This is a genomic window from Natronospira elongata, assembly GCF_034931365.1.
GTDB lineage: Bacteria > Pseudomonadota > Gammaproteobacteria > Natronospirales > Natronospiraceae > Natronospira > Natronospira elongata.
This window is the reverse complement of record NZ_JAYGII010000001.1, coordinates 56,291-171,633: the sequence shown is the minus strand read 5'-3', so window position 1 is coordinate 171,633 and position 115,343 is coordinate 56,291. Positions and strand designations below refer to the sequence as shown.

At 60.5% G+C, this 115,343-nt stretch carries 108 protein-coding genes, 1 tRNA gene and 1 other RNA gene (2 of these 110 running past the window's edge); 31 read left to right on the top strand and 79 right to left on the bottom strand.

The window, feature by feature from the left end; translation table 11 throughout:
* From pstA to yoaA, 8 genes are all read right to left on the bottom strand, one after another.
* Positions 1-761, bottom strand: partial view of a phosphate ABC transporter permease PstA gene (gene pstA / locus VCB98_RS00845; protein WP_346049476.1) — the 5' portion only. Its footprint begins 904 nt before the window's first position; the window shows 761 of its 1,665 coding nt (coding positions 1-761); the start codon lies at positions 759-761; its stop codon lies off the left edge, out of view.
* A gap of 36 nt (positions 762-797) precedes the next feature.
* Positions 798-3,044: an ABC transporter permease subunit gene (locus VCB98_RS00840; RefSeq protein WP_346049584.1), complete on the bottom strand. Its 2,247-nt coding sequence runs from the start codon at positions 3,042-3,044 to the stop codon at positions 798-800.
* Positions 3,045-3,321: 277 nt separating this feature from the next.
* On the bottom strand, positions 3,322-4,284 hold the full coding sequence (locus VCB98_RS00835; protein ID WP_346049474.1) for a PstS family phosphate ABC transporter substrate-binding protein: 963 nt from the start codon (positions 4,282-4,284) through the stop codon (positions 3,322-3,324).
* Between the two features lie 345 nt (positions 4,285-4,629).
* On the bottom strand, positions 4,630-5,742 hold the full coding sequence (locus VCB98_RS00830) for an OprO/OprP family phosphate-selective porin (RefSeq protein WP_346049472.1): 1,113 nt from the start codon (positions 5,740-5,742) through the stop codon (positions 4,630-4,632).
* Positions 5,743-5,898: 156 nt separating this feature from the next.
* Complete coding sequence (gene phoR / locus VCB98_RS00825) at positions 5,899-7,197, bottom strand: phosphate regulon sensor histidine kinase PhoR (protein ID WP_346049470.1); 1,299 nt, start codon at positions 7,195-7,197, stop codon at positions 5,899-5,901.
* A 39-nt stretch (positions 7,198-7,236) separates the two neighbouring features.
* Positions 7,237-7,926 (bottom strand): phosphate regulon transcriptional regulator PhoB, encoded by a 690-nt coding sequence (gene phoB / locus VCB98_RS00820; RefSeq protein WP_346049468.1) that lies wholly within the window; start codon positions 7,924-7,926, stop codon positions 7,237-7,239.
* A gap of 85 nt (positions 7,927-8,011) precedes the next feature.
* Entirely contained in the window at positions 8,012-8,713 is a 702-nt protein-coding gene (tsaB, locus tag VCB98_RS00815) for a tRNA (adenosine(37)-N6)-threonylcarbamoyltransferase complex dimerization subunit type 1 TsaB (protein ID WP_346049466.1), read from the bottom strand.
* On the bottom strand, positions 8,710-10,713 hold the full coding sequence (gene yoaA / locus VCB98_RS00810) for a DNA repair helicase YoaA (protein ID WP_346049464.1): 2,004 nt from the start codon (positions 10,711-10,713) through the stop codon (positions 8,710-8,712). Before yoaA ends, tsaB begins: the two co-directional genes overlap by 4 nt.
* A 54-nt stretch (positions 10,714-10,767) precedes the next feature.
* On the opposite strand from yoaA, the gene VCB98_RS00805 reads away from it, so the two are divergent.
* Positions 10,768-12,630, top strand: a complete 1,863-nt coding sequence (locus tag VCB98_RS00805) for a phosphoenolpyruvate carboxykinase (GTP) (protein WP_346049462.1) — start codon at positions 10,768-10,770, stop codon at positions 12,628-12,630.
* A gap of 71 nt (positions 12,631-12,701) precedes the next feature.
* On the opposite strand, the gene VCB98_RS00800 is transcribed toward VCB98_RS00805, so the two are convergent.
* Positions 12,702-14,090 (bottom strand): EAL and HDOD domain-containing protein, encoded by a 1,389-nt coding sequence (locus tag VCB98_RS00800; protein ID WP_346049460.1) that lies wholly within the window; start codon positions 14,088-14,090, stop codon positions 12,702-12,704.
* 237 nt (positions 14,091-14,327) lie between these two features.
* Between VCB98_RS00800 and VCB98_RS00795 the strand changes: the two genes are divergently transcribed.
* Positions 14,328-15,860, top strand: a complete 1,533-nt coding sequence (locus VCB98_RS00795) for a flagellar assembly protein A (RefSeq protein ID WP_346049458.1) — start codon at positions 14,328-14,330, stop codon at positions 15,858-15,860.
* A gap of 139 nt (positions 15,861-15,999) precedes the next feature.
* Positions 16,000-16,254, top strand: coding sequence for a hypothetical protein (locus VCB98_RS00790; protein WP_346049456.1), 255 nt, complete (start codon positions 16,000-16,002; stop codon positions 16,252-16,254).
* A gap of 76 nt (positions 16,255-16,330) precedes the next feature.
* On the opposite strand, the gene VCB98_RS00785 is transcribed toward VCB98_RS00790, so the two are convergent.
* The 4 genes from VCB98_RS00785 to lipA are packed head-to-tail and all read right to left on the bottom strand — an operon-like array spanning position 16,331 to position 19,512.
* A complete protein-coding gene (locus tag VCB98_RS00785) occupies positions 16,331-17,665 on the bottom strand; it encodes an MATE family efflux transporter (protein ID WP_346049454.1) in 1,335 nt (444 codons plus the stop codon).
* Complete coding sequence (locus VCB98_RS00780; protein WP_346049452.1) at positions 17,662-18,123, bottom strand: fluoride efflux transporter FluC; 462 nt, start codon at positions 18,121-18,123, stop codon at positions 17,662-17,664. The genes VCB98_RS00785 and VCB98_RS00780 overlap by 4 nt, the downstream gene beginning before the upstream one ends.
* A complete protein-coding gene (locus VCB98_RS00775) occupies positions 18,113-18,502 on the bottom strand; it encodes a fluoride efflux transporter FluC (RefSeq protein ID WP_346049450.1) in 390 nt (129 codons plus the stop codon). Before VCB98_RS00775 ends, VCB98_RS00780 begins: the two co-directional genes overlap by 11 nt.
* Before the next feature lie 2 nt (positions 18,503-18,504).
* The gene (gene lipA / locus VCB98_RS00770) at positions 18,505-19,512 is read right to left on the bottom strand and encodes a lipoyl synthase (protein WP_346049448.1); all 1,008 of its coding nucleotides are present in this window, start codon (positions 19,510-19,512) and stop codon (positions 18,505-18,507) included.
* 132 nt (positions 19,513-19,644) lie between these two features.
* On the opposite strand from lipA, the gene VCB98_RS00765 reads away from it, so the two are divergent.
* The 3 genes from VCB98_RS00765 (at position 19,645) to VCB98_RS00755 (ending at position 21,449) form a co-directional block, all read left to right on the top strand.
* Positions 19,645-20,334, top strand: coding sequence for a zinc metallopeptidase (locus VCB98_RS00765; protein WP_346049582.1), 690 nt, complete (start codon positions 19,645-19,647; stop codon positions 20,332-20,334).
* Positions 20,335-20,421: 87 nt separating this feature from the next.
* Positions 20,422-20,985, top strand: coding sequence for a hypothetical protein (locus VCB98_RS00760; protein ID WP_346049446.1), 564 nt, complete (start codon positions 20,422-20,424; stop codon positions 20,983-20,985).
* Positions 20,985-21,449 (top strand): hypothetical protein, encoded by a 465-nt coding sequence (locus VCB98_RS00755; protein WP_346049444.1) that lies wholly within the window; start codon positions 20,985-20,987, stop codon positions 21,447-21,449. Before VCB98_RS00760 ends, VCB98_RS00755 begins: the two co-directional genes overlap by 1 nt.
* Positions 21,450-21,500: 51 nt before the next feature.
* Here VCB98_RS00755 and VCB98_RS00750 read toward each other — a convergent pair whose 3' ends face one another.
* Positions 21,501-22,475 (bottom strand): hypothetical protein, encoded by a 975-nt coding sequence (locus VCB98_RS00750; RefSeq protein WP_346049442.1) that lies wholly within the window; start codon positions 22,473-22,475, stop codon positions 21,501-21,503.
* A 353-nt stretch (positions 22,476-22,828) separates the two neighbouring features.
* On the opposite strand from VCB98_RS00750, the gene VCB98_RS00745 reads away from it, so the two are divergent.
* Entirely contained in the window at positions 22,829-23,491 is a 663-nt protein-coding gene (locus tag VCB98_RS00745; protein WP_346049440.1) for a hypothetical protein, read from the top strand.
* 147 nt (positions 23,492-23,638) lie between these two features.
* Here VCB98_RS00745 and VCB98_RS00740 read toward each other — a convergent pair whose 3' ends face one another.
* Positions 23,639-25,249, bottom strand: coding sequence for an AbgT family transporter (locus VCB98_RS00740; protein WP_346049438.1), 1,611 nt, complete (start codon positions 25,247-25,249; stop codon positions 23,639-23,641).
* 252 nt (positions 25,250-25,501) lie between these two features.
* On the opposite strand from VCB98_RS00740, the gene VCB98_RS00735 reads away from it, so the two are divergent.
* Positions 25,502-25,960, top strand: coding sequence for a hypothetical protein (locus VCB98_RS00735; RefSeq protein ID WP_346049436.1), 459 nt, complete (start codon positions 25,502-25,504; stop codon positions 25,958-25,960).
* 130 nt (positions 25,961-26,090) lie between these two features.
* On the opposite strand, the gene VCB98_RS00730 is transcribed toward VCB98_RS00735, so the two are convergent.
* Both VCB98_RS00730 and VCB98_RS00725 read right to left on the bottom strand, forming a co-directional pair.
* Positions 26,091-27,185 carry a DegT/DnrJ/EryC1/StrS family aminotransferase gene (locus tag VCB98_RS00730; RefSeq protein ID WP_346049434.1) on the bottom strand — a complete coding sequence of 365 codons (1,095 nt, stop codon included), beginning with the start codon at positions 27,183-27,185 and terminating at the stop codon, positions 26,091-26,093.
* Positions 27,185-28,270, bottom strand: coding sequence for a Gfo/Idh/MocA family protein (locus tag VCB98_RS00725; RefSeq protein WP_346049432.1), 1,086 nt, complete (start codon positions 28,268-28,270; stop codon positions 27,185-27,187). The genes VCB98_RS00730 and VCB98_RS00725 overlap by 1 nt, the downstream gene beginning before the upstream one ends.
* Positions 28,271-28,354: 84 nt before the next feature.
* Between VCB98_RS00725 and VCB98_RS00720 the strand changes: the two genes are divergently transcribed.
* Positions 28,355-29,737 (top strand): SLC13 family permease, encoded by a 1,383-nt coding sequence (locus tag VCB98_RS00720; protein ID WP_346049430.1) that lies wholly within the window; start codon positions 28,355-28,357, stop codon positions 29,735-29,737.
* A 25-nt stretch (positions 29,738-29,762) separates the two neighbouring features.
* Positions 29,763-30,038 (top strand): hypothetical protein, encoded by a 276-nt coding sequence (locus VCB98_RS00715; RefSeq protein WP_346049428.1) that lies wholly within the window; start codon positions 29,763-29,765, stop codon positions 30,036-30,038.
* Positions 30,039-30,063: 25 nt separating this feature from the next.
* Here VCB98_RS00715 and VCB98_RS00710 read toward each other — a convergent pair whose 3' ends face one another.
* Positions 30,064-30,348, bottom strand: coding sequence for a hypothetical protein (locus VCB98_RS00710; protein ID WP_346049426.1), 285 nt, complete (start codon positions 30,346-30,348; stop codon positions 30,064-30,066).
* A 188-nt stretch (positions 30,349-30,536) separates the two neighbouring features.
* Between VCB98_RS00710 and VCB98_RS00705 the strand changes: the two genes are divergently transcribed.
* Positions 30,537-32,705 (top strand): carboxy terminal-processing peptidase, encoded by a 2,169-nt coding sequence (locus VCB98_RS00705; RefSeq protein ID WP_346049424.1) that lies wholly within the window; start codon positions 30,537-30,539, stop codon positions 32,703-32,705.
* Positions 32,706-32,735: 30 nt separating this feature from the next.
* On the opposite strand, the gene VCB98_RS00700 is transcribed toward VCB98_RS00705, so the two are convergent.
* Both VCB98_RS00700 and VCB98_RS00695 read right to left on the bottom strand, forming a co-directional pair.
* The gene (locus tag VCB98_RS00700; RefSeq protein WP_346049422.1) at positions 32,736-33,863 is read right to left on the bottom strand and encodes a hypothetical protein; all 1,128 of its coding nucleotides are present in this window, start codon (positions 33,861-33,863) and stop codon (positions 32,736-32,738) included.
* A 94-nt stretch (positions 33,864-33,957) separates the two neighbouring features.
* Complete coding sequence (locus VCB98_RS00695) at positions 33,958-34,425, bottom strand: DUF1249 domain-containing protein (RefSeq protein ID WP_346049420.1); 468 nt, start codon at positions 34,423-34,425, stop codon at positions 33,958-33,960.
* Positions 34,426-34,474: 49 nt separating this feature from the next.
* Here VCB98_RS00695 and VCB98_RS00690 point away from each other — a divergent pair, with 49 nt between their 5' ends.
* From VCB98_RS00690 to VCB98_RS00670, 5 genes are all read left to right on the top strand, one after another.
* Complete coding sequence (locus VCB98_RS00690) at positions 34,475-36,097, top strand: alpha-D-glucose phosphate-specific phosphoglucomutase (protein WP_346049418.1); 1,623 nt, start codon at positions 34,475-34,477, stop codon at positions 36,095-36,097.
* A 167-nt stretch (positions 36,098-36,264) separates the two neighbouring features.
* Entirely contained in the window at positions 36,265-37,677 is a 1,413-nt protein-coding gene (locus VCB98_RS00685; protein ID WP_346049416.1) for a cytochrome ubiquinol oxidase subunit I, read from the top strand.
* A 12-nt stretch (positions 37,678-37,689) separates the two neighbouring features.
* Entirely contained in the window at positions 37,690-38,691 is a 1,002-nt protein-coding gene (gene cydB / locus VCB98_RS00680) for a cytochrome d ubiquinol oxidase subunit II (RefSeq protein WP_346049414.1), read from the top strand.
* A 60-nt stretch (positions 38,692-38,751) separates the two neighbouring features.
* A complete protein-coding gene (cydD, locus tag VCB98_RS00675; protein ID WP_346049412.1) occupies positions 38,752-40,488 on the top strand; it encodes a thiol reductant ABC exporter subunit CydD in 1,737 nt (578 codons plus the stop codon).
* Complete coding sequence (locus VCB98_RS00670) at positions 40,481-42,163, top strand: amino acid ABC transporter ATP-binding/permease protein (RefSeq protein ID WP_346049410.1); 1,683 nt, start codon at positions 40,481-40,483, stop codon at positions 42,161-42,163. Before cydD ends, VCB98_RS00670 begins: the two co-directional genes overlap by 8 nt.
* On the opposite strand, the gene VCB98_RS00665 is transcribed toward VCB98_RS00670, so the two are convergent.
* Complete coding sequence (locus tag VCB98_RS00665) at positions 42,160-43,362, bottom strand: helix-turn-helix transcriptional regulator (protein ID WP_346049408.1); 1,203 nt, start codon at positions 43,360-43,362, stop codon at positions 42,160-42,162. The genes VCB98_RS00670 and VCB98_RS00665 overlap by 4 nt on opposite strands.
* A gap of 183 nt (positions 43,363-43,545) precedes the next feature.
* Here VCB98_RS00665 and VCB98_RS00660 point away from each other — a divergent pair, with 183 nt between their 5' ends.
* Entirely contained in the window at positions 43,546-44,313 is a 768-nt protein-coding gene (locus VCB98_RS00660) for an alpha/beta fold hydrolase (protein WP_346049406.1), read from the top strand.
* 183 nt (positions 44,314-44,496) lie between these two features.
* Here VCB98_RS00660 and VCB98_RS00655 read toward each other — a convergent pair whose 3' ends face one another.
* Both VCB98_RS00655 and ppsR read right to left on the bottom strand, forming a co-directional pair.
* Complete coding sequence (locus VCB98_RS00655; RefSeq protein WP_346049404.1) at positions 44,497-45,441, bottom strand: hypothetical protein; 945 nt, start codon at positions 45,439-45,441, stop codon at positions 44,497-44,499.
* A 168-nt stretch (positions 45,442-45,609) separates the two neighbouring features.
* Positions 45,610-46,449 carry a posphoenolpyruvate synthetase regulatory kinase/phosphorylase PpsR gene (gene ppsR, locus VCB98_RS00650; protein ID WP_346049402.1) on the bottom strand — a complete coding sequence of 280 codons (840 nt, stop codon included), beginning with the start codon at positions 46,447-46,449 and terminating at the stop codon, positions 45,610-45,612.
* A gap of 213 nt (positions 46,450-46,662) precedes the next feature.
* Here ppsR and ppsA point away from each other — a divergent pair, with 213 nt between their 5' ends.
* The 5 genes from ppsA to VCB98_RS00625 all read left to right on the top strand — a co-directional run bounded on the left by ppsA (position 46,663) and on the right by VCB98_RS00625 (position 55,255).
* Entirely contained in the window at positions 46,663-49,035 is a 2,373-nt protein-coding gene (gene ppsA, locus VCB98_RS00645) for a phosphoenolpyruvate synthase (RefSeq protein WP_346049400.1), read from the top strand.
* A gap of 136 nt (positions 49,036-49,171) precedes the next feature.
* Positions 49,172-49,975 carry an SDR family oxidoreductase gene (locus VCB98_RS00640; RefSeq protein WP_346049398.1) on the top strand — a complete coding sequence of 268 codons (804 nt, stop codon included), beginning with the start codon at positions 49,172-49,174 and terminating at the stop codon, positions 49,973-49,975.
* Positions 49,972-51,576 carry an aldehyde dehydrogenase family protein gene (locus tag VCB98_RS00635; RefSeq protein ID WP_346049396.1) on the top strand — a complete coding sequence of 535 codons (1,605 nt, stop codon included), beginning with the start codon at positions 49,972-49,974 and terminating at the stop codon, positions 51,574-51,576. Before VCB98_RS00640 ends, VCB98_RS00635 begins: the two co-directional genes overlap by 4 nt.
* Entirely contained in the window at positions 51,573-52,139 is a 567-nt protein-coding gene (locus VCB98_RS00630; RefSeq protein ID WP_346049394.1) for a hypothetical protein, read from the top strand. Before VCB98_RS00635 ends, VCB98_RS00630 begins: the two co-directional genes overlap by 4 nt.
* Before the next feature lie 122 nt (positions 52,140-52,261).
* Positions 52,262-55,255, top strand: coding sequence for a tetratricopeptide repeat protein (locus VCB98_RS00625; protein WP_346049392.1), 2,994 nt, complete (start codon positions 52,262-52,264; stop codon positions 55,253-55,255).
* A gap of 62 nt (positions 55,256-55,317) precedes the next feature.
* Here VCB98_RS00625 and VCB98_RS00620 read toward each other — a convergent pair whose 3' ends face one another.
* The 6 genes from VCB98_RS00620 to orn form a co-directional block, all read right to left on the bottom strand.
* Positions 55,318-56,907, bottom strand: coding sequence for a carbon-nitrogen hydrolase family protein (locus tag VCB98_RS00620; protein ID WP_346049390.1), 1,590 nt, complete (start codon positions 56,905-56,907; stop codon positions 55,318-55,320).
* Positions 56,904-57,407, bottom strand: coding sequence for a DUF2147 domain-containing protein (locus VCB98_RS00615; RefSeq protein WP_346049388.1), 504 nt, complete (start codon positions 57,405-57,407; stop codon positions 56,904-56,906). Before VCB98_RS00615 ends, VCB98_RS00620 begins: the two co-directional genes overlap by 4 nt.
* The gene (locus VCB98_RS00610; RefSeq protein WP_346049386.1) at positions 57,404-58,528 is read right to left on the bottom strand and encodes an alkane 1-monooxygenase; all 1,125 of its coding nucleotides are present in this window, start codon (positions 58,526-58,528) and stop codon (positions 57,404-57,406) included. Before VCB98_RS00610 ends, VCB98_RS00615 begins: the two co-directional genes overlap by 4 nt.
* Before the next feature lie 87 nt (positions 58,529-58,615).
* Positions 58,616-59,590 carry a pyridoxal-phosphate dependent enzyme gene (locus tag VCB98_RS00605; protein ID WP_346049384.1) on the bottom strand — a complete coding sequence of 325 codons (975 nt, stop codon included), beginning with the start codon at positions 59,588-59,590 and terminating at the stop codon, positions 58,616-58,618.
* Entirely contained in the window at positions 59,587-60,207 is a 621-nt protein-coding gene (locus tag VCB98_RS00600) for a DUF938 domain-containing protein (protein WP_346049382.1), read from the bottom strand. The genes VCB98_RS00605 and VCB98_RS00600 overlap by 4 nt, the downstream gene beginning before the upstream one ends.
* A complete protein-coding gene (gene orn, locus VCB98_RS00595; protein WP_346049380.1) occupies positions 60,204-60,770 on the bottom strand; it encodes an oligoribonuclease in 567 nt (188 codons plus the stop codon). The genes VCB98_RS00600 and orn overlap by 4 nt, the downstream gene beginning before the upstream one ends.
* A gap of 71 nt (positions 60,771-60,841) precedes the next feature.
* On the opposite strand from orn, the gene rsgA reads away from it, so the two are divergent.
* Positions 60,842-61,756 (top strand): ribosome small subunit-dependent GTPase A, encoded by a 915-nt coding sequence (gene rsgA, locus VCB98_RS00590; protein WP_346049378.1) that lies wholly within the window; start codon positions 60,842-60,844, stop codon positions 61,754-61,756.
* A gap of 7 nt (positions 61,757-61,763) precedes the next feature.
* On the opposite strand, the gene VCB98_RS00585 is transcribed toward rsgA, so the two are convergent.
* The 9 genes from VCB98_RS00585 to dapA all read right to left on the bottom strand — a co-directional run bounded on the left by VCB98_RS00585 (position 61,764) and on the right by dapA (position 68,557).
* A complete protein-coding gene (locus tag VCB98_RS00585) occupies positions 61,764-62,429 on the bottom strand; it encodes a M15 family metallopeptidase (protein WP_346049376.1) in 666 nt (221 codons plus the stop codon).
* Positions 62,414-62,761 (bottom strand): histidine triad nucleotide-binding protein, encoded by a 348-nt coding sequence (locus VCB98_RS00580; RefSeq protein ID WP_346049374.1) that lies wholly within the window; start codon positions 62,759-62,761, stop codon positions 62,414-62,416. The genes VCB98_RS00585 and VCB98_RS00580 overlap by 16 nt, the downstream gene beginning before the upstream one ends.
* Positions 62,762-62,791: 30 nt before the next feature.
* Entirely contained in the window at positions 62,792-63,391 is a 600-nt protein-coding gene (gene recR / locus VCB98_RS00575) for a recombination mediator RecR (RefSeq protein ID WP_346049372.1), read from the bottom strand.
* Between the two features lie 7 nt (positions 63,392-63,398).
* Complete coding sequence (locus VCB98_RS00570) at positions 63,399-63,728, bottom strand: YbaB/EbfC family nucleoid-associated protein (protein WP_346049370.1); 330 nt, start codon at positions 63,726-63,728, stop codon at positions 63,399-63,401.
* A gap of 85 nt (positions 63,729-63,813) precedes the next feature.
* The gene (dnaX, locus tag VCB98_RS00565; protein WP_346049368.1) at positions 63,814-65,553 is read right to left on the bottom strand and encodes a DNA polymerase III subunit gamma/tau; all 1,740 of its coding nucleotides are present in this window, start codon (positions 65,551-65,553) and stop codon (positions 63,814-63,816) included.
* 100 nt (positions 65,554-65,653) lie between these two features.
* An RNA gene (ffs, locus tag VCB98_RS00560) (signal recognition particle sRNA small type) lies at positions 65,654-65,750 on the bottom strand.
* A 263-nt stretch (positions 65,751-66,013) separates the two neighbouring features.
* Positions 66,014-66,104, bottom strand: a tRNA-Ser gene (locus tag VCB98_RS00555).
* 95 nt (positions 66,105-66,199) lie between these two features.
* Positions 66,200-67,648, bottom strand: a complete 1,449-nt coding sequence (locus tag VCB98_RS00550; RefSeq protein WP_346049366.1) for an alginate export family protein — start codon at positions 67,646-67,648, stop codon at positions 66,200-66,202.
* Between the two features lie 30 nt (positions 67,649-67,678).
* Positions 67,679-68,557, bottom strand: a complete 879-nt coding sequence (gene dapA / locus VCB98_RS00545) for a 4-hydroxy-tetrahydrodipicolinate synthase (protein ID WP_346049364.1) — start codon at positions 68,555-68,557, stop codon at positions 67,679-67,681.
* A gap of 339 nt (positions 68,558-68,896) precedes the next feature.
* Here dapA and VCB98_RS00540 point away from each other — a divergent pair, with 339 nt between their 5' ends.
* Genes VCB98_RS00540 through VCB98_RS00530 form a run of 3 tightly spaced genes read left to right on the top strand, consistent with a single transcriptional unit; the run spans position 68,897 to position 71,373 of the window.
* Positions 68,897-69,427 (top strand): glycine cleavage system transcriptional repressor, encoded by a 531-nt coding sequence (locus VCB98_RS00540; RefSeq protein ID WP_346049362.1) that lies wholly within the window; start codon positions 68,897-68,899, stop codon positions 69,425-69,427.
* 33 nt (positions 69,428-69,460) lie between these two features.
* Positions 69,461-69,928, top strand: a complete 468-nt coding sequence (locus tag VCB98_RS00535) for a peroxiredoxin (protein ID WP_346049360.1) — start codon at positions 69,461-69,463, stop codon at positions 69,926-69,928.
* Between the two features lie 44 nt (positions 69,929-69,972).
* On the top strand, positions 69,973-71,373 hold the full coding sequence (locus tag VCB98_RS00530) for a PhoH family protein (protein WP_346049358.1): 1,401 nt from the start codon (positions 69,973-69,975) through the stop codon (positions 71,371-71,373).
* Positions 71,374-71,398: 25 nt separating this feature from the next.
* Here VCB98_RS00530 and VCB98_RS00525 read toward each other — a convergent pair whose 3' ends face one another.
* Positions 71,399-72,487, bottom strand: a complete 1,089-nt coding sequence (locus VCB98_RS00525; protein ID WP_346049356.1) for an AI-2E family transporter — start codon at positions 72,485-72,487, stop codon at positions 71,399-71,401.
* A gap of 218 nt (positions 72,488-72,705) precedes the next feature.
* On the opposite strand from VCB98_RS00525, the gene VCB98_RS00520 reads away from it, so the two are divergent.
* Together VCB98_RS00520 and VCB98_RS00515 are read left to right on the top strand one after the other, a co-directional pair.
* Positions 72,706-74,046, top strand: a complete 1,341-nt coding sequence (locus VCB98_RS00520; protein ID WP_346049354.1) for an OmpP1/FadL family transporter — start codon at positions 72,706-72,708, stop codon at positions 74,044-74,046.
* 232 nt (positions 74,047-74,278) lie between these two features.
* On the top strand, positions 74,279-75,787 hold the full coding sequence (locus VCB98_RS00515) for a beta-barrel assembly-enhancing protease (RefSeq protein ID WP_346049352.1): 1,509 nt from the start codon (positions 74,279-74,281) through the stop codon (positions 75,785-75,787).
* A 90-nt stretch (positions 75,788-75,877) separates the two neighbouring features.
* On the opposite strand, the gene VCB98_RS00510 is transcribed toward VCB98_RS00515, so the two are convergent.
* Positions 75,878-78,475: a M14 metallopeptidase family protein gene (locus VCB98_RS00510; RefSeq protein ID WP_346049350.1), complete on the bottom strand. Its 2,598-nt coding sequence runs from the start codon at positions 78,473-78,475 to the stop codon at positions 75,878-75,880.
* Positions 78,476-78,629: 154 nt separating this feature from the next.
* Here VCB98_RS00510 and VCB98_RS00505 point away from each other — a divergent pair, with 154 nt between their 5' ends.
* Entirely contained in the window at positions 78,630-79,373 is a 744-nt protein-coding gene (locus VCB98_RS00505; protein ID WP_346049348.1) for an MlaA family lipoprotein, read from the top strand.
* 24 nt (positions 79,374-79,397) lie between these two features.
* Here VCB98_RS00505 and VCB98_RS00500 read toward each other — a convergent pair whose 3' ends face one another.
* The 11 genes from VCB98_RS00500 to VCB98_RS00450 form a co-directional block, all read right to left on the bottom strand.
* Positions 79,398-79,715 (bottom strand): STAS domain-containing protein, encoded by a 318-nt coding sequence (locus tag VCB98_RS00500; RefSeq protein ID WP_346049346.1) that lies wholly within the window; start codon positions 79,713-79,715, stop codon positions 79,398-79,400.
* Complete coding sequence (locus VCB98_RS00495) at positions 79,708-80,379, bottom strand: MlaC/ttg2D family ABC transporter substrate-binding protein (RefSeq protein ID WP_346049344.1); 672 nt, start codon at positions 80,377-80,379, stop codon at positions 79,708-79,710. The genes VCB98_RS00500 and VCB98_RS00495 overlap by 8 nt, the downstream gene beginning before the upstream one ends.
* A 3-nt stretch (positions 80,380-80,382) precedes the next feature.
* On the bottom strand, positions 80,383-80,841 hold the full coding sequence (mlaD, locus tag VCB98_RS00490) for an outer membrane lipid asymmetry maintenance protein MlaD (protein ID WP_346049342.1): 459 nt from the start codon (positions 80,839-80,841) through the stop codon (positions 80,383-80,385).
* 3 nt (positions 80,842-80,844) lie between these two features.
* Positions 80,845-81,627, bottom strand: coding sequence for a lipid asymmetry maintenance ABC transporter permease subunit MlaE (gene mlaE, locus VCB98_RS00485; RefSeq protein WP_346049340.1), 783 nt, complete (start codon positions 81,625-81,627; stop codon positions 80,845-80,847).
* Complete coding sequence (locus tag VCB98_RS00480) at positions 81,624-82,442, bottom strand: ABC transporter ATP-binding protein (protein ID WP_346049338.1); 819 nt, start codon at positions 82,440-82,442, stop codon at positions 81,624-81,626. Before VCB98_RS00480 ends, mlaE begins: the two co-directional genes overlap by 4 nt.
* A 67-nt stretch (positions 82,443-82,509) precedes the next feature.
* Positions 82,510-83,559, bottom strand: coding sequence for a class I fructose-bisphosphate aldolase (locus VCB98_RS00475; RefSeq protein WP_346049336.1), 1,050 nt, complete (start codon positions 83,557-83,559; stop codon positions 82,510-82,512).
* Between the two features lie 163 nt (positions 83,560-83,722).
* Positions 83,723-84,823 carry a protein-glutamate methylesterase/protein-glutamine glutaminase gene (locus VCB98_RS00470; RefSeq protein WP_346049334.1) on the bottom strand — a complete coding sequence of 367 codons (1,101 nt, stop codon included), beginning with the start codon at positions 84,821-84,823 and terminating at the stop codon, positions 83,723-83,725.
* Between the two features lie 6 nt (positions 84,824-84,829).
* Complete coding sequence (locus VCB98_RS00465; protein ID WP_346049332.1) at positions 84,830-85,411, bottom strand: chemotaxis protein CheD; 582 nt, start codon at positions 85,409-85,411, stop codon at positions 84,830-84,832.
* A 44-nt stretch (positions 85,412-85,455) separates the two neighbouring features.
* Positions 85,456-86,298 carry a CheR family methyltransferase gene (locus VCB98_RS00460; RefSeq protein ID WP_346049330.1) on the bottom strand — a complete coding sequence of 281 codons (843 nt, stop codon included), beginning with the start codon at positions 86,296-86,298 and terminating at the stop codon, positions 85,456-85,458.
* Between the two features lie 215 nt (positions 86,299-86,513).
* A complete protein-coding gene (locus VCB98_RS00455; RefSeq protein ID WP_346049328.1) occupies positions 86,514-88,265 on the bottom strand; it encodes a methyl-accepting chemotaxis protein in 1,752 nt (583 codons plus the stop codon).
* An 85-nt stretch (positions 88,266-88,350) separates the two neighbouring features.
* Positions 88,351-88,875 (bottom strand): chemotaxis protein CheW, encoded by a 525-nt coding sequence (locus VCB98_RS00450; protein WP_346049326.1) that lies wholly within the window; start codon positions 88,873-88,875, stop codon positions 88,351-88,353.
* 419 nt (positions 88,876-89,294) lie between these two features.
* On the opposite strand from VCB98_RS00450, the gene fliK reads away from it, so the two are divergent.
* Complete coding sequence (gene fliK, locus VCB98_RS00445; RefSeq protein ID WP_346049324.1) at positions 89,295-90,509, top strand: flagellar hook-length control protein FliK; 1,215 nt, start codon at positions 89,295-89,297, stop codon at positions 90,507-90,509.
* Positions 90,506-90,820: an EscU/YscU/HrcU family type III secretion system export apparatus switch protein gene (locus VCB98_RS00440; protein ID WP_346049322.1), complete on the top strand. Its 315-nt coding sequence runs from the start codon at positions 90,506-90,508 to the stop codon at positions 90,818-90,820. Before fliK ends, VCB98_RS00440 begins: the two co-directional genes overlap by 4 nt.
* A 9-nt stretch (positions 90,821-90,829) precedes the next feature.
* Here the strand turns inward: VCB98_RS00440 and VCB98_RS00435 are convergent, their stop codons facing one another.
* From VCB98_RS00435 to fliF, 28 genes are all read right to left on the bottom strand, one after another.
* Positions 90,830-91,210: a DUF2802 domain-containing protein gene (locus tag VCB98_RS00435; RefSeq protein WP_346049580.1), complete on the bottom strand. Its 381-nt coding sequence runs from the start codon at positions 91,208-91,210 to the stop codon at positions 90,830-90,832.
* Positions 91,211-91,254: 44 nt separating this feature from the next.
* On the bottom strand, positions 91,255-91,515 hold the full coding sequence (locus VCB98_RS00430) for a hypothetical protein (RefSeq protein ID WP_346049320.1): 261 nt from the start codon (positions 91,513-91,515) through the stop codon (positions 91,255-91,257).
* 1 nt (position 91,516) lies between these two features.
* A complete protein-coding gene (locus VCB98_RS00425; protein WP_346049318.1) occupies positions 91,517-92,038 on the bottom strand; it encodes a chemotaxis protein CheW in 522 nt (173 codons plus the stop codon).
* Position 92,039: 1 nt separating this feature from the next.
* Positions 92,040-92,636, bottom strand: a complete 597-nt coding sequence (locus tag VCB98_RS00420; protein ID WP_346049316.1) for a hypothetical protein — start codon at positions 92,634-92,636, stop codon at positions 92,040-92,042.
* Entirely contained in the window at positions 92,633-93,427 is a 795-nt protein-coding gene (locus tag VCB98_RS00415; RefSeq protein WP_346049314.1) for a ParA family protein, read from the bottom strand. Before VCB98_RS00415 ends, VCB98_RS00420 begins: the two co-directional genes overlap by 4 nt.
* Positions 93,427-94,350, bottom strand: coding sequence for a flagellar motor protein MotD (motD, locus tag VCB98_RS00410; RefSeq protein ID WP_346049312.1), 924 nt, complete (start codon positions 94,348-94,350; stop codon positions 93,427-93,429). Before motD ends, VCB98_RS00415 begins: the two co-directional genes overlap by 1 nt.
* Before the next feature lie 58 nt (positions 94,351-94,408).
* Positions 94,409-95,152, bottom strand: a complete 744-nt coding sequence (locus tag VCB98_RS00405; protein ID WP_346049310.1) for a flagellar motor protein — start codon at positions 95,150-95,152, stop codon at positions 94,409-94,411.
* An 18-nt stretch (positions 95,153-95,170) separates the two neighbouring features.
* The gene (locus VCB98_RS00400; protein WP_346049308.1) at positions 95,171-97,393 is read right to left on the bottom strand and encodes a chemotaxis protein CheA; all 2,223 of its coding nucleotides are present in this window, start codon (positions 97,391-97,393) and stop codon (positions 95,171-95,173) included.
* Between the two features lie 81 nt (positions 97,394-97,474).
* A complete protein-coding gene (locus tag VCB98_RS00395; RefSeq protein WP_346049306.1) occupies positions 97,475-98,242 on the bottom strand; it encodes a protein phosphatase CheZ in 768 nt (255 codons plus the stop codon).
* A gap of 45 nt (positions 98,243-98,287) precedes the next feature.
* Positions 98,288-98,674 (bottom strand): chemotaxis response regulator CheY, encoded by a 387-nt coding sequence (gene cheY, locus VCB98_RS00390; RefSeq protein ID WP_346049304.1) that lies wholly within the window; start codon positions 98,672-98,674, stop codon positions 98,288-98,290.
* A gap of 55 nt (positions 98,675-98,729) precedes the next feature.
* On the bottom strand, positions 98,730-99,455 hold the full coding sequence (locus VCB98_RS00385; protein WP_346049578.1) for an RNA polymerase sigma factor FliA: 726 nt from the start codon (positions 99,453-99,455) through the stop codon (positions 98,730-98,732).
* Positions 99,455-100,303 carry a MinD/ParA family protein gene (locus VCB98_RS00380; protein ID WP_346049576.1) on the bottom strand — a complete coding sequence of 283 codons (849 nt, stop codon included), beginning with the start codon at positions 100,301-100,303 and terminating at the stop codon, positions 99,455-99,457. Before VCB98_RS00380 ends, VCB98_RS00385 begins: the two co-directional genes overlap by 1 nt.
* 40 nt (positions 100,304-100,343) lie before the next feature.
* Positions 100,344-101,792, bottom strand: a complete 1,449-nt coding sequence (flhF, locus tag VCB98_RS00375; protein ID WP_346049302.1) for a flagellar biosynthesis GTPase FlhF — start codon at positions 101,790-101,792, stop codon at positions 100,344-100,346.
* A gap of 92 nt (positions 101,793-101,884) precedes the next feature.
* The gene (gene flhA / locus VCB98_RS00370) at positions 101,885-104,032 is read right to left on the bottom strand and encodes a flagellar biosynthesis protein FlhA (RefSeq protein WP_346049300.1); all 2,148 of its coding nucleotides are present in this window, start codon (positions 104,030-104,032) and stop codon (positions 101,885-101,887) included.
* A gap of 17 nt (positions 104,033-104,049) precedes the next feature.
* Positions 104,050-105,198, bottom strand: a complete 1,149-nt coding sequence (gene flhB, locus VCB98_RS00365; RefSeq protein ID WP_346049298.1) for a flagellar biosynthesis protein FlhB — start codon at positions 105,196-105,198, stop codon at positions 104,050-104,052.
* Positions 105,199-105,224: 26 nt separating this feature from the next.
* A complete protein-coding gene (gene fliR, locus VCB98_RS00360; RefSeq protein WP_346049296.1) occupies positions 105,225-106,004 on the bottom strand; it encodes a flagellar biosynthetic protein FliR in 780 nt (259 codons plus the stop codon).
* A gap of 10 nt (positions 106,005-106,014) precedes the next feature.
* On the bottom strand, positions 106,015-106,290 hold the full coding sequence (gene fliQ, locus VCB98_RS00355) for a flagellar biosynthesis protein FliQ (protein WP_346049294.1): 276 nt from the start codon (positions 106,288-106,290) through the stop codon (positions 106,015-106,017).
* 24 nt (positions 106,291-106,314) lie between these two features.
* Positions 106,315-107,052 (bottom strand): flagellar type III secretion system pore protein FliP, encoded by a 738-nt coding sequence (fliP, locus tag VCB98_RS00350; protein ID WP_346049292.1) that lies wholly within the window; start codon positions 107,050-107,052, stop codon positions 106,315-106,317.
* On the bottom strand, positions 107,049-107,462 hold the full coding sequence (fliO, locus tag VCB98_RS00345) for a flagellar biosynthetic protein FliO (protein WP_346049290.1): 414 nt from the start codon (positions 107,460-107,462) through the stop codon (positions 107,049-107,051). The genes fliP and fliO overlap by 4 nt, the downstream gene beginning before the upstream one ends.
* 8 nt (positions 107,463-107,470) lie before the next feature.
* Complete coding sequence (fliN, locus tag VCB98_RS00340; protein ID WP_346049288.1) at positions 107,471-107,890, bottom strand: flagellar motor switch protein FliN; 420 nt, start codon at positions 107,888-107,890, stop codon at positions 107,471-107,473.
* Positions 107,887-108,966: a flagellar motor switch protein FliM gene (gene fliM / locus VCB98_RS00335; protein ID WP_346049574.1), complete on the bottom strand. Its 1,080-nt coding sequence runs from the start codon at positions 108,964-108,966 to the stop codon at positions 107,887-107,889. Before fliM ends, fliN begins: the two co-directional genes overlap by 4 nt.
* Before the next feature lie 19 nt (positions 108,967-108,985).
* Positions 108,986-109,450, bottom strand: coding sequence for a flagellar basal body-associated FliL family protein (locus VCB98_RS00330; protein WP_346049286.1), 465 nt, complete (start codon positions 109,448-109,450; stop codon positions 108,986-108,988).
* Positions 109,451-109,833: 383 nt separating this feature from the next.
* Positions 109,834-110,898, bottom strand: coding sequence for a flagellar hook-length control protein FliK (locus VCB98_RS00325; RefSeq protein WP_346049573.1), 1,065 nt, complete (start codon positions 110,896-110,898; stop codon positions 109,834-109,836).
* A 69-nt stretch (positions 110,899-110,967) separates the two neighbouring features.
* Positions 110,968-111,408 (bottom strand): flagellar export protein FliJ, encoded by a 441-nt coding sequence (fliJ, locus tag VCB98_RS00320; RefSeq protein ID WP_346049284.1) that lies wholly within the window; start codon positions 111,406-111,408, stop codon positions 110,968-110,970.
* A 43-nt stretch (positions 111,409-111,451) separates the two neighbouring features.
* Complete coding sequence (gene fliI / locus VCB98_RS00315; RefSeq protein ID WP_346049282.1) at positions 111,452-112,921, bottom strand: flagellar protein export ATPase FliI; 1,470 nt, start codon at positions 112,919-112,921, stop codon at positions 111,452-111,454.
* Positions 112,905-113,726 (bottom strand): flagellar assembly protein FliH, encoded by an 822-nt coding sequence (locus VCB98_RS00310; protein WP_346049280.1) that lies wholly within the window; start codon positions 113,724-113,726, stop codon positions 112,905-112,907. The genes fliI and VCB98_RS00310 overlap by 17 nt, the downstream gene beginning before the upstream one ends.
* The gene (gene fliG, locus VCB98_RS00305; protein ID WP_406672234.1) at positions 113,719-114,705 is read right to left on the bottom strand and encodes a flagellar motor switch protein FliG; all 987 of its coding nucleotides are present in this window, start codon (positions 114,703-114,705) and stop codon (positions 113,719-113,721) included. The genes VCB98_RS00310 and fliG overlap by 8 nt, the downstream gene beginning before the upstream one ends.
* A gap of 26 nt (positions 114,706-114,731) precedes the next feature.
* Positions 114,732-115,343, bottom strand: partial view of a flagellar basal-body MS-ring/collar protein FliF gene (gene fliF / locus VCB98_RS00300; protein ID WP_346049275.1) — the final stretch only. 1,080 nt of this gene lie beyond the right edge of the window; only the last 612 of its 1,692 coding nucleotides appear in the window; its start codon lies beyond the right edge, outside the window; it ends in the stop codon at positions 114,732-114,734.

Sequence of the window (115,343 nt, the reverse complement as noted above, 5' to 3'; positions counted from 1 at the left end):
CGACCGTCCATGACCTCGAAAACTGCGGAAACATTGCCCGCCTGGTCCCGCTTCAGCTGCCTCTGCTCACGAAGCTGATTGTATTCCTCCTGGAGCGAACCCATCTCCGCGTCCAGTTCCTCGTAACGCTCGGCCTTTGCCGTCTCGGACATGCGCTCGTCCATTTCAACTCGGCGACGTTCCAGGCGAATCTGCTCCATCCGGAAGTTGACGCCACCGATTTCGTAGCGATCAATACGAGCAACCTCGTCCATCAGACGAACACTCTGTGGCGCCAGATCCACAAGGGCCTGGAGAGCGGCATCACCGGTGGCGACCGGCACACCCCCTTCCCGCACTTCCCGGACGTAGCCATAAAAGTCACCCCATTCCCGGCGCTCCAGGCGAACCAGATTTTCCGGATAACGCCAGTCCCTGAGTTGCTCCGCCACATACCAGGCAAAATCCCGGGGCAGCAGGTCTCGGTTGCCATGCTTGATCAGGTGTCGTACCACCACCTCCTGGTCCTCCGGCACCTCAAGCCCCGTCTCTCGCATGGCGGCTGCGGTCATGGTCTCGCTCTGGCTCAATTCGCCGATCAGCCGTCTTTCCTCACCGTCTTCAGAAAGATACGTGATCTCGGCAATATCCGACGGCCAGAAATGTCCGAGGCCTCGCACGGCGATCAGACCAATGAGGCCGATCACCATGATCATGCTCAGGGTCACCGCACCGGCGTTCAGCCAGATCCAGGGTGTGCCACTCTTGAACCAGTTCGTCATTGCATGTTTCCCGTCAATACCGTCCCGATGGCGGGATCAGAGTGAGCTGTACTTGCGCCGCAGACGCTGGCGGACGATTTCGGCAATGGTGTTGAGGACAAAGGTCGCCATGAACAGAACCAGCGCCGCCAGGAAGAGAATCCGGTAATGCGTCCCGCCGCGGGCGGCCTCGCCCATCTCCACGGCAATGTTGGCCGACAGGGTGCGCATTCCCTCGAAGATATTGAAATTCACCACCGGGCTGTTCCCGGTGGCCATCAACACAATCATGGTCTCGCCCACGGCTCGGCCGAAGCCGATCATTACCCCGGAAAAGATCCCCGGGCTGGCGGTAAGCAGCACGACTCCCACCATGGTCTGCCACGGTGTTGCGCCGAGAGCCAGGGAGCCCTGAGTCAGGTGCTTGGGCACGTTGAACACCGCGTCCTCGGCAATGGAGAAGATGGTGGGAATCACTGCAAAGCCCATGGCGAAGCCCACAACCAGAGCGTTACGCTGGTCGTAGGCGATACCCTGCTCGGTAAACCACTGGCGCATGTCACCGTCAAACAGGGCCACCTCTACCCAGGGGCTGGCACTGACGCAGACATAGCCCACCACCAGCACCACCGGCACCAGTATGGCGGCCTCCCAGCCTGGCGGCACCCGCTCACGCAGAGTGACCGGGAGCACACGTGTCCACAAAAAAGCGGCCGCCATCATGAAGACGGGCATCAGGATCAGAATGCTGAATACCGCCGGCAGGTTGTTCTCCACAAAGGGCGCCATCCACAGCCCGGCGAGAAAACCCAGAATGACCGTCGGCAGGGCCTCCATGATCTCGATGGTTGGCTTGACCACGCCGCGCAGGCGGGGCGTCATGAAATAGGCCGTGTAGATGGCGCCCATGATTGCCAATGGCATGGCAAAAAGCATGGCGTAGAACGCGGCCTTGAGGGTCCCGACGGACAGGGGCACGAAGCTGAACTTGGGCTCGAACTCGTCGGTGGCCGAAGATGATTGCCACACATACTCCGGCCGATCACGGCCCTCGTACCAGACCCGGTTCCACAGGGCGCCGAAGGATATTTCCGGGTGGGGATTGGTCATGCGGCCGAACGTGAGCCGGTCCGGCGCATCCGTGAACAGGAAGCTGTTGTTGCGCGGTGAGACGGCTACCCGCCGGATGGGCTGATCGGAAACCTGCTCCATGGCCAGAGTGCGGGCTGATGTTCCGTAATGCACCCCCACATGACCACTTTCATCACCGACAATAAATCCCTTGCGGGCATATTCCGGGAAGATATGGGTAATGGCACCCGGATGACGATCGAACTCGCGAATGCGGGTCAGACGCCGAACATTGTCCTCGTCGCGAACCAGGAACCATTGGGTCAGGGAACCATCGGCCCCGCCGACGATGATAGACACGGTGCCCAACAGGTATTCCATGGCGGTGACGCCGCCCTCCACCCCTTCCACCACGCTGGTACTGTCCACCAGGCGAGCCTGCTCCGGACGGTGGATATCATAATAATGGAGACTACCCTGCTGGTCGCCGATCACCAGGTTGCGCAGGGTAATGTCCACCAGCATGGAGGAGATCTCACCGGGGGGCGTCGGCAGCGCATGCATGCTACGAGTCAGCTCCACCTCGTCAGTCATGAAGTGACGCCGGGCCTCGTAGCGCGCATAAGTCAATGCCCCGTTGGTGGTCTCGGTTATCAGGGCATAACCGCGCCCCCCCTCCTGGACGGCGATATTGCGCACCGCAATACGTTCTTCGGCGACCCGAATGGGTTCTTCGCCCAACGGGAACCTGAGGCGAGGGGTTACTTGGCGTTGATTGTCCGGATAAGTGATCTCATACTCGAGTTGAACCACCAGGGCTGTACCGTCAGACAGGCCAAATGCGGCCAACCCGGTCCGCGGCTCGCCGGTCGCAAAGCTGGTAATCGCCACGCCGAGGGGAATGTCCAGCATTTCGGTTCGCAGGACTTCACCGGACTCCGGCTGGAAATATATCGCCTGGCCCTCGCTCGTATAGCGAACGCCCACGGCGTTATGCCGATCAGTGGCGAAATAGAGTGTCTCGGCCTGATCAAAACCCGGCATTTCGTAACTGATCGGCTCATCCAGATCCGCACCCTTGAACAGGGGAGTCACTTCGCTGAACAGATACACGAAGATGGTCGCCAGGGAGATAATCACACCGATCCCCGCCATGGCCACAAAACCCTTGGCAAACCAGTCCTTGGTTCGACGCCAGCGACGCAGCCGGGTCCGGGCCTCCGGCCCGGGCATCAGGCCGTCGTCACCGTGGCCCGCCTCCGGCGACCCTGCTTCACTCTGCTTGCTCATCGTTGATCTGTCCCGAGTGCCTGCTTCCATTTGTGGCCCGTCCTGAACGGGTCCGCTCGTTGCGCCGGCAATGCTACGGAGCACTCATGACAGAAACATGACAGTTTCGCGACACAATGGTTAAGGATCTCATTAATGAAACACGCCATTGATTACATTAAAAAAAACGCCCGGCTGTCACCGGGCGCTCTGCCACATCAATGAACGTGAAGGGGCTGTGTTACAGGCCCAGACGATCTCTCCACTGTTCAGCGACGGAGGCCGGCAGGGGGATGAAGCCGTCACGAACGGTCACTTCCTGGCCCTGTCGGGACAGCACCAGCCTGAAAAACTCACGCTCCAGGGGCGGCAGTTCCTCGTTGGGGTGCTTGTTCACCGCCACGTACAGGAAGCGAGCCAGCGGATAATCGCCGGTAGCTGCGTTCTCGGCGTTGGGCTCGAAAAGCTCGCCATCCTCACGACCGACCTTGATGGCTTTCACGCCCGAGGTGTTGTAACCAATGCCCGAGTAGCCAATGCCATTACGGGATTCCGTGACGCCCTGCACCACGGAGGCGGAACCGGGCTGCTCGTTGATGGCATCCTTGAAGTCGCCATCGCAGAGGGCATGCTGACGGAAGTAGCCATAGGTCCCGGAGACGGCATTACGACTGTAGAGAGTGATATCCCGGTTGGACCAGGCACCACTCAGGCCGACCTGCCCCCAGCGGGTGATGGTTTCATCGTGACCACAGCGGCGGGTGTCGGAGAAAATGGCGTCTATCTGCGGAATGGTAAGACCGTCGATGGGATTGTCCCGATTGACGTAGACCGCAAGCACGTCGATGGCCACCGGCACCAGTGTGGCTTCATAACCATGTGCCCGCTCGAAGTCGGCCATTTCGCTGTCACGCATGCCACGGCTCATGGGCCCGAAGTTGGCGGTCCCTTCGGCCAGGGCGGGCGGGGCGGTGGAGGTGCCGGCACCCTGGATCTGGATATTGACGTTGGGATAGAAGTCCTGGAATTCCTCGGCCCACAGGGCCATGAGGTTGTTCAGGGTATCCGAGCCCTGGGAGGACAGGTTTCCGGAAATCCCGGAGACGGCCTCGTATTCGGGCAGGTTGGGGTCCACATCGGCTACCGCCACGACGGGGGCAGCCAGTCCGGCGACAATTCCGGCGGTCATCAGCTTTCTCAGCATGGTCACTTCCCTCTTCAGGTTTGCGAGTCAATGCAGGGAAACCCAGTGTCTCCCCGATACGCAGGAGCATTGTCGGCCTGAAGAATGACAATGGTAGGAAAGTGATTTGACAGTTTTGTGACCGCTCCCAGGCGTTGATCAGTCGGGATATTACCCTTCCATGGCAATGACAGCTTGCGTCCCGGCCTTGGAGCCGGCAGGGCTTTGCCTTCGGCTTGCCATGGCCTATCTATGGCCCCGGCCAGAAACACCATGCCGCTGGTCTATAGGGCGGGACCAGCAAAACAAGAAAAGGCCCTGCCGAAGACAGGGCCTTTCACAAAAGCACCTACTACTAAGAGGGTGTCAGAAGGAAACCTGAGTTCGGAAGAGGAAGATATTGGGCTTGTCCGATACGCCACCCATATCGGCGTCCACCGCGATATAGTTCCACATGAACCGAACATTCTTGGCGGCATAGTAGTTCAAGCCGAGGGTGATATTGTCCTGTTCACCACCCTGGAAATCGCCATCATTCAGATCAATATGACTGTAGCGCAGGGCAACTTCCCAGGATCCGACTTCCGGGTTACGGAAGGCACCGCCACGGTAGGCCCGCTTCGAGCCCCCGAAGACGTAACTGGCTTGGGCGTAATAGCCATCAAAATCCACATCGCTGAAGCCGCTTTTCCGGTCCGTGCTCACTGACAGATACTCACCTTGCAGAGTCAGGGCACCAACCTGATAACCGGCCTCCAGGCCAAAGCGGTTGATTCGGTCAACCTCATCGATGGTGCCGGTATCCACGAGTCGAATACCCGTGACCCGGGACTCGGGACGGGCCCGAAAGCGTGCGGTTTCGTCCTCACTGGAAGCAGTGTCTTCGCTGGTAAAGGCCGCGCCCAGGTGGAGAATACTGTTGTCATTGTTCACCGGGGTGCCGAAAATGCGGGCGCCAATACCAAAACCCTCGTCAGCACCGTCAGAAACACGGTCATTGTTGGTTCCGACCCCCTGGCCAAAGAGCATGCTGGCGAATCCCCAGTTATCACCACCGCTGCGGTAACCGAAGCCGGTACGACGGGACTGAGCAAAGCTGGTGGGCAGGGACCGCTCGATGAAAGCAAGGTGATTCGAGCTGGTCAGCTCATCCATGCCGAAAGGCACCTTGAAATGGCCGATAGTGAGGTCACCATTCTCCAGGCCCGTATAACGCAGATAGACATCGCGAAAGCCAACACCATTTTCCGCGAAGTCGATTTCCGACTGATAGGACCAGTTGTCGTCAACACTGCCACTCACACCCAGACGGGCACGACGGAGTCGATGACCATCCGCCAGATCGATATTATCTTCATCATGCAAGGCGTAGTCGAGATGTATCCGCCCCCGGGGCTTGGGATCGGCCATGGCCGGCACCGCAACGGAGACGCCAATAGCGGCAGTGAGGGCAAGCGTGCCGAACTTGATCATGTTCATTCAATATTCTCCTTACAGCCTCAGTAGTTTATCGAGTCAGGTATTGGCGCGCCGGACAAATTCCCGGGCCCCTTCCACCAGGGATTCCTATAAAAGGTCCCGAAGTGACAGGGGCATCCTAGGCCCAATGAATGACGAGTACGTGAAGCCTTTGTTTCAATTTGGTGATGCCTGAACACGATCGGCAGGAAGTATGCAACGGAAAGTGCTGCCCTTGCCGGGCTGACTTTCAATCTCCAGACGACCGCCATGTCGCTGTATGACATGTTTCGCAATTGCCAGGCCCAGACCGGTGCCGCCTTCTTTTCGGGTCCGAGCCGGATCGGCACGGTAAAAACGCTGAGTAAGATGAGGGATATGCTTGGGCTCAACACCCTGACCCGTATCAATTACGGAGAAACGCCCTGAACCGGCCGGCGTAATATCCCAGACAAGCCGAACACTGCCGGATTCCGGCGTGTAACGCATGGCGTTGAATACGAGATTGGAGAAGGCGCTATAGAGCTCTGATTCCACACCCAGCATCATGGGCCGTCCACTTACTTCAACCTGCACATCCCGCGGCCCTTTCCCCAGCGCCAGGGCTTCCTCCCTGAGGCGGTTGAGCATGCCTCTCACATCCACCGGATCCCGGATCGCATCCGGCTCCTCTGTCTCCAACCGAGACAGTTCCAGCATGTCATTGACAATTGAAGTCATGCGCTGGGTCTGTCGCTGCATCTCCTCCACCGGCCGCTGCCATTCGGACTGCACATGGGGATCCTCTCCCAGTGCGTCCAGATAGCCCTGTACCACAGTCAAGGGAGAGCGAAGCTCGTGGGAGGCATTGGCGACAAAATCGCGCCGCATGCGTTCCAGGCGGTGCAAACGGGTCACATCTCGGATCAACAGCAAGCGCTGACCCTCGCCATAGGGGACGACGCTCAGATTGAGCCACCGGTCACGATGGATTGGTGAACCGACTTCAATGGTTTCCGGGGCCTCTCTCGAGGAAAGCTGCTTGAGAAAGCGTGGCTCCCTCAAGAGATTGCTGATGGGCTGCCCCAGGTCCTGGCTGCCCTTGAGACCAATCATTGCCTGGGCCGATTGATTGAACCAGACGATATGACCCTGCCGGTCCAGCACCACGGTGCCATCAGGCATGGCCTCGGTGGAACTGCGGAATTCCCGGAGCACACGGGCAAGGCGGCGTTTTCGGTTTAGATGACGTTGCTGGAGTCGATAGTAATGATCAAAAACCTCTCCCCAGAGACCGGACCCCACCGGAGGGTTTCTCTTCCGATCCAGCCGAAACCAGCGCTCCAGACGATAAAGTTGCCAGAGATGCCAGGCGGCATACAGGGACAAGCCAACAACCAGCCCGGGTGCCAGACCGATGCTCAACCAGCCCAGAAGGCCCGCCGGCACCAGAAGCAGCACAATCCTGAGCAGTTCCAGCGACCAGAGCGCTCGCATTGACCGACCCTCCCTTTCCCCGGGGTCACCGGGCGCTCATCAGTCGGAAGAAAAACGGTAACCGGTTCCCCGCACCGTCTGCACATAGTTGTCATAGCCCACGGGCGCCAAGGCCTTGCGCAGACGGCGGATATGCACATCCACCGTACGCTCCTCCACATAGACATTGCTGCCCCAGACCCGGTCCAGCAACTGCCCGCGAGTGTAGACCCGATCAGGGTGGGTCATGAAAAAGGTGAGCAAGCGATATTCCGTGGGACCAAGGTCCACGGACTGACCATCGGCAGAGACCCGGTGACTGGCAAGGTTCACTTCCAGGCCATTGATCTTGACCTGCTCGTCTTCGCTCTCCGGCGCTGCACGACGCAGCACGGCTTCGATCCGGGCGATCATTTCACGAGAGGAGAAAGGCTTGGTGATGTAATCGTCCACACCGCTCTCAAAGCCGCGGATCTTGTCATCCTCCTCGGAACGAGCAGTCAACATGATCACCGGCAACCGGCGGGTCAGCTCTTCCCGCTTTAGAAAGCGGGCATATTCCAGGCCACTGGTATCGGGCAGCATCCAGTCCAGGATCACCAGATCAGGCAGCTGCTCTGCGATTCTCAGCCGGGCCTGCTCCGCATCCTCCGCCTCACTGACCGCAAAACCGGCCCGCTTAAGAGAAAATGCGATCATCTCCCGGATGGCCGCGTCATCCTCAACGATCAATATCTGTTTTCCGCTCATGGAACCTTCCATGCTTGAAACCCATGCGGATTACATCAGTGCAATATTACAGCGAAATGACAGTTTCGTGCCCGGATGATGACAATCAGGATGGATTTGTCCCACCGCCAGGGACGGCAACCTTGTCCCGCAGGTAAACCGGCTGTGCCGCGCTGGGTGCCTGTGGGCGGGTCCCCTGGGCGACGCGGGTCATGGCAATACGAAGCATGACGGCTGCATCCGGCAGTGCATCCGGGATTATGGTCGCGGGGCTAACACCCAGTGTCTCTATCAAGGCATCACCATGGGTGCCCCATCCGGTCCCCACGGCCAGCGCCTGCTTTACCGCGATATCTCCCGCCCTGACGGCACTGGGTGGACAGACCTGTTCGGGCGCGATCACTTTCAGCTGATCACCATCAACGCCGAAACCGGCCCAGTAGACCTCGCCCATGCGGGCATCGATGGCGGTAAGCACCTGGGCTTCTCCCCGCTCTGTCGCGGCAGCCACTGCGAGAGCTTCCAGATTGGATACCGGCACCAGACCGCAGCCGACCCCCAGAGAGAGGCCGTGAGCGATGCCGGCCGCAATGCGCACCCCCGTGAAGGCACCCGGCCCGCGGCCGAAAGCAATCCACTCAATCTCGCGGCGGTCGCAGCCCGCCTCTGCCAGCAGGCTTTCTATCATGGGGAGCATGAGATCCGCATGGCGACGGGGCGCAACTTCATAGCGGTGATAGACCCGACCGCCATGCTCCAGCGCCGCCGAGCAGGCCTCGGTGGCGGTATCAATGGCAAGCCTGCTCATGTCGGTTCCTCCTCGAACTCAGGCGCCTGTCGGCCGAGGCTTTCCAGAAAGCGTTTCACTTTTTCTCCGTCCCGAGTCTTGGCCATGGGCGGCAAACTGTCCACGAAGATCTTGCCGTAGCCCTTCTGCATCAAGCGGGGGTCACCGATCACCATCACGCCCCGATCTTCAACATCACGGATCAGACGCCCGACCCCCTGTTTGAGGGTGATCACCGCCTGGGGCAGTTGCCATTCCATGAAGGGGGAACCGCCCCGCTCCCGGATGGCCTCGATCCGGGCCTCGATCAGCGGATCCCCCGGCGACTGGAAGGGCAGTTTGTCGATGGCCACCAGACTCAGCGCCTCACCCTTCACGTCCACCCCCTCCCAGAAGCTCTGTGTCCCCAGAAGGATGGCCCGGCCGTTCTCCCGGAAGGCTGCCAACAGGCGGGCCCTGGGCCCGTCGCCCTGAACCAGCACCTCCCGCTCGGTCCGATCTGCCAAATAGGCCGCCGCTTGCCGCAATGCCCGGTGACTGGTGAACAAAAAGAAACTGCCGCCGGGGGCCGCTTCGGCCAGTGGCAATACCACCTCGGCAAAACGCTCCACATAATCCGGGGCGTTGACCGGCGGCAGCTCCCGCGGATGGTAAAGCACTGCATTGCGCGCATAGTCGAAGGGACTGCCCACCACCAGTTCATCAACCGTCTCCAGGCCCAGGCGTTGACGGAAGTGGGACAGCTCCTCGCGCACGGCCAAGGTCGCCGAGGTGAACACCCAGCTTGCCGGCACGTTCCCAATCCACTCCCCCAGACGATCGGCGGTGGACAGGGGCGTGGCATGGAGAATGAAGCCCCTTTCACTCACCTCCATCCAGCGAACCAGCGCCTCTTCCGGGTCTTGTTGCAGAAACAGTCCCAGTCGCTCCTGCAGGGCCAGGCCCCGGCGCCGGCAATTGTCCAGCTCTCGACTGTGCCCGCCCAGGGTCTCGAGCTGCTCGTTGATCACCGCCAGAGTGCTGGACAGGTCAAGCAACGCCTCGGCGGCCGCCGACTGCTCCCGCGGATCCCAGCGGCTGCGGTGCTCACCTTCCGGCAAAGCGGCCCGAGCCGCCAGGATCCGGGTATTGAGCTGATCCAGCACTTCTCGAAAACCACTGACGCCGGCACTGGCTCGCAGCGCCTCGGCCAGGCAGTCACTGGCAAAATCCCGCAACTGCCGGGCACTGACGCCGGTGCCGAAATGCCGGCTGGCGGTTTCCGGAAGCTGATGGGCCTCGTCCACGACCACCAGATCGGCCTGGGGCAGCAATTCCCCGAACCCTTCCTCCCTGAGAGCAAAATCCGCCAACAGCAGATGATGATTGACCACCACCACGCGACGCTGCATGGCCGCCTGCCTGGCCTTTAGGACGAAGCATTCATCGTGCCGGGGGCAATCCTGGCCAAGGCAATTGTCCTGGGTGGAGGTGACCAAGGGCCATAGCCGGGAGCGCTCACTCAGGTGGGGCCCCTCGGCCAGATCACCGCTGTCGCTGCGGCGCGACCAGATGGACAATGCCTCCAGACTCTCGTGCTCCTTGCGCCCAAGGTCGGCGCGATCCCGGGCCCCATCCAGGCGATGCAGACAGAGGTAGTTACTCCGCCCCTTCAGGAGGGCGACCTGATCCATCTCTCCTTCCTGGCCCAGGGCGCGCATCACCAGAGGCAAATCGCGATGGAATAGCTGGTCCTGGAGGTGGCGGGTGCCGGTGGAAATGATACAGCGACGGCGACTGGCCAGGGCCGGTGCCAGATAGGCAAAGGTTTTACCCACCCCGGTGCCGGCCTCGGCGAGCAAGGAGCCGCCGGAGGCCAGGGTGTCGGCCACGGCATCGGCAAGGCGCTGCTGCTCTTCGCGCACGCGAAAATCCGGCAGGCTCTTTGCCAGGGGGCCATCGTCCCCCAGCAGGCCGAAAAGGGTCTTGGCGGGCTGCTGATCCATGGCGCGCATATTACAGGCACGGGCGGCTTTTCTCACGCCCAGGGGACTGCGCCGCTGCCGTTCGTCGCGCGCCTGTCATGGAATCGTCACATGGACTGGCGAGCAGCCCTTGGGGCCCGCTATACTCGGCACCCTCGCCTGTACCCCGAAATTTCGAGCAAGGAAACAGAGGTCCCCATGACAACTTCCAACGCGACACTCGCCCGCTGGGTGGACGAGGTAGCTCGACTGACTCGTCCGGAACGGATTCACTGGTGCGACGGCAGCGAGGCGGAAGATGCCCGCCTGATTGAGGCCATGCTGGAATCCGGCGAACTGACCCGCCTCAATGAGAAAACCCATCCTGACTGCTATCTGCACCGCTCCGACCCCGCCGATGTGGCACGCGTGGAGCACCTGACTTTCGTCTGCACCGAGGACCGCGAAGACGCCGGCCCCAATAACCACTGGATGGCACCGGATGAGGCCCGGGAAAAAATGCTGGGCCTGTTCGAGGGCTGCATGGAAGGGCGCACCCTGTATGTGGTGCCTTACTGCATGGGTCCGATCGACTCTCCCCTCTCCCGCTGCGGTGTGGAGATTACCGATAGCCCCTACGTGGTAATCAATATGCGGCGCATGACCCGTATGGGCCAGGCCGCGCTGGAGCGCATCGAGCGCGAGGGCAGCTTCGTCAAGGGCCTGCATTCCACCGGGGAGCTGGACCCGGAACGGCGCTTCATCATGCATTTCCCGGAATCACTGGAAATCATGAGCTTTGGTTCCGGCTATGGCGGCAATGCCCTGCTGGGCAAGAAATGCCACGCCCTGCGAATCGCCAGCCACCAGGCCCGCCAGGAGGGCTGGCTGGCAGAACACATGCTGATTGTGGGTATTGAGAATCCCAGGGGTGAAACCCATTACGTGGCGGCAGCCTTCCCGTCGGCCTGTGGCAAGACCAATCTGGCCATGCTGATCCCCCCGGAAAGTCACAAGGGTTGGAAGATCTGGACCGTGGGGGACGACATTGCCTGGCTGCATCCGGGCGAGGATGGCCGCCTCTGGGCCATCAACCCGGAAGCCGGCTATTTCGGCGTGGTCCCGGGCACGAGTCCCAAGACCAATCCCAATGCCTACGACATGATTACCCAGGACACCATCTTCACCAACGTGGCGGTGACCGAGGATAATCAGCCCTGGTGGGAAGGCAAAAAGGACGGTGAGCCTGCCTATGACTGGCAGGGCCGCCCCTACAATGCGGACATGGGCCCGGCCGCTCATCCCAACTCCCGCTTTACCGTCTCGGCAAACAATAATCCCAGCCAAAGCCCGGAAGCGGAATCACCCCGTGGCGTCCCCATCTCGGCCATTCTCTTCGGCGGCCGGCGCAAGGATGTGGCCCCGCTGATTTTCGAAGCCCGGGACTGGAATCACGGCGTGCTGGTGGGTGCCGGCATGGCCTCTGAAACCACCGCCGCAGCTACCGGTGCTCAGGGCGTGGTCCGTCGTGACCCCATGGCCATGAAGCCCTTCTGTGGCTACAACTTCGCCGATTACTGGGACCACTGGATCCGCGTGGGGAACAAACTGGACAAGGCGCCGAAGATCTTCCATGTCAACTGGTTCCGCCAGGATGGCAATGGCAAGTTCATCTGGCCCGGTTTCGGTGAAAACCTGCGGGTACTGCGCTGGGTGCTGGACCGCAGCCACGGCGATGCCGAAGCGGTGGAATCCCCCATCGGTTACCTGCCCACTCTGGACGGGATTGACCAGACCGATCTTGATCTGGATCGAGACGCCATGGAGGGTCTTTTGAGTATCGACGAAGGTCTCTGGCGTTCGGAAATGACCGAAATCGGTGATTTCCTGGGGCAGTTCGGTGAGCGCGTGCCCGATCAGCTGATGGAGGAATTCCGTCGTGTTCGCGAGGCCCTGAACAAGCAGCAAGCCAAGGCTGCCGGCGAGCGACGCTAGCCCAATATTGGCAAGCTGTAACGATGGGCCGGGCCCTGCTGCGGGTGCGAATGAATTAATCAGAGGTTCCTTTATTCTTCCTGCATGTCCTCGTCCATGCGTCGGGCCCAGACCATGGCTTCGGTCTGAATCTGATTGATCCGCCTCAAAGGGATGCCCAAACGCCGGGACCCGGCCCGGATTGCCTCCACATCAAAATGATCGCAGGCCCGCGCCAATTCCAGGTAGGGATGATAGGGTCCGCTGCCATCCACCAGTGCCTGACTGATCGGCTCCTGCAGGTTGAGGCTCCTCACCGCCTCCTCCAGGCTCATGCCGAGAAGGACATCCAGCATGGAGAACATGCCGCACATGAAAAGGGGGTCACGATGATTGCTGCCCAAATGGTTTATGCCCAGCATCTCCGTCGTCCGTCCCCGAATCAAGGCTGTCCGGAGCAAGGCACGGGGAGCGGCATTCTTGCCACCATGGCGCATCATCATCATGCTGAGCCAGCGCGCCAGGTGCGTCTTGCCCAACATCACCAGCGCATGACGAAGCGAGGTAACCTTCTCCGGCAGCCCCATGCCCGGGCTGTTGATATAGCGGAGGATGTTAAAGGACAGAGCCACATCCTGCTTGAATTCCGTTTCAACGACCTCTCTGGGTGCATCGGATAGCACCAGATTGAACAGACGGGCGACCCTCTGAGATTGGGGATCAACCCGGCGCATGTGCAGGGTCTCCGGGCGAGCAAAAAAGTAACCCTGGTAGTAATTCATGAACAGGGAGCGAGCTCGGCGAAAATCTTCTTCACTTTCCACTTTTTCGGCTACCAGGCGCAGGCCATGCCCCCGTAGACTCCGCACCTCCGAGTGGAGCTCCCGTTCGGAGAGGTCTCCGGTACTGAGCTTGATGAAGTCCAGTTGCCGCAGCAGCCCACTAGGCGCGTCCTTGGTTCGAAAATTGGTCATGGCAAAGCGGTAGCCCAATCGCTTCAATTCCGCCATTCGTGCCAGGATATCGTCGTCGACCTTGATCTTCGCGGGCAGATCCAGAATGATCTTCTTTGTGGGAAGAATTTCCAGCAGCGGGTGCTCCAGCATCTCCGGGGGCACCTTGATAAAGGCCACTGCATCCCCGAGCACCCGATCCAGTCCGAGGTTGTTCAGAGTATTGAGAAGCACATCACCGGTCGCGGCGACGTCGTCATGAACATCCGCGGCGTCGGCCCGCAAATCACCTCGAAACAACAATTGGTAGGCAACGATTTCACGGCGGTTGTTGACGATGGGCTGCCGCCCCACAAACAACTCCGGCAATGTCGGCCTGGGTGCCTCCTGCGAGGATCCGGCCTGGCCATTGTTCGCTGCCTGGCCAGACTCGGCCCCGGCCTTGGAGGGAGCAGGCTGGGCTGACCTCACCGGTCTGGCCTCTCCCTGCCAGCTTTCCCTGATTCTCTGCAGTATGGTCCTGAGCATATCCGCTCCTTGGAGTAATGAAACAAGCCGGTCGCCTCAATGGGGCGTCACCCACATCCCTCATGCCGTTTTGTCACCCAATCTGATCATCTGTACCTGGGCAGCCATCAGACAGTTTAGCGTTAATTCCGGCCTTGCAAAGGTCAAATCGACCTCTGAATCATCCAAATTCCACCTTGCTTCGGCTATCCTCAACCATTAGGGGACGTTCGCATTGCTGTCTGGGGGAATTGCATTATGGATGAATCTGACGAAATCGATTCAGACCCGCGGATTCAATTCCGCACAGATCAAACCCGAAAGGAACTCCTGGCGAGCAACAAACAGCCACTGGGAGAGATGACGCTGGCAAAACTGAATGAAGCCATCGCTACCGCCGGGCATGGGGATTGTCAGCTTCAGTCAAAACAGCTCAATACCTTTCTGAAGGAAGCGAAAACCGGCACGGTATCCAATTTCCCCATCGGCCTTCTCGCCGACGGCGAAGTCAACCTGCGGATTGACAAGGATGGTCTGCAAGCCTGGCTTCGAGTCTCGGCCCCGGCCGGCGGCGTCCCGGTAACTCTGGAGGAAGTGTTGGACCTTCTTCGCGCCGAGTCACTGGAGGAAGGCGTCGATCTGGAGCGGGTCAAAAACATTGTCCAGCGTGCCGATGGTGAAGATCATCTCATCGCCGAAGGGCGTGCACCGGAGAACGGACACGACGCCTGGTTTGAGCCACTGGTCCCTCATATGGTGGACCGCAGGCCCCGCATTGACGATAGCGAGAGAGCCGATTTCAGAGACCTGGGTGGGGTCATCACCGTCGAACGGGGTCAGCCATTGCTGCGGCGTCACCCGCCCACTGAGGGCACGGCCGGGGTGGATGTGACCGGCCTGCCCATCCCGGCGAAAGCCGGCAAGGATCAGCGTCTGAAGGCCGGCAAGCGCGGGGTCGAAATCAGTGCCGATGATCCGGATGTGCTGGTGGCATCCATTGATGGACAACCCATCTGGAAGGGGGATTCGGTCACCGTCAGCCCGGCCCTGGACCTGGATGCGGTGGACCTTTCCACTGGCAATATCGATTTCAATGGCAGTGTCCGGGTCCGGGGAGAAATTGCCCATGGAATGCGGGTCCGCGCCAGGGACGACATTATTGTCTCCGGGACGGTGGATGGCGCCCATCTGGATGCCGGGGGAGATATCGTCATTCGCGGCGGCGTGATCGGCCAGCGGCGCCGGGGCCGAGTTGACTTCAATGCCGTCATACAGTGCGAGGGCTCGGTGGAAGCCCGCTTTGTGGAACATGCCTTGATCCGCTGCGGTGGGGACCTGATGGTTCGAGACCTGATTGCCCATTCCGAAGTGGAGGCCGGCCCAAAGCTGGTGGTCGGGGCGCGCGGCACACGCAAGGGACACATTCTCGGCGGTCGCTATGATGCCTATGAAGTCATCAGAGCCGTCCAGTTGGGCGGGCCCTCCGGTGCCGAATCCAGCCTACGCGTTGGCAATGCCTTCCGACTCAAGAAAACCATCCGCCGCTTGGAAAGAAGACTGACTCAGGCGGAACTGCCCCCGGAAGAGGTCGATGATTTGCGGGAACGACTTTCAAAGCTGAATGCACTCGCCCGCCGGCTCCAGGAAGATGCCTGCATCGCTGCAAAAGACGTTGTTTTCGCCAAGGTTTGCATGCAAATAGGCTCAGTTTCGCGACAGTTCACTCAGGAAAGCCCGGCCGGAACCTATCGCCGACGCCAGAACCGAATCGATGTGGATACCAATGCCTGACTGCGGGCCCTCACCGCCTATCAGGCCAGCGGCTGCGACCAGCCGGGAATCCTGCATTTCTCCCGATCCTGGGCTACAATGAGGACTAGAGATCAGGCAGTAAATTTCTTCCTGGCCTTGGGCCACGAGGAGATCGACGATGGAAATCGGTAACAGCTTCCACAATGGGGCTCAGGCCATTCAGCGCGCCGAGGTGGGCATGGGCAATTCGGCCCGCACCATCGCCAGTCAGTCGGCCGCCGGCAGCGACGATCAATCCCAGCCTCAGGAAATCACCGAAGCGCTGGTCAACAACATAAGCCACGAGGCCCAGGCCGCCGCCGGTGCCCGCGTGGTGGAGTCTGCCTCCGAGTCCCAGGAGACCCTGGGCCAAATCGTCGATACACGCGCCTGAGCAGCCCCTTTTTCCCTGGCCGGCTCCCCCGCCGCACTCTTCGAGCGTCCGGCCGCTGTAGACCATGATCGCACCCCTAGGCTTTCACGCGAGCCCACTTAAGCCGCTGCCATAACCAGGTGAAAACCATCGCCTGGACCAGTCGATAAGCGCCCTGGGCCAGCCAGACTGCCAACAATCCCCCACCCAGCCCCGGCCCGACCAACCAGGCAATGGGCAGAAAGCCCAGCCATTGCAGGGATACCGCCGTCAGCATGGTCCGACGGGCATCCCCCGCACCCAGCAAGGCGTGCATCAGGATCATGCCGAAGGCTTCCACCACCATGAACACCCCGACCAGGCGCATGGGCGTAATCGCCAGCGAGCGGGTTTCATCATCATGGATGAAACCGGACAACAGCAGTTCGGGCAGCAACCACATGGGCAAGGCCAGTATGCCCAGCATCACCAGGGCCAGGCGGACCACATCCCAGCCCCAGCGATGGGCATCGCGGACCGACCCGGCACCGAGAGATTGTCCCACCAGACTGGCGGTGGTCAGCCCCAGGGCCATGGCCGGCAATACCGCCAACAGCATGATGTTGATCAGGACACTGGCTGCCGCCACTTCTCGAGTACCGATCTGCCCGATGATCCAGAAAAGAACCACGAAACTGGTGGAAAAGGACAGTTGCTGCACACCGTTCGGCAGGGATATGCGCAGCAGGCGCCGAATGACGTCCATTGGCGGGCGGGTACGAAAAAAACCGGCACTGCCGGCATGGCGACGGGCCAGATAGACATGAACCAGGGTTCCCACCGCAGTGGCAATCGCCGAGGCCAGACCGGCGCCGGTGACGCCGAGGGCGGGCGCGCCGAAATGCCCGAAAATAAGGACATAATTCAGAAAGATGTTGAGAACGTGCATGGTGACCAGGGTGAACAAGTACATCCTGGCCATGTCCACGGCGTTCCAGTAGCCGCGAAAAGCCCAGTTCATGCCCATGAAGGTGATGGCGATGATCCGGGTCTGCAGATAGGGAACGCCTTTCTCAATGACCTCCGGGTCGGCATTGAGCCAGGGATAGGCGGGCGGTATGGCGAAAAAAAGCGGCAGTGACAGCAGTGGGCCCGCTACCAGGCAGATCAGCAGGCCGGCATTGAGGGGCTCCGCCGTCTGGCCACCCTGCCCCGCCCCCTTGCGGCGGGCCGCCATGGCCTGAACCGCGGTCCCCACCCCGAGGACCAGGGCCTGACACATGAAGATGGCGAAGCCCCCAAGGCCCACCGCGGCTAGGGCCGCATCCCCCAGGGTGCCGACCATGGCCGTGTCCACCAGGTTCATGACGTTCTGGGACACCATGGCCGCCAGAACCGGCAAGGCCAGAAACAGGGCGTGCTGCCCTCGCTGCCGGCGACTACCGACGCTCACGAGCTACGTCGACGTATTCGGGCCAGACGCCGCAATCCTGGCCGGCGGAGTACTCGCCAGGCAAGCCAGTAACCAATGGCGGCGGCCAACAGGCAGCTCAGGAAGGTGCACAGACCATAAGCCAGCGCCAGTCCCGCTTGGTCGCTCTCCAGCAGCATCAGCAGTTCAAGGCTGAAAACCGAGGCGGTGGTGAAACCACCCAAAAGCCCCGTGAGCAGAAAAGCCTGGACTGCCACCCTGCCCTTGAGTGACTCATGCCATCGCATTGAGACCGCGAGGGCGCCAATCAGCAGGCTGCCGAGCAGATTGGCCGTCAGCGTGGCTTCAATCCCGATGGGCATAAGGGCGCCACCGGGCTCGCCCAGCAATAGCTGCAGGCCATGGCGCAGGCCACTGCCCAACGCCCCCCCAAGCGCGACGAAAGGCAATAATCGCAAGGTGATGCCATTAGCCGACAAGTGCCCTCCCCCCCAGGAATCCGAGCGTGACACAGAACAGGCAGGCAAGCAGGGTGAGCACGAGATTGATGGCGGCAAGCCAGGGCCGGCCTTCAAGGCCCAGACGCAAAGTGTCCAGGCTCCAGGACGAGAGCGTGGTATAGCTGCCACAGAAGCCGACCCCGAATGCCAGCCAGAGTAGGCCATGTTCACTGCCTTGCAGCAGATCAAGCTGAATCAGGCCCGCCAGGACCCCGATCAGCAGACTGCCGCTCAGGTTGACACTCAGGGTCCCTACGGGAAAGTCGAACGAGGCCAGATGCTGAACCGCAAGCGTCTGCAGGTAGCGGCAAACGGCGCCGACGGCACCGCCGGTGACCAGCACCAGCCAGGCCACCACGATCAGGCCGCCGAGCTACCGTCGTCCATGCCGACGTTGTTCTTCTCGAGTACCCGGTCGGCACGGTAACTGGAGCGGACCAGCGGCCCGGAGACGACTTCGAGGAAGCCCTTGGCCAGGCCCCATTCCCGGTACTTGCGAAAATCCTCTGGCGGGACAAAGCGCTCCACCGGCAGGTGATTGACCGTGGGCTGGAGATACTGGCCGAAAGTGACGATATCCACCCCGATTTCGCGCAGATCGTCCATGGCCTGGTCGATTTCCTCTTCGGTCTCGCCCAGGCCCAGCATGAGACTGGTCTTGGTCAGGACAGACGGTCGATAGCGTTTGGCATGGGCCAGGACACGCAGGGTCTGATCGTAACCGGCACGCCGGTCACGCACGACATGGGTCAGGCGCTCCACCGTCTCCACATTCTGGGCAAAGACCTCGATACCCGAATCCACGACCGTTTCCACGTCCTCCAGGCGCCCCTGGAAATCCGGAGTCAGAGCTTCCACCGCGGTTTTGGGATTGACTCGCTTGATCTCTCGGACACAGTCGGCGTAATGCTGGGCACCGCCGTCATCCAGGTCATCCCGGTCCACGGAGGTCAGAACCACGTATTGGAGATCCATCAGCTGGACCGAACGGGCGGCATTCGCCGGTTCCTCCGGGTCCAGCCAGCCACGGGGATTGCCCGTATCCACGGAACAGAAGCGGCAGGCCCGAGTGCAGACATCGCCCATCAGCATGATGGTCGCGGTGCCATTGTTCCAGCACTCCCCCACATTGGGGCATTTGGACTCCTCGCAGACCGTGGCAAGGCGGTTTTCCTTAACATTCCGGCGGGTTTCCTGGTACTTCTCCCCGGCGGGAATGCGGGCCCGCAGCCAGCTCGGCTTGCGGCCACGCGGCTTGTCCTCGGTCTGGGGACGTGCCTTCATGCCGTCCTTGATCGCAGTAAAGCCCTGGGGCTTGCGCACCTTCTGGCCGCTGCGAACAATGGGGATACCCTTGAACTCGCTCATGCCGACTGCTCCACGGGTCGTCTGGCCGGGATGGCCTGTTGGATGAGTCAATTCCTGTTATTTTCTCATTTCAGGACCGCACTGGCTAGCGGCGTCCCCGCGTCAGTGCATTTCCATGCCCCCTTGGAGGTTATTTTGCTATTCCCGATCTTTCTGGTGCTTCTGGTTCTTCTGCTGTGGCTCCCCGGCTGGTGGGTCAACCGGGTGATGCGGCGGCATCATGAGCCGGACGACCGCTATCCGGGCACGGGGGCGGAGCTGATTCACCACCTGGCCGGCCGGCTGGGCCTGGAGGCCCTGCGGGTGGAGAGAACGGGCAGCGGTCAGGACCATTATGACCCCTCCTCGGCAACCATCCGCCTGTCCCCGGAAAACCATGACGGGCGCTCCCTGACTGCCATCACGGTGGCCGCCCATGAGCTGGGTCATGCCATTCAGCATGCCGATGGCATGAGGCTGTTCCGGTGGCGACAAAGGCTGGTCCGATTGGCCCAGCCGTTTCAACGGATCGGCGTGGGAATGATCATGATCGGTCCCTTTCTGGCTTTGCTGCTCCGGGCACCCGGGATCATGCTGATCATGGTCCTGGCCGGTCTGGCCTCCATGCTGGTGATGGCCCTCGTCCACCTGATCACCCTGCCGGTGGAGACCGATGCCAGCTTCGGTCGCGCTCTGCCCCTGCTGGAACGGGGGGACTATCTCCACGAGCAGGACCGGTCCAGCGCCCGCCAGATCCTGCAGGCGGCGGCCCTGACCTACCTGGCCCAGTCGCTTGCCACACTCATCAATCTGGGCCTCTGGTTGCGCATTCTGCGCCCCTAGGGCGCATGCCTGGCCTACTCAAGGGAACCGACTGTCATCGGACGGGCCTGATGTGTTAAGAGATAGTCAGGTACCGCAGAACTGGACATGCTCATGAAACGACCCGGCAGCCCCAAGGATCTGACACCGCCCAACGGTCATCCCAGTGATCTCGCCTACCCCAAACAGGGGCACCTGACCCCGGAATCGGCGGAACGCTATATACGCCACCCGGAAGAGAGAACCGAAATGCCGGCCGACGAAGATGTGGGTCCGGTCAGCGAAGGGCGCGGCGGCCTGGAGATGCTGTTCTATGGCGTCTTGCTGTTGGCGGTTGTTGCATTCCAGCTCCTGGGGCAGCTCGATACCGATGAAAACGGCCTGTTTGACGCCGCACGCGTTGTCACGGTCAGCGTGGACGACGAGATTCAGCAGGAACAATACACCCTGGAGGGTAACCGGGTAGCCAAACCGGACTGCGAGGAAGGCGAACCCTACATCGAGGCTCGGGTCAGCGATATCCGAGGCATTGCCTTGGGGCGGGTCGGGGTCAATGTTTCCAGCGATAATGGCGAGTGGCTGCTGAGCCCGGAAGGCCGGACCCTTGGTGGCGCCAGACTGGATGTTGAAGCCATAATCGGCTGCGAGGTGGACGAAACCGGAGAAGAATGATGCGACAGTGTAGCTGGATGCTTCTGCTGGCCCTGGCAGTGGGCCTGGCGGGCTGCGAGTTTGGCGTTTCCTGGGACTCCAGCGAAAAGCAGAACGCTCGCCACATTTTCCAGTCCCTGGCCGAAGCACGCCGGGCCGCCGGTCTGGCCAATGAATTGCCGCGCCACTGGGAGCCTGGCGGCGAGACAGTGGAACCGGTGCTGGAGGCACTGGACGATGCCCTGATGCATGCGACTCAGGTCCGGAACTCGGTACTGACCAAGGCCCATCCCCAACTGTCAGTCCGCTTCCGAACCGAGTACCGTCCAGCCCTCAGAGACCTTCGGGAGTATTTTCGCAGCGGTGAGATCGACAGCGAAACCGACCCACGCGAAACCCTTGGAGAGTTCACCGAGTGGTTTTACAGCAATCAGCATGAGTTTCGCTGGTGGCGCAATCACCGGCGGGATCTGGGCCTGGAATGAAACGTCGCCCCTAAGGGCGCCGTTACTCGACATCCTGAGCGGTTTGTCGAATCAGAAGTATTTCCCGAGCCGTGTGTGCCAATCGAAATATTTCCGACTGCCCTTGAACCAGGGGCAGACCCGCCCCGACAGGCGAACCAGTATGGCCTTGAGGTCGTTACTGTCCACCTTCGCCCGAGTCACCGCCACCCGCTCATCGATCACGGTGACGTAGTTGCGGCGGTAGAGCTCTTCACAGCCAAGCTTGCACATGGGCATGGCGATATTTTCGTAATCGAGGCGATCCTCGGTGGTACAGTGCCAGCGATCCTTGATGTGAGCGGCGATCAGGAACTGGGTGGGATACTTGTTGCCGCAAATGCCACATTCCTCGATCACCTTGCCCCGGAATAGCTGATCCCTAAGGAAGCCATCTTCCTTGCGCAGGCGTGCCCGGCCTTCCGTATCCAGGGGAGAGGTACGATCAATCTCCTGGACGATCTGCTTGTATTCGTCTTCACTGACGATGGGAAAGTAAACATGGCTTTCCAGTTCATAGCCGTAGACCACCGGCGCCGCCGCTTCCTCCAAGTGAACCTCAAAACCCGGCCAGTCATAATCGTCACCCAGATTCATGAGCCGATTGATGGTCTTGCGGGGAATGAACTGATCCTTGACCTCATCCACGAAGTAAATGCACTCGGGGACCTGTCCCTTGTCGTCCTCACCCCAAAGCTCTCGGGCCAGATCGGGATTCTTGACCAGATAGGTCACGATACCGGACAGAAAAACCATGTCATCGCGCATGAAGAGCACGACATCGCCCCGTTGCAGCTTCTCCCATTCGGCCTTCTGCTCACTCGCCCGGCCCGACTTGACCCCGCCAATGCGAGCCATGTCACCGGGGTAGATGGTAGCCAGCTCCTCAGCGATACCAGTCCCGCGAATGGAACTCAGCTCGGAGAGCACCACCGGCTCGAGCAGCGTCTTCTCCAGGTTCTCCCGGGACTCGGGATCGGCGGCCGCTTGCAAGGCGATCTTGGTCATGAGGAAAACCCCTGTTCTTGATCTTCTGGGCGGTAACGATTTTCAAGGACCGGGGCCACTGGTGCAGCTCCGGGTCGCCTATTATACGCACCGAGCCGTCCGACTCCACCGGGCGGGGTGCACTGATTGCTCCCTCCGCACCCGGAGCGATTGCATTTTTCCCACCTCACCCCCTTGTTCGGTTCATGCCGGAGGCGCAATTCTCCCCTCCCCCGGGCCAGACACCAAGCCCTGATCCGAACACAAGTTGCGGATCGCTTGCCGCTTCGCGTACCCATTGCACAGGGGCTACACTACGCCCGTTGCGCCTCGCCAGGTGCGGATGGATCAATCAGCGATTCCCAGGAGGACAAATGACCGCCCCCACTACCTCACCATTCTTTCACAAGCCCTGCCGTCAACTGGCCACCGGATTGGTGCTACTGGCATCCATTGGGCTAACTGCCTGTGGCACCACACCCACAGAAACAGGCCAGACAGCCCAAGGCCCTGAGCGTCCCGCCACGGGGCCAGGAAGCGGCTTCTGGCAGGCCCTGGCGCCTCATTGCGGGCAAGCCTTTCGGGGTGAATTGGTCGCCTCACGTCCGGGCGACGATGGCTTCCGTGAGCGGGATGTGGTGGTGGAACTGCGCCATTGCGAAGATTCGCGCATGCTGATGCCCCTGCATGTGGGTGACGACCGCTCCCGGACCTGGGTCCTGGAGCGCCACCCCTGGGGTGTCACCCTCAAGCATCAGCATCGCGACCAGGACGGCTCTGTGCAGGATACCCACTACTATGGCGGCCTGGCCCGCCCACCGGCGGACGGTAACCAGCTGAAATTCCCCGTGGACGATGAAACACTGGCCATGCTGCCAGGCAGCGTGGGTGGGGTCTGGACCATGGAGGTCGAGGATGGCCGACTCTACTATCAGGTCCGCCGCAAAGGCAGCGACGAGGTATTCCGTCTCGCCTTCGATCTCAGCGAAGCGATAGACAATCCACCCGAGCCCTGGGGGTGGGAACACATTCGCTAGCCGAATTCATACTGACAGGAGCAAGGAAAGCCTCGCACCTACCCGCCTGTGGGAGCGGCGTCCGCCGCGAAAAAGGCTGTGACCAGCCCCCTGTCGCGGCTGGAATGCCGCTCCCACAGCAGCGTTGAGCTCGAAGCTCATAGCCTCCTAAGACCCGGTCGCCGCCCCGATATCATAGTAGGTCGGTGCACCCGGCCCCACCGGCATGCCCAGCAGGAAGACCCAGACAAAGAACAGGGTGATCCAGCTGATCAGGAAGAAGATGCTGAAGGGAAGCATCATGGCAATGATGGTACCGATACCCGTGTTGCGGTCGTACTTGACCATGAAGGCCATGATCAGGCCAAAGTAACTCATCATCGGCGTGATGATATTGGTGGTGGAATCACCAATCCGGTAAGCCGCCTGAATCACCTCGGGACTGTAGCCGATCAGCATCAGCATGGGCACGAAGATGGGGGCGGTAACCGCCCATTGAGCCGAGGCACTCCCCAGGCTCAGGTTGACCATGCCGCACATCAGGATAAAGAACAGGAATACCAGCGGCCCGGTCAGACCAATATTCTGCAGGCCGTTGGCCCCCATCACCGCGAGGATCCGCCCGAGGTTGGTCTCACCGAAGATGGACACAAACTGAGCCGCGAAAAACACCAGAACGATATACAGGCCCAGGGTACTCATGGCACTGGCCATGGCATTGACCACATCCTGGTCATTGCGCATCTGCCCCGTTACCACACCGAAGACCACACCCGGCACCAGGAAAAAAGCGAAAATCAGGGCAACAATGCCGTTGAGGAAGGGTGAATGGGCCACCTCCCCGGTCTCGGGATGCCGCAAAACACCCCACTCGGGCACCACCGAGAGGGCAAACAGGCCCAGCATGCCCAGAGCTGCAATGCCGGCCCACTTCATGCCCCGGCGCTCTTCAGGAGTAATCGGATCCAGACTGGTTTCGTCGCTGAGATCCTCCGAGGCATTGGAGGGATCGTATTCACCCAGTTTGGGCTCCACGATCTTCACCGTCACAAAGGTCCCGACCGCGGTGATCACGAACGTGGAGATGATCATGAAGAAATAGTTGGCAGTGGCATCCACCCGATAGCTCTCATCGATGAGCTGCGCGGCTTCCTGGGTAATGCCGGCCAGCAAGGGGTCGATGGTGCCCAGCAATAGATTGGCACTGTAACCCCCGGACACACCGGCAAAAGCCGCCGCCATGCCTGCCAATGGGTGACGACCCAGACCGAGAAAGATAAGCCCGGCCAGAGGAATGAGCACCACATAGCCCATTTCCGAGGCGGTATTGGAGATTATCCCGGAGAACACCAGTGCGGCGACAATCAACTTTGGCGGCGCCTTCATGACAATGGAACGGATCACCGCGCTCAGGAGACCGGACTTGTCCGCCACCCCCACCCCGAGCAAGGCCACCAGCACCACACCCAGAGGGGCAAAGCCAACGAAATTCGAGACCAGGTTCTCCACCAGCCAGCGCAGACCATCTCCATTGAGGAGACTGTTGGCCTGGATCTCACCAACGGCGCCAGGCCGCGGATCCTCCACCGACAGGTCAAAAAAGCCCACCACACCACTGATCAGGATCATCAATACGCAGAGAATCGCGAACAATGTCACCGGATGAGGGAGGAGATTCCCCAGCCACTCGACCGTGTCGAGAAAGCGGGTGAACCAGCCGCGATCTTCCATTCGGGGTTTCTGCGGACTTGTCTGGGTGTTGGGGCCTTGCTCACTCATGGAAATCTTACCCTGTTGCAAATGAGGCCATGAGACCCGAACAGTGCGGGTCGAGTCGTGGATTCAAAGGCGGGATGCTACCGGGGGTGGCAAGGCGCGGCAAGCAGTAGCCGACGGTCGTCCACCGCCGCGACCACCGGCGGGAGGGCCTCAGTGGGGTGCATTGCCTCGCCGGCCTGATAGAATCAGTGGAGAGTGCACGACAAATACTGAATGGCGGCTGATCGCCGGGAATCACAAAAGGAGAAGCTCATGTCCGACTGGCGCAAGGATCTCAAGAGGGTGATCGAAGAGGAGATGCAGTCACCTCCGCAAATGTCTCACGCCTCCGTGGAACACGCCAGGCGGCAGATATCGAACTTCATCAGCCGGACGGCCATTCCCGCATTGGAGGCCCTGAAGGAGGAGCTGGAGCAATATGACCGACGCTGCGAGATCGAGCGGCGTGACTATCAGGTTGCTCTGACGGTATTTCACGCCGACGAGGAAGAGTTTTCCTATGTGGTGCGGGGCCGCGCCTACCACCGCATGTTTTTCGCTTTCCCGGAATTGGGTGATCCGGGCAAGGAAAGTCACATCGTGCGCGCCGAAGTGAGCCTCGGCCGCGACAGCAGCCATGGCGCCCATACGTCCGAGATTACCCGGGAAACCATCATCCGGGATTTCATCCGCGAATACGCCCGCTGGCTGGGCAAGCGCGAAGTCCAGTAAGGCATTCCTAAATGGCGTATGCCCGAGCCCTTAGACCCAGGCATACGCCTTCCTGGTGGTCTGGTTCTGGGGCCAGCCCCGGTTCCAGGGAGCCTCTGATCAATCCATTAATGGATTGATCAGAGGCTCCCTAGCTAAGGGACTCCTTGACTGCCGCAATGACTTCGTCGGCCTGATCCAGGGTCATCCCTGGGAACATGGGCAGGGAGAAGCAACTCTCGGCCACCGACTCACATACGGGCAGACTCAGAGACTGATATCGATCACCGCAGACTGCCTGCCTGTGCAGGGGGATGGGATAATAAATCGCCGTGCCAATGCCCGCCTGCCCCAGCCGCTTACGAACCCTGTCGCGGCCTTCAACCTGCACCGTGTACTGTCCATAAACCTGGTAATGGCGGTCCCCCGCTTCGGGAAGGCGAATTGGCAGGCCCGACAGGCCCTCCTGGTAACGAGCGGCGATCTCTCGGCGTGACTGATTGAAATCCTCCAGATGGCGAAGCTTGACCCGGAGCGCCGCCGCCTGCACTTCATCAAGGCGGCTGTTGAAGCCCACAACATCGTGGTGGTAACGCACCGCACTGCCATGACTGCGCAAGACCCGAATACGCTCGGCCATTTCGGGGTCGTCCGTGGTGACCAAGCCACCATCGCCATACCCGCCCAGGTTCTTGGTCGGGAAGAAGCTGAAGCAGCCGCTGTGACCAAAACTGCCCACCGGGCGGTCATCAAAACGGGCACCGAAAGCCTGAGCACAGTCTTCGATGACCTTTAGCCCATGTTTCTCGGCCACTGCCATGATCCGGTCCATGTCCTGGGCCAAACCAAAGAGGTGCACCGGCATGATGGCGCGCGTACGCTCGGTGACGGCTTCTTCCAGCAAGGACTCGTCCAGATTCATGCTGTCCCGGCGGATATCCACGAACACCGGGGTGGCACCGCAATACAGGATCGCTTCCACTCCGGCGATGAAGGAAAAAGGTGAGGTAATGACCTCATCCCCCGGACCCACACCGGCAGCCAGAAGCGAGAGATGCAAGGCATCGGTACCCGAGGCCACACCAATCGCCTCCGACACACCATGATAGTCCGCGACTTCTTCCTCGAAGGCCCTGACGTGCTGACCAAGGATGAACTGTCCGCTATCCAGAACGGCGCGGGTCTCGGCATGAACTTCCGCAGCCACCTGTTCATGCTGGGGCTTGGGATCAAAAAGCGGAACCATCAGGACTCCTTCTTGGATTTCTTGCCTACCAGAGAGCTGCGAGAAAAAACGGGCTCTCGGGTCTCCGGGTGAGTGTCATGGGTAACGTGCCCTTCATGGGTGTCGACGGCCTGATCAATGGACAGGGGCTCCATGGGCGCACGATCAGGACGCACCACCTCCATGATGTGATGTGCCGTTGCCAGAGCAGCCTTGCCATCCTGACCCGTGACCATCGGCATTTGCCCGGAACGTACCGCAGTCAGAAAGGCTTCAACTTCCGAGCGCAGGATATCCTGATTATCGCAACGGATTTCCTCAACGGCGATATCACCCTTCTCACCGCTGGCACGATGCTGAATGAGCAGATCCTTCGCATGCAGGTCCAATACCGTATAGGCATTGTGCTGGAACAGATGCAGGGTTCTCTGGGGCTGGGTACTGGCCCGGCTGGCAGTAAGATTGGCCACCGCGCCATTCTCGAAATGAATCACGGCATTGACGAGATCCAGGGCATCGGAAAACACCGACACGCCCTTGGCCTCAATCTGACGCACCGGTGACGGAATCAGGGCGTGAACCAGATCAATGTCATGAATCATCAGATCCAGTACAACACTCACATCCACGTTGCGCTTGGGGAATGGCGTCAAGCGGTGGGACTCAACGTAGTCGGGTGTGCGCAGATTGTCCGGCAGAGCCTGGAAAGCGGGGTTGAACCGTTCCAGGTGTCCGACCTGCAAGGTCACGCCATTGGCCGCCGCCAGATCGATCAACTCCTGGGCCTGTCCAACCGACTCAGTGATCGGCTTCTCCACCAGGACATGGATGCCCGCCTCGATCAGGTCCTTGGCCACCTGATAGTGGGCATTGGCAGGCACGACTACGCTGGCCACATCCACTTTGCCGATCAGTTCCCGATGATCCCGCAACCAGGGGACCTCATACTCCACAGCCGCCCGTTCGCCGTGCATTTCATTGTGATCGGCGACCGCCACCAGTTCGCAACCTGGCAGGGTTGCGTACTTCTCGGCGTGGAATGAGCCGTAGTAGCCCACGCCCACCACCGCGGCCCGAAGGGTTGATTGGTCCGTTTCCGCAATCACACAAGCTCCAGTTGTTCATTCGAAGTCAGACCGGCATTATACGTGACTGCCAAAGCCCTGACATTCATCAGCCGGAACAGAATAATGCCGGAGATCAAGAAAACCGGGCTCATCAGCGGTCCTTTGATAGCACTTGCCCTTTTCCTGCTATGCCACCGCCAGGGATTGCCGATCGAGGCCTGCTGGACCGCCGCAGTGACGGGGCTTTGCGCGACCTGGTGGATTTCCGAAGCCCTGCCCATTCCCGCCACCTCCATCATCCCCTTTGCCGCCTTCCCCTTGCTCGGGGTGCTGCCCCATGGCGAGGTGGCCCAGGCCTATGGGCACAGCCTGATCCTGCTGCTGCTTGGGGGCTTCATCCTGTCAACCGCCATGGAGCGAAATAACGCCCACCGGCGCCTGGCCCTGGGCATGGTGACCCTGGTCGGTGGCCAGGGCGGGGCAAGACTACTGCTGGGCTTCATGCTCGCCAGCGGCCTGCTGAGCATGTGGATATCCAATACCGCCACTGTTCTGATGCTGTTGCCGGTAGCGCTGGCGGTGCTCAAGGGCTGCGATGACAGGCGCGTGGCCATCCCCCTGTTGCTGGGCATGGCCTGGGCGGCCAGCATCGGCGGTCTGGGCACCCCCATTGGGACGCCCCCCAACGTCATCTTCATGGGCGTCTACACCGAGATGACCGGCGAGGAAATCTCATTCCTGGACTGGATGCGCATTGGCGTCCCCACGTCCCTGCTCCTGATTCTGATCACCTGGCTCTTCCTGGGTTGGCGGATGCCGCAGGGGGAGAAACTGGAGATCGAGCGTCTGGGCCCCTGGCAGCCGGCCGAGCGCCGGGTGCTGGCACTCTTTGCCCTGGCTGCCCTGGCCTGGATGACCCGCACCGATCCCCTGGGCGGTTGGTCGGCCTGGCTGCCCATGCCCGGCTACACCGGGGATGCAACCGTGGCCCTGACCGTGGTCGTGCTGTGCTTTCTTGTGCCGGACGGACGCGGCAGCCGGGTACTGGACTGGAAAACCGCCGAAGGCATTCCCTGGGGGCTGCTGATTCTGTTCGGCGGTGGCATTGCCATTGCCAAGGCCTTCGAAGCCAGCGGCCTGAGTACCAGCCTGGGCGAGGCCATTGCCGCCTACACCCACTGGCCCCTGGCGGTCCTGGTCCTGGGCATTTGCCTGACCATCACCTTCATGACCGAGACCACCTCGAACACGGCCACGGCAACACTGATGATGCCGGTCATGGCTGCCACCGCCCTGGCGGCAGGCATTGATCCCCTGCTGCTGATGATTCCCGCTGCCATGAGCGCCAGCTGCGCTTTCATGATGCCGGTGGCGACGGCCCCGAACGCGGTCATTTTCGGGACCGGGCGGGTGCCGATCCGCAGCATGGCGCTGAGAGGCTTGGGACTTAATCTGGTTGGGGCGGTGGTCATTACCGCCATGACCGTCAAGCTGTTGCCCTTCTAGGGAATTCCTTGAATGGAGAACGGTCATGCAATCTGATCTGGACGCCCTTCTCGGTAGACTTCGGGAAGAAGTGAGCGCGGCCATGAAGCAGGAAGGCCTTCCGGCGGCGGAAGAAATGGCCCGGCTGGCAACAGACTATCGCTCCTGGGCGAGAATGGCCCATGCCCCGGCCCGCGCCCGCCGCATCGCCGAACAGCTGGCCTTCCACAATCGGGTCTACGCCGATGAGGCCACACTGGAGCGATTATCGCTGGCGGTAACGGCAATGTTGGCCGAACTCTACGAGAGCCGCCTGGCCTGAGCCGGGCCAAGGCCCCGTTCCTGACTCACTCCGGCCAGTAATAGACCACCACGGCCGCGAGAACCGCATACATGGCGGCCTGTCCGTACCACAACCACCACCGCTCCCGCACCGTCCCCCAGAAGCTCAGGGCCGCCACGACGGTTACACCGGTGAATATCACGGCATGCACCACCAGATTGGGAATCTCTTCCCTGATATAGTCATAATGGGCATTCAGCCCATACAAGAACAACACCACGACCAATCCGATCCAGATGGCAAAACTGGACCCCATGATGATGCCGTTGAGTACTGCCAGGGGTTTCATTGAAGGAGGCCTCGCGGGGTTGACGGCGGATTTGCCGCCGCAATTATCCGTATTGGGGCGGACATTGCAACGGGAGCCATCGGCACAGCACTGGAACTCGAAATCCCTGTCAGGTTCCAATATGCTGACCAATAACGACTACTGACGGGGCCACGCCCCTGAGAACAACGGACCGGAGTAACGACTTCATGCGGCAACTCCTGCAGGCCTTTCTGACCGCCTTGATACTGAGCGGACTGCTCACCAGCCCCGTGCTCGCCGAGGAAAACGGCGACAAGGACATGGATGTCTGCCATGTGGGCCACACGGATGAATCCACGCCACGCCCACTGAAACCCAGTGACCAGCAACTTTTCCTGGACCGACTGATCACCGGGCTGCTGGAGCGACACCATTTCGCGGCGCGGGAATTCACGGCGGAAATGGCGTCGGAAGTGTTCGACAACTATCTTGACCGCATCGACCCCGGCCGCTTCTACCTGCTGGCCGACGATGTGGAGGAGTTTCAGGCGCGTCACGCCGAATTGGTCCGCGAGGGCGGCGATAACGGCAGCGGCGATCGGGTGAAATTGGCCTTTGAGCTGTTTGAACGCCTCCGTGATCGCCTGGAGGAGCGGCTGGAGTATACCCTGGCCTTCCTCGAGCAGAAGCCGGATTTCGACGCCGATGAGACCATGCTGGTTGATCGGAGTGACGCGGATTGGGCCGAGTCCTCCGAGGCACTTGACGAGGTCTGGCGCAAGCGCCTGAAGAACGATGCCCTCGGTCTGGTACTGGCCGAGCGGGATTGGGAAGACATCAACGACACCCTCACCCGCCGCTACCAGAATCTTCGGCGCACGGTCAGCCAAAGCAGTCAGAATGACATCTTTGAGACCTTCATGAACGCCCACGCTCATGCGCTCGATCCCCACACTGCCTATTTCTCACCACGAGAGGCGGAAGAGTTCGAGATGCGTATGAGTCTCAGCCTGGAAGGGATCGGTGCGGCCCTTCAAAGCAGGGACGAGTACGTGACCATCACCGAAATTCTTTCCGGCGGGCCCGCCGACCAGGACGGCACCCTGCGCCCCCAGGATCGGATCACCGGCGTGGCCGCACGTGAGTACTGCGACATGCAGGATATCGTCGGCTGGCGAACCGATGACGCCGTCCAGCTAATCAGGGGCCCTGAAGGTACCAAGGTACGCCTGCGCTACCTGCCGGCGGATGCCGTGCCAGGCGACCCGGAAAAGACCATTGAGTTGGTGCGCAGCGAGGTCCAGCTCGACCAACAGGCCGCGCGCAAGGACATCCGAGAGATTGGAGAGGGCGACGATAGCTACCGGGTGGGGGTAATCCACATTCCGACCTTCTACATGGATTTCCAGGCCCGTCGCGAGGGGCGCGAGGATTACCGCAGCACCACTCGGGATGTTCGCCGCCTGCTGGCCGAATTGAAGGAATCCGAGGTGGACGCGGTACTGGTGGATCTGCGCAATAATGGCGGTGGATCCCTGATGGAGGCCACTGAGCTGGCAGGCCTTTTCCTGGACGGTGGACCGGTGGTGCAGCTCATGGACACCCGAGGCGAGCTGGAAATTGCCGAGACGGCTCCCGGCTCGGTGGAATGGGACGGCCCCCTGGGGGTAATGGTCAATCGCTTCAGCGCCTCGGCGTCCGAGATTTTCTCCGGTGCCATTCAGGACTATGGCCGGGGCGTGGTCATCGGCTCACCGACTTACGGCAAGGGCAGCGTACAGAACCTGCTCGACCTGGAGCGCTGGTTCTCGGACGAGGAGGATGTGGGGCAGCTCAAGTTCACCATCGGGATGTTCTATCGCATCAGCGGCGGCAGTATGCAGCATCGAGGCGTGATTCCGGATGTTGAGCTGCCCTCGGCAGTTTCCCTGGAAGATTATGGCGAAAGCACCAAGGACAACGCCCTGGGATGGGATGAGATCGATCCCGCCAGCTATGACGGTGAATGGCTGCCTCAGTCACTGGTGGCGCAGTTGAGCGAGCTGCATGAAGAGCGGTCGGCGCGAGACATCGATTTCAGCGCCCTGGTGGACGATATTCGCGTCTACCGGGAGGCCCAGGAGCGCAAGCATGTCTCACTCAATATCGAAGAACGCCGAAAGGAGCAGGAGCAGGCCCGTGAACGTCGCCTGGCCCAGGAGAATGTTCGCCGCGCAGCCCGTGGTGAAGCGGCGCTCCAGGATCTGGACGAAGTGGAAGAAGGCAGCGGTGACCCGGACATCCTGCTGACTGAAAGTACCCGGATTGTGGCCGACCTTGCTCGTCTGCTTGGTGACTACGAGGACCATGAGGGCCGTTTCGCCGCCCGTCTGCTCGCGATCAAGACGGACGAGTAGCAGCGCCAAACGGAGCCCGACGCGGATTTGTCACTGATCCGCGTCGAGCTTTTCCTCAACCGCGGCAGGGGGAGCCCCCAGCATGGCTTCCCTGAGATCCCAAAGGTCCCATTCCAGCACATTAACCGGCAGTGGCGTGGAATCTCCAACCACTTCCGAGCCTTCAGCGGAAATACTCGGTTGCAGATGGTCCATGGACTTCATGTCCGGCGCGGTCTGCTTCGCCTCTTTGTATTTCACCATCCCGGCCAGATAGCGGGCACGACGGCGGACTTTTTCCGGGCGTTCCCGGTCGCTCCGCCAACGGCCTTCCACTTCACGAATCTGACGCATGATTTTCAGGCACTCGTCCGTGGGCCCGAAGTAGGCTTCATGCACCGGTTTTCGGCGGGCACTACGGGCCATGTCGGCGATGCTGTCCTTGCGAAAACGAAGATAGAGATACTGGGCCAGGGCAATGGCCGCGAGATTGACCTGCCGCCTGCCTTCAACACTCAACCCGATAAATGTCGGTGGTTCTCGACCTTGAACCTCCCGAATTCTGTTGCGAAGGTCGGACATCTGGGCATCGACAGGCTTTAGCTCATCGGCTATTCCGGCGAGCGTCTCGGTCAACCGTTTGCGCTTGAAGTAGTGCCAGATACGCTGGGAGCGGGAAAGCTCCTCCTGCAACTTGCGGCGACGCTGCTCAATCTCCTCCTGCTCTGCCGCCAAATCCTCCAGGCTGCGCTCAAGTTCGGTCGCCTCCCGTTCCTGTTCCTGGCGATAGCGGGCCAGCATCTGCTGACGCTCTTCCTGCTCCATGTGCCTGCTCAGCTCCTTGACCAGGTTGACCAATTCCCGGTGGCAGGCAAACCAGATCTCACGCAGCTGATAGTAAACAATGGCATTTTGAGCACGATCAGGGTCGGCCAGCATCTCTTCCAGGGCCTGAATCTTGCTCTCATTGGCAGCGCCCCGCGCCTCAAGTTCGCGAACCTGCTCATCCAGGCGTGTCGCCTTCTCCCTGAGCTGCTCCAGCTCTTCGCTCAGCTGGCGGCTCCTGGCACGTTCGGCATTGAGCTGCGGATTGCTTGGAGGTTCAATTTGACGCTCTTCAGGTACCGGCACCGTAAACAGGCGACCAATTACCGGCAACTGGCTTAACCACTCTCGCATGGCAGCTTCCTTTTGCAGCCACGGGACCCGACAGTCCCCTCCCAATTGTGGCCACTTTGATGGGAAAAACCACCCGTGACCATCCAGCAAAGCCTTAAAATGCCATTTCCTGCTGACCCAGTCGATGCCCCTTCTCGAGACAGAACTCCAGCCATTTGTAGAACATCTGATTTCGGGCCCATCGCTCCTGAATCTCCTCGCCCCCAGGGGTTACCCACGGCCGCAATAGGCGATGGCGATGAAATTCACAGCAGGAAGTCACTTCAGCCATGCGGGCATCCTGGTAGATGCGCACCACCAGATCCGGATCCGGCAGCAAACCGTGCTCGGAATCGAACCAATAGGTCAGCCGCAGTGTCGCTGTGTAGCGGCACCGCTCCAGCGTCTCAAGGTGCAGCACAGGGTCCGCGACAACATGGGAACGGGCACGGGCTGGGGGATCATCCAGGGGCTCAATCAGCTGGGCCAATCTGCGATAATTGCTCTCATAGAGCGCCATGAGGCCGGCAAAGCTGCGTCTCGGTACCAGGCGGATCCCCTGCTTGTCGGTCTGGATTAGCATGGTGCCAATATATCACAGCCAATTCACTGCACTGCCCAAGGAGATTCCCTTGTCAATCAAGGATGTAGCCACCACCCCCTTTGATGACCAGAAACCTGGCACTGCGGGACTACGCAAGCCGGTCAGTCGATTTCAGACGCCCCATTACCTGGAAAACTTCGTGCAGGCGGTATTCGACTCAGTGCCGTCACTGAAAGGTGGCCGCCTGGTTGTCGGCGGCGACGGACGCTATTTCAACGATCAGGCCGCCGACACCATCCTTCGCATGGCGGCCGCCAACGGGGTCGAGCAGGTAATTATCGGATGTCAGGCCCTGCTTTCGACACCGGCAGCCGCTCATCTGATCGCTCAGGAATCGGCGGCCGGTGGCTTTCTGCTCACTGCCAGCCACAATCCCGGTGGCCCCGATGGGGACTTCGGTATCAAGTTCAATATCGCGGGTGGTGGACAGGCGCCGGCGGAACTGACTGACAGAATCCATACGCGCAGCCGTGAGATCCGGCAGTACCACATCTCCGACCAGACCTGCCCGGGTTTTGCCGAAATCGGCGAAAGCCGTCTCGAGGACATGATGATTCGAGTGGTCGACCCGGTGGCGGAACACGTCAACCTGATGGCGCGGTGTTTCGATTTCGATGCCATCCGGGACTGGCTCCACAACAAACCCAGGCGTTTTGTTTTCGACGCCATGCACGCTGTTACCGGCCCCTACGCCCGGGAGATATTCGTCCATCAATTGGGACTGAGTGAAGATGTTGTCCGCAATGGGCAGCCCAAACCGGATTTCAACGGCAGCCACCCCGACCCCAACCCCCATGACGCGCATGCCTTCCTGGAGGCCTTTCAGGCCCTGCCGGAAGGCGAAATCGGCGCCGCCTCGGATGGCGATGGGGATCGGAATATGATCCTGGGCCGTCAGAATGGCCGAGCGCTGGTAGTGTCGCCTTGTGACAGCCTGGCGGTGATTGCCGCCAACCACCACTGCATACCGGCACTGGCTGACGGGCTCAAGGGTGTGGCCCGCTCCATGCCGACCAGCCGTGCCCTGGACCGGGTCGCCCAGGAACTCGGCATTCCCTGCCACGAAACCCCAACGGGTTGGCGCTTCTTCGCCAGTCTGTTGGACGGCGGTTATATTCGCCTTTGCGGTGAAGAGAGTTTTGGGACCAGCAGCGACCACGTTCGAGAGAAGGATGGACTCTGGGCCGTGCTGGCCTGGCTGCAAATCCTCGCCAGCCGGGACATGACCGTGGCGGAACTGCTGGACGAGCACTGGTCCCGCTTTGGCCGCGACTACTTTGCCCGCCACGACTTCAATCTCAGCATTGAACAGGGCCAGGCTGTGATGGAGCGACTCTCGACCCTGGTCGAAGCCGGCGAATACCGGGACTGTCCGGTGGATCGCTTCGATTATACCGACCCAGTCAGTGGCCACCGGGTGGAGGCTCAAGGATACCGCCTGTTCACCGACAACGGCCGCGCCGTCTTCAGGCTGTCGGGAACCGGCACTCGGGGGGCAACGCTGCGAATTTATCTTGAGCAGCACATGCCTGCCCAGGAAGACTGCCGGCAGGACATGGTCACCGTTCTCGAGCCCATGCGGGCCCTGGCCAGCGAGGCGGCGCAGCTTGAGGCACTGACCGGAAAGCCCCGGGCCGACCAGGTAATCTGATCACCCACAGATGCCCCTCGCATTTATATAAGGATGTGTTAAAGTGAAAGTCCTGGCGGTGATCATCAGCTGCGCTGAACCTTCAGGTCCAACCGCCAGTCAAGGAGTTCATGGGCCACCCCGGAGGGCGTGGTCTGATTGTAGGCGCATTTTCAAGCGAGGCTGCGATGGAACTCGATCCCGTTCTCCTCTCCCGCATCCAGTTCGCCTTCGTGGTGAGCTTCCATGCCATATTCCCGGTATTCACCATTGGCCTGGCGGCCTTCATTGCCTACCTGGAAGCCCTGCTCTATCGCACCCGCAACCCGGTCTATGAGGAACTTGCCCGCTTCTGGACCAAAGTATTTGCGGTCGTCTTTGGCATGGGCGTGGTGTCGGGCATTGTGATGGCCTTCCAGTTCGGTACCAACTGGAGCGCTTTCTCCTATGCCTCGGCCAACTTCCTGGGTCCGGTACTGAGCTACGAAGTGGTCACCGCCTTCTTCCTGGAAGCGGTCTTCCTCGGTGTGCTGCTGTTCGGCCGCAACAAGGTACCACCGGGCACACATCTATTCGCAGCCTGCATGGTGGCGGTTGGCACCTTCATTTCGTCCTTCTGGATTCTGTCCGCCAACAGCTGGATGCAGACCCCTGCCGGCGTCGAGTTGCAGGACGGTATCTTCCAGATGACCTCCTGGGGTGAAGCCATCTTCAATCCCTCCTTCGGCCTGCGCTTCCTGCACTTTGCCCTGGCTGCTTTCCTCACCGCCGGATTTGTCGTCCTGGGCATCTCCGCCTGGTATCTGCGCAAGGGCAAGGCCACCACCAGCAGCCGCAAGGCCTTGTCAATGACGGTGGTGCTGATGGCCGTGCTCGCACCCACCCAGCTGGTGGTGGGTGACCTGCATGGCCTGGATACCTTCGAGCACCAACCGGAAAAAGTGGCCGCCATGGAGGGGATCTGGGAAACCCAGGAAGGTGCGCCGCTGCTGCTGTTCGCCATACCCAGCCAACGCGGCGAGCGCAATTATCTGGAAATCGGCATTCCCAAAGGCGCCAGTCTGATTCTCACTCACGAACTGGATGGCGAGGTACCAGGGCTGAAGGAATGGGCCCCGGAGGACCGCCCCCATGTCCCCACCGTGTTCTGGAGCTTCCGCATCATGGTGGGTCTGGGCCTTTTGATGATCATCGCGGCCCTGGCCGGCCTGGTGCAGTTGCTTCGGGGCACGCTGTATGACTCGCCCCGCCTGCTCAAGCTGTATACCTGGATGATTCCGGCCCCCTTCGTGGCGGTGCTTGCAGGCTGGTTCGTGACCGAAGTGGGCCGTCAGCCCTGGCTGGTTCACGGCATCATGCGAGTCGAGGAAGGCATCACCCCCTCCCTGACCGGGGGGATGGCCCTCTTCACTCTGATTGGCTTTGTGCTCGTGTATGCGGTGGTCTTCCTGGCCGGTGTCTATTACCTGAGTCGGGTGATGAAGTCTGGCCCGGAATCCTTTACCCGGGAAAGCGAGGAAAGCGGGGTCGCGAAGCGCCCCCTGTCCACCGTCGACACCAGCTTTGAAGATCAACCCTGGGACCTCCCGGGAAAGCGTTAAGAGGATCTAACAATGGAACTGATCGACCTGACCATGATCTGGATCCTGATTCTCGGCTTCGGGGTCCTGATGTACGTCCTCATGGACGGATTCGACCTGGGGGTAGGCATTCTCTTTCCCTTTGCCCCCAGCGACCGGGCACGCGACGACATGATGAACTCGGTGGCACCGGTCTGGGACGGTAATGAAACCTGGCTTCTTCTGGGAGGCGCTGGCCTGCTGGCGGCCTTCCCGCTGGTCTATACCGTGTTCCTGCCGGCCCTCTACATCGGTGTCTTTCTCTTGCTGGCGGGCCTGATCTTCCGCGGCATCGCCTTCGAGTTCCGCTTCAAGGCCAACCGCTCCCGTTACCTCTGGGATCATTCCTTCAATATCGGCTCCACGGTGGCCGCCTTTGCCCAGGGTGCAGTGGTGGGGGCCTATATCCAGGGCTTTGAAACCGAAGGCTTTCAATATGTAGGCGGCCCATTCGACTGGCTCACGCCCTTCACCATCATGACTGGCCTGGGCGTGGTCACGGGCTATGCCCTGCTCGGCGCGACCTGGACCATATTGAAGACCGAGGGTGAAACCCAGGCCTGGGCCTGGCGAATCACGCCCTGGTTGCTGGCAGGCATGCTGGCCTTCTTTGTCGTGGTCAGCGTGTGGACCCCGTTGGCCAACGAACGCGTCTTCAATCGCTGGTTCGATAACGCCCACATACTATGGATCTTCCCGCTGGCCACTCTCCTGGTCTGCTGGTGGCTGTACAGCGCCATTCGCCGACGTCTGGAAGGCACCCCATTCGTGGCCACCATGACGCTTTTCGTGTTGTTCTACATCGGCCTGTTGATCAGCATGTGGCCCTATGCCGTACCCCCGGAACACACCTTCTGGGATGCGGCCTCCGATCCCGGATCGCAGCTGTTCCTGCTCCTGGGCTTCCTGTTCGTGATTCCCTTCGTGCTGGGCTACACGGCCTGGACCTATTGGATATTCCGGGGCAAAGTCAGCAGTGATGCTGGCTACCACTGACAATTTGCTGACCGCCTCTCCCGAAGCAATTGAGGGAAGCCAACACGGGAGCAAGGTCCAGTGACCCCGTCACTCGCGGCCATACGGCATGACAAGGACTCTCGTCGCCAGCGCCGGGAAGATGGGCAATGGCTGGATGGGCAGGCCGCAGCTCGTCCTCGCCTGGGCATTGCCCTGCTGGTAGGCCTGGACGCCGTCTGGCTGGTAAGTTTTTTCCTGCTGCTCGCCCAGATCCTGGACCATATTGCCTTTGCCCGGCCTGAGCTCGAAGACAGCCGCCTGCTGCTGGGCCTGGGCCTGCTCAGCGGCATCGCCCTGCTCCGCCATGCCTTGCGCGTGCACATTGAGCAGATGAGCCTGACGCTGGGATCCGAGACCGTGGATCGTCTGCAAAGGCAGGCCACCCGCAATGCCATGGACCCGGTCTGCAGACGCCGACTGGAAGAGTCCACTGCCAGTCTGGTCAATCGACTCCAGGGCGACATGGACGCCCTGCTCCCCTGGTATCGGGAATACTGGCCCGCGCGCATCCAGGCCGTGGCCCAGCCTTTGATCATTTTGGTGGTGGTATTCAGTCTCGACTGGCTGGCTGGCCTGTTGCTACTGTTCACCGCCCCCTTGATTCCCCTGTTCAGCGCACTGATTGGCCTGGGAACCGCTTCCCTGGCTGAAGAGAGGCGGCAGGAACTGGAACGCCTCGGTGGCCATTTCCTGGACCGCCTGAGAGCGCTATCCACACTGCGACTGATGCGGGCCGGAGCACGGGCAGGGATGGCCGTGGGACAGGCTGCCGAGAACTACCGCCGACGCAGCATGGAGGTATTGAGAGTCGCCTTTCTGTCATCGGCCGTACTGGAATTTTTCAGTGCCGTGGCCATCGCCACGGTAGCCATCTACATAGGACTGGGCCTGCTTGACTTCATCCAATTCGGACCGGCGCCGGACCTGGATTTTCGTGCCGGTCTGGCCATCCTGTTGCTGGCCCCGGAGTACTTCCAGCCGTTGCGACGGCTGGCCGCCGGCTATCATGAACGGGCCGCCGCCCTGACAGCCGCCGCTCGAATCCGCCCCTTGCTCCAGCCATCGACAGGCAGTCACGACGCCAGGCCTGACAGTACTCCGACGATCAACGGCCCCATCCACCTGACAGTGGAACAGCTCAGCCTCTCGGCGGGGCCGGATGCAGAATCAGCCCTGATTCAGGGACTGGACTTTCAGCTGCCCGCTGGCGAATGGCTGGCCATCACTGGTCCCTCGGGCAGCGGTAAATCCACCCTGGCCGCCGCCGTGCTGGGCTGGCAGCAACCCCTGTCGGGCCGGATTCTTCTCGATGGCCAGTCCCTCGATGAAATTCCTCTTGCCGTGCGACGCCAGCGCCTGGCCTGGCTGGGGCAGCAACCTCATCTATTGCCCGCCAGCCTGGCCGCCAATCTCGACCCTGGTGGTGAGCACGGTGTGGCAGAGCACTGGCGGGTACTGCATCGGGTCGGACTCGCCGACCTCCCGGATCTCCTGCCTCGAGGTCTGCAAAGCAAGCTGGGGGAGCGTGGTGCCGGCATTTCCGGTGGCGAAGCCCAGCGCATCGCCCTGGCCCGTGCCCTGCTGGGCCGGCCGGGGCTGCTGATCCTGGATGAGCCCACCGCCAGCCTGGATCCGGACAATGAAGCGCTGATCCTGCAGGCGCTGCGTGAACAGGCTGGAGACTGCAGCATCCTCATGTTCACCCATAGCCGCGCCGCCGCTGAGGCTGCCGATCGCTGCCTGGTGCTTCGGGACGGGAGCTTGCGAGATGACTAACCGCCGGCTCCTGAAGTATTTGCTCCGGGATTTGCCCAAAGGGCAGCGGCGCTGGCTGTTCGGCGGCCTGCTGCTGGCACTCACCACGGCCTTGTCCACGCTGGGCCTGGTTGCCGCGGCTGGCTGGCTGATCACTGCCTGCGCCCTGGCCGGTGCCGCCGGCGGCGCGGTGATGACGGTCGAGATTTTCTTTCCCGGCGCCCTGATCCGTTTCTTCGCGGTCAGCCGGACCGTGTCGCGGTACCTGGAGCGGCTGGTGGTCCATGAAGCGGTTTTCCGGATACTCGGCCGTCTCCGTCAGGCCTTGTTCACCCAGCAAATGCAGCGCCCCTTTGCCAGCCTGTCGGGGCTCCGCGACGGCCCCTTGCTGACCCGCTTGATGGTGGATGTTGAACGACTGGAACATTTTCACGCTGGCCTGCTGCTACCACTGAGCAGTTTCTTCACGGCCGTGCTCCTGCTGGCCCTGACGGCCTGGATCGTGAGTGGTGCCACCGCCGCGATGGTCATCCTGTTGCTCGGCGTTGGCGTGTTGCTGCTCATGATCGCCTTCATGGTTCAGCACGGCCGCCGTGACGCCAGCCTGGCACTGGCTCAGGCTCGAGCCAATACCCGCTTGCATGACCTTCTGGCCGCTCACCGGGAACTTCAGTTCGCGGATCCGTCTGAACAGAATCTGGAGCAGTGGCTCGACCAGGCGAGCAGCCATCGGCAAGAAGAAAAAAACCTGGCCGATGGAGCTGCCCGCAACGACAGCCGAATCCAGCTCCTGTTCAGTCTCGGCCTGGTTGGCCTGACGCTGATCAGTACCCACAGCGCCCACGTGCAACAACAGGCGACTGCCCTGCCCTGGTGGGTCCTGGTCCTGCTCGGCCTGGTTGCTCTCGCTGGACTGGCCACCGGCCTGGTCCCCGCCCTGCGACGCTGGGCCATGGTTAGAGTGGCCGCTCACCGTCTGGCCCCGGCGACCCGTACCAGTCCTTCGATAAACAGCCCAATGGCGGCGCAAGGAGAAAGGCATGGACCGGTTGCCTGGCAGCTCGAGGGCGTCACCCTGGCGCGGGGTCTGAGTGATAGGCCGGTGCTTGATTGGGTAAACCTGCAGCTGCCGGCCGGCGAACGCTGGAGCATTGTCGGCGATAGTGGCGCCGGCAAGTCCCGTCTGGCGGCCCTGCTGGTGGGAGCTCTCTCACCTGATGGGGGCCGGGTACTCATGGATGGGGAGGCGATGAGCCATTGGCCCGAAGCGGCACGCTTCGCCCGCGTGGCACTCCTGGAGCAACGCAGTGTCATCCTGGCTGGCAGCCTCGCAGACAACCTGCGTCTCGGTAACCCTGAGCTGGACCGGGACAGAATGATTCGAGCCCTGCAGGCGACCGGGCTCAGTGAAGCGGGACTCACGCCGGAAACTCGCGTCGGGGAGATGGATCGCACACTGTCCGGCGGTGAAGCACGCCGGGTGGCGCTAATACGCACCGTCTTCTGTGATACGCCGACCCTGATCCTGGACGAGCCCTTTCGAGGATTGGACCGGGGCAGTATCGACAAAGTCAGCGACTGGCTGGTGACGGAAACCCGGGGCCGCGGGTTGATTCTGCTTGACCACCGCCATCATCCGGCCTTGTGCCCCCACGGCCAGCTCCGCCTGAGAAATGGTGGTCTGGAACGGACCTAGCTGTTGGGCTCGAGGTTGTCGTTAAAGGCAAGGGGCGCGGGTTCCGCCTGGCAACGAGCCGGGCCGGTGACAATCCGCGCCACCAACCTTGCCTGACGGCTTTCGCCGGTCTTGCGGAACAGGGATTTCAGCTGGCTTCTGAGGGTATTGGGGGACACCTGGCGCTGGCCGGCGATCTCCTTGAGAGAGTGGCCGGCGGCAAGTTCTTCCATGAGTCGACACTCCGCGGGGGTAAATCCGTAGAGATCCCGCAAGGTCCGCCAACAGAGCTTCACCCGGCAAGCCTCATCGTGAATAAATACCGCCGCAAACACCCGTCGCTCCACCGCCAGCAACTTGTGCTCAGGGTGAACCGGCGTGACCACCAGCAGCAGACGTTGCCCCGCCTGCCTTCCCAGGGCCAGACAGCCGCTCGGGCTGTGCCAGCGCCCCGCTGCCGCACTGGTGGCTTCGGCCAGCAAGCGGCGGAAGGACGCATTCTGCCCGCCGACAGCTTCCAGGCGGCCCTGATGCAAATGCAGCCGATCATCTTCGACGGCAATGCGCTCGGCCTGCCGGGTGGCATGGATCACCCGCCCCTTTTCGTCCAAAAGGAAGAATGGCACAGCGCCACTCTCGCTTGACGCACTCGCCGCACGGTCCACTTGTCGTTGGCGGTTGAAAGCCTGACTGAGCCGGATAATTCTCTGAAGATGGGGCACGAGGGCATTGAAATCCCGGGTCTCGGCCCGGCTGTATGGCCCCTGGCTGCGGGTACGCTGCAAGAGCAGCTGAACACTGTGCGCGTCCCCCTCCCATACGGTGCCCAACATACCGTGGTGGATATCCTGGGGTGCGGCCCAGTCATTGAAGAATTCCGTCCGATAAAAGGTCTCCTGGGGGCAGGAGAAATCCAGACAGGTGGAATAAAAGCGCCCACGATCTTTCCGGGCCAACTCGGGGCGCCAGGGACAGAGATTGACGTAATGGTCCACATAGCGACTGTGGTAGGTCGCATCGATATTGTGCTTGACGCTGTCCAGAACCTGGTCGGCCGCGCGGTTGAGTACCAGCATCCGTCCACTGCGGGAATCCGTGGCTGCCACCAGCTTGCGGATAAAATCGGACCAGAGGCCGGGTTCTGCAGCACAGCGGTAGCCAAGGTCCAGCAAATCCGCCCCGCCGGCGGCGCCGTCCTCGGGAAAAGCAGAAAAAGCCATAGCCTGAGCCACCCCTCAGCATGCCCCCGGAGACAGATCAACCTCCACACTGAAAGTCTAGGCCAGGCAGACCCAATTTTCCATAACTCAGTTGAGTCTATTTTGCGCCGACCCGTGTTTTTGGGCAGGATGATCGCCATATCCTCTGTTTTACCGATCAAACGGGTAAGGAACAGTCTCGCCATGAACAAAGGCATCGCTTTCGAACACCAATCTGGCCCCGGCCCCGCCGTGGTCTTCATCCACGGCTGGACCTGCTGCCGGAACCACTGGCGGGCCCAGCTACAACATCTGGCGGGCCGGCACGAGACCCTGGCAATGGACCTCCCCGGCCACGGCGACAGCGCTCCCGATGACCGGCAGGAGTGGAGCATGGGGGGCTTTGCCCGTGATGTGGTTGAGCTGCTTGGCAAGCTCGACAGTCAGCAGGCCATTCTGGTCGGACACTCCATGGGCGGGACCGTGGCATTGGAAGCTGCTGCCATGGCGCCAGAGCGGGTCATGGGTGTGGTTCTCGCCGATACCTTCCTGATCAACTACGGCGCCATGGACGAGGCCACAATAAATGGATTCTATGAGCCCTTCGCCGAGGATTTCGCCGCCGCCGTGGGTGACCTTGTGAACAACACCACCGGGCCCAAGGCCAGCGAAGCGCTCAAGGCGCGGATTGCCCAGGGCATGGCCGCGGCGGACCCGAGCTGGGCGTTGCCGGCCTGGGCGGCACTGCTGCGCTGGGACCCCAGCGAGTCCTTCGCCAATTACGCCGGTCCGATTCATGCCATTAATTGCCCGCTGATTCCCGGAGCAACCCGTGAACGGCTGGCCCCCTACATGTCCGAGACCATAATTCCCGACACCGGGCATTTTCTCAATCAGGAAGCCCCGGATGCCTTTAACCAGGCCCTGGACAAAGCAATCACGCGTATTGCCGAACGTCACCCAAACGGGTGATGCGACCTCTGATTGGGGATACTAGAGTTTCAACCTGAAGGGCCACCCCCTTCAAGCGGTCTGGCATGGCAGGAAGCTGACTGACCGCACTGGCGGCACAGGGATGTGCCCCACCCCCATCAAAAGAAAACGGCCCCTGATATCAGGGGCCGTTTTCCTGGCTATCGACTGGATAGGCTTTGCTCAGAACGTGAGCTCGAATGCACCCGCGCAGGGGTTGTTTTCGTCGGGTTCGACAAGCTGGCCGTCAAGGAAGACCTGCCCGTCCTGGAACTCGACCTCATAACTTCCACCACCTCGGATATCCAGATTAAGCCGACCGGACTGGATGACCTCGTCCCGAGTCCCGAAATCCGAGATGATCATGTTCTCCAGGGTCGTGTACTCCACTTCGAGGTCACAGGGTGTGCCTTCCCAGAGAATACCGACGTAACCATCAATGCTCTGGGAAACGTGTGTTTCCATGTCCTCGGCCCGGGTGTGGAAAAAGTTGTTGGGCTCCCCGTACTGGAACACCACACGCTCACCCTCACCTTCAACTTCCCAGCGGAGAAAACCCTGGTCATCGAAGATCGGGAAGCCTTCAGACTGGCACTCATCACAGGAATGCATGCTGCCCCGAATCCGCCATTCACCACCCGGGAAACCGGTGACGAATGCACCGTCAGCATCCAGAGGCTGGTCCGGACTACCCGTCCAACGCATGTAGGACACGGTCCAGTCTTCGGCATCACCGTAGGCCTGGTAGCCATCAGTGGTCATGGCAAATTCGGTTTCTGCTCCCTGGACGCAATCCTGGTAGTAGTTCCACTCCACGCCGATCTCGCCACTCTGGGTATAGAGAGAGTCCCGCGTGTCGGTACCGGATTCAACACTACCGGTGTCACAGATCTCGAATGCCTGCTGAATGCGGGCCTTGCTGTTACCCAAAGGCCCCATATTGCCGACGCCTTCGTCATCATCGTCGTCATCGGGCGGATCGATGGAACCAGACAGGACTGCAGCGGAGGCCGCCGCCTCGGCACGGTCACGCTCGGTGAGGCTCTCATCATCGCTGCTGGAGCTACTGAAACAAGCGCTCAGGAAAAAGAGCGATGCCACCAGAATCAAGATTACACGAGTCGTCATACATTACCCTCCCTAAGGGGCTTCTTTGCGCAAATTGCATGATGGGCGGGGAAACTGCCCAAAAAGGCGCTACTTCCATTCATGGCCTGTATGCCTAGATTAGCCCCAAAAGCGCTGCATTACAAAGCCTGAATGGCTCATGGGACACCCCCCATACGGGGGGGGTAATCAATAAAAGCGACGCTGCAGACCAGCGCTATGCAGCACCGTGGTGGCAATCTCCTCCACCGAGGAGGTGGTGGTATTCAGGAAGGGAACGCCGTATCGGCGAAAAAGCACTTCTGCTTCTCGCACCTCGTAGTTGACCTGGCGAATGGAGGCATAGCGGCTGTCGGGGCGCCGCTCCTGGCGTATATCCTGCAGGCGGGAGGGATCAATGGTGAGTCCGAACAATTTCTTGCGGTGCTGGTCAAGCCCCGGCGGCAGCTTGCCATCCTCCAGATCATCCTCGGTCAGGGGGTAATTGGCGGCGTAAACGCCATAGTGAAGGGCGAGATAGAGGCAGGTGGGGGTCTTGCCGGAACGGGAAACCCCCACCAGGATGACCTCCGCTCGATCGTAGTGCCGGGTGGTGATGCCATCATCATTGGCCAGGGCGTAGTTCATGGCATCAATGCGACGGGTATAGGTTTCGGCATCGAACACCCCGTGGGCACGGCCGGCGGCATGGGATGAGGTCAGCCCCAGCTCCTTCTCCAGGGGCCCGATGAAGGCGTCGAAGAAGTCCAGGTACATGCCGTCCGCGGCCTTGACAATCGCCCGGCACTCATCGGTGATCAGGGTACTGAAAACCAGCGGCCGTGCGCCCTCCTCCCGGGCCGCTTCATTGATGCGGCGAGCCGCCGACTCTGCCTTGTCTTTGGTACCGATAAATGGCACAGTCACTGGCCGAAATTCGATACCGTCGAACTGGGTCAACAGGCTGTGGCCCAGGGTTTCAGCGGTAATCCCGGTGCGATCGGACACGAAGAACACGGTCCGCCGTGGCTTGTCGGCTTGGTCACTCACGATGATATTCTCCTCGCGAATCGGCGCGGCCCCGGCCCCACCGGTGTCATTATGCGTTGATTTCGGGGATAATTCGGCGGGACAACAGGAGCTTCGGCGCTGCCCAGGGCCGCGCCGGGCCCGTCGCCCGCTCGGCGCCGCCATGGGCGACCACCTCCCTGGAAGCGGCCAGTCTTCCAGCAAATGCATCTCTAGACAAGGGGATCAGGACCAGTGAACGAGTACGTAGTCGGTCTCGAGACGCTCGGCATGGGCGATGTGGAACGGGTGGGCGGCAAGAATGCCTCCCTGGGTGAAATGATCAGCGGGCTGTCGGACCTGGGGGTGTCGGTCCCCGGGGGCTTTGCCACCACTGCCGACGCCTATCGTGAGTTTCTCCAGCATGATGGCCTGGCGGACCGAATCAACCAGGCCCTGTCGGATCTGGACACCGATGACGTGGAGGCCCTGACCCGGGTGGGCGCTCAGATCCGCCAGTGGGTGATGGAACTGCCCTTCCCGCCTGCCCTTGAGGAAGCCGTACGCCAGGCCTATGCGGAGATGGCCGTTGACGGCCAGGATGCCACCGTCGCCGTCCGCTCCTCCGCCACTGCGGAGGACCTGCCGGACGCCTCCTTCGCCGGCCAACAGGAAACCTTCCTCAACATTCGCGGCATTGACAATGTCCTGATCGCCCTCAAGGAGGTCTTTGCCTCCCTGTTCAACGACCGGGCCATCACCTACCGCGTGCATCATGGCTTCCGGCACGAGGAAGTGGCCCTGTCAGCAGGTATCCAGCGCATGGTGCGCTCGGACCTGGGCGCCAGTGGCGTGACCTTCACCCTGGATACCGAGTCCGGCTTCCCCGACGTGGTCTTCATTACCGCTTCCTATGGCCTGGGTGAGATGGTCGTCCAGGGTGCCGTCAACCCGGATGAATACTACGTCTACAAGCCGGCTCTGGAGCAGGGCCGGGATCCCATCCTGCGCCGGACCATGGGCACCAAGCTGGAAAAAATGGTCTACGGCGAGGAGTCGGCCAGCGGCAAGTCGGTGCGGACCGTGGAAGTGGCTGAAGAGGAGCGCAAGCGTTTCTGCCTCAGCGACGAAGACATCGCTGAGTTGGCTCGCCAGGCCGTAACCATCGAAAAGCATTATCAGCGCCCCATGGATATTGAATGGGGCAAGGACGGGGAAACCGGCAAGATCTATATCCTTCAGGCTCGCCCGGAAACCGTGAAAAGCCGGGCCGGCCAGTCCATTGAACGCTATGTTCTCAAGGAACAGTCCCAGGTGGTCTGTGAAGGTCGCGCCATTGGCCAGCGTATCGGTGCCGGCAAGGCCCGTGTGGTGTCCGACCTGGGCGAAATGAACAAGGTCCAACCTGGTGATGTACTGGTCACTGACATGACCGACCCCGACTGGGAGCCGATCATGAAGCGGGCGGCGGCCATCGTCACCAATCGCGGTGGCCGAACCTGCCATGCCGCAATCATTGCCCGTGAGCTGGGCATCCCCGCGGTGGTCGGCTGCGGTGACGCCACTCGCAGTATCAGCGATGGCAAGGGTGTCACCATCTCCTGTGCCGAAGGGGATACCGGCTACATTTACGATGGAGAGCTGGATTTCGAGCGCAAGGAAATCAGCCTTGAATCCATGCCCGAGATTCCTCTCAAGATCATGATGAATGTGGGCAACCCTGACCGGGCCTTTGACTTCTCCAATATCCCTCACAAGGGCATTGGTCTGGCAAGGCTGGAGTTCATCATCAATCGCATGATTGGTGTTCACCCCAAGGCATTGCTGAATTTTGACAGCCAGGAAGAATCCCTGAAGGACACCATCCGGGAGTTCACCGCCGGCTATGCCAACCCGGTCCAGTTCTACATCGACAAGCTGGCCGAGGGCATTTCCACGCTGGCGGCCGCCTTCGCACCGGAACCGGTCATTGTGCGGATGTCGGACTTCAAGTCCAACGAGTATGCCAACCTGGTGGGTGGCAGCCAGTACGAGCCGGATGAAGAAAACCCCATGCTGGGCTTCCGCGGCGCCTCTCGCTATATCTCGGATGACTTCCGGGATTGCTTCGAACTGGAAGTGGCCGCTCTGAAGAAGGTCCGGGAGGACATGGGCCTGGAAAATGTCCAGATCATGATCCCATTCGTGCGCACGGTGGACGAAGCCCGCCAGGTGACCGAGCTGCTTGAAGGGCATGGCCTCAAGCGAGGTGAGAACGGCCTGAAACTCATCATGATGTGTGAGCTGCCCTCCAATGCCCTGTTGGCAGACCAGTTCCTGGAGTACTTTGATGGCTTTTCCATTGGGTCCAACGACCTGACCCAGCTGACCCTGGGTCTGGACCGGGACTCCGGCCTGATCGCTCACCTTTTCGACGAGCGGGATGCGGCAGTGAAGCAGCTCCTGTCCATGGCCATCAAGGCCTGCCGGGACCAGGGCAAGTACATCGGTATCTGTGGTCAGGGGCCCTCGGATCACCCGGACCTGGCGCAATGGCTGCTGGATCAGGGAATCGAGTCGGTTTCCCTGAATCCGGATACCGTGATCGAGACCTGGCTGCACCTTGCTGGACAGTCGCTGGAAGACTGAACAGCCGCCATGCTCAGCAGGCCTTCAGCCGGGCAATCCACGGATTGCCCGGCTTTTTTGCATCTGGACAACCATTTTGCATTAACCTTGAGCAAGTCTGACCGAGACGGCCACTGCCCAGGAGGATATTGAAAACATGACACAGATACGGGGTTCGCTGGCCCTGGTTACCGGCGCAGCCAGTGGCATCGGGCGGGGCCTTTGCCTGGCCCTCGCTGATCAGGGGGCACAGATCATCGGTGTGGACAGAGATCAGGCCGGGCTGGATGAGCTGGGCAAGGAGCTTGGCGAAGGGTTCCACGGACGGGTCTGCGACCTGAGCGATGTCTCTGCCATTGAGCAGTTGGCCGCCGAGGTACTGGAAACCATCGGTCCGGTGGATATCCTGATCAACAATGCCGGCATCGTGGGCGGCCAGCATCTGGAACAGTCCGATCCCGCCAGTATCGAGCGCACCTTTCGGGTCAATGCCCTTGCGCCGATCCACCTCAGCCGGGTTTTTCTCCCCGCCATGCTGGAACGGGATCACGGCCATGTGGTGACCATCGCTTCCGCCGCCGGCATTGTGGGCACGGCTCGCCTGGTGGATTACTCGGCCAGCAAATGGGCAGCCATGGGTTTCGATGACGCTCTGCGGCTTGAACTCAAACACCGGGGCAGTCGGGTTCGGACCACGGTGGTCTGTCCTTTCTATGTGGATACGGGCATGTTCGCCGGCGTCAAGACACGCTGGCGCTGGCTGTTGCCCATTCTAAAACCGGAACAGGTCGTTCGACGAACGTTGAAGGCAATCCAGCGCAATCGAAGTCGGCTCATCATGCCCTGGCTGGTGTATACAGCCTGGCCTGCTCGCTTGCTGCCGGTACCGGTTTTCGATGCCCTGATGCGCCTGCTGGGCATCACTCGCAGCATGGATGAATTTCGGGGGCGGGGACGATGAGCAACACTCGACACAATCCAGCGGAAGGCGAACATGAAGCCCTGGTTCACAATCCCGCCACTGGCGAGCTGCTATCACGACATGCCTGGATGAGCGATGCGGCTGTGGACGAGGCCTTCAACAGGGCTCGTGAAGCGCAAGAAATCTGGGCCGCATTGCCTCTACGCGAAAGAGCCAGACGCATCAGACCCCTGGCCTGGTGGCTGGACGAAAACAGCGAGGCGGTCGCGACAACGATTTCCAGCTGCACCGGCAAGCCCCGGCAGGATGCCATCACCACCGAGATTCTGCCCGCCGCCCTGGCCACCGGCTATTACTGTCGCATGGCGCCTCGCTGGCTGCGCCCGATGCGCCCTCCCCTGAGTACGCTGGCCTATGTCGGAAAGCGAACACGGGTGGAATACCTGCCCCACGGTCTGGTGGGCATCATTTCTCCCTGGAATTACCCCCTGGGCATCCCCTCCCACGAGATCATCTGCGCACTGCTGGCCGGCAACGGGGTAGTCTTCAAGACGGCACCTGAGACCATCCCGGTGGGGGAGTGCCTGGCGGAGGGATTGGCAAACCTGGATTTGCCGCCGGGCTTGATGCAGCACCTGGTGCTACCGGGCGTTCGGGCCGGTGAACGGCTGCTGGCGGCGGACAACGGCGTCGACAAGCTCGCCTTTACCGGCTCGGTGCCGGTGGGGCGCCTGCTGGCGGCCCGCGCCGGTGAGCGTTTGATCCCCGCTGGATTTGAGCTGGGTGGCAAGGATCCCATGCTGGTCTGCCATGATGCGCCCATGCCTCGGGCGGTGAACGGTGCTCTGTGGGCCAGCATCCAGAACGCCGGCCAGGCCTGTGCGGGCGTCGAGCGAATCTACGTGGACCGACGCCTGCATGACAGCTTTGTGAATGAACTTGCCCAGCGCGTAGAAGGTTTGCGTGTAGGGCTCCCGGACGGAAACCAGACGGATATTGGCCCACTTACCACTGCCCGCCAACGAGATAAGGTTGCTGAGCAGGTGGATCAGGCCGTGTCCGCAGGGGCCCAAATTGTGGCCCAGGCGCCCATGCCGCAGGAACTGCCCCAGGGAGGATACTGGTACCCACCGACCCTGCTCAGCAACGTTGATGAAACGATGGTCATCATGCGGGAAGAAACTTTCGGCCCGGTGATTGCAGTTCAGGCCGTGAATGATATGGATGAGGCCGTAGCACTTGCCAACCAAAGCCCCTACGCCCTGACGGCCTCGGTCTGGACCCGGAGTCGGCGCCGGGGCCGTAAACTGGCCCGACGGCTAAATGCAGGCACCGTGACGGTCAACGACCATCTCATGACCCATGGCATGCCGGAGATCAGCTGGGGCGGGCCGCGGCATTCCGGTCTCGGCCGCAGTCATGGTCGCAGCGGCATGCTGGCCATGGCCCGGGAGCGCAACCTGGTGGACGAACGATTCCATTTTCTGCCCCGTACGCCCTGGTGGTTTCCCTACAGTGAGCGTGGCCTTCGGGGATTGAAAGGGGCCATCAGCGCTTTCAACGGACGTGGCCTTGGCCGGCGAATGAGGGGCCTTCTGCCCTTCCTCAGAACGCTTCCGGATACTTTTCGAAAACAATGAACCGTCGCTGCCTCTCATATCCGACGATCATGCTGCTCGCCCTGCTCCTTGCCGCCTGTCAGGCGTTGCCTTCCCGTGAGGAAATGCTCACACACGCCTGTGAGGCGAATCCCTGCCGTCAGGCTCATGAAATCGAGCTGATCGATGGCGAAGGCCGTATTCAGCGCTTTCAGGTGCCTGCCGGTCCCCTTTTCGCCGGTGGCGTCGTCAGTGTCATGAGTGGAGAGCGAGCCGGCTTGAACCTCAGTGAATCAAGCGATGGGCGGCTGTCCCTGCAATGGGTGGCACCGGAGAAGACAAGTGAAGCCGACCTGGTCCTTGAATTGAATCAGGTCAAGGTGGAGGGTGGCCACGCCAGCGAATTGAGGGTGCAGAATCGAATGGACAAGGCGCTCCAGCTCGACCTGGAGCAATTTCCAGCCAGTGAAGAACGTTTTTTCCCCCTCGCTGCTCCCCCGATTCCTCCGGAAAGCCGGGTTCGCCGTCATTGGCCCCACACCATCCTTGAGATCCAGTTGACCGGGGCAAGGCGGGCCGGGGAAAATCCAGGCAGAGAACCCTGATCGACACGCCGGCCCGACTTGCGCCAAGGCGGCCAGTCCGGCAATGTGAGAGCTGAGATCCCGGTGGCCAAAGCCGGCTTGGCCCCAAGACGGGGAAGCGATTCACAATGACGTGGCTGCACATGCGACGGACTCCACTTTCCACCCTATTGCTGCTTACCCTACTCCTGTGTGCTTCTGCTGGCTGGAGCCAACCCTCTTCTGCCGACGGCAGCCGGCTGGAACGTGCCACCGACCTCCGGAACAGCGAGCCCGCAAAGTCCCTGGAACTGGCCCGGGATGCACTGGAAATCGCCCTTGAGGCCAATGACGAACTCAAGGCGGCCAAGGCCCGGATCGTGATCGCCGAGGCCCTGGAGGTCCTGGGCGGCCACGATGACGCCCTGGTGCTGCTGGACGATGCTGCTTCCTATCTTGACCGCATGGAGGAACACGACCTGCTCGCCCGCGGGCTCAAGCTGCGCGGCGCCATCAAGTTCTATCAAGGTGAATATCAACAGGCTCTGGATGCCTTCCAGCAAGCCTTTGATTTATATGATCGAAGCGAGAACCTTGCAGGACGGGCAGAAACCCTGAACCGCATGGGCCGGGTGCACGACAGTCAGGGCAATGTTGAGCGCGCCATGGATTACTACCAGCAGTCCATGCTGGAACACGAAGCGGCCGGCAACCTGGATGGAATGGCGACACTGCTCAATAACATGGGCACCCTGCAACGCCAGCAAGGCAATACCGAGGAAGCACTTGACGCCTATAGGCAAAGTATCGATCTGAGAGAAGAAACCGGAAATCTCCGGGACATGGCCGGCACCTACAGTAATATTGCCGTGCTCCATCATTTCGCGGAGGATTCCGAGCAAGCCCTCGAATGGATCGACCGGGCCGTTGCCCTGCAGAAGCAAGTTGGGGACCGCCTCGGCGTGGCCCGCTCTCTACTGAACAAGGCCCAAATACTGAGGCACGCGGGGCAAATGGAAGAAGCCATGCCCTATTACTACGAGAGCCTGGAGGTTGCCGAAGAGCAGGAAGAACTCAATCTACTGCGGATTCTCTACAGCAATCTCGCCGACCGCCATGGTGAGATGGAGAACTATCGCCAGGCCCTGGAATACAGCCGGCAGGCAAACGAGACCAGCGCCAAGCTCTTCGATACTGAACGACAGCGGGAAATCGAGGCGATGAATGCCCGCTTTGAAACCAACCGCAAGGAACGGGAGATCGCCCTGCTGGAAGAGCAACGCCGATTTGACACACTGGTCCGCAATTCTGCGCTCGGTGGGAGTCTGCTACTGCTCATTCTGATTGGCGTCACCTGGAATCGATATCGCGTCAAAGTTCAAGCCAATCGAACCATTGAGGCCAAAAATCTCGAGCTCTCCACCCTGGACGGCATCGTAGCAGCAATCAATTCCCGAGATTCGTTCAATGATGTCCTCTCAGTGCTGCTACAGAAAACCATGGGCTTTTTCGGCAATGCCGACCAGGGCCTGATACTGATCCTGGATCCGAGCACGCGGCATTTCCATGCGGCCAGTAGCTACGGTGTTCTTGCCTCGGAACTGTCTTCGGAACACCTCGAATTCGAGGCGGCAATGGATCGCTTCACTGGTGGCGCCCAGGAAATCGCCAAGGGCGTGCATCTGCATGACCCACGACCACCGCTGACCAGCGCTGAGCTCCATGGGGGTGAACTGCCCATGGTGTCCATGATTGCCATGACGATTTCCATCGACCAGCATGTGGAAGGCTTTCTGATCTTGACCAATGCGCCGGACAAGCGTGCATTTCAGAGCCGCGACGCCGAGCATCTGGCGAGAATCCGGGAGCATGCCATCTCTGCATTGGGAAGGGCGAGACACCTGGAACAACTCCGAGAGGAAAACATACGCGCCGAAGAGGCTATCTGTCGGCTCCGGATCGCCGAGAAGAACCTCAAGCAAGCCGTTGAAGATGCCGAGAAAGCCAACGCCATCAAAAGCGAATTTCTCGCAAGGATGTCCCATGAGCTACGGACACCCTTGAATGCGATTATTGGCTACAGCGAAATCCTTTCCAAGGAACTGGAGCAGAGTCGGCTATCCGGTTATATCGATGATGTCCAACGGATACGCTCCGCCGGGCAGCACCTGCTTACCCTGATCAATGAACTGCTGGATCTGTCCCGCATTGAGGCCGGAAAGACCGAGATTCGCGTGGTCGGTACGCTAATCCCCGAATTGCTTGATGATGTGGCGGGGATGATCCAGCCCCAGGTGGAAGAGAACGGCAATCAGCTTAGTCTGGACTGCGATCCACAGCTGAGTCAGATGCAAACGGACCCGGTGCGTCTTCGGCAGATTCTGTTTAATCTTTTGGCCAATGCGGCCAAATTCACGGAACAGGGGGAAATCCACCTGGCGGCGGAAAGTCAGAATGACCATGTGCGCTTCACCGTGAGTGATTCCGGCATTGGCATGACGCCGGAGCAGACACGGCGGGTCTTCGATTCCTTTACCCAGGCGGATGACAGTATCTCCCGGCGGTTCGGGGGCACCGGCCTCGGGCTGTCCGTCACCCGAGGTCTTTGCCATCTACTGGGTGGCGAGATTTCGGTCAGCAGTCAGCCGGGCAAGGGCTCGCGATTTACCGTGGAACTGCCAATCAAGGCGCCAGATGACGGGCAAGGCCCAGCCTCCCATGGCAACCCCACCAATGATAGTCACTCTCCCGAACAGATCGGCAATGACCAGAGTGACAAAGAGGTCGCCGCGGGTGTCCGTATTCTGGTTGTGGAAGACAATGATGTGAACAGTGACATCGTCCTCCGCCACCTCAAGCTGGAGGGAATCGAGGCCACAGTCGTCCGCGACGGGCCGGATGCCCTGGAGGCGGCCAGATCTCTCCGACCCAGCCTGATTCTAATGGATATGACTCTGCCTACTCTGGATGGCTGGGAAGTGACTAAACGACTCAAGGCTGATCCCGCCACACGGGATATCCCGGTGGTTGGTCTCTCAGCTCACGCCATGAGCGGTCACCGGCAGCAGGCCCTGGATGCCGGCTGTGAGGATTACGAACACAAGCCCATCGATTTTGAGCGTCTGCTTGGAAAAATCCGCCGGCTTATTCGAGTTTGAACAGGCCCACCAGCCCCGAGTTCCAGGACCTACACTTGAGTAGGTTCTGGCTCGGAAGGCCCCTAATGCTGGGTTCCCTCCATATCCCTATCCTCATCCTCGTTTCTCCCCAACCAATCGATTCGATAAAGGTCCAGGCGACGGTCGCGGAAGTTTCTCACAGAGCCCTCGTTCCGTAGCTCCTTGAGCTTTTCCAGGTCCAGATCAACAATCAGGGTCATTTCGGTATTGGGTGTGGATTCCGCTGCTACCCCGTCATGGGGGAAGGCAAAATCCGCTGGTGTAAACACCGCGGTCTGGGAATACTGGATATCGGCATTCTCGATCTTTGGCAAATTGCCCACACTGCCGGTTATCGCCACATAGCATTCATTTTCCACGGCCCTGGCCTGGGCGCAGCGGCGGACCCGCAAGTAGCCATTCTTGGTATCCACCCAGTAGGGCACGAAGAGAATCTGCATTCCCTTATCCATGAGAATCCTGGAAAGTTCCGGGAACTCACAGTCATAACAGACCAGAATACCGATCTTGCCAACATCCGTATCAAAGACCTTGAGTGAACTCCCCCCTACCGTACCCCAGTAAGCGCGCTCATCGGGCGTCACATGCAGTTTGTACTGACGTTCCTGGGTCCCATCCCGGCGAAAAAGAAAAGCTACATTGTAGAGCTTCTGGTCTTCATAGACCGGCATGGAACCACCGATGATATTGATATTGTAGGAGACCGCGAGTTGCTGCATTTCATCCGCGATCTCCTCGGTATAACCGGCAAGGCCCCGTATGGCTTCGGCCGGATTGCCCTGATCAAAAAAGCCCAGGAGGGGCGCATTGAAAAGCTCCGGAAAGGCCACGAAATCGGCGTTATAGCCGCCCATGGCATCCACAAAGAACTCCGCCTGCTGCATGAGCTCTTCCAGCGACCGAACCCGGCGCATCTGCCACTGCACAGTGCCCACCCGCACATTGGTCTTCTGCTCACCAATCAGCGGCGGTGAACGGTCCTCATAGAAGATATTGTTCCACTGCAGCACGGTGGCGAAGCCCTGTGAGGCATCGTCATCCGGAATGTAGTCGCGAATCACCCGCCGCACATGAAAGTCATTGGCCAACTGGAAACTGAGTATGGGGTCGCGGATTTCCCGCCTTTTGACCAGCTCAATATATTCCTCGGGTGAGATTTCATTGGCATGATCACGATAACCCGGGATTCGACCACCAGCGACAATCGCCCGCAGATTGAGATTCCGGCATAGCTCCTTGCGCGCATCATAGAGGCGCCGGCCCAACCGCATGTCACGGTATTCAGGGTGAACAAAAACATCCACCCCGTACATGACGTCACCTGTGGGGTCATGAGTGGAGAATGTACCGTTACCGGTGATCTGGCGATAACTGTGGTGATCACCAAAGCGACCGTAGTCCACGATCAAGGTGATGGCGGCGGCAACCACTTTGCCCTTGTCTTCCATGCCGATCTGCCCTTCCGGAAAACGGGCCAGGAGGGCGTTGAATTCGTCCCGGTCCCAGGCACCACCCATGCCGGCATAGACCTGATTCATGATCTCCGCCACGTCTTCATAGTCGTCGTGGTGAAGGTTTCGCAGTTGCAGGTGATGGTCCTCGTGATCCCGACTGGCTGGATCTTCAATCATTGACGCTCTCCCAGTTCATCCACATGCATGCCGCTATCCCGGGGCGGTTGTCCCTCAAGCCTTTCCCAGTGAGCACTGCGGCCAAATACCGGGCTCCCGACATAACCGCGAAGCCGCAAGGTCGCGCCGTCATCCTGCAGACGAACACGGGCGCTGTAGGTTCGACCGTTATCCGGATCATAGGCCTCACCACGCCGCCAATCGCCTTCCCGGTGTTTTTCAAATCCCGAGAGAATGGTCATGCCCAGCACCGGTTGATCACGGCGATCCGATTCCGGGTTCTCCCGGTCTCGGAGCAACTCCCCTTCCCGGTCCCCATCGTCATGGTAGGGCTGCTCGAGCCAGATGATTCGCCCGGTCAATTGCTCATCAACGATGCGGGTTTCCACCACCGCCTCCCGATCTTCGGTCCACCAGAGACCTTCGACGCCACTGTCGGCAGCCAAAATCAACCCTGGCGCCAGGAGCAGCACAAGCAAGGACGGCATCACAGACTTCATATCGACTCCTTGTTCAGGCCGAGGACCTGCTCGCGATAATGGCGAGCCCGCGGGTCCATGATACGCCGCCACAGCGGCGGAATCAGGGCGAGGACAATCATCCCGGCATAACCGCTGGGCAGCTGGGGGCTTTCATCAAAATGCTTCAAGGCCTGATAGGGGGTCAGGCTGTGAGCATGATGGTGCGAATGTCGCTGAAGGTTAAACAGGAGCAGATTGGTGAACCGCTCACTGGCATTCCAGGAATGATGGATATCCACCTTGGCATAACCACCATTGGGTCGACGCTGGCGCTCCAGTCCATAGTGCTCGATGTAATTGACCAGCTCCAGAAGACTGAAAGCGACAAAGGCCTGAACAAGAAACAGCAGCAGACCGGCGCCGCCTGCCAGCAGCCAGGCGGCAATGGCCAGACCCAGAGGGCCCAGCACTGCCCAGATCATCTGATTGCGGGGATGCCAACGCGGCAGGCCGGCCTTGTCCAGGCGTTCACGCTCAAAGCCCATGGCACTCTGCCAGCTTCCCAGCACCGTGCGCGGCCAGAAACGGTAAAAGCTCTCCCCAAAGCGGGCGGTGGCCGGATCATCCGGGGTCGCCACCCGGGCATGATGCCCGCGATTGTGCTCCACCAGGAAATGCAGATAAGCCACGCTGACCAACAACAGTCTGGCCACGGCGCGATCCGGGGGCCGACGACTGTGCCCCAGTTCGTGGGCAACGGTAATGCCCACGCCACCGCTGAGCACGCCGGTGGAAATGGCCAGTCCGGCCAGGGTCAACCAATCCAGGCCCTGTCCCGCCTGCCAGACTGCCCAGGTGATGAGGGCATACTGTACTGGCAGCCAAAGCAGGAGTATCAAGCGATAGTAGGGAGACCGGAGGAGAGTCTCGAGCGCCTCTTCGTCGGGATTGGCCCGGTCTCGCCCCAGTGCCATATCGAGCAGGGGAATCAGCCCGAAAACCACCAACACCGGCAGAAAAGCCCAGGCGCCGCCGAGAGCGACACCGACAATCAGCAATGGCGGCAGCAGATAGGGCAACAGAAAGCCGATCCGCCAGGCTCCGAAGTGCCTGCCACCCTTTTCTGTTCCTTGAGCAACCACTGGTGATTCTTTACTCATCTCACCATCCTCCCCGCCACCTGGCGGCAAAAGCGACAGGCCATTATGCCTCCTGTCCTTTCCTCAGACCGCCCGAAGGCAAGAATGTCACGCTTGCACCGACCCCTGCCAGAAATCGAAGGCCCCCACGTCCACATTGCCCCCTGTGAGGATGCTGATAACCCGCCCGGCGGGGCGTAATCGCCCGGCCATGAGAGCGGCAACACCCACCACCGCGGAGGGTTCGACCTGCATATGGCTGTGCCGCCAGACAGCTTCCATGGCGGCCAGGATTGCCTCGTCTTCCACGGTCAGGATATCGTCCACTACCTGATCAATGATCTGCCGATTCAGTTCTCCCACAGTTGCCCGCAAGCCATCGGCGATGGTGTTCGGGCTGACCGGCACCACCCGACCGGCGCGCAGGGAGCGCAGGGCGTCATCGGCACCACTCGGCTCGACCCCGATCAGGCGTACATCCGATCGCTGCTGACGCAGATAGAGACCCACGCCGCTGATCAATCCCCCACCCCCCAGGGGCACGAGCACAGTGTCACCCGCCCGCAGGCTGGCGGCCAGTTCCAGGCCGACGGTTCCCTGGCCGGCGATCACCCGGGGGTCCTCGTAAGGATGGACGAGAGTCGCAGCGGTGTCGGCCATCACCGCCTCCAGTGTCTGAATACGCCCTTCCATGGTCGGCGGGCAATCGAAAATCCGGGCACCCTCGGCCGCCGCGCCCGCCCGTTTGGCCCGGGCAGCTCCCTCGGGCATGACCACATGGGCCGGGATACCACGAAGCCGGGCGGCACGCGCCAGGGCAATGGCGTGGTTGCCGGAGGAGTGGGTCGCCACGCCGCAGGCCGCCTCCTCTTCGCTGAGGCTAAATACCGCATTGCAGGCGCCACGGGCCTTGAAGGCCCCACCCGCCTGATGATTTTCGCACTTGAGCAGGATTTCGGTACCCACTGCCTCGCTCAGGGCAGCATTGGCAAGCAGCGGAGTCCGGAACGTGTGCGGGCGGATGCGGGCAGCGGCCGCCTCAATCGTCGTCGAATCAGGCCAAACCCCCGAATGCCCGGTCATGCACCCTCCTCTGGCCGTTCCGGCGCCTTTTGCCAGACCAGCAGGCGGTTATTGGCCGGCATGGCATGCTCCGCCACCCAGCTCAGACCGGCATCACCGGCCAGGCGGTTGAGATCTTCGATGTCCCGGATCCCCATGCCGGGATCCCGCTGGCGCAGGCTGGCATCAAAAGCCCGGTTGCTCTCGCTGTTATGCTCACCATGCCGCATGAAGGGCCCATACAGGCAAAAGCGACCGCCAGCGACGAGAATGCGTCCAACGCCTTGGAACATGGCAACCACCTCGGGCCAGTGCATGATATGGGCAGTGTTGGCGGAAAAGACGCCCTCCACCCGGGACAGTGGCCACTCTGCGGCACTCACATCCAGGGCATGGGGCCCATGCAGATTGGACAATCTCGCGCTGGCCAGCCATGCCTGGACGGGTGATAAAGCTCCTGGCTGCTCGGAGGTATGCCAGACCAGATGGGACAACTCACGGGCAAAATGCACTGCGTGCTGGCCGGTACCACTGCCGATTTCAAGAATCACTCCGGGCTGCTCGAACACACACTTCAGAACCGCCTGGATCGGTCCCTTGTTGCGCTCGCAGGCGGGCGAAACCGGTAGTTCACTCACGGCTCGTAGTGCGGAACATCGGTCTTGAGAAAGTGCTCCCGGTAGTGCTGCAACTCCGCAATGGAATCGCGGATATCATCCAGCGCCAGATGACTGGACTGCTTGTTGAAGCCGGCAGCCACCTCGGGAGCCCAGCGCTTCGCCAACTCCTTCAGCGTGCTTACATCGAGGTTGCGATAATGAAAAAAGGCCTCCAGCTTTGGCATTTCCCGGGCGAGGAAGCGCCGATCCTGGCAGATGCTATTGCCACACATGGGTGAGGCCCGTTCCGGTACCCACCGGGCCAGAAATTCCAGAGTCTGCGCTTCCGCCTGGGCCTCATTGATATCGCTTTGTTTCACCCGCTCGGTCAATCCGGAGCCGCCATGCTGGCGGGTATTCCATTCGTCCATGCCTGCCATGACCGCCTCTGGCTGGTGGATGGCAAGAACCGGGCCTTCCGCCAGGGTGTTAAGATGCTTATCGGTAACGATCGTGGCAATCTCAATGATCTTGTCGTTCTGGGTATCCAACCCAGTCATTTCGAGATCAATCCAGATCAGGTTTTCCGGGTCCTGAGCCATTATTCCCTCTCCTCGGGATGAACCGGACTTCATTCTAGCAGCCGAAACTGGGATACAGGGGACTTGGCAGGATGCAGGAACAGGCACGGGTCATCGCGAGCTACGGCAGCCACGCCCTGGTGGAGACACAGTCGGGCCACCGGGAAGAATGCAGTATCAAGGGCAAGCGGCTGAAACCTGTCGCAGGGGATCTTGTGGAGATCCACCGTGGAAGTGGCAACGCCGGCGTCATTGCCAGCATCCTGCCTCGTCACACGGAGCTGGGCCGCCAGGCCAGTGGCGGACGCAAGCGGCAGATCCTGGCTGCCAATCTCGACACCCTGATCGTGGTCATTGCGCCGGAACCGGCCCCCGAACCGGGCATTGTCGACCGCTATCTGGCAGCCGCCGAATATTCCGGGCTTGGCGCCATGATCGTATTCAACAAGGTGGAACTGGCCGATGACCAGGGGCCGGAATGGCTGGAGGAATTCCCGCCACTGGGTTACCCCGTGTTTCGGGTATCAGCCGCCAGTGGCGAGGGTGTGGATACGCTGGCCCGCCATCTGGAGCGCCATACGGTGGCCCTGGTGGGGCAATCGGGCGTGGGCAAGTCCACCCTGCTCAACCGCCTGATGGGCGAAGATGTGGCGCGAGCCGGCGCAGTCTCCGATAAGTCGGGGGAAGGACGACATACCACCACAACCGCCTTCCTCCATCGCCTGCCCGATCACCAGGCCAGCCTCATTGACTCCCCGGGCGTCCGCGACTTTCATCTGTCTGCCATCCCGCCGGAATCCGTCTCCGGGCTTTTTCGGGAGATCCGCGAGGCAGGAGTGGGCTGTCGATTCAACGACTGCCAGCACCAGAGGGAACCCGGTTGCGCGGTCCGAGAGGCGGTGGACAGCGGCCACATCAGTCCCCGACGCTACCGAAGCTACTGTCGCTTGAGAGAGCAGATGCAGGCGCTGAAGGAGCGGGACCCGACAATCTCCAGGTCCGGTTAAGGGCCCCTCACCTGGCGCAGGCGAAAAAATACCAATGCCAGGGCTCGGGCATGATGCCCTGATTGTTGTTGCGGGGATAGCTTTCCCGGAAGCCGTAATCACGGGCATTGGCCCTGAGCCAGGCGTAGGCTGCCGTTTCACGAAAGTCCTGACCCAGTTGCCGGTAGTCATCCGTCGCCAGGTCCACGGCACAGCCACTGTGGTGCTCGCTGTACCCCGGCAGGGCCAAACCATGAAATATCCGCAGTTTGTCCCGCCCCTCTTCCAGTCGGCGGGCCACAAGCTCGGCCTGATAATCGACGGAGCGATAACTGGAGACCAGTAATAGCGACACACCCTGGTCTCTTGCGTGTTGACGCATGATCTCAAAGGCCAGAGCCGCTTCAGGCGCCAATCGATGCTGCCGCCCGTATATGCCGCGCCCGACCGACACCAGGCGGCTGGGCTCGGGTTGAATCCGCAGGCGGGTACTGGCGGCAATCTCACGAGGTATACCGAGCCAGAGATGATTGGCCGCCACCCCCTTGAGCCACGCCACCTTCGCCTCCCTTTCCCCTGTTTCATTCAGGGAAGCGGGGACGGCCGATGGCACGGCGAGCAACAGCAGGAAAACCAACAGGGCCGTCAGCCGCCCCCTGGCCCGGAAAAACACCCGCTCTAGCCGGGCGGCCATTTCAGGTCCCGCCCACCGAGGACATGAAGATGGATGTGAAAGACCGTCTGGCCGGCACCCTCCCCGCAGTTCATGACCACCCGGTAACCGGACTCTGACAGCCCCTCCAGCCGTGCCACTTCCTTGGCGGCCAGAAACATCTCGCCCACCAGCTCCCGGTCCCCGGGCTCCAGGTCATTGATGGTCGCGATGGGCTTGCGGGGGATGACGAGCACATGGGTGGGGGCCTGAGGATTGATATCCCGAAAGGCAATCACCTGCTCGTTTTCATAGACCACGTCGGCATCCATCTCGCCGCGGGCAATCTTCCCAAAAATGCTGTCTTCACTCATTGCTGGCTCCCATCTGCCCTCAGGATTCCATTACTTGATCTCCAGCCGCCCCTGGAAAGCATGGGACAGGGTGCCCCCATCCACGTACTCCAGCTCACCACCAATGGGCACACCATGCGCGATCCGGCTGGCACGCACCTGGCAACTGCGAGCCAGGTCCATGAGATAACTGGCCGTGGCCTCACCTTCCACCGTGGGATTGGTGGCCAGAATCAGCTCCCTGACCTCGCCAGAGGCCAGACGCTGTTCCAGCAATTCCAGGCCCAGCTCCTCGGGTCCGATCCCGTCCAGGGGCGAGAGGTGGCCCATGAGCACGAAATAACGGCCACTGTAATCCGTGGCCTGCTCAATCGCCATTACATCGGCTGGGCTCTCCACCACACAGATCAAACCGGCATCCCGCCTGTCACTGCGACAGACGCCACAAAGGGGTTCGTCGCTCAGCATCCGACATTGGCCGCACTGGCTGACGTTGTCCAGGGCCGCCGTCAGAGCCCGAACCAGGTCCTGGCCCCCTTCCCTGTCCCGCTCCAGAATGTGGAAAGCCATGCGCTGAGCCGAGCGGGGCCCGACCCCGGGCAGGGCCCGCAGGGCATCGATCAGGGATTGCAGGTGGCGAGAAAAGATCATCCCGGGTTCAGAACGGCAATTTCATGCCCGGCGGCATCATGCCGCCCAGGCCACTGCTCATTCCGGCAAACTTCTCCTGGGTCGTCTCTTCAACCTTGCGCACCGCGTCATTGAAAGCCGCGGCAATCAGGTCTTCCAGCATTTCCCGGTCATCTTCCATGGCTGAATCATCAATGCTCACCCGGCGCACCTCATGGCGGCCACTGAGCACCACTTCCACCATGCCACCGCCGGCGCTGCCGGTGACTTCCACATTGGCCAGTTCTTCCTGGGCCTTCTTCATCTGTTCCTGCATCTGCTGGGCCTGCTTCATCAGGCCGCCGAGTCCACCTTTCATGTCACCTCCGATCATCATGAATCTGCTAGCGTCGTGTCGAGAATCTCTGATCAGTGCTTAAGGAACCTCATGAGGTTCCTTAGAGTCAGGAAGGCGCCTGATCATTCCCCTTGGGGGCACGGAATCTGACCGCACGTGGCTCCAGCTCTGCGCCGAACTCCTCACGCAGCGCCTGAAGATTGGGGTCCCGCTCAATGGATTCACGGGCCTCCTGCTCACGGGCCTCCTGGCGGGCCTGCTGCTGACGTGCCGGCGTGTCTTCCAGCGCCTCGGTCACCCGAATACGGACCTTCACCGGCCGACCCAGAAAGCGGCCGAGCGCCTTTTCCAGGCGACCCACCGCCCCCGGGGTCTGCAACTGTGCCCCGGCGGGATCAATCTGCAGGCGGGCATTGTCGCCATCCCAGCCTTCCAGCTGGCAATTGTCCGCCAACTGGCGGGCCAGCCCCTTGAGACCCAGGCCATCGACCAGGGCCGACCAATTGCCAGGCGGCGACTTGTCGCCACTTGATGCGGGCCCGGCAGTATCCGGCGCCACGGCAGCGGGCTCGGAAGGCGTCGCTTGAGCACGCTCGGCCGCCGGCCCCTCCATGACTGAATCTTGCGCCGACGCTGACTCCGCTGCCCTGGAGGGCGAACGGTCGGGATTTTGCGACTTCGGGGCAAACTGTCCCCCTGAGCTCACACCCCCCGGTCTGCTACGCCGGCCCCCGGGGGGTGAACCGGCACTGCCCTCTTCGGCAGTATCGGGGCGGAAAGCCAGCATCCGGAGCAGGGTCATCTCCAGACCGGCCCGGGGCTCTGGCGCCAACGGCAGGTCCCGTCGGCCATGAATGGCAATCTGATAATAAAGCTGAGCATCTTCCGGACTGAGTCTCTCAGACAATGACAGCAGGCGCTCACGGTCCTCCCATTCCTGACCTGCCTCAGCCACCATCTGCAGCACCGCCATGCGCTGGAGAGCCGTGGCCAGCTCATCCAGGACACTGAGATAGTCTGGCGCCCGTGTGTCCAGCTCGGCCACCGCGTCAAGCAAGGCCTCTGCACGCCGCTCGGCAAGGGCTTCCAGAATGCGAAGAACATCATCCCTTTCCACCGTGCCCAGCATGGCGCGAACATCACTCTCGCCCAATTGGCCCCCACCGAAAGCGATGGCCTGATCAAGAAGACTGAGGGCATCGCGCATGGAGCCATCGGCCGCGCGCGCGATCAAATCCAGGGCCGGCGCCTCGCCCTGTAGAGACTCGGACTTGAGAATCCGTTCCAGTTGATCACGAATGACGGCCGCCGGCAGACGCTTGAGATTGAATTGCAGGCAACGGGACAGAACCGTCACCGGCAATTTCTGCGGATCGGTGGTTGCCAGCAGGAACTTCACATGGGGCGGCGGCTCTTCAAGGGTCTTCAACAGGGCGTTGAAGGAGTGGGCCGAGAGCATGTGGACTTCGTCAATGAGATAGACCTTGTAGCGCCCGCGAGTGGGAGCATACTGGACATTGTCGAGCAACTCGCGCGTGTCATCCACCCGGGTGCGGGAGGCCGCATCCACCTCGATCAGATCCACGAAACGCCCTTCGGCAATCTCCGTGCAGGCGCTGCATTCACCACAAGGGGTGGAACTGATGCCCTGCTCGCAGTTCAGTGACTTGGCGAGAATCCGCGCAATGGTGGTCTTGCCCACGCCGCGGGTCCCGGTGAACAGGAAGGCATGGTGAAGGCGGTCATTGTCCAGAGCGTTCACCAGGGCACGCAGTACATGCTCCTGACCGGACAACTCGGCAAAACTGGCGGGACGATACTTTCGGGCCAGGACCTGATAGCTCATGGCGTACGGATTCCAGCGGAAATGAGGCCGATTACTCTATCACAGGCAGGCCCCGGCACTGGAGCGTGTGAGTGAGGGAAAGAGCGAAAAGGGTGGCGGCCCGCACCGGCAGATTCCCGGCACCCGGCGTCACCGCTACCGCTGCTCCCTTCCGGGCCTGACGGGGTTTGCGGCTGGCCGTCGCGGGAGAGCCGGCACGGACCACCATTGACATGGCAAGGGCGCTGCCGCCCGAAAACAGAAGAGCCACCGATGACTCGGTGGCCCATCAAAAAATGGCGGAGAGGGAGGGATGACTCCGCGCATCCCTGCGCTCCGCCCTCCGCTTCGCTCCGGGGCATTCGCCCAAGGCGAATGCTCAAATACGTTCCTTACGCATTTGTCGAACCCTCTATCGGGTTCGAATCAGGGCTTCGATCCGCCAAGACAGCCACCGCTCAATCGGTGGCCCATCAAAAAATGGCGGAGAGGGAGGGATTCGAACCCTCGGTACGCGGGTAGCGCACACACGCTTTCCAGGCGTGCTCCTTCGACCGCTCGGACACCTCTCCGGGACTTGCTATTCCGCGCCGCGGAAGCGCGCCATCATAACCGATTCATCCCTTCCTGCTCAAGGGAGGGGCCGCCGCCAGGCGGCCCCGTCTAGTCAGGGCTCGAAACGGGCAGAGACACTGAACCAGGCGCGGGTACGGTCTGCGGCGTATTCGTCACCCGGGTAAAAGTCCGGATCCTCGCCCATGTAGTGACTCAGGCCCAGATTCAGTCGCAGGGGGCCCCAGAGCTCGCGTCCGGCGCCCAGGCTCAGCTCCTCGCCGTAGCGGCCACTGCCCTGATCGACCTGGAACTGGTGGAAGCGGGAATCAAAATCCCAACCCCAGCGCTGGAATCCAACGCCGGCGTAGACGTCAATGAGACCGAACTCGGGCGTGACCAGGAAGCGGTCAGCCTTGCCGTTGAACTCATGCAGGCTTGCCAGGGGGGTCTGGAAGGCCCATTCCCGATCACCACCCAGGCGCTCACGGCCCACATACCAGCTCCAGTCATCCAGTTCCTGTTTCAGCTTGACGTGCTGGTAGCCGAGATCATCATCCGGGCCTTCACCCCGCACGCCTTGCTGCACGGCAGCTTCCAGGCGATAGCTGAAGGTTTCCGTCCACGGCACCGGGCCGGTCAGACGCAGGCCATAATTTCGATGTGACTCCCATTCGTCTTCGTCAAAACGCAGGTTGTGGAAGTAGATGCCCATCCGGTTGTCGCCGATTCGGGTATCCAGGTCCAGAACCGCCGCGCGGCTGTCAATCCGGCCCAGGCCGTCGGGATGATTGGGGCCGAGCACGGTATTGATTCGGTCAATGTACTGACCCAGGAAGCGCGCCCGCTCACCGGTACCGATCCGCAGCCCAAAGGCATTGAATGTCTGCTCCAACTGCCGGAATGAATCGCTGCCAATGAAACGTTCATTGTCATGCCGGATGGCCTGGCGGCCCAACTTGACCTCGAAGGTGTCTTCACGACTGACGAAACGACCCCAGCCCTCGGACACGGCCGTATCCTTCGGGTCGCGCACAGTGGGGAAGTTACCCGGCCGATCCGTGGTGTCTTCAAAACGGGGCTCGCCAACAATCTGCAAGGTCTGGAAGGCCAGGCCGGCATCGAAGCCCCCCACCCGCGGCGTGGTGCCGCGCACACGGAGCCGGAAGGTGGACGCTTCGGCGTTGTCGGAGAAACCATCCTCATCGACCACTTCGAGGCGATAGCGCACATCGGCAAAGGATGCCCCTTCCTCGACTTCACGGGCCGGCGGCACGGGCGGTTCCACCAGGCGCGGGGCCATGGCCAGACAGGGATTGGCATGACCGCTTCGGGCGGTTTCCTCCCCCGGAACCCGGAAGCGTTCACTGCCCGGAATGGGTTCACCGTCTTCGTCGAGCAAGGGCTCGCCAATGCGCGGGTCCATATAGGCTTCGCCAGCCTGCTCATCACAGTGCATGGGGGTAGCACAGGCGGCCACGACCACGGGGGTCAGCAGGATGATCAGCAGCCGAAGCTGCCGGTAGGACAGGCTGGATGGGTAAAGCGGAGATAGCGTTGACATGAAGCAGCGTATTCCTGATCTATAGGGTATTCAGTCGAGAATGCCGGCGTGCCTGAGGGCCGCCCGCACACGTTCGTGGTGTTCCTCGGCCAGCGGAACCAGCGGCAAGCGGATACCGGGCTGAATCAGGCCCATCTCCGCCAGCGCCCACTTGACCGGCACCGGGTTGCATTCCACAAAGAGCTCCCGATGCAGCGGCATCAGGCGGTTATTGATTTCCGCCGCCTTTTCCCGGTCGCCACTGCGGGCGGCATCACACAGGGCCTGCATCTGCTCAGGTGCTACATTGGCGGTGACCGATACATCACCAATTCCACCCCCAAGGATGAAATCCATTGCCGTGGCATCATCGCCACTGTAGAGCTCGATTTCATCGCCACAGAGCTCACGGAGCGCCTGAAGGCGCTGCATGTCGCCGGTGGCTTCCTTCAGACCCACGACCGTATCCAGTTCCGCGAGTCGGGCCACCGTTTCCGGCAGCAGATCACAGCTGGTTCGTCCCGGGACGTTGTAGAGCACCACCGGCTTTTCCACTGCCCGCGCCACCGTGCTGAAATGCCGATAGAGCCCCTCCTGGCTGGGCTTGTTGTAATACGGCACCACCAGCAGGAACCCATCAACGCCCATTGCTTCCACCTTGCGGGTCAGGTGAAGTGTCTGGGCGGTGGAATTGGACCCGGTGCCTGCGATAACCGGCACCCGCCCCGCCGACAGACGGACAGCTTCTCCAATCAGATCGGCGTGCTCGTCGGTTTCCAGCGTCGGGGATTCGCCTGTGGTCCCGGCCACCACCAAGGCCCGGGTGCCGGCATCGACGTGGAATTCGATCAGGCGCTCAAGGGCCTCGAAATCCAGGGCACCATCCGACTTCATCGGAGTGACCAGAGCCACCATGCTTCCGCCGAACATCACTGCACTCCTGCGTATTCCCGAAAGGACAGGACAACTGCCGGACGAACCGGTTCCCGCGGCCACGACCCTGCCCCGGACAACCGGTAGCTGTGAGAGCAGACGCCGAAAGGCGCCTGACGGGGCCGGCAGGCCCGCCGGGACGGAACCCGTCGCTGCTACCGGCACAAAAAGCGCCAGTTTACCCACTGTCCGGCCTGCTGAAAAGCCAAAGCTGATCCAATCCTGTTCGGCGGGGCCAATTGGGCAGTTTTCAGCCCCTCGGGCTCGGGTTAGACTGAAACGCAGACCGGCGGCATTACTACCCCCCGGCTCAACCACATCGGAAAGAACGGGACAATGAATCAGTCACTGATTATCTCTGCCCTGGGCAGCAATCGGCCCGGCCTGCTTGAGGGGCTGACCCGCCATATCAGCCAGAGCGGCTGCAATGTCAGCCACAGCCGCTGCTCCCTGATCGACGGTCATGTGCTCTTCGTGGCCAGGCTGACAGGCAGCTGGGACACCCTGGCCCGGCTCGAGGCATCAGCGGAGCGCCTGCGTCGGGAGCTGGATCTGGACCTGCAGTTGCGACGCATCGAATCGCGTCCGGAGAGGAGCCATCGCCTGCCCTACACCGTGGATATCGTGGCGCGGGATCGTACCGGCACCCTGACTGAGCTGTTGAGCTTTTTCAGCGAATATGAGGTAGAGGTGGCGGAGGTGGTCACCCAGAGTTATGTCTCCGACCACACCGACACCCCAATGGCGACCATTCAGATGACTGTCCACATCCCGGACGCTCAGCCCCTGACCCTGGTCAGGGATCATTTCATGGAGCTCTGCGACCGCCTGAATCTGGATGGGCTGATGGAGCCCATAAAGCATTGAATCCCGATATCAGTAAATGAACAAGGAGCAATAATGACTACCGTCAGTATTGGCAAGAAGGTCCCCGATTTCAGCCTGCCCGCCACCGGAGACCAGGACCTGGGCCTCTCGGATTTCCGCGGCCGAAAACTGGTGCTTTACTTCTACCCCAAGGACAGTACCCCGGGCTGCACCACGGAAGGCCGGGACTTCAGCGCCCTCCACCAGGAATTTCAGGCCGTCAATACCGATATTCTGGGGGTTTCCCGGGACGGGCTGAAGGCCCATGAGAATTTCCGAAGCAAACAGGGTTTCCCCTTCCATCTGCTTTCAGACAAGGATGAAGAGCTGTGTCGAATGTTCGATGTCATCAAGGAAAAAACCATGTTCGGCAAGAAGAGCATGGGGATCGAACGAAGCACTTTCCTGATCGATGACGAGGGCGTACTCCGCCAGGAATGGCGGAAGGTCAAGGTCAAGGGCCATGCAGAGGAAGTGCTGGAGGCGGCCAAGGCCCTTTGAACCAGTACTGACTGCCATCCCTGCTGCCACAACCCGAGGTAAAAATGAGCCATTCCGACAAGAAGCTGTTCGTGCTCGACACCAATGTCCTGATGCACGACCCCACCGCCATCTTTCGCTTTGAGGAACACGATATCTTCCTCCCCATGGTGGTACTTGAGGAGCTGGACGCCCACAAGAAGGGGATGTCGGAATCAGCGCGAAATGTGCGCCAGATCAGTCGATTCCTGGATGAGCTCATGCATGGCGCCAAGGGCGAACAGGTGGCTGACGGCCTGCCCTTGCCGGAGGCTGGCCGATCCGCCGGTGCCGATTGCCGGCCCTCAGGCCGCCTGTTTTTTCAGACCGAGCCCTTGCCTGCCAAATTGCCGGACTCCCTGCCCGGGAATAAACCGGACAACACCATCCTGGCGACCACCCTCGGTCTGCAGCGGAAGCGTGCGGACACCCAGGTGATCCTGGTGACCAAAGACATCAATCTGCGGATCAAGGCCACGGTGGTTGGAGTCAAGGCGGAGGACTACTACAACGATAAGGTCCTGGAAGATGTGGACCTGCTATTTTCCGGGGTGGACGAACTGCCCGAGGATTTCTGGGAGACCCACGGCGAAGCCATGGATTCCTGGACCGAGAACGGGCGCAATTATTACCGCCTCAGTGGCCCCCGGGTTGCCGATTGGCAACCCAACCAGTTCGTGACCGGCGGGGATGATTTCGAGGCCATTGTCCGCACCGTGGACGGCGACTCTGCGACTCTGGAGATGAGCCGGGACTTCCGCAGTCCCCGCAACGCGGTCTGGGGCATTACCGCCCGCAACACGGAGCAGAATTTTGCCCTCAATCTGCTGATGGACCCGGAGGTGGATTTCATTTCCCTGCTGGGTGCCGCCGGTACCGGCAAGACCCTGCTGACACTGGCCGCCGGCCTGACCCAGACCCTTGAAGAAAATATCTACAGCGAAATCATCATGACCCGGGTCACCGTGCCCCTGGGCGAGGATATCGGCTTCCTGCCGGGCACGGAGGAAGAGAAAATGACGCCCTGGATGGGGGCACTGATGGACAATCTGGAAGTGCTGACCCGCTCCGAGGAAGGTGGGGACTGGGGGCGGGCGGCAACCAATGATCTGCTCCAGAGCCGGATCAAGATCCGTTCGCTCAATTTCATGCGGGGGCGTACCTTTCTGAACCGCTTCATCATCCTCGACGAGGCCCAGAACCTGACGCCCAAGCAGATGAAGACCTTGATCACCCGGGCCGGGCCAGGCAGCAAGATCATCTGCCTGGGCAATGTAGCCCAGATCGATACCCCCTATCTCACCGAAACCACCTCGGGGCTGACTTACGTGGTGGACCGGTTCAAGAACTGGGCCCACTCCGGGCATGTCACCCTCATGCGCGGGGAACGCTCACGGCTGGCGGATTACGCCTCCGAGGTGCTCTGAACAAGGCAAGCGCAGGGCCGCGAAGTCAGGATTCGGAGGCCGCCGAGCTGTCCTGCTCCGGATCCTCCTGCGACTGCCTCGGCCAAGCCTTGAGGACGGCCTGAAAGAGGATGGCCAGGGGAATGGCGAAGAATACGCCCCAGAAGCCCCAGATGCCGCCGAAAAAGAGGACCGCCACAATGATGGCGATAGGGTGAAGATTGATCACCTCGGAGAACAGGATGGGCACCAGCACATTTCCATCCAGCATCTGGATAATCCCATATGCCACCAGGATCCATGCCAGTTCGGCGCTCCAGCCAAACTGGAAATAGGCCACCAGAGCCACCGGCACCGTCATCACCGCCGCCCCGATATAGGGGATCAGCACCGAAATCCCCACCAGGAAGCCCAGCAGCATGGCGAAATTAAGGCCCATGAACATGAAGGTGATGTAGGTCACCACCCAGACAATCAGGATCTCCCAGAACTTGCCGCGGATGAAATTGCCCAGCTGGGAATCCACCTCCTCCCAGACGCGCGCGGCCAGGCCACGTTGGCGCGGCAAGTGGCTCCGGGCCCAGTCCAGAATGGATTCCTTGTCCTTGAGAAAGAAGAACACCAGCAATGGCATGAGGACCATATAGACCAACAGGGTCACGACGCCGACGACCGAAGACACCGTCTGTTGCAGGGCGGTATCGGTGAATCCCCCGGCTTCCGACTGGATCTGCTCCAGAAAGCGCTCGACCTGGGTCTCGCTGAACAGCGTCGGATACCGCTCGGGCAGGGTCATCAGCAGTCGCTGCCCCTCCGCGAACATGGCCGGGGCCAGATCCAGCAACTGCCCCGCCTGGCGGACCAGGATCGGAAAGAGGCTGAAAATCAGCAACAGTAGAACCACAAAGAAAAGAGTGAAGACCAGCGAAACCGCGAGCAGGCGGGGAATCCCCATCCGCTGCATGGGCTGGATGACCCCTTCCAGCAGGTAGGCGATGATGACGCTGGCGATCACCGGGGCCAGATATTGGCCGGCAAAGACGATGCCCAGGAAGCCCGCCACCAGCAGGCCGACCAGAATCACCACCTGGGGATCGGAAAAATGCTTGTAAAACCAGTCCCTAATGACATTCATGTGCCGGTCCAGACTGCCTGATGGATAGGGGCAAATCATCGCCCCTCATCCGGAGGTTGTAAAGGGCCCATAATGCCAGGGGCCCCGTAAAGCCGCCCTCTACCGCATCAGGCCCTCCTCAACGAGCACCTTGCTTCTTCCGTGACCCTGTGCTTGAATCAGCCGGAAGACGCCCAAACAGCCGTTTGTTCACAAACAAATTTCGAGGGGAATAAGCAATGAGCCACAGTATCCTGCGTTGCTGCACGGCCGTCCTGGTGGTGGGTGCGACCGCGGCTGTCCCGATCGCGGCCTCAGCCGCCGGGTTCGCTGTTACCCATCAGGGCGCACGCGGCGCGGGCCATGCCTTCGCCGGCGGCGCTGCGCTGGCCGAGGACGCCTCTACCATCTTCTTCAACCCGGCCGGCATGACCCGCCTCGAGGGCCGGGAATTCGTCATCAGCCTGCATGGCAACGATGTGCGCATGGACTTCACCAAGGACTCGGCGACCGATGCCATCGGCCAGCCGCTCTCCGGCGGCGAAGGCGGCCGGATCGGCCAGCTCTCGTTCATCCCGAATGCCTATTACCACCAGCAGATCAATGATCAGCTGCACTTCGGCGTGGGACTAAGCGTACCTTTTGGATCACGGACTAAGTACGACTCAGACTCCATCTTTCGCTATCAGGCCCTTGAGTCGGATCTGGGCATCATTAACCTTGCGCCCTCAATCGCCTACAAGGTCAATGATGTGGTTTCCCTCGGCCTTGGCCTCAACATTCATTACATGGAGATTTCCACACTCAGTAATGCGCTTGATTTCGGCGCCATCTGCTTCGCTCAGGTGGACCCCACCACCTGTAGCGCTCAGGGGCTCAGCCCCCAGTCGGCGGATGGCCGCGTAGAGCTGTCGGGCGACGGCATGGGCTACGGTTTTACTGCTGGCGCCCTGTTCGATTGGGGAGAGACCCGCCTGGGTGTGAACTACCGAAGCTCGGTAGACCACGACCTGAGCGGGAAAGCCCGATTCAGTGACGTGCCGACACTCTTCAGCACGCAGGGTCTGTTCATCGACGACCGCATCACGTCTGAATTCGAGAGCCCCGATGCCCTGTCCTTGAGCATTGCCCATCAGGTCTCTGATCAGATCACTCTGTTTGGTGACTACACGCGGATGGGCTGGCAAAGCTTCGATGAGCTGCGGGTCGAATTCGACAATCCCAACCAGCCCGATTCCGTCGAGCCGATCAACTTCCAGAGCCAGGATCGCTATTCCATCGGCCTGGACTATCGCAGGAGTGATGCCTGGACCTTCCGTGCCGGCATTGCCTACGACGAGTCAGCGGCACGCGACCGGTTCAACCGGCCGCCGCGGACGCCCGATAACGATCGTACCTGGCTTGCCCTTGGCGCTACATGGCAGACGTCTGAATCCAGTGAATGGGATTTCGCCTACGTTCATGTGATGCTGGGTGACGATACCCCCTTCGACCGCACGGGCGGCCAGGGCGACCGCATCGTCGGGAGCTACGAGGCGGCTGCCAATATACTGTCCGCACAGTATCGCTACCGGTTCTGACAACCCTAAGGTCGATTCAGGAAAAACGCCCCACCAACGGGGCGTTTTTTTTCGCCCGCCAGGCCGGAACCTGACATCCGGCGAGGGTCACCCCGCGGGGTTGAATAAAATGCCGGCCCAAGCCGTTATGGATGGTTTTTTCACGGTGCCCACCAGACTTGAGTGAAACGCCAAGCCTGTTATCTTGTCCCAAGATAGAATACCCACCGTCTCCGGGAGGCTCGTTTCTGGAATGCGCCTGATAGTCGCCAAGCTGTGCAGTCTGGTCCTGGCCGCCGCGCTCAACCTGTCGCCGGCACCCGCCCATGGTCAGGCCTTTGACATCAGCAAGCTCCCGGACCTGGGGGATGCCAGCAGCACGGTTTTCTCGCCCCGGGAACAGGACCAGATCGGCAAGGAAGTGGTCCGGCGGATGCGGGAGGCCAGCGTACTGCTGGAAGACCCGGATATCGAGGAGTACGTTCGGGACCTGGGCCAGCACATTGCCGCCCACAGCTCACGTCCCGGCGATCAGTTTCACTTTTTCGTCATGCGCAGTGCCGAAATCAATGCCTTCGCCCTGCCCGGCGGCTATATCGGCCTGAATGCGGGCCTGATCCTGGCCGCCGATACCGAGGCGGAGCTGGCTGGCGTGGTGGCCCATGAGATTGCCCACGTCACCCAGCGCCATATTGCCCGGCAGATCGACGCCATGCAGGGTAGCGGCCTGGCCACTCTCGGAGCCATGCTGGGCGCCATCCTGATCGCCGCCAATACCGGCGACTCCGATGCCGCGATGGCCACCATGTTGTCGGCTCAGGCTCTCCAGCTGCAGCGGCAGATCAACTACACCCGCGCCCATGAATATGAAGCCGACCGGGTGGGGATCCAGATGATGGCCGATGCCGGCTTTGACCCGGAGGGCATGGCCCGCTTCTTCGAGAAGCTTCAGCGTCGCCATCAGTACGGCGCAGGTCAGGCCGTTCCTGAATACCTGCGCACCCACCCCCTCACCACTCATCGCATCACCGAGGCCCGAAATCGGGCACGTCGGCTAAGCGAAGGAGAATACGAGTCAGGTCGCCGTTTCTACCTTGCCCGGGAGCGAATCAACGCCCGCGTTGCGGTCAGCTCGGGGCGTGACCCGGTCCAGCTGACTCCGGCGCGATCACCTGCCAGCCCCAGCTTCACCATGGACCTGCAACGCTACAGGCAGGCACTGGAAGACCAGTTTCGGGGCCGTCATGAACAAGCAGCCCGTGTCTTTGATCAACTCCGCCAGAGCTCGCCTGACATCATCGCCTACCATGTGGGTCATGCTGAAAACCTCCTGGGCCAGGGCAAGATGGATGAGGCCCTTGCCCTCCTCCAACGGGCAGCCGAACTCTTTCCTGATAATGAAGTCCTGATGGAGAGCCACGCTCGCACCCTGCTTCAGATGGATAAACCCGAGGAAGCCCTGGCGCTTCTGCAGCGACTGACCCGGCGCCCGGGAGCTCAGCCCCGGCATTTCCGAATGATGGCCGAGGCCAGTAACAACCTGGGTGATATTCCGGGGTCTCATTTCCACATGGCCGGTTATTTCCACAAGCATGGCGACCTCTACCATGCCCTGACCCAGATGCGCATGGCCCTGAGCCATCCCGCCCTGGACGACTCACGGCGCAATCGCTACATGGATCGCATGGATCAGCTGCATATGGAATGGCGAAACCTGCCCTCCTCCGCCCAAAGGGCACAGCGAGGCACACCGCCACGGTAGCTGTACTGATCGAGTCCGGCTGGCAGCAAAAAGAAAATCCCCCTTCCCTGTCACAAGGGAAGGGGGATTTCTTGTGCCGTTCAAGGAGTGTCAGGGACGGCGAGTATGGGCAATGGCGCCGCTGAAGTAGAGGCTGTTGATCAGCAAACGATTGGTCCCGAACCAGAAAGCCCGGAAGCTGGGATTGTCGACAAACAGCACCACCGTGCCACTCCCCACTCGATCGGCCTTCACCGACAGGCTGCCGCCCATGGTGGCCAGGTTTTCTTCTGAAACGTAGCCGCTCAGCAGAGGTTCCTCACTGTAGCGCGCTACCTGGTTGTAGGGATTATCGCCAGGCTCCAGGTAACGCGTGCTGTTGCGGAATACGGGCAGCTTCTCCCGAGTGTAGCCGTATGCCAGGGGATGGCTCAGATCCAGGTGGGTTTCGAAAATGGAACCGCCAATCACCTGGGCGGCGATATCACCGCTAAAATCCCCGTAGGGCAAGCGGTCTTCCTCGCCCTGCGGGCGGTCGCGAAAGTCGAGCTCGTAGAGTCCGCTATCCGAAACCCACTGGAGGGCGTTTTTCTGTGCCACCAGGGTGCCGCCCTCGTGGACCCATTCGTGCAGGGCCTCCTCGGCCCTTTCGTCCAGTTGCTGCTGCCACTGGCCATTAACCATGAACAAATGGGTATAGCGATCCAGGTCGGCCCGACCCAACTCGCCATGATTCAACAGAGTCACCGGGACCCCATAACGATGGTCCAGCAGGTGCCAGATCTCCCCGGCTTCCTGCATGTGAACGCCGTCATCCACGAGAATCGCAGGGCGTACGGGTTCGACCGGACGGAAGCTGGGACTTCCCAGGTCAATCCCGCCACGGCTCAGACCACTATCCAGCGCCGTCACATCCACACCATCTCGCCGCGCATACCGGCGCAGAATGGACTCGATCTCTTCATGGCTGGCCTCGTCCTGAAGCCCCGCGGGGATGAGAATGGTGCCTCGGGCGAACTCTCGGCTCTCGCCACCCCCCACAGAGGCTTCGAACTCATTGGTGGCAACCCGAAGGCGAACCCCGGCCTCCAACAGCCTCTGGGCCATGCGCGGTGCATAATAGGGCGCCCAGTCGAAGGCCCAGGCTACCGGGCGGTCCACATCCAGGGCCAGACTGCCTCCGAGCCCTGGCACATCGTCCAGGGCCTGACCGGCATCCAGACGGCGCAACTGCCGCGCCGACAGCTCCGCCGTCGGCATATTGAATGCCAGCGGCAAGGTCCAGGTGGAAACATCATAGAAGCGCGTGTCCGGGAAGCTCAGCTGCCGCTCCATCATCGCCAGGATAAAGCGGTACTGGGGCTGCTCCAGGGGCACTACCCAGGCCTCGCCCGGTCGAAATTGATGGCCGTCTACCTCAATCGACTCACCCAGAGGGCTGACTTCCACATCCTGGCGCAGGAGGATTTCCACCAGCTCGACTGTCCGGCCACGATCCGCGGGGTCACCAAAGACAAAAGCCTTGCGGCGATCCTGGCGGGCCTCATCCATGGCGTCTTCAAAGAACTGCTGCTGGAATCCCAGCAGTTCATCACGCAATTCGTGACTGGCCTCCAGCGTCGAGAATGAGGTCAGGACCTGGTTACGAACCGCCTCGGTGAAGCTGCGCTCACCGTGGATGGTCTCCCGCAGATGGCCCCTGGCACTGGCCTGCTCATAGAGAATGCCAATGGCACCCTGGATATCGGGAAAGGTCGAGCCTTTGCCGTAGTAGTAGTCGTCGAATACTTCCCGTGTGAAATAAGGCACGCCGTATTGATCCAGGATATCGGCATGGAATTCGGCAATCTTGCCGGTCAGCTCAAAATTCCGGTCCGGCGTCCGGGGGTTATCCCGGTCGGGATCACCCGGCTGGAAAAAATAGGTGCTGTTACGCCCCATTTCATGCCAGTCGCCAACCACGTTGGGCTTCCAGGCCTGGAAGCCGGCGACTCGCGCCCGGGACTCGGGATGCTGGACCGGCAGCCAATCACGATTGAGGTCGAACCAATAGTGGTTGGTTCTGGCCCGTGGCCAAACCTGCCGATGCTCGCGATTCTGTGGATCCGCTACCAGCGTCTGGCCCCGGTGCATATTGACCCAAGTGGCAAAGCGCTGAACCCCATCCGGGTTCATGGCCGGCTCAATAAGGATAATGGTGTTGTCGAGAATCTCGCGAGTACGCTCGTCTTGAGCAGCCGCCAGATGCCAGGCCACCACCATGGAGGCATTAGCGCCACTGGCCTCGTCACCGTGAATGCTGTAACCAAACCAGTTAACCACCGGGTGCTCGGTCAGGTCCTCGCCGCTGCCTGGCTGCAGGGCCTGAAGCCGTGCATCGCGAATTTCCTCAAGGTTGTCCTGGTTGCTGCTGGAGCTTATCCGCACTACCAGCATGGGTCGCTGCTCATAGGTGCGCTCTTTCTCCACCATGGTCACCCGATCAGAGGCAGCAGCCAGATGCTCGAAATAACGAATGAGCTGGTCGTGGCTGGCATGCCACTCCCCTGGCTGAAAGCCAAGAACATCTTCGGGCGTAGGGATGCTGTCATCGTATTCGCTCGCCCAGGGCAGGTACCAGTCAAGCTCTGAACCAGCCAGGGCCCGGTCGCTTGCCAGCAGGGACAAGCTCAACAGCAGCAATACCAGGCTTGATGTGAATGCTCTCATTGTGACTCCTTTGGTTGCTTGCAGTCAGCAGAGCGGCTTCCCCATGGCCGTCCGTTCTCATCTCCCTCTCAGATTACTCGCAGCGAAATCGCCATGATTCCTCCAGGCCACCGGGCCTGTTAAGATGCGCAAAATTCCAAGGAATTCGTTTGCCATGCATCGATCCAGCCTGCGTTTTCTCGCCGCGCTCCTGATCGCATCACTTGTGGGTGCCTGCGCCAGCGTTCCCGCCGAGGATCGGGATCCGCGAGACCCCTGGGAAGGCTTCAACCGCAAGGTCTATGCCTTCAACGACGCCATCGATCGCGCGGCTTTGCGGCCGGTCGCCGTCGCCTACCGGGACAATGTGCCGCGGCCGGTACGAAGCGGCATCGGCAATTTTCTCAGTAATCTGCGCCAGCCCGTGGTGATCCTTAACAGCGGCCTCCAGGGCAAGGGTGGCGAGGCATTCAGCGGCACCGGCAGATTCCTGATCAACACAACCATTGGCATTGGTGGTCTGTTTGATCCTGCCACCCATGTGGGCCTTGAAGCGGCCAACGAGGACTTCGGCCAGACTCTGGGCGTCTGGGGTGCCGGCGCCGGCCCCTATCTGGTCCTGCCGGGGCTTGGCCCCTCCACGGTGAGGGACACCACGGGTATGGCGGTGGATAGCTATGTTGACCCCACCTATCAGACCATTCCCCTGCCCGAGCGCTACGGCCTCTATCTCATTCGCGCTGTTGACGTCCGGGCCGGGCTGCTGGATGCAGACCGTTTCCTGGAAGAGGAATTCGACCCCTATGTCACCATGCGTGAAGCCTATCTTCAGCGGCGCCGCCATCTCATCTACGACGGTGATCCACCGCCCGAGGACTGGGAAGACGACTGGGAAGATGACGATGACTGGGACTGGTAAGCGCCTGCGGCAGCCAGGCGCCTGCTAGCCACCAAGATCGCCAAACACCGAGTCGAGCTGGCTGATCCGAATCAAGGCCTTGAGCTGCTCGGGGATTTCCCCCAGCTTCAGCTGGCCTCCGGCCGCCTGACAACGGCGCCACCATTCCACCATGACGGCCAGGCCCGCACTGTCGACGCGCTTCACTCCGGAAAGATCCAGTTCCACGGTCGTGGCAAAATCCAGAGACTGGGACAGGGTCAGAGCCTGTTCGGCGGTGCCGAATACCAGTTCGCCACTCAGTCGGTAACGGCCCCGGCCGGCCTTCTCCAGATCCAGGCTGGATGGCGACTGGTCAGCCATTGTCCTGCTCAATAGATTCCTCCATCTCCTGTTCCTTACGACGGGTCCGGTCCCGAAGGCGCTCAATGACCGCATCGATACCCCGCTGACGAATCTCACTGTCAAAGGAATTACGGTAGTTGGTCACGTAGGAAACACCCTCGATCGTCACATCAAAGACTTTCCAGCCGTCATCGGTGTAGCGGAGAGCGAAATCCACGGGAATATTGGAAGCGTCATCGCGCACCACCTCGGTACGGACTCGAGTCCGCGAGGGGTCTGGCTCACCCCGGGTCGGCCGGACTTCGATCTCGATTTCGGACAGGTCCTGATCCACCAATGCGTCTGAATAGCTGCGCACCAGGAAGCGATAGAAGGCTTCGCCAAAATCACGGCGCTGTTGAGGGCTCGCATCACGACCATGTCGGCCGAGCACCAGGCGAGTGGCATAGGGCAGATCAAAGACCGGCAGCAGCAGATCTTCTACAAACTGATAAGCTGCGCTCGGATCATCCTGCATCTCGTCCTGACGCTCTCTCAGCTCACGCAGGATTTCGTGAGCGGTTTCCTCCACCATGACTGCCGGGTCCGGGAGAGAGTCCTCCTCAGCCAGGGATGACGCGGGAAGGGCTAAAACGGCCGCGGCCATGGCAGTCGTCAAGACCTGAATGATTCTGCTCTGCATAACTTAATCTCCCTGCATGGTCAGGAATTGGCCAATAATACGTTCAAGCACAATGGCTGATTGGGTATGAATGATCTGATCGCCCTCGGTTAAAGCATCTGGATCCCCCCCCGGGTCCAGGGCAACGAATTGCTCACCCAGCAAGCCCGAAGTCCGAATGGAGGCGATGCTATCCGCCGGTAGATTATCGTGACGGGCACTGATGCGAAGGGTCACTACCGCATCCAGACGATCGTCATCAAAACGGATATCACTGACCCTGCCGAGCCGCACCCCCGCCATGGTGACCGGTGCCCTGACCCGCAGGCCACCGATATCGTCAAAGCGGGCGCTGACTTCAAAGCTGTCCTCTGTTCCCAGAGTACGCATTCCGGTGGTCTGGGTTACCAGAAAGAAGATGGCCAGAATCCCCAAGAGGACAAACAGGCCGGTACCAAAATCCATTGCCTTGTTGTGACGCATGCCTCAACCCTCACCGACGATAATGGCAGTAATCAATAGGTTAATAGCCAGCACCGCGACTGCAGTGATGACGATTGCCCGTGTGGTGGCGCGACTGACACCCTCAGCAGTGGGCGGGGCATTGTAGCCCTCGTAGACGGCCACCAGGCTGGCCGTTATCCCGAATGCTATGCTTTTCCAGACGCCACTCATGACATCTGTCCGGACATCAACCGCCGCGTTCATCTGAGACCAGAAAGGCCCGGCATCCACACCCAGTAGACCCACACCCACGACATAGCCGCCAAAGATGCCCAGTGCACTGAAGATGGCCGCCAGCAATGGCACCGCAATCACACCCGCCAGAAAGCGGGGCATGATGACCCGTTTGACCGGGTCAACGGCCATCATTTCCATGCCTGACAATTGGTCGGTTGCCCGCATGAGTCCAATCTCGGAAGCCAGGGATGTCCCCGCTCGACCGGCGAATAGTACTGCGGTCAACACCGGCCCCAGCTCCCGAACCAGAGTCATGGCGACCATCACACCCAGGGACTCCGTGGCCCCAAACTGATTGAGTATGTGGTAGCCCTGCAGGGCCAGCACCATGCCCACGAATACCGCTGAAATGCCGATGATGAGCAGAGAGTGGGCGCCAATCCGGTGCAATTGGTACCAGACCAGGCCAAATCGCATCAGTGCGGCCGGGGTTTCCCAGAGCAACCGGCCCAGAAAGCGGGTCATGGCACCCAGGGTTTCCACAAACTCCCGCAGTGCCTCGCCCAGGTCACGGAACATGGCCCTCATCGTGGCACCTCTCGCAAGTCTTCAGGATAGTCCCGCGCCGGGAAATGAAAGGGCACCGGGCCATCAGAGAGGCGATGCATGAACTGGCGCACCCAGGGCGACTCCTCGCCCCGCAGCTCCTCCGGGGTCCCGCCGGCGATAATGCGGCCATCGGCAATGATCCAGGCCCAATCCGCCACCTGAGAGACTTCTTCGATGTCGTGGGAGACGATCACACTGGTGAGGCCGAGCGCCTCGTTGATCTCTCTGATCAGGCGAACGATCACACCCATGGAAATGGGGTCCAACCCGGCAAAAGGCTCGTCGTAGAGAACCAGCTCCGGATCCATGACAACGGCACGAGCCAAACCCACTCGACGGGCCATGCCGCCGGAAAGCTGAGAAGGCATAAGACGCGCCGCACCACGCAGGCCAACCGATTGCAGCTTGGTCATGACCAGATGATGAATCAGGCAATCCGGGAGCTGGGTATGCTCCCGAAGCGGGAAGGCGACATTCTCATAGACATCTAGATCCGTCAGCAAGGCACCATGCTGGAAAAGGAAGCCAATGCGCTTGCGCAGCCGATACAAGGCTTCTCGCCCAATGCCCGTCACCTCCTGGCCATCGACCCGGATACTGCCCCTCTCTGGCAGCAACTGGCCGGTTACTAGCCGCAGAAGGGTCGTCTTGCCGGTCCCACTGGGCCCCATGATCGCGGTGACCTTGCCCCGTGGGATGCTCAGACTGACATCTTCGAAAATCGGCCGTCCGTCGCGCTGGAAACGAAGGCCTTCCAATTCGATATGTGGTTCTTGCCCCGCTGGACGCGTCATGACGCCATCCTTGTTGAACAGGCCAAAAAAAGCCCCGGGAAGTGATTCCCGGGGCCCCAGTGCTTGCTTAGGCTGCCTTGTCCTTCTCCATATTCTCGGACCAGTCACCGGACCGGGCTGCGCCGTTGCAGCGGGCACGATGATAGTAGGCCTGCTGGGCAGCTTCCGCCTTGGACTCGTCGCCAGCCCAGGTCTTCAGGGCCGGGGCCTGAAGGGCACGGCCATAGGAGAAGCTGAGCTCCCAGGGATGCGGGCCGAGCTGGTTCATGATGTTCAGATGCTCGGTCGCCAATTCATCGCTCTGCCCACCGGAGAGGAAGACGATCCCCGGTACGGCCGCGGGCACATGGCGGCGCAGACAGCGCACGGTGGCCTCGGCCACTTCACGGGGGTCTGCCTGACGTTCTGCCTGTTTGCCCGCGATGACCATATTGGGCTTGAGCAGAATGCCTTCCATCACCACGCCGTGCTCGAACAGGGCATTGAAGACCCGATTCAGGGTCCGGCTGGTGACGTCCTCACAGACCTCAATGCTGTTACTGCCGTCCATCAGCACTTCCGGCTCAACAATGGGCACGATGCCGGCTTCCTGACACAGGGCGGCATAACGGGCCAGCGCGTGGGCATTGGCATCCAGGCACCAGTCCGAGGGGTGCCCCTTATCGGTGTCGATGCTGATCACGGCACGCCACTTGGCGAACTGAGCGCCCAACTCGGCATATTCGGCCAGGCGATCACGCAGACCATCCAGCCCCTCTGTGACCTTCTCGTCAGGATGCCCCGCCAGCGGCTTGGCACCGGCATCCACCTTGATCCCCGGAATGATGCCTTTGGACTTCAGCAGCTCGGGGAAGGGCGTGCCCTCCCGGCTGGACTGGCGCAGGGTCTCATCAAAGAGGATTACACCGCTAACGAACTCCTCGGCGCCAGGGGTGGTGAACAGAATCTCCCGATAACGGCGGCGAGTCTCTTCAGTGGATTCCACACCCACCGAGTCCAGCCGCTTCTTGATCGTCCCGGTACTCTCATCGGCGGCCAGAATACCCTTCCCAGGGGCCACCAGATCATTGGCAACACGCTTTAGCTGGTCCAGCTTACGCTCGAATTCCGCGTTCATTTCTCTGCAACCTCCACTGTGATTCGCTTCCGCCAGGGCTAATAGGCGCGGGACAGGAAATCCGGCGGATTCCGCAGGCGCGCCTGAGCATAATCGGGGTATGTTAGCAGATGCCGGGCACCGCCCGGTACTCCCCCGGACGGGGGAGTCGTGGGGGGCAGATTCAGGCCGGGCGGGCCGTGTCTCCCTGCGCGAGGGCCAGCATGCGGGCAGGAATGGCCTCGAGGCCAAGGATCTCCTCCGCCGCCCCTAACTGGACCGCCGCCCCGGGCATGCCCCAGACGGTCGAGCTCGCCTCGTCCTGAACCATTGTGGATGCCCCGGCCTTGCGCATTTGCAGCAGCCCTTCGGCACCATCACGGCCCATGCCGGTCAATAAAACACCCACCGACTCACTCCCCGCCGCCTGGGCCACGGACTCGAACATCACGTCAACACTGGGGCGATGGCGATTGACCGTCGCCGATTGATCCAGTCGACAAACCAGGCGGGCACCATCACGCCGAAGGCGCAGATGATAATCCCCCGGGGCCACATAGGCATGCCCCGGCATGAGAGGAACGCCATTCTCCGCTTCCCGAACCGTGAGACTGCAAATTCCATTCAGACGCTCCGCGAAGGGGCCGGAAAAACTGGCGGGAATGTGCTGGCTAATAATGATGGGCGGCGCGTTGGGCGGCAGGCATTCCAGCACTCGGCGGATGGCCTCGGTACCACCAGTGGAGGCCCCTATCGCCACGACCTTCTGCCGACCGCCGGTGCTTCTGGCCTCGTAGGCGCCGGCCTCCCTCAAGGACTCCCGGACCCGCTGACGAAACGCCTCTCGGGCCTCGCCGGAGTAGGTTTCCCGCGAACTGACCCGAGCCCGAGCCGCCGCCTTGACCTTGGAAACCACCTCGGCAGCATAATCCTGCAGCTTGACCGACAGTTGCTGTGCCGGCTTGGTCACAAAATCTACCGCTCCCAATTCCAGAGCCTGAAGGGTCACTTTCGCTCCGTCATGGGTGAGGGATGACACCATGACCACTGGCATGGGACGCAGACGCATCAGGTTTTCGAGAAAGGTGAGCCCATCCATGCGAGGCATTTCCACATCCAGGGTGATCACATCGGGGTCATGTCGCTTGATCTGATCCCGTGCGACATAGGGGTCGGGTGCGGTCGCCACCACTTCGATCCCGGGATCGGATTCCAGCATCCGGGTCAGCAACTTACGGACCAGAGCGGAATCATCCACTACAACCACACGAATCTTGCCTGGCATACGCAATTATTCTCCTCGCAATGCAGCTTCAGTCCCGCCGTGACGGCGCGCCACCACAGACTCTACCCCACGGGCCCGAGGCTTCTGCAACTGGACTCGACCATTTTCAGTAAAGAAGCGAATGACCCGATGCTCCCGCCCGCCAACATCCCGGGCAATCACCGGAATTCCCAGCCTCTCAAGCACTTCTTCTGCATATCCGATATTGCCACGTCCCACAGGCTGCATACCGGCCAACATCTCCGCGCCACCAAACAGCTTGGCCTGCATCCGCGTGCGACAGGCACCCATCCGCTCCATGCCATCCACAATAGCCCTCATGGCATAGACGCCATACCGGCAATCACCTTCAACTTGTTTATCGGCAGAAACGCGATCAGGCCAGGGCAGCAGGAAATGGTTCATCGCCGCCACCGGTCCCTCGGGATCCCGCAGGCAAACCGCCACACATGAACCCAACAGGGTGCTGATTATCGCCGGCCCTGCAGCGACGCAATAACCACCCGCATGAATCCGAAAAACATCTCGGTCAAGCCTGGGATCGAAGGTCGAAAAGCCTTGAGAGTTACCGCCAAAAACCTGACGCATTTTGCGTGCCTCCGACATTCCCATGCACCATAACCGCCATCAACTCAGTCCCGCCTCCGATAAATGGTCTTGCCTATTAGTTGATAGCGGTCAGTCAGACCATGAAGGGACTCTGAATGCCCGAGGAACAAATGCCCTTTGGGGGCCAAATGATCGGCGAACCCCTCCACGACCTGCTTCTTGTGTGCACGATCAAAATATATGATCACATTACGGCAGAACACTGCATCAAAAGACTGCCTTATTCTCCATGGTTGAATCAGATTCACGCGTTGAAACTGCACAATTTCACGCAACGACTTGCCTACACGCACCTTGCCTTCATTCACGCCCTTGCCCCGCAGGAAGAAACGACGCAGACGTTCCTGAGAGACATCCTTGAGACTCTCCATGGGATACACACCCTCTTCCGCCTGCCGCAAGATGGCACCGTCCACGTCAGTGGCCCAGATTTCGGCCCGCCATCCGGGATGAGCGTCCAAAAACTCCGCCATGACCACGGCGATGGAATAGGGCTCTTCGCCACTTGAACAGCCTGCTGACCAGATGCGTATCACCCGGTCTCGCTGATGCCTTTGCACCATCTCCGGCAGGAAGGTCTCGCGAAGATAATCAAAATGGTGAGACTCGCGAAAGAACTGGGTGACGTTCGTGGTCATGGCGTTGACCAGCTCTTCCAACTCTGCCTGATCACCCTTGCGCAGTCGTGCAAGATACTCGGCAAAGGAGGACAAACCCAGGGCCCGCACCCGTCTTGAGACCCGGCCATAGACCAGATCGCGTTTGCCACTGGCGAGGGCGATCCCGACGCTTTGCTCGATAATGCGACGCAGCTCCTCGTATTCAGCGTCCGAGAACGCATACTGCTTGGCTGAGGACTGTTTCATCGGTACGGACATCGTCAGTGGCCTGCTCCCCAGATTATGGCAAAATTCTCTCAACTAACAGAAGCTCAACCGATAAAAATCAGTTCAAGCCCGAGACTGCTACTCCACTGTCTTGGCAGGGAGCCAAAGAAAAAGGGTGGCGAGTCAGAGACGCCGCCACCCTTGATGTTAATACCCACATCGCAACTTCCTGCCAGAAGAAGGCATGAACGGCGTCAGAACTCCTCCCAAAGGTCATCCTCAGACCGACTGGACTGAACCGGGCGCCCAGACTCCTGACGACGTGGACTAGACTGCCCCGTATCCTGTCCAACACTTGATTGCTTGGCACTCTGCAACTGGTCCTTGACCCGCTCCTCCTGTTCACGGGTGGCACGCTTGGCCTCATGGCTGCGCTCCGCCAGGATCTGTCCTTCCTGGTCATCCGCACCCAGACTGAAAAAGGCGACACGATCCAGCAACTGACCGGCCTGCTCCTGCATGGAACGGCTGGTAGCGGCAGTTTCCTCCACGAGCGATGCGTTCTGCTGGGTGACTTCGTCCATCTGCATGATGGCCCGATTGACCTGATCAATACCGGAAGCCTGCTCATTGGAAGCAGCGGCAATCTCGGCGACAATCTCTGTCACCCGGCGCACATTCTCCACGATGCCTTCCAGGGTCTGGCCGGATTGCTCCACCAACTCGGAGCCGTTCTTGATCTTGTCCACACTGTCGTTGATCAGATCCTTGATCTCCTTGGCGGCCTTGGCACTACGCTGAGCCAGGTTCCGAACCTCCGTTGCAACCACGGCAAAGCCGCGCCCCTGCTCACCCGCCCGGGCCGCTTCAACCGCCGCATTGAGAGCGAGCAAATTGGTCTGGAAAGCAATCTCATCGATCACCGAGATAATCTCGACGATCTTGCCACTGCTTTCGTCGATCTCGCGCATGGCCCCCACCGCCCGCTTGACCACCTCGCCACCACGCTCGGCGTCTTGACGGGTCCCAGAGGCCAGTTGATTGGCCTCTTGGGCGTTATCCGCATTGTTCTTCACCGTGGAGGTCATCTCCTCCATGCTGGAAGCGGTTTCTTCAATGGAGGAAGCTTGCTCCTGAGTACGCTGAGCGAGATCATCCGTACCGGAGGCAATTTCCTGGGCAGCAGCATCCACGGAGGTGGCCGCTTCACGCACCCGGGTCACGATATCGGCGAGCTTTTCATCCATGCGGGAGAGATCCTCGATCATCAATCCCACTTCATCCCGTACCTTGACTGTTGTACGGTTATTGAGCTGACCATCAGCGATACGGCTGATCACATCGGAAGCCTTGGCCAGGGCAGAATTGATATTGCGAATTGTGCCCCAACCGAGAAAAGCGATGACAGCCAGGGAAATCAACAGAACCACCGCGGCGGCAAGAACCAGATTGCCGATTTGCTCACCCAGTTCATCGCTTACTTCATTAACCCTATTGCGCTGATATTCCACCAACTGACGAGCTCCTCGCTGCACCATTATGCTAGCCGGCTCCAACTGGTTCTGCGTCAGCATGATGGCCAGATCAACATTCTCGTCCAGCAATGCATCAAACACCCTTTCCATGGCTTCGGCCTGCTCCTGACGAGCCGCCAGCCAGTCCTGCGCCATCTCCCGCTCCTCATCCGTGGCGACCATGCCTTCATACCGCTCAAACAAGCGACTGGTATCCGCCTCGCGTTCATCCACTTCATCCATTGTCCGGTTAATCACATTGGGCAAGGGTTCGCTGAGGGCCTCCAACACGCTTTGGCGCTGCATCAGTTCATTGACATAGATCTCGTTGACAAGCTCGGTGACTTCGACATTCTGGCCGACGATTCGATCAAGAGCATTGGCACCCATTCGGCTGCCATTCAGCCCCATCATGCCCACCACGAGCAATACCAGAGCAGCAACCAAGATCAACAAGGTCAGGCGCTTTTTGATCGTCAGAACCATATTCATTTCTCATCCCCTACGCGATTCGCTGCTATGCATGCACTTGGGTCAGACACCGGCTCGCGCTTGCCAAGTAAGCAGCGCCCAGCCCTCATTCGCCCCACTCACGCAACTCTTTGAGTTCCCAATCCCGAAACAACCGGTCTGCGTCGAGAAGCATGAGCATGCCCTCACCACTGGTGGCAATGCCCTCAAGGTATTCCGTATCCACAGCCGTTCCCATGCGGGGCACTGGACGAATTCCGTCCTCCGGCACCCCGATCACGTCAGCCACCTCATCAACCACGATACCCACATCATGTCCGTCTTCGTCCTCGTCCAGATTGAGGATGATAATCACCGTTCGATCACTGCTCTCAGTCACTGGCAGGCCAAAACGCAGCCGCATATCCACCACCGGAATGACGGCACCCCGCAGCTTGAGCATGCCCAGCATCCATTCGGGGGCACCGGGCACCTTTCTGACTCGGGACCAGCCGCGAATTTCCTGGACCCGGACAATGTCGATCCCGTACTCCTCGCCGCCGAGACTGAAACTGAGGACCTGGCGGCCATCATCCTCGAAGCCGGCCAGTACGGAATGGTCGGATTGTTCCCAACCGTCTTGTTCAGTCATCCTGATCAGGCTCCCTTGTGGGACGGAAGTGCCGGTAGCGACCGGGCAAATCACTCGCAAACAACCTGCCCGAGCTTGCGTTGCCACATAACAGTTGACGGCAAGCAGTGGAGAATCTTGAGAAAAGTACTGTCAAATCTCCGACAACCATGGCCATGAGTCCACCTGCAGCATGAATCGTGCCAGATTCCGGCCAGTATGCCGGCTAACACGCCTGGGTGTATTCTAACCGGAGACGGTGATCATTAGCTGCTGCAGGCCCGAGAGGTTGCGACAGGTATCCAAGAGGCAAACCCATGTCGGATCTGAGACCGGGGGATATCCCCCCAACCAGACAATCCCGGGCCGGGAACAGCCTGCCTTCAAACTTCCGGCCGGGTCAGGTCCTGGAGGCACGAGTGGTTTTCCAGGATGGACGAATGGCACTGCAAATTGGAAACCGCCAGCTGCCCCTTACGGCTGATAGCCCCACACCCCCTGAGGGGAGCCGGCTTCGGCTCGAGATCTTGAGAACCCGCCCGGAGCTGGCCGTCCGAGTGCTGGAAACCCTGGCTGCGGATCGGGCCGGCAGCCCCGCCCACCCCCGAGGCCTGGAACTCAGTCGCGCTGACGCTGCCGTTCAGGCCCTGACGCGGCAAACTGACCCCCGCCAGCTACTGCTGGGCCTGCGTCAGCTATTGGCGGCAGTGAATACCCCGCCAGATCAACAAGTTCGCACCGCCGGGCCAGCGGTGAGCGGTGGCGAACAATTCCGAACCCTGCAACGCCTGCTGTCCCCCATCCTGAATGCCGTCCCCACCGCAAGCACCGTAAGCACCCCGGATGGATTGGCTCGGGCTCTCACGGACAGTGGTTTACTGACCTTGCACCGCCTGAGCAGCGAAGCGGCCGGGACAACCCCGACAGGAGGACTCCAGCGCGACTGGACAGCCGTACTGGCCCGTGCGCTGCTGGGCCTGCGTGATGCCATGCGGGAAGGACGCCTGCCCGAGACCATTGCCTCCGGCAGGGACGTCGCCCGTGGCCAACCCCCTCCCCCGCCCGGTCGCGGCTGGCCTCTAGGCCCACCCCCGCCGTCCGCACTGCAGTCACAATTGGCTCAGGGACAAGGAGGCAGCCTGGCCAAAGCAGCCATCAGCGGCCAGCAAGGGCAACTACTGCGAGAACTGCCAGAAAGCCTGCGCATCGTGGTGCGCCAGATTGAGGGTGCGATTGCCCGGAGTGAATTACATCAATTGGCCTCCATGCCACCCGAGTCGGATGGCGGACGCCAATTGCTTTGGTTCGAACTGCCGGTACAGCGACAAGCGGCCTATGATCTCTGGCAGTTTCAGTTCCAGCAACACAAGAGCCGGCGCGAGGACAGTGAATCGGTCTGGACCGCCCGAATTGCGGTGAACATTCCCGGCCTTGGCCCCTTCTCCGCCAGTCTGCGCCTAAAGGGGGAGCGCCTGTCCATTCAATTACACGCCAGCGATCAGTCAGGCCATGCGCTGGTGTCCGCCAACCTCGACGAACTGCGTCGGCGCCTGCGCTCCGCGGCACTGGACCTGGAGCATCTCGGTTTGTCCGTGGGAGAAGCCCCACAGGCCGACAGCGCCCTGCCCCGGCAATTGTTCAGGAGCCAGGCATGAGTGAGCACAGCTCTTCTCGAAACGATGCCGAGTTGGCGGTGGCGCTGCATTATGACGGCGAGGGGGCACCGGAAGTTACTGCGAAGGGGCGCAGGAAATTAGCCGCAGAAATCCTTGAACTGGCGGAAAGCCACGGCATCCCCATCCACGAAGACCCGGAGCTGGTGCAATTTCTGGCGCGGCTGGAGGTGGGAGATCAGATCCCCAGGGCCCTCTACGTGGCGGTCGCTGAAGTGATCGCATTCGCCTACTGGGTCTCGGGGCGAAGCCCGAAGAATACCAGCGACCAGGACACTGACGGGACGACCTGAGCGAGGCTCTCACCCCTCCCGCAGACCGTGAATGGAAACGATCAGGCGGGCCTCATTCTGGCCCAAACCGCATTGGCGCATGATTTCGTCCGGTGCCGCGCCGGCCTTGGCCATTCGAATGGCTTGATCGTAGTCAGGCCCGCTGGTGGCGCGAGCTTCCACCTGCTGCTGACGCTCGCCCAAATACTGGGCCCGGCGTTCAACCGCCGACAGGCGCTCCCCCATCTGCAAGACCAGAGGCTTGAGCTCTGTCGCTTCCCGCAGTTGGGATCTGACCTCCTGGCGCAAATCTCGAACCAGGCGCTCAGCCGCCATCAGGCGGCGCAGGCCCAGCCAGGCCAGGTAAAGGCCCAGGCCCAACACGCCAATGGCGCCACCCGCGAGCCACACCAAGGGGTCAAACTGCACAGGGACACCCGCAGTCTGGCAAGACCTCAAACATATTCATCGATGTGCCGGCTGGAATCATCGTCATCGTCATCCCTTTGGCGGGACGAGGCCTTGGTCTGATCGCTGGCCGTCCCTTCGCTCTCGGACTCCTCCCGGGTACCCTTTTCCGCCTGGGCGCGGGCCAGCGCTTCACGTCGGCGACGACGTTCCTCTTCCCGACGCCGACGTTCTTCATCATCAAGTTCCCGGCGGGTCGGGGCAGTGGCACGGATACCACTGGTGGGAGTGACTTCATCGGCCGCCATATCAGCCAGCCCCTGCGGCCTTTTCCTGACTGGGCATAAGGCGACGAACATCAACCATGACCGTTAGCCCGCTGTCGCGACGAACCACACCCTGAATATGGCGCGCTACCTGGTCCGATTCGAACTGCGGTGGTGGTTCGATCTCGCTCGGGCGCACATCGGCGACTTCATCCACATCATCAACCAGCAATCCCAGGGCATGCTCATCAACCTCGACCACAATGATCTGGCGAACCCCTTCCGCCTCGGGCTCGGATAAGCCGAAGCGTTTGCGGGTATCAATCACGGTTACGATGTTGCCGCGCAGATTGATCACTCCGAGAACGAATGACTCCGCACCGGGAACCGGGGAGATCTCGGTAGCCTTGAGTATCTCCTGGACGTGAAGAGCCTTCAGACCATAGGTTTCACGCCCCAAGCGGAAGGTCACCCATTGCTCGCGGGCTTCCTGCAAGCGCTCCGGGCTCTTTCCATTCTTGCCGCTCTTACGTCGGCGACCCTTGCGGGCTGCTGCTTCAGCCATTCTAGTCACCCTCTCCACTCAGGACTGCCATGATACCCGCCACATCCAGCACTACCATGCCACGACTCATCACGGTACCGGCCATCCATGCTCGGCTGCCGGAAGTCTCACGCCAGCGAATCTCGTCTCCGCTCAGGGCAACCGGCATGGGCTCGGACCCGGCAATCAGGCTGAGACCCTCCCGCTTGAGGTGAATCAAGCCCTGGGCCCGCTGTTCCAATGGCGGCAGTCGGTCAAGCTGCTCCGGCGGCAGAATCAGAGCTGCCGGATCCACCAGGCGCCGAGAACTACCATAAAGGCGATATTCTCCCTGATCCATCACGCCGTCCGCCAACTCCAGCCCTGGCGGGCAGGCTTCCAGCACAGCGGCCACCTCCTTACCAGAAACCACCAGAATCAGGTGGGCCACGCCAAAGCCCCACCATTCCTCCGTCACTGCCTCTTCAGAACCAGAGGTCGGCTCGGGCTGCGGCACTGGTTCAGGCTCGGGTTCCACCGCCGCAGGCGGCTGAACCACGCTTTCCGCCGGGCTGTCAGCTTCCGGCTCGGTCAGCATGTCTTCCAGATACCGTGCAAGTGGCTGTTCTCCCTGACTCATGATGCCATCCCCCTTGCCGGCGTCTGTTCCATCTCCAACAGCTGACGACAGAGCGCATCATAGGCCTGGGCGCCGCGTGAAGCGGGCTCCAGCGTGGTCAAGGGGCGCCCCAGCTGACTGGCCTCACGAAAGCGAGTATCCACCGGAACGTACTGGGCCCAGACATGCGGGTCAAACTCGTGCCGCAGGGTATACAAGCTCTGTGCTGATGCGCGGGTCCGACGATCAAACTGGGTAGGTACAATCAGGTAATCGGGCACCTGCCCCCGTGAGCGCCCGATCATTTCCAGGGTGCGCAACATGCGGCGCAGCCCGTTCAGGGCTAGAAACTCCGTCTGAACCGGGATAACCAAGCGATCACAAGCTGCCAGGGCATTGACCATCAGGATGCCCAACATGGGCGGACAGTCCAGCAGTACATGATCATAATCCGCGGCCAGGGTGCGAAGACCTCGACGCAGGATCACCCCCATGCCTTGCCGAGTACCCAGTTTACGATCAAGTACCGCAAGGGAAGGACTGGCCGGCAGTATGTCGATACCGTCCTCACCCGCCGAACGGATCCGTCCGGGACCCGCCGCCTGTTCACCGGCAGCATGTTGAAAGAGGGCAAACACACCGTCATCGGTACTCTCGGGATCCAGGCCTAGATAGCTTGTCAGAGAGGCATGGGGATCCAGGTCAATCACCAGAACACGGCGATCACGCCGGCGCAATGACCCCGCCAGACTGATCACCGTGGTGGTCTTGCCTACCCCACCCTTCTGATTGGCTACTGCCCAGATGGACATCAGTCCTCTCCCTCGGCCGCCACATCGCCATCATCTTCAAACAGTTGGAGTTCCTCACCCAAATCATCGAATCCGGCGGCTTCACCTTCTGCGCCATCCTCTACGAACCAGCGTTGCTGAAATCGGGGATCGGCCAGAACAGTCAATACCACCCGACGGTTACGGTTTCGTCCTTCCGCCGTCTCATTACTCGCAATGGGCCGATGTTCCCCCAGTCCAACCACCGCGAGCCGCATGGGCTCGATCCCCTGGTCCCGAAAAAGATGCACCACACTGGCCGCCCGACCCGCCGACAATTCCCAGTTGGACGGGAAGCGCTCGGTGTCAATCGGCACATTGTCCGTATGGCCTTCCACCTGTATGGGATTGGGGAAAGGCTCAAGAACCTCGGCAACCTGGCCAAGTATGGGACGTGCCGATGGCGACAATTCCGCCACCCCGCTGGGGAAGAGAATATCGGCCTTGATCTCGATTTCGATATAGAACTCCGATCCACGGATCTCTACCAAATCCTCGTCAATCAGGGCAGACATGGCATCACGCATTTCGTCGGCGATCTGCTCCAGTCCTTCGCGCATGCTTTCGCTGGCCGCTGGGAAACCATCATCCATGCCACTTGGGAGGAAAATACCCTCGTCCTCCCAATGAACCATGCCCGGATCGTCCATCATGACATCCAGGTCTACGACCGCATCAGCCGTACCCCGCTCACGCTCGCCAAAACTGACCGGCTGAATACGCATGGGCTCACCACGGAAAGCCGCCTGCAAGGAAGACGACAACACCCGGTACTTGCCTTCATTCACCGATGAGATGGAATACATCACCACGAAAAAGGCGAGCAACAACACCAGCATGTCAGCATAGGGAATGGCCCATGCTTCATGGTTGATGTGTTCCTCTTCTTTCTTTTTTCGCGCCATGATGACAACCTGCCTCCCACCTCAGGGGTGGGGTGTGACGCCTGGCTGATGAATTCGGTCAGCCATTTAGATAACCTTGTAGCTTGGTCTCGATGTTTCTGGGGTTTTCCCCTTCCGCAATGGAGATCAGGCCGTCGATGAACATTTCCCGAGTCTGGGTCTGGTCCTTGATGGCCCGATCCAGCTTGCCCGCCATGGGTAGAAACAGCAGGTTGGCAGAGCCAATGCCGTAGATGGTCGCCACAAAAGCTGCCGCAATCCCGGGGCCCAGTTTGTCCGGCTCGGCCAGATTCTGCATCACCGCCATCAGGCCCATCACGGCCCCCACAATACCCAGGGTAGGCGCATAGATGCCCAGGTTTTCGTAAACCTTGACGCCCTGTTTGTCATATTCCTCGGTGGCGTCCAGATCCACCTCCAGAATATTGCGGATAACATCCGGCTCACCGCCGTCAACCAGCAACTGAAGGCCTTTTTTGGTGAATTCGTCCTTTTCCTCCTCCACAACCGCTTCAAGACCGAGCAGGCCCTCCTTGCGGGCAACCTGACTCCAGTCAACGATCTTCTGAATCAGCGCCTGTCGGTCTTCGGTCGGCGGCTTGAACAGCCACCCAAAGATCTTCACCGCTCTCATCAGACCTCGCATTGGGGTCTGCAGCATCATTGCCCCGAAGGTACCGATGATGACAATCACGAAAGCTGCCGCGTTCCAGAGAGCCGCTACCTCGGACCCTTTGGCAATCACGCCACCGAAAACGGCGATGGCTCCAAAAATGATGCCCAATAATGTGAGGATATCCATGTCAGTCAGACCTCACGCTCATGACGCCTTGCGTCTTTCACTGCCATAGGATTTAACCAGAATCGGGACGTCAAGAATCAGCGCAATACGCCCATCACCGGTGATGGTTGCGCCGGCATAACCTGACATGCCGCGAAGATAGGCTCCCAGCGGTTTGATCACGACCTCCTCTCGACCCAGCACGTCGTCCACCACCAGCCCCATCTGCTGACCGGCGACTTCCACGATCACAACCTGGCTTTGCTGACCGATCTCGCTTGGCATCTCGCCGGTCAGCCACTGTTGTAGGTAGACAAGTGGCAGCGTCCGGTTTCTCACACGAATTACCCGCCGTCCATCCACCCGATGAGCGGCTTCGTCTTCCAAATAGATGACTTCCCGGATATTGGACAGCGGCAGGGCAAAGATGGAAGCATTCAGGGTCACCATCAAGGTGGGCAGGATTGCCAGTGTCAGGGGTACACGAATCTGGATTTCAGACCCACGCCCCTTGGCCGAATCGATCTCAATAGTGCCGTTGAGCTGGGAAATCCGGGTCTTGACCACATCCATGCCGACGCCACGACCGGAGACATCGGAAATCTGCTCCTTGGTGCTGAAGCCCGGACGGAAAATCAGGTTATACGCCTCTTTGTCGCTCAGGCGCTCCGCTTCATCCTCGTCGATCACGCCCTTGTCCAGGGCCTTTCGACGAAGGACTTCCGGATCCATGCCGCCCCCGTCATCCTTGATGGTCAGCAGAACCTGGTCTCCCTCCTGCTCGGCGGACAGCAGTACGGTGCCCGCCTCGGGCTTGCCCGCATGACGCCGCACCTCCGGTGACTCAATACCGTGATCGACGGCATTGCGAACCAGATGAACCAGGGGGTCGGCAAGGGCCTCCACCAGGTTCTTGTCCAGGTCCGTCTCCTCGCCTCTGAGCTCCAGTTGAACCTTTTTCTCGAGATTCCGAGCCAGATCCCTTGCCACGCGAGGGAAGCGGGAGAATACCTTCTTAACCGGCTGCATCCGCGTTTGCATGACCGCGCCCTGAAGATCGGAGGTAACCAGGTCCAGTTCGCCAACAGCGGTAGCCGTCGCCTCGTCCTGGGCCGTATTTCCGCCCAGGGTCACCAGCCGGTTTCGAATCAGGACCAGCTCGCCGACCAGATTCATGATCGAATCCAGCCGGCTGGTATCCACCCGCACAGTGGTTTCCGCCGACATGGCCGCGGCCGCCGGACTGGCCGGTTTGGCCGGCGCCCGCGTCTCGGGCTTCTTGACCTCCTTTTGACTCGGGGTCGAGGCGGCACTCTCGGACGGTGGGACCTCCCGAGTGTCGGCATTGCCAGCCGGGGCGGGCTTGCGAGGCTCCGGCTTGCCGGCGTCCTCTCGAGCCCCTTCGCCAGGGGCGCCCCCGGGCCCATGGAGCTGGTCCATCAGCGACTCGAACTCGTCATCACTGATGAAATCGTCACCGCCTTCCGCCGGCTGGGTGTCGCCTTCCTTGGGTTTGTCGGCCTTGCCTCCACCGCCTGGAGGCGCGCCACTGCCGTGCAGTTCATCCAGCAAGGATTCAAACTCGTCTTCGTCAATCTCATCGGAACCGGATTGATCTGACCCCGAAGCAGGCTTCGGCGCCTTGCCCGGGCCATGCAGTTCATCGAGCAGGCTGTCGAACTCATCCTCGGAAATCTCATCACCTGCAGGGCCCGGATCCGACGGAGCCCGAACCTCGTCGGAAGGCGTCTCTCCGGCTGCCAGCATGGCCTCGAATTCCTCGTCGGTGGGGTCGCGGTGCGCCTTCTGACCGTCATTAACCACTGCCCCTCCGCCGCCCGACGCCGGCGCAGCCTGCTGGGGATCGCCCACACCCCCGTCAATCTGGGCACGAAGGGAGTCGATGAGAGCTTGGGGTGGGCGGGACAGGGCTTGCCCCTCGCGCAACTCACCAAACATGGTCTGCAGCCAGTCAAGAGCGCTGAGGGCGTCGTCCATCAAGGCCTGGGATACGGCGATCTTCCCTTCCCGAAGCACATCGAAGACGTCCTCGGCACTGTGGCAGAGGTCCACCATCTCCCGCAGGCCGAGAAAACTGGCCCCGCCCTTGATGGTATGAAAGCCCCGGAAGATGGTGTTGAGCATGTCACGGTCGTCAGGACGCTGTTCCAGCTCGACCAACTGCTCACCCAGCTCCTCCAGGATCTCACCGGCCTCCACCAGAAAATCGGCCAGCAATTCCTGGTCGCCGTCAAAGCTCATGCATCTCTCCGCTCGTCAACATGCCTCAATGGTCCTTTTCCCCGGTGGCCACCCGGGTGGTCCCACCGGCCAGCCGAGCGTTCAGAATCCCAGGCTGGACAGAAGGTCATCCACTTCGTCCTGCCCCTGAGCCACGTCGCCACCCTTGGCATCAGGCATGGCAGGTCCGTGCCCCTTCTGGTCATCCCGTTTTGCCTTGTCCTTATCCTTAACGGCCGCATCGCCCTCGGACTTGAGCTGCGCGCCACCGGCCATTTTGAGCAGGTCCACCATGCCCTCTTCCAGCTCCTGCACCAAAGTGATCACGCGACTGATGATCTGGCCGGTAATATCCTGGTATTCCTGGGCCATCAGAATCTCGGTCAGGCCGCCGCGAAGGGACTCGGCCCGCTCCCCCGTGGCTGTCAGGAAGGGCTGGAGCCGGTGGGCCAGTTCACGAAACTGATCCGCATCCATCTCCCGCCTCATGAAGCGCTGCCAATCGGCCGACAGGGTCTGGGCCCCACTACCCAGGGTCTCTGCCTCGGGCAGCAGTCGCTCCACCGTCTCAAGTGTGGTATGAGCCGCCTTCTCGGTCATTTCCACCACATAATTCAGGCGGTCACGGGCATCAGGCATCTCCTTCTCGGCCAACTCTGCAAGACGGAAATCCAGGCGAAAACTCTTCAAGGCATCGTGCAGTTCACGGGTCAGCTTGCCCACCTCCACGAACAGTTCCTTCTCGCGGATATGGGTCAACTCGTCCAGTTCCCGATTGAATACCGTTTCGTCACCCGCCTCCAAAGCTTGAAGCATGGAGTGCAGACGCTCCTTGTATTCGCTGGACCGTTTATCATCGTCGAAAGCCATATTTTCCCCTTCGGCAAACCATTGCTGGCGACAGTCTGAATTCCGTCAGCCTTCCAGGCGCTCGAAGATCTTCTCCGTCTTTTCCTTCAAGGTGGCTGCCGTGAAGGGCTTGATAATGTAGCCATTGACACCGGCCTGGGCCGCTTCAACGATCTGGTCCCGTTTGGCTTCGGCCGTGACCATCAGCACCGGCATGGACTTCAACTTCTCATCACCCCGGATCTCTTTCAGCAACTCAAGTCCGGTCATGCCCGGCATGTTCCAGTCCGTGATCACGAAGTCAAAGTCGCCGTTGCGCAGCATGGGCAGGGCGGTTTTGCCATCATCGGCCTCCTGGGTATTGTTGAAGCCCAGGTCTCGAAGCAAATTCTTGATGATTCGCCGCATGGTGGAAAAATCATCCACCACCAGAATCTTCATGTTCTTGTCCAAGCCAACCTCCCGCGCGCGTTTCCGTAAACTTTCGTCAAAACCATTAACAGTGCTGCTATTGCAGCCATTCATCCATTCTAGACCGAGTTCTAGTCAGCGCCTGGCCATGAATCTGGCAAACTCGTGACTCGGTCACCCCCAGGACCTCACCAATCTCCCGCAGGTTAAGCTCCTGCTCATAATACAGGGACATGACCAATCGTTCCTTCTCCGGCAATCCGGCAACCGTCTCAGCGAGAGCTCGGCGGAAACCTTCAGACTCGGCCCGGGCCCCGGGATCATCTGCCTTGGTGGTACTCCCCAGGCTGCCATCGGGTGAATCCGGCTGAAGCTCATCCAGACTGAAAAGTCGACAACTGACCGCGTCCTGCATCACCCGATGATAATCAGACAGGCTCATCCCCGCCGCTTCGGCGACCTCAACGTCACGAGCATCACGTCCGGTGCGGTGCTCAATCTCCCGAATCTTCTCGCTGATTTCCCGGTAGGCTCGATGCACCGAACGGGGTGTCCAATCCGATTTGCGAATCTCATCAAGCATGGCACCGCGGATGCGGATTCCGGCATAGGTCTCGAAGGTGGCACCATGCTGATCGCTGTATTGTCGCCCGGCCTCCAGCAAGCCGATCATCCCTGCCTGGATCAGATCCTCCACGTCAACACTGGACGGCAAGCGAGCCGCCAAGTGATAGGCGATACGTTTGACCAGGCCGGCGTGACGGAGGACCAGATCATCCGGCTCCGAGGCACGAACCTGTTCATAACGTGAGGAGGCATCCATCATGCGATTCGTCCACCTCCCGTGCCCGTATCAGCTTCGCCACCCAGCAGGCGCTCGACAAAGAATTCCAGATTTCCACGGGGCCCTTCCGGCAAGGGCCAGCGTCCGACCTCTTCGGCCAGATTGCGAAATGCCAGGGCAGCGCGGCTACGGGGAAAACTTTCCACCACCGCATTCTGCTTCTGCACTGCCTTGCGCAGCTGTTCATCGAAAGGCACCGCGCCCATGTATTCCAGATTCACGTCCAGGAAGCGTTCGGCCACCTTGGCAATCTTGCCAAAGAGCGTACGCCCATGATGCGCCGTTTGGGCCATATTAGCCAGAACGCGGAAATGGCGGATACCGTGTTCCCGTGACAATACCTTGATCATGGCATAGGCGTCGGTGATGGACGCCGGCTCGTCGCATACCACGAGAATCACATGCTGGGCAGCCTGGGTGAAGCTCACCACCCCATCGGCGATGCCCGCCGCGGTGTCCACAATCATCACGTCCAGATCTTCGCCCAATTCGCTGAAAGCCCGGATCAAACCGGCATTCTCGGCTGGGGTCAGCTCCGCCATGCGCTTGGTTCCGGACGAGGCAGGAACGATTTTCATGCCGGCCGGGCCATCAAGCAATATCTCCGACAGCTCACACTGCCCGTCAATGACATGGGACAGATTCAGCTTTGGCTGCAGGCCGAGCACCACATCCACATTGGCCAGCCCCAGGTCAGCATCAAAGAGCAGCACCCGCTTCCCGCTCATACCAATGGCAGTGGCCAGATTCACGGAAATATTGGTCTTTCCCACCCCACCCTTGCCGGAAGTGACCGCAATCACCTGCACCGGCTTGGGGTTGGCCATACGTCGCAGTCCCGCTGCCTGATCCATCAAAGCACTCCTGTCACGCTATAGAGTCGGCGGCCACCCCACCGAATCGGGCCGCCAGTTCGGTCTCGTCAACCTGCCCCGGCCAATGCCGTTGCAGCTGCACCGCCCGACTCACCAGGCGGTGACTGCGAGCGGGCTGGATATCTTCCGGTACCCGCTGCCCATCAGTGATATAGCCAATGGGCAGATTATGTCTAACTGCCACCGACAGGGCCCCGCCCAGACCGGTTGCTTCATCCAGCTTGGTGAGCATCAAACCGTCCAGGCCCACCGAGGAATAGGCGCGCACCGTTTCCTCCAGAGTCGGCGCCGGGCTGCCGGCGGACAGCACCAGATTCACCGACAACCGCAGACCCTCCACCTGACGCAGCATGTCCAGCTGCACCGGGATCCGACTGTCTCGCTGGCTCATTCCCGCGGAATCCACCAGCACCAAGCGCTTATTCTCCAGCTCCAGCAGGGTCTCGCGCAATTCCTCGGCGCTGCTAATGGAATAGACGGGCACTCCAAGTATACGACCGTAACTATGGAGCTGCTCCTGACCACCCACCCGATAGTGATCCGTGGTGATCAGGGCCACATGCCGCTTGCCATGGCGAAGGGCAAAGCGCGCGGCCAGCTTGGCGATCGTGGTGGTCTTGCCAACCCCGGTGGGGCCCACCAGGGCAATTCGGCCGCCCTTCTCCAGAATCCGGTCTTCCCCCACCGGAATCCGCCGGGCGAGCATGCCCAACGGCAGACGCCAGGCCTGCTGGGGGTCTTCGGTGACGGGCATATCGCGCAGGATATCCCGCGCCAGGTCGGGTTCGATGCCCATGCTACTGAGTTCACGCAGGATGCTCGCCTTCAGCGGGCGCTCACGGGCCAGTCGGTCCCAGGCGAGACTGGAGAACTGGCTTTCCAGCATGTTGCGGACGCTGGACAGTTCGCGCCGCACCTCCATCAGGTTGGGCTCCTGTGACCAAACAATTCGGGCCGACTCCGGCGATGGCAGGCGATCTTCTTCAAAGCCTTCCAATTTGCTATCGACCTGATAGGACGGAGTCTCCGCGGGGGGGCGCTCCGCAGTCCGCGGGCGCGGCCTCGCCTGTGGTTCAGCTGATTGCTCTGGGCTACTCCCAATCGCTGCCTCCAGGGCCTCGTCAAAACCACCCAGCCACTCCCGCTCGTCTTCCTCCTCACTCACCGGGGGTGCACCGTCGTCGTAGGCGGCGGCTGCCAGGCGGGCACGGGTTTCGATGTCGGGTTTCCGACGCTCGGCGGGCTTGCCGCTGCGGCTGCCGGCAGACGACCGGCCCAGAGCCTGACTGACCAGAGCCTCGTCATAATCAACAGCCGCAATGATCTCCACGCCACCATTGATGCTGCGGTTGGACAGGATTACCGCATCGGGCCCCTGGTCCTCGCGCACCTGGCGAATGGCGGAGCGCATGTCTGGTGCCACAAAGCGTTTGATTTTCATCGACTTTCCTCCCGGCGTACCTGCACCAATGCGGTGTCTGATCCCGGTTGTGAGTGGGGCCCCAGGCCCCCGTCAGTTCACTGATTCCACATTTATTGGCCGCTGATGGATGCCACCAGTCTCACCTTGCGGCTATCCGGCACTTCGTTGTACGAGAGCACATTCAGGCCCGGCACCGCCTGGCGCAGGAAACGCGCCAGCCATCCCCGAATGCCGGGCGAGACCAGGAGAATCGCCGGCTCACCCAGGTTTTCCTGCTTGCCGGCGGCCTCTGAAAGGCCCTGCTGCAATCTTTCCGCCAGGCCGGGCTCGATGGCACCACTGCCGCCCTGGCGCAGAGCATCCTGCAATATCTGTTCCAGTTGCGGGTCCAGGGTAATGACCGGCAACTCCTCGCGGCTTCCGGCGGCCTCCTGAACGATAGTGCGGGCCAGGGCCTCTCGGACCTGGGTCAACAGCTCTTCCGCATCCTGTGTAGTGGTGCCGTGTTCGGCCAGGCTTTCGGCAATGGCCCGCAGGTTACGAATGGGCACCCGCTCTTCCAGCAGCCGCTGCAGGACCTTGACCACCCGGCTCAGGGGCATGATGTCCGGGACCAGGCTTTCCACCAGCCGCTTGTCACTTTGCTTGAGCATGTCCAGCAGCTTCTGGACTTCCTCGTGGCCAAGCAGCTCGTGGGCGTGGGTCTGAATGATGTGGCTCAGGTGGGTAGCCACCACGGTGGCCGGATCCACTACCGTGTAACCCAGGGTCTGGGCGTTGTCCCGCTGCTCTGGCTCGATCCAGACGGCTTCCAGGCCAAAGGCGGGGTCGCGGGTCTCAAGGCCCTGGATCTTGCCGTGGACCTGACCGGGATTGATCGCCAGCTCCCGGTCGGGATGGATCTCCGCCTCACCCACCGGGTCCCCCATCAACGTCAGTCGATAGTGATTGGGCGGCATTTCCAGGTTATCCCGTATATGCACCGACTGAATCAGGAAACCCAGCTCGCGAGAGAGCTTCTTGCGCACCCCGCGGATGCGGGTCATGAGCTCACCACCCTGCTTGCGATCCACCAACGGAATCAATCGATACCCTACCTCCAGCCCCAACAGGTCGTTCTGGGTTACATCTTCCCAGCGCAGCTCACCCAGTTCTTCACCGCCGGGCGCCACCGTGCGACCACCGGACTCGGACTTTTCCTTGCTCTTGCCGCGACCGGAAGGCTGGTGACTGGTCTCCTCCTCCAGCGGCTCGCCACTCACCACTTCACCCTTGCGCTGGACCCGCCAGGCGAGATAGGCAGTGACCGCCGCCAGGAGCAGAAACGGGAGATTGGGCATACCGGGGACGACACCAAGTACAAACAACACCCCTGAGGAGACCGCCAGAACTCGGCCGTTACCCACCAGCTGCATCAATATCTGATCGCCCATGTCCTGGCTGCGTGACATTCGGGTGACGATCACAGCCACCGAGGTGGAGAGCAGGAGGGCTGGAATCTGGGCGACCAGACCATCGCCGATGGTCAGCAGGGTATAGTTACGACCGGCTTCGGCCAGACTGAGGCTGTGCTGGACCGTGCCGATGATCAGGCCACCGACGATATTGATGAGCATGATCAGGATGCCGGCAATGGCATCCCCCCGCACGAACTTTGATGCACCGTCCATGGAGCCGTAGAAATCCGCCTCTTCACGAATCTCCTGGCGACGCTCTCGGGCCTGATCATCAGTGATCAGGCCGGCGTTGAGGTCGGCATCAATGGCCATCTGCTTGCCTGGCATGGCATCCAGGGTGAAGCGAGCGGTGACTTCGGATACGCGGGTGGCGCCCTTGGTAATGACCAGGAAGTTGATGATGACGAGAATGGTGAACACGATCAGACCGACGGCGTAGTTGCCGCCCACCACGAACTCACCAAAGGATTCAATGACCCGACCGGCCGCCGCTGTACCGGTGTGGCCTTCCAGCAGAATGACCCGAGTGGAAGCGATATTGAGCGCCAGTCGTAAAACCGTTGCCCCCAGCAGGACAGTGGGGAAAACACCCAGGTCCAGGGGACGGGCAATGTAGATCACCGCCATGATCACAATCAGGGCCAGGGTGATGTTGAAGGTGAAGAACATGTCCAGGGCAATGGGCGGCAAAGGCACGATCACCATGGCGAGCACGGCGATCAACAGGATCGGGACACCCAAGCCCGAGCGCAATGCGCTGCGGAAGCCTTCTCCGATCATTGCCTGAGTGCTGGTGGCCATGCTTCAGCTCTGCTCCCCTAGTTATCTGGTTCGTTGTCCGGATCCAGATCCGCATCCACATCCGGATTGGGCTGCCTCGGGCGCGGTCCGCCCCGACTGCGCTGTCGACGAAGCTGGTAAACCCAGCCCAGCACTTCCGCCACCGATCGATACAGACGTGACGGGATTTCGTCGCCCAGCTCCGTAGTGGCATGCAAAGCCCGGGCCAACGGCGGAGCTTCGAGGATTGGGACCTCATATTCGCTGGCAATTTCCCGGATTCGCAGCGCAATCCGGTCTGTCCCCTTCGCCACCACGCGGGGCGCCTCAGAACGGTTGGGTTCATAGCGAAGGGCAACGGCATAGTGGCTGGGGTTGGTGACCACGACGTCCGCCTTGGGAACCGCTTCCATCATCCGCCGCCGGGACATCTCCTGCTGGGTCTCACGAATCTTGCGTTTGACTTCCGGCTTGCCCTCGGTCTCCTTGAACTCGTCCTTGACCTCCTGCTTGGTCATCTTCAGCTTGCGCTGGTGATCCCAAATCTGGAATGGCACATCAATTGCGGCGATCAGAATGAGCGTGGTGCTGAAAACCAGGAAACAGAAGGCAACCAGGCCACCGGCCTCGAACAGGGCCCGGGGCATGGGCACCGAGGCAAGGGCCAGAAAGCGATCCTGCATCAACCAGAACAGCACGGCTGCGACCACCGCCACCGACCCGAACTTGCCGATGGCCTTGAGGAGCTCAATAACCGCCTTGGCACCAAAGATCCTTTTAAAACCACTGACAGGGTTGAGCTTGCTCAACTTGGGCTGGATCGCCTGAAGACTGAAGGACCAACCACCAATCAGGGTGGGGGCCGCGGCTGCAGCCACAAACAGAACCACCATGATGGGGAGCACCACCTGCACACCCTCCACCACAGCCAGACGGAAATAATTGGATATATCCCCCGGGTTCAGGATCACCTCCCGATCCACTTGAAGACTGCCACGAAGAATATCCACGACACCACTGATCATGGTGCCGCCATAGGCGAGCAGGAAAACAGCGCCGGTGATCATCACCAGCATGGCGCTCAGTTCCCGTGACCGAGGAACCTGGCCCTTCTTCTTGGCGTCCTGCAACCGTTTGGGTGTGGGCTGTTCTGTTTTTTCCTGACTGGATTCACCCTGGTCTGCCATATCTACACCTCATCACGTCCAGGGAATCAACTTATCCCGACGATGTCCCGCCCAGTGGTAAAAGCCGACTGGAGCAGCCCGAACAGGGCGGGCTGCATATGGGGAAGCGTGACCATCAGGATCAGGAAGCCCAGCGTCATTGCGGCGGGAAAACCAACCGCGAACAGGTTCATTGTCGGTGCAACCCGACTCATGACACCGAAGGCAATCAACACTGTCTGAAGGGCGACAACAGCCGGCAATGCAATCTGAACCGCCCCCTTGAACATCTCTGCCCCAAACATCACCACCGACCACATATCATCCCTGACCAACCCAGCCTGACCCACCGGCATGCTATTGAAGCTATTGACCAGGACTTCGATCAGAATGAGGTGTCCATCCATGGTCAGATAAAGCAAAGTTGCCATGATCAGAAGAAACTGACCGACGATGGGAACGGAAACGCCTCGCTGGGCATCCACCATGAAGGCGAAACCCAAACCCATGCTCATGGCGATGATCTGACCCGATATAACAACCGCGTCGAAGACCATTTGCACGAGAAACCCGATGGTCACCCCGATCAGAACCTGCTGCAGGGTTATCACCAGCCCCTGAAAACTCAGCACCTCCACAGCCGGGGCCGGCTCTAAAATGGGAACAATGGCTGCAGTCAGAGCGACGGCAAGCAGAACCCTTATCTGTACGGGAATAAAGGCAGTGGCAAAAACCGGCGCCACCATGATCATTCCCGCCACGCGACAGAAGGGCCAGAAGTATTGCCCCAACAGCCCACCGATCTCTGCCGCGGTGAAGCTCAGCATGAGCGCGTCCTCAACCGCCGCCCAGAATCAGGGGAATACTGCGAATCAGGCGGATCGTAAAATCCATGATGGTGGACAGCATCCAGGAACTGAACACACCGAGAGACAGAACCAGCACGAGCAGCTTGGGGATAAAGCTGAGAGTCATCTCATTGATCTGGGTAGCAGCCTGGAACATACCGACCAACAGGCCCATGGCCAAGGCAGAAACCAACATGGGCGCCGCGATCATAGCGGTCACTTTCAAAGCTTCCTGACCAATGGTGACTGCTAATTCTGGACTCATGACAGCGCCCCTCGTCTTTCGGTGCTAAACAAAGAAGCTGGAGGCGAGGGTCCCCACGACAAGGGACCATCCATCAACCAGCACAAACAACATGATCTTGAATGGCAGGGAAACCAGCATGGGTGATAACATCAGCATACCCATGGACATCAGGGTGCTGGCCACTACCAAATCAATGATCACAAACGGAATATACAGAAGAAAACCGATAATGAAGGCAGTCTTTAATTCGCTGGTAATAAATGCAGGAATCAGAACCGAAAGGGGAACATCTTCTGGCCCATTGAAGCTCTCATGCCCCCCCATGCGGGCAAAGGTAGCAATATCGTTTTCACGAACCTGCCCCATCATGAATTCACGGACCGGTTCAACGGTTGCCTCGACAGCTGCCTCGGCCGCTAGCTCGCCATCCAGATACGGCCGCACCCCATCCGAATAGGCCTGATCGATAACAGGCGCCATGATAAAGAAAGTCAAAAAGAGGGCCAACCCAATCAAAACCTGGTTTGGCGGTGTCTGTGGCGTGCCCATGGCCTGGCGAAGAATGGCAAGAACAATAACGATGCGCGTAAAGGAGGTCATCATCAGAACCAGCGCCGGCAAGACCGTCAGAGCGGTCATCAGCACCAGAATCTGCAAGGTCACAGAATAAGTCTGGCTGCCATCCTCCCCCGTTTCCACGGTCACTGCCGGCAAGCCTGGCGTTCCCATGACGGCACCGGGAAACAGAAGCAGCACCAGCATGACTGCAAGACGCATCATTGCTGGGCCCCTCCCCGCCCAAGCGTTTCCATCAATCGCTTTTTGAAGCTCGGCTCATTTTGCTCCTGCGGACTTTCCAGCGGCTTCCCCAGTACATGCAGGGTCCGAATCCCTGCCGGGCTGACACCCAGCAGAATCTGCTCATTCCCCACCTCCACCAGCATCAGGCGTTCCCGGGTGGACAGGGGCATCTGGCCAATCACTTTCATGTGAGCACTGCCACTACCACCCATGCCCGGCATGCGGCGCATGAACCAGGCCACACCCAATACCACGGCCAGCACGACGATCAGCGAAAAGACCACATTCGCCAGCCCCTGCACCCCACCAATTTCGTCTCCCACACTGGACTCGGCCAGCCCCGTGACTGGAAGCAGAAGAAACAGGAACATAAGGGCGATCAGACGCATGACTGGCCTCAACGCAACTTTTTGATACGTTCCGACGGGCTGATAACGTCAGTCAGTCGAATCCCGAACTTCTCATTAACCACCACGACTTCGCCATGGGCGACCAGCGTGCCGTTGATCAATACGTCCAATGGCTCCCCGGCAAAACGGTCGAGCTCCACCACAGAGCCCTGGCTCAGCTGGAGAAGGTTTCGAATACTGATCTTGGTTCTCCCAACCTCCATTGCGAGATTGACGTTGAGATCCAGGATCATATCCAGATTCACTTCCTCGGAACCCTTGTCGGCAGCGTTCTCGCCCAACTCATCGAAGCTGGCTTTCTCCACGTCCTGCTCACTGTCCGCCGCCTCTCCTTCCTGCTGGGCGGCCTCCATTTCTTCGAGCTGCCGACGTTCGTCCTCTGTCATGTCTTTCTTGTCGTCACTCATTTCTCTTTCCTCTCGCCACTGCCAGCAGTCCTGGGTTGACCTTTACGACGGGTCTTGGCTTCTTTCTTATCTGATCCCAAATTGGCACGGATGGGTGACTTTTCATTGCGAATCCACTGGATCATCTGGACTGCATTCTGTCCTTCAGAAATCCCAAATCGGCCCCGAAAAAGGGGCAAATCACCCTCCGCCATGACTACAACCTCTTCAGGAAGGCTAATCGGGAGGATATCTCCCACCTTCAACTTCATGAGTTCCCGCATTGAGATCTCGGATTCCGCCAAAGTCGCGGACAACTCCACCTTGGCATCCTTGACCTCTTCCTTGAGGGCCTCAGTCCATCGCTCATCCTTCTCGACTCGATCACTCTGCACACCGGTATCCAGCAACTCCTTGATCGGCTCGATCATGGAATAGGGCATCGTGATGTGCATCTCGCCACTTCCCCCTTCAAGCTCTATCGTGAAGGTACTGACAACAACCACCTCGCTCGGACTGACGATATTGGCAAACTGGGGGTTGACCTCGGACTCCAGGAAAGTGAAATCAATGTCCATCACCGGTGACCAGGCCTCTTTCAGGTCATTGAAGGCATCGTGCAAAAGCATCTGGATAATGCGATTCTCTGCCGGCGTAAACTCACGACCTTCGATCTTTGTGTAGAAACGCCCATCCCCTCCAAAAAAGTTGTCCACCACCACGAAAACCAGTTTTGGATCGATGATAAAAAGCGCGGTTCCCCGCAGGGGATCTGCTCTTACCAGGTTGAGACTGGTGGGCACATAGAGGGAATGCACATACTCGGAAAATTTGAGCATATCCACGCCGCCAACGGAGATTTCGGCTGAACGGCGCAACATATTGAACAGACTTATTCGGAGGTATCGGGCAAATCGTTCATTGATCATCTCCAGAGTCGGAAGACGACCCCGGACGATGCGATCTTCACGGGTAAAGTCATAGGGACGAAGTTCACCGGGGTCCTTTTTCTCTTCCTCGGTGTCAACATCGCCCCCCTCCACGCCGTGCATGAGGGCATCAATTTCTTCCTGTGAGAGAACGTCGCTCACGGCAATCCCCAGTACTTAATCATCTCTACTGCATGACAAAGCTTGTAAAGAAGAGCGCTTCCAGATCGTCAGGCTCACCCTCTTCTTCCAGCAGCTCCAGAATTTGTTCCCGGGCCGCTTCCTGCAGCGCTTCCCGGCCTTGACGCGTGCGTATTTTTTCCTGTTCCACATCGCCAAACAGCATCAGGAGTCGGTTACGCACGCGCGGCATATGCCGTTCCACCGCGTCGAGCACTTCCTGATCCCTGGCCATCAGCTCTACCTTGATCTGCAGGAAGCGCACACGGCCGGCCCCATCCAGATTCACCACGAAGGCCGGTTCGATCTCGTAGTAGATAGGCTCGCCGAGCTCTTCCTCTTCGACTACCTCTTCCGCATTGGTCGGCTCAGCGCTGCCGGTATCCAGGGCGCCGGCAATGAAAAGCCCCGTGCCAAGGCCGACCAAGAGCACAAAGACAATCCCTATTCCGCCCAGAAGCCATGCCTTCATAATCGTCTCTCTCCATCATCCGACTGTGATCCGCTCCGGCTGGCCGTACACTCGCCCGAGTCAAGAATACGCAAGCGCCGTGCCAGGCCGGACCAAACAATATCAAAGCAATATAAATCAATAACTTAAACGACTTGAGAACAATTCAACCAGCCCCACGGAAAGCCGCCAAGGCCGACTGACGGGATTTTGGCACTCAGAATGGACGGTGGGAAGCGCAGGCAGGCGGGAAGGAGACAGCCGTCATCACCAAAGAGATGGCCGGACTCACCGACGAATTCGACTGAGTAGCGGAAGGAAATCGGTGTCACGTTGGAAATCAGGCTACGGAAAACCGGGGGGATCAATCCATCCAATCTCCGAGCGGCACTGACCAGCGGCTGCTAAACGTATTCGTCCAGCAGTCGCATCTCGACCTCAACGGCGGCAGCATGCTCATCGGGATGCCCCTCCTCCCGGCCCTGGGGGGTACGACCCCTGGCCTCACCCTGAGAGCGCTCATCGCCATCCTCGGCCCGGCCATCGCGAACTTCCGCCTCTCCCATCTCAAGACCTTGCTCCTGCAGCATGTCCCGCAATCGAGGCAGGGCCTGCTCCAGGGCATCCCGGGTCGAGGCGTTATGGCTGGACAGGATCAGTGAGGTCTGCTCCTGAGTGACGGCGATTCGTATATCCAATGGCCCAAGATGGGGCGGATGAAGCTTGATTTCGGCCCGGTCCATGCCCTGCCCGGCCATCATCACGATGCGCTGCTGAAGCGCATCGCCCCAAGCCTGGCTGCCAAGCGGCGCCTGAATGGGAGGCATGCGGTTCAGGCTGGAGACATCACCACTCTGGGAGGCGGTTGACGCCAGGGCGGCCAATTGCTGCGGTGTCGCTGCCTGAGTCAGTCGTGGCTGGGCGGCAGCCTCACGATTGTCTCTGCTGGCGGCCAATCGAGATTCTGTCTGCCCCCCTTCCAGTTGGGCGGCAAGGTTTGACAACCGCATGCGAAGTCCTTCTGGCAGCACCAGACTCCCCGGGCTGCGGTCACCGCTCCCCCGAGCGTCACCAAGCAAGCGCTCGAATTCACTGATCCCTGCCATGAGACGATCACGGGTGGATACAGTCAGACTATCGACCTCGCCACCCGGACCTGCCCCGCCGACGCCGGAAGCGGCCCCCAGTCTCAACAGGAAGGCCAGCTGAAGGGCCTGCCTTTCGGCACCCGCGCCTCGCCCCTGTTCCGGCAGCTCATTGCCGCTTTTTCCGGTCGTCCCGGCAAACAAGGAGACAAGCTTGCCGCCCTGTCCCTCGCCCTGGCGCAGCCTGGAATCCAGCAAGTCTGCGAATTCCAGCAGTCCGTCTTCATCCAGCTCAGAGGGCAACCCCTCGGAAAGCAAGGAAATCAGGCGCTTGGATTTATCACTCGCTTCACTTGCACCACCGGAAAACAGGTTTAGCAGCATCTGCTCCACGAAACGCTCTCCTGAAAGTTGGCCCCATGTTGAAGCAGATGCAGCAGAATCCGTGCCAGCTCAATCCTGCGAACGACGTCCGGCGAGCTCATCCTGGTCCCGTTGCTCTCGCTTGTCCTGTTCACGCTGCTCACCTGAGCGATACCGCTCCGCAGCCCGGTCTAGGGCATTGACCCGAGATCGGGCTTCAATCCAACCTTCCCGCTTGTCCTCAAATTCCGCCATATTGGACTGGACAACGCCCTCCTGCTGGCGGATGACTTCATCAAGGCGGGCAAGAAAGGCCCGCTCATCCCGAAGCCGCCGTGGATCCACCGCGCGGTCCTTTCCCTCGAACATCTGTCGGTACTCTTCCCGATAACTGCGAAGCTGTTCCAGGCGGGCTTCCTGTTCCGCCAGGGCTTGCTGACTTTGCCCCAGGGCGCGGGAAGCATCTTTCTCACCCTGCCCCGCCAGCTTCTGTACCGGTTTCAACCGTTGAGACCGCTTCTTCCTGGTCATGATGCGCTTCGCTCCAATCGCTTATCCGGCACCGTGAGAAGGCTCATTCAGCCGCACCTGAGTAGGCCTTTGCCGCCTGCCGGGGCTGAGGCCGTGCACCTGATTCCGCCTCTCGCCGAACGCTCTGCTGCCCCGTCTTGGGCTCGGATGGCTGGGAGTGCAATTGCTTGAGGGCGGCCAGACTGCCCTCGAAGGAAACCCTTTCATTCATCCCCTGTCGGAGAAACTCCTGGATACGAGGCCAATAGCCAACGGCTTCATCCAGCCTGGGGTCACTGCCCCGCTTGTATGCCCCGACACTGATCAGATCCTGGTTCTGGCGATACAGGCTGTAATACTGACGAAAGCGTTTGACCTGCTCCTGCTGCGCTTCATCGGTAATCGCGGTCATGGCGCGGGATACCGAGGCCTCAACATCGATCGCCGGATAGAGTCCGGACTCAGCCACCGCCCGAGACAACACCACATGCCCATCAAGTATAGCTCGGGCCGAGTCCGCCACCGGATCGGTCTGATCATCGCCTTCAACCAAGACGGTATAAAAGGCCGTGATGGAGCCTTCTCCCTGATCGCCGTTACCTGCCCGCTCCACCAATTGGGGCAGCTTGGCAAAGACCGACGGGGGGTAGCCCTTGGTTGCCGGCGGCTCACCAATGGACAGGGCCACTTCCCGCTGTGCCTGGGCAAAGCGGGTGAGGGAATCCATCAACAACAGGACCTTGCGACCACGATCCCGGAAATGCTCTGCAATCCGGGTCGACAGCCAGGCACCCTGCAGGCGCATCAATGGGGGATTGTCCGCCGGGGTCGCCACCACAACCGCTCGACGCATCCCTTCCTCGCCAAGGGTTTCCTGAACGAATTCATTAACTTCCCTGCCACGCTCGCCGATCAGGCCAACCACAATGACATCCGCTTCGGTGAATCGGGTCATCATGCCCAGCAACACACTCTTGCCCACGCCGCTGCCGGCAAACAGGCCCATGCGCTGGCCACGGCCCACCGTCAGCAGGGAATTGATGCTGCGGATCCCCACATCCAGGGGCTCATCAATGGGCTGTCTTGCCAGCGGGTTGATCATGCGGCCGGTCATGGAGACTTCTTCCGAGGTCTCCAGGGGGCCATTTCCATCCAGGGGACGACCGGTGCCATCGAGGACACGGCCCAGCAAGCCATCACCCACGGGGACCCGGGAGGTCTTGCCGGTGGGGATCACACGGGCATTGGGGACCAGTCCGGCCAGTTCTCCCGTGGGCATCAGAAAGACCGAGTCCTCGGAAAAACCGACCACTTCCGCATCAATGAAGCCACCGTCGGCGGTCTCCACCCGGCAATGGGATCCCACCGGGGCGCGACAGCCCACCGCCTCGATGGTCAGCCCCACAACACGACGCAGAACGCCTTCAACTAGGGGGTTCCAGTCCTGCCGAGTCAGCCGTTCACGGTAGTGCGCAAATCGCTCAAGCCACTGCTCGCGCCTTCGCAGTTGGATGGATTCAGTCGCTTCGGTCATCAGCTGACTCCCCGGCGTCATCGCCATCATCCTCGCCCGAGGACGACTGCATGTCGGGTTTCTCGGCCTGCTCCGGCTGCTCCTCGGTCATTTCGACCGAATCGAATTCCCCCATGTCGGGCAGTGTTCTTTCCTCTCCCAGCATCCCCGCCAGGACCCGCCCAACTTGCTGCTCCAGACGCAAATCCACGCGACTGTTTCGGTCGGACACAAGGCAACCACCACGGCTGATGCTCGGGTCCTCAACCAACTCCCAGCGGGAATCACCGCGACCACTGCCGATCAACTCCCGCAGCAGCCGGGCATCCTCGGGGTGGAGTTGTACCCGTACCTGCCTTTCGCTACTGGGCAGGGCCTGGACCGCTTCTCGAACCACGGCCACGATCTGACCGGGATCGGTCTTCAATTCCCTTCGGATAATCTGTCTGGCGATAAGGCAGGCAAGGTCTGAGAGCTCCTGCTCCACCTGTTCATCCACGGCCGCCAGTGGCTCCGCCAGGGCATCAAGCACCTTCTCCAGGTGATTAGCCTTGTCTCTGGCGGCCGAGCGACCAGCCTTCAGGCCTTCCTCGTGTCCTTTCTCCCAGGCTTCCTGATAAGCGGCCTCCTGAATGGATTCAATTTCGGCCGCAGTAACCGGCCCCGCGCTTTTTTCACTTCTGGATCTGCGAGCCTTGCCAGGCTTCTCGGGACGGCTCTGGGCACGGGCGGACTTGGTGGGTGCGGGTTTCGGCTCCCGCCGGGCACCAACGGTGGGCGCCTCCCAGCGGCGCCAGTCAGCCGGTCCATCCGGGGCCTCAGACATACTCATCCCCCTTGCCACCCAGACTGATGCGACCGGAATCGGCCAGGGCCCTGGCCGTCGCCAGAATCTCCTTCTGCGCCGACTCAACGTCACTCAGCTTGACCGGGCCCATGGCCTCAATATCTTCCTTGAGCATTTCAGCGGCACGCCGTGACATATTTCGGAAAATCTTGTCCTGCACATCCGGTGAAGCGCCCTTCATGGCGGTACTCAACTGATCGGAAGCCACCTCACGCAGCAACTGCTGCATACCCCGGTCGTCCACATCCACCAGATTATCGAAGACAAACATCAGTTCCTGAATCTTGTCGCCGAGCACTTCATCATGCTCGCGAACGATTTCCATGATTGCCTCTTCGTCGGAGCTATCCAGGAAATTGAGCATGTCGGCGGCCACCTTGGCACCACCGACTTCCGAGGACTTGATATTCGAGTTACCGGAAAACTGTTTTTCCATGATGTTGTCGAGCTCACGAATGGCCGAGGGCTGAATACCATCCAGGCTGGCAATCCGCATAATCACATCAGGACGAATGCGATCCGATAGCTGACCCAGGACTTCCGCCGCCTGGTCACTGTCGAGATGGGACAGCACAATCGCAATGATCTGGGGATGTTCAAGGCGAATAATCTCCGCCACCGCCCGGGCATCCATCCACTTGAGGGCATCCAATCCCTGAGTGCTGCCGCCCACGACAATTCGGTCCATCAGGCTATTGGCCTTGTCCTCGCCCAATGCATTGATCAGAGTCTTGCGCAGATACTCGTCCGCACCCACTCCGAGAGAGGTCTGCTCTCCGGCTTCACTGATGAAATCATCCAGAACGCCGCTGGCCTGTTCGGTGGTGATGTTGCTGAGGGAAGCCATCGCCGCCCCCACCTTCTGTACCTCGCGCGCATTCATATGCTTCATGACCTTGGCCGCCTCATCTTCGCCAAGACTCATGAGCAACACTGCTGCCCGCTCTGGTCCGTCCATTCTTCCCACCGCCATTGCTTCCACCCCTATTCCTTAACCCAGTTGCGCACAACCTGGGCCACCCGCTTGGGATCCTCTTCAACCAGGCCCTTGGCCGCCTTCACTTTCGCATCATAGTCTTCCGGCTTCGACAATTGGAATGGCGTTTCCGCTCCAGACTCCATGGCTCCCTGGCGGGCAGCGGGCGCTTGCGCAGGCGACTCAGGCCCGGGGCCGGCTGGCACCGGTTGCCGCTGCTGGCCGCGACCGGCAGCCAGGCTGCGAATCCCCGGCCGCAGCACCCCGAAAATCACCACCAGCACCAGCAGGGCGCCCACCAACTGACGCATGAGATCCCGGAACCAGCTTCGGTCCCAGAAGGACAGCGTCTCCGGCTCATCCACCTCCTGCTCGATGAAGGCCTGATTCACCACACTGACGGTGTCGCCACGCGCCTCGGTAAAACCGACCGCCTCTCGCACCAGATTCTCGATGCGGGCAAGCTCCTCCTCGCTCAGCGGCTCCTTCACCGGCTCGCCGGCGTCGTCCACGGCCTCACGCTCATCGACCACCACGGCCACGGACAAGCGCTGGATCGTACCCAGGGCCTGAACACTGTGTGAGACACTGCGATCCACCTCATAGTTGCGGATAATTCG

Coding starts and splice junctions, on each gene's coding strand:
- VCB98_RS00840 (WP_346049584.1), bottom strand. CDS start 3,044: ATGCCCGGGCCGGAGGCCCGGACCCGGCTGCGTCGCTGGCGTCGAACC.
- VCB98_RS00835 (WP_346049474.1), bottom strand. CDS start 4,284: ATGCTGAGAAAGCTGATGACCGCCGGAATTGTCGCCGGACTGGCTGCC.
- VCB98_RS00830 (WP_346049472.1), bottom strand. CDS start 5,742: ATGAACATGATCAAGTTCGGCACGCTTGCCCTCACTGCCGCTATTGGC.
- phoR (WP_346049470.1), bottom strand. CDS start 7,197: ATGCGAGCGCTCTGGTCGCTGGAACTGCTCAGGATTGTGCTGCTTCTG.
- phoB (WP_346049468.1), bottom strand. CDS start 7,926: ATGAGCGGAAAACAGATATTGATCGTTGAGGATGACGCGGCCATCCGG.
- tsaB (WP_346049466.1), bottom strand. CDS start 8,713: ATGAGCAGGCTTGCCATTGATACCGCCACCGAGGCCTGCTCGGCGGCG.
- VCB98_RS00805 (WP_346049462.1), top strand. CDS start 10,768: ATGGACTGGCGAGCAGCCCTTGGGGCCCGCTATACTCGGCACCCTCGC.
- VCB98_RS00800 (WP_346049460.1), bottom strand. CDS start 14,090: ATGCTCAGGACCATACTGCAGAGAATCAGGGAAAGCTGGCAGGGAGAG.
- VCB98_RS00795 (WP_346049458.1), top strand. CDS start 14,328: ATGGATGAATCTGACGAAATCGATTCAGACCCGCGGATTCAATTCCGC.
- VCB98_RS00790 (WP_346049456.1), top strand. CDS start 16,000: ATGGAAATCGGTAACAGCTTCCACAATGGGGCTCAGGCCATTCAGCGC.
- lipA (WP_346049448.1), bottom strand. CDS start 19,512: ATGAGCGAGTTCAAGGGTATCCCCATTGTTCGCAGCGGCCAGAAGGTG.
- VCB98_RS00760 (WP_346049446.1), top strand. CDS start 20,422: ATGCTCATGAAACGACCCGGCAGCCCCAAGGATCTGACACCGCCCAAC.
- VCB98_RS00755 (WP_346049444.1), top strand. CDS start 20,985: ATGCGACAGTGTAGCTGGATGCTTCTGCTGGCCCTGGCAGTGGGCCTG.
- VCB98_RS00750 (WP_346049442.1), bottom strand. CDS start 22,475: ATGACCAAGATCGCCTTGCAAGCGGCCGCCGATCCCGAGTCCCGGGAG.
- VCB98_RS00745 (WP_346049440.1), top strand. CDS start 22,829: ATGACCGCCCCCACTACCTCACCATTCTTTCACAAGCCCTGCCGTCAA.
- VCB98_RS00740 (WP_346049438.1), bottom strand. CDS start 25,249: ATGAGTGAGCAAGGCCCCAACACCCAGACAAGTCCGCAGAAACCCCGA.
- VCB98_RS00735 (WP_346049436.1), top strand. CDS start 25,502: ATGTCCGACTGGCGCAAGGATCTCAAGAGGGTGATCGAAGAGGAGATG.
- VCB98_RS00730 (WP_346049434.1), bottom strand. CDS start 27,185: ATGGTTCCGCTTTTTGATCCCAAGCCCCAGCATGAACAGGTGGCTGCG.
- VCB98_RS00720 (WP_346049430.1), top strand. CDS start 28,355: ATGCCGGAGATCAAGAAAACCGGGCTCATCAGCGGTCCTTTGATAGCA.
- VCB98_RS00715 (WP_346049428.1), top strand. CDS start 29,763: ATGCAATCTGATCTGGACGCCCTTCTCGGTAGACTTCGGGAAGAAGTG.
- VCB98_RS00710 (WP_346049426.1), bottom strand. CDS start 30,348: ATGAAACCCCTGGCAGTACTCAACGGCATCATCATGGGGTCCAGTTTT.
- VCB98_RS00705 (WP_346049424.1), top strand. CDS start 30,537: ATGCGGCAACTCCTGCAGGCCTTTCTGACCGCCTTGATACTGAGCGGA.
- VCB98_RS00700 (WP_346049422.1), bottom strand. CDS start 33,863: ATGCGAGAGTGGTTAAGCCAGTTGCCGGTAATTGGTCGCCTGTTTACG.
- VCB98_RS00695 (WP_346049420.1), bottom strand. CDS start 34,425: ATGCTAATCCAGACCGACAAGCAGGGGATCCGCCTGGTACCGAGACGC.
- VCB98_RS00685 (WP_346049416.1), top strand. CDS start 36,265: ATGGAACTCGATCCCGTTCTCCTCTCCCGCATCCAGTTCGCCTTCGTG.
- cydB (WP_346049414.1), top strand. CDS start 37,690: ATGGAACTGATCGACCTGACCATGATCTGGATCCTGATTCTCGGCTTC.
- VCB98_RS00670 (WP_346049410.1), top strand. CDS start 40,481: ATGACTAACCGCCGGCTCCTGAAGTATTTGCTCCGGGATTTGCCCAAA.
- VCB98_RS00665 (WP_346049408.1), bottom strand. CDS start 43,362: ATGGCTTTTTCTGCTTTTCCCGAGGACGGCGCCGCCGGCGGGGCGGAT.
- VCB98_RS00660 (WP_346049406.1), top strand. CDS start 43,546: ATGAACAAAGGCATCGCTTTCGAACACCAATCTGGCCCCGGCCCCGCC.
- VCB98_RS00655 (WP_346049404.1), bottom strand. CDS start 45,441: ATGACGACTCGTGTAATCTTGATTCTGGTGGCATCGCTCTTTTTCCTG.
- VCB98_RS00640 (WP_346049398.1), top strand. CDS start 49,172: ATGACACAGATACGGGGTTCGCTGGCCCTGGTTACCGGCGCAGCCAGT.
- VCB98_RS00635 (WP_346049396.1), top strand. CDS start 49,972: ATGAGCAACACTCGACACAATCCAGCGGAAGGCGAACATGAAGCCCTG.
- VCB98_RS00630 (WP_346049394.1), top strand. CDS start 51,573: ATGAACCGTCGCTGCCTCTCATATCCGACGATCATGCTGCTCGCCCTG.
- VCB98_RS00625 (WP_346049392.1), top strand. CDS start 52,262: ATGCGACGGACTCCACTTTCCACCCTATTGCTGCTTACCCTACTCCTG.
- VCB98_RS00620 (WP_346049390.1), bottom strand. CDS start 56,907: ATGATTGAAGATCCAGCCAGTCGGGATCACGAGGACCATCACCTGCAA.
- VCB98_RS00615 (WP_346049388.1), bottom strand. CDS start 57,407: ATGAAGTCTGTGATGCCGTCCTTGCTTGTGCTGCTCCTGGCGCCAGGG.
- VCB98_RS00610 (WP_346049386.1), bottom strand. CDS start 58,528: ATGAGTAAAGAATCACCAGTGGTTGCTCAAGGAACAGAAAAGGGTGGC.
- VCB98_RS00605 (WP_346049384.1), bottom strand. CDS start 59,590: ATGACCGGGCATTCGGGGGTTTGGCCTGATTCGACGACGATTGAGGCG.
- orn (WP_346049380.1), bottom strand. CDS start 60,770: ATGGCTCAGGACCCGGAAAACCTGATCTGGATTGATCTCGAAATGACT.
- rsgA (WP_346049378.1), top strand. CDS start 60,842: ATGCAGGAACAGGCACGGGTCATCGCGAGCTACGGCAGCCACGCCCTG.
- VCB98_RS00585 (WP_346049376.1), bottom strand. CDS start 62,429: ATGGCCGCCCGGCTAGAGCGGGTGTTTTTCCGGGCCAGGGGGCGGCTG.
- VCB98_RS00580 (WP_346049374.1), bottom strand. CDS start 62,761: ATGAGTGAAGACAGCATTTTTGGGAAGATTGCCCGCGGCGAGATGGAT.
- recR (WP_346049372.1), bottom strand. CDS start 63,391: ATGATCTTTTCTCGCCACCTGCAATCCCTGATCGATGCCCTGCGGGCC.
- VCB98_RS00570 (WP_346049370.1), bottom strand. CDS start 63,728: ATGAAAGGTGGACTCGGCGGCCTGATGAAGCAGGCCCAGCAGATGCAG.
- dnaX (WP_346049368.1), bottom strand. CDS start 65,553: ATGAGCTATCAGGTCCTGGCCCGAAAGTATCGTCCCGCCAGTTTTGCC.
- VCB98_RS00550 (WP_346049366.1), bottom strand. CDS start 67,648: ATGTCAACGCTATCTCCGCTTTACCCATCCAGCCTGTCCTACCGGCAG.
- dapA (WP_346049364.1), bottom strand. CDS start 68,557: ATGTTCGGCGGAAGCATGGTGGCTCTGGTCACTCCGATGAAGTCGGAT.
- VCB98_RS00540 (WP_346049362.1), top strand. CDS start 68,897: ATGAATCAGTCACTGATTATCTCTGCCCTGGGCAGCAATCGGCCCGGC.
- VCB98_RS00535 (WP_346049360.1), top strand. CDS start 69,461: ATGACTACCGTCAGTATTGGCAAGAAGGTCCCCGATTTCAGCCTGCCC.
- VCB98_RS00530 (WP_346049358.1), top strand. CDS start 69,973: ATGAGCCATTCCGACAAGAAGCTGTTCGTGCTCGACACCAATGTCCTG.
- VCB98_RS00525 (WP_346049356.1), bottom strand. CDS start 72,487: ATGAATGTCATTAGGGACTGGTTTTACAAGCATTTTTCCGATCCCCAG.
- VCB98_RS00520 (WP_346049354.1), top strand. CDS start 72,706: ATGAGCCACAGTATCCTGCGTTGCTGCACGGCCGTCCTGGTGGTGGGT.
- VCB98_RS00515 (WP_346049352.1), top strand. CDS start 74,279: ATGCGCCTGATAGTCGCCAAGCTGTGCAGTCTGGTCCTGGCCGCCGCG.
- VCB98_RS00510 (WP_346049350.1), bottom strand. CDS start 78,475: ATGAGAGCATTCACATCAAGCCTGGTATTGCTGCTGTTGAGCTTGTCC.
- VCB98_RS00505 (WP_346049348.1), top strand. CDS start 78,630: ATGCATCGATCCAGCCTGCGTTTTCTCGCCGCGCTCCTGATCGCATCA.
- VCB98_RS00500 (WP_346049346.1), bottom strand. CDS start 79,715: ATGGCTGACCAGTCGCCATCCAGCCTGGATCTGGAGAAGGCCGGCCGG.
- VCB98_RS00495 (WP_346049344.1), bottom strand. CDS start 80,379: ATGCAGAGCAGAATCATTCAGGTCTTGACGACTGCCATGGCCGCGGCC.
- mlaD (WP_346049342.1), bottom strand. CDS start 80,841: ATGCGTCACAACAAGGCAATGGATTTTGGTACCGGCCTGTTTGTCCTC.
- mlaE (WP_346049340.1), bottom strand. CDS start 81,627: ATGAGGGCCATGTTCCGTGACCTGGGCGAGGCACTGCGGGAGTTTGTG.
- VCB98_RS00480 (WP_346049338.1), bottom strand. CDS start 82,442: ATGACGCGTCCAGCGGGGCAAGAACCACATATCGAATTGGAAGGCCTT.
- VCB98_RS00475 (WP_346049336.1), bottom strand. CDS start 83,559: ATGAACGCGGAATTCGAGCGTAAGCTGGACCAGCTAAAGCGTGTTGCC.
- VCB98_RS00470 (WP_346049334.1), bottom strand. CDS start 84,823: ATGCCAGGCAAGATTCGTGTGGTTGTAGTGGATGATTCCGCTCTGGTC.
- VCB98_RS00465 (WP_346049332.1), bottom strand. CDS start 85,411: ATGCGTCAGGTTTTTGGCGGTAACTCTCAAGGCTTTTCGACCTTCGAT.
- VCB98_RS00460 (WP_346049330.1), bottom strand. CDS start 86,298: ATGAAACAGTCCTCAGCCAAGCAGTATGCGTTCTCGGACGCTGAATAC.
- VCB98_RS00455 (WP_346049328.1), bottom strand. CDS start 88,265: ATGAATATGGTTCTGACGATCAAAAAGCGCCTGACCTTGTTGATCTTG.
- VCB98_RS00450 (WP_346049326.1), bottom strand. CDS start 88,875: ATGACTGAACAAGACGGTTGGGAACAATCCGACCATTCCGTACTGGCC.
- fliK (WP_346049324.1), top strand. CDS start 89,295: ATGGCACTGCAAATTGGAAACCGCCAGCTGCCCCTTACGGCTGATAGC.
- VCB98_RS00440 (WP_346049322.1), top strand. CDS start 90,506: ATGAGTGAGCACAGCTCTTCTCGAAACGATGCCGAGTTGGCGGTGGCG.
- VCB98_RS00430 (WP_346049320.1), bottom strand. CDS start 91,515: ATGGCGGCCGATGAAGTCACTCCCACCAGTGGTATCCGTGCCACTGCC.
- VCB98_RS00425 (WP_346049318.1), bottom strand. CDS start 92,038: ATGGCTGAAGCAGCAGCCCGCAAGGGTCGCCGACGTAAGAGCGGCAAG.
- VCB98_RS00420 (WP_346049316.1), bottom strand. CDS start 92,636: ATGAGTCAGGGAGAACAGCCACTTGCACGGTATCTGGAAGACATGCTG.
- VCB98_RS00415 (WP_346049314.1), bottom strand. CDS start 93,427: ATGTCCATCTGGGCAGTAGCCAATCAGAAGGGTGGGGTAGGCAAGACC.
- motD (WP_346049312.1), bottom strand. CDS start 94,350: ATGGCGCGAAAAAAGAAAGAAGAGGAACACATCAACCATGAAGCATGG.
- VCB98_RS00405 (WP_346049310.1), bottom strand. CDS start 95,152: ATGGATATCCTCACATTATTGGGCATCATTTTTGGAGCCATCGCCGTT.
- VCB98_RS00400 (WP_346049308.1), bottom strand. CDS start 97,393: ATGAGCTTTGACGGCGACCAGGAATTGCTGGCCGATTTTCTGGTGGAG.
- VCB98_RS00395 (WP_346049306.1), bottom strand. CDS start 98,242: ATGGCTTTCGACGATGATAAACGGTCCAGCGAATACAAGGAGCGTCTG.
- VCB98_RS00385 (WP_346049578.1), bottom strand. CDS start 99,455: ATGGATGCCTCCTCACGTTATGAACAGGTTCGTGCCTCGGAGCCGGAT.
- VCB98_RS00380 (WP_346049576.1), bottom strand. CDS start 100,303: ATGGCCAACCCCAAGCCGGTGCAGGTGATTGCGGTCACTTCCGGCAAG.
- flhF (WP_346049302.1), bottom strand. CDS start 101,792: ATGAAAATCAAACGCTTTGTGGCACCAGACATGCGCTCCGCCATTCGC.
- flhA (WP_346049300.1), bottom strand. CDS start 104,032: ATGGCCACCAGCACTCAGGCAATGATCGGAGAAGGCTTCCGCAGCGCA.
- flhB (WP_346049298.1), bottom strand. CDS start 105,198: ATGGCAGACCAGGGTGAATCCAGTCAGGAAAAAACAGAACAGCCCACA.
- fliR (WP_346049296.1), bottom strand. CDS start 106,004: ATGCTGAGCTTCACCGCGGCAGAGATCGGTGGGCTGTTGGGGCAATAC.
- fliQ (WP_346049294.1), bottom strand. CDS start 106,290: ATGAGTCCAGAATTAGCAGTCACCATTGGTCAGGAAGCTTTGAAAGTG.
- fliP (WP_346049292.1), bottom strand. CDS start 107,052: ATGATGCGTCTTGCAGTCATGCTGGTGCTGCTTCTGTTTCCCGGTGCC.
- fliO (WP_346049290.1), bottom strand. CDS start 107,462: ATGCGTCTGATCGCCCTTATGTTCCTGTTTCTTCTGCTTCCAGTCACG.
- fliN (WP_346049288.1), bottom strand. CDS start 107,890: ATGAGTGACGACAAGAAAGACATGACAGAGGACGAACGTCGGCAGCTC.
- VCB98_RS00330 (WP_346049286.1), bottom strand. CDS start 109,450: ATGAAGGCATGGCTTCTGGGCGGAATAGGGATTGTCTTTGTGCTCTTG.
- VCB98_RS00325 (WP_346049573.1), bottom strand. CDS start 110,898: ATGCTGCTAAACCTGTTTTCCGGTGGTGCAAGTGAAGCGAGTGATAAA.
- fliJ (WP_346049284.1), bottom strand. CDS start 111,408: ATGACCAGGAAGAAGCGGTCTCAACGGTTGAAACCGGTACAGAAGCTG.
- fliI (WP_346049282.1), bottom strand. CDS start 112,921: ATGACCGAAGCGACTGAATCCATCCAACTGCGAAGGCGCGAGCAGTGG.
- VCB98_RS00310 (WP_346049280.1), bottom strand. CDS start 113,726: ATGTCTGAGGCCCCGGATGGACCGGCTGACTGGCGCCGCTGGGAGGCG.
- fliG (WP_406672234.1), bottom strand. CDS start 114,705: ATGGACGGACCAGAGCGGGCAGCAGTGTTGCTCATGAGTCTTGGCGAA.